The organism is Pelagibius sp. 7325 (assembly GCF_037652055.1).
Classification (GTDB): Bacteria; Pseudomonadota; Alphaproteobacteria; order Kiloniellales; family Kiloniellaceae; genus Pelagibius.
Map to the genome: position 1 here is coordinate 227,555 of NZ_JBBKAH010000011.1, position 112,400 is coordinate 339,954.

101 protein-coding genes (1 of these 101 cut by a window edge) are annotated in these 112,400 nt (G+C 68.6%); 44 read left to right on the forward strand and 57 right to left on the reverse strand.

What is annotated here, in order from left to right; translation table 11 throughout:
- From WDC82_RS21050 to WDC82_RS21065, 4 genes are all read left to right on the forward strand, one after another.
- Window positions 1–960: the 3' portion of a sensor histidine kinase gene (locus WDC82_RS21050; RefSeq protein ID WP_340119373.1), read on the forward strand. It extends 447 nt beyond the left edge of the window; only the last 960 of its 1,407 coding nucleotides appear in the window; the start codon falls outside the window, past its left edge; its stop codon occupies window positions 958–960.
- Entirely contained in the window at window positions 960–2,045 is a 1,086-nt protein-coding gene (locus WDC82_RS21055) for an extracellular solute-binding protein (protein ID WP_340119374.1), read from the forward strand. The genes WDC82_RS21050 and WDC82_RS21055 overlap by 1 nt, the downstream gene beginning before the upstream one ends.
- Before the next feature lie 113 nt (window positions 2,046–2,158).
- Window positions 2,159–3,589: a multicopper oxidase family protein gene (locus tag WDC82_RS21060; protein WP_340119375.1), complete on the forward strand. Its 1,431-nt coding sequence runs from the start codon at window positions 2,159–2,161 to the stop codon at window positions 3,587–3,589.
- 5 nt (window positions 3,590–3,594) lie between these two features.
- Complete coding sequence (locus tag WDC82_RS21065) at window positions 3,595–4,668, forward strand: patatin-like phospholipase family protein (RefSeq protein WP_340119376.1); 1,074 nt, start codon at window positions 3,595–3,597, stop codon at window positions 4,666–4,668.
- Window positions 4,669–4,783: 115 nt separating this feature from the next.
- Here WDC82_RS21065 and WDC82_RS21070 read toward each other — a convergent pair whose 3' ends face one another.
- Complete coding sequence (locus tag WDC82_RS21070; protein ID WP_340119377.1) at window positions 4,784–5,380, reverse strand: hypothetical protein; 597 nt, start codon at window positions 5,378–5,380, stop codon at window positions 4,784–4,786.
- A 229-nt stretch (window positions 5,381–5,609) separates the two neighbouring features.
- Here WDC82_RS21070 and WDC82_RS21075 point away from each other — a divergent pair, with 229 nt between their 5' ends.
- Both WDC82_RS21075 and alaE read left to right on the forward strand, forming a co-directional pair.
- Window positions 5,610–7,193, forward strand: coding sequence for an alkaline phosphatase family protein (locus tag WDC82_RS21075; RefSeq protein ID WP_340119378.1), 1,584 nt, complete (start codon window positions 5,610–5,612; stop codon window positions 7,191–7,193).
- A gap of 115 nt (window positions 7,194–7,308) precedes the next feature.
- Complete coding sequence (gene alaE / locus WDC82_RS21080; RefSeq protein WP_340119379.1) at window positions 7,309–7,737, forward strand: L-alanine exporter AlaE; 429 nt, start codon at window positions 7,309–7,311, stop codon at window positions 7,735–7,737.
- 33 nt (window positions 7,738–7,770) lie between these two features.
- Here the strand turns inward: alaE and WDC82_RS21085 are convergent, their stop codons facing one another.
- Genes WDC82_RS21085 through WDC82_RS21110 form a run of 6 tightly spaced genes read right to left on the reverse strand, consistent with a single transcriptional unit; the run spans window position 7,771 to window position 13,978 of the window.
- Entirely contained in the window at window positions 7,771–8,673 is a 903-nt protein-coding gene (locus tag WDC82_RS21085) for an ABC transporter permease (RefSeq protein WP_340119380.1), read from the reverse strand.
- Window positions 8,670–9,620, reverse strand: a complete 951-nt coding sequence (locus WDC82_RS21090; protein ID WP_340119381.1) for an ABC transporter permease — start codon at window positions 9,618–9,620, stop codon at window positions 8,670–8,672. The genes WDC82_RS21085 and WDC82_RS21090 overlap by 4 nt, the downstream gene beginning before the upstream one ends.
- Window positions 9,617–10,504 carry a metallophosphoesterase gene (locus WDC82_RS21095; protein WP_340119382.1) on the reverse strand — a complete coding sequence of 296 codons (888 nt, stop codon included), beginning with the start codon at window positions 10,502–10,504 and terminating at the stop codon, window positions 9,617–9,619. The genes WDC82_RS21090 and WDC82_RS21095 overlap by 4 nt, the downstream gene beginning before the upstream one ends.
- Window positions 10,501–11,526 (reverse strand): ABC transporter ATP-binding protein, encoded by a 1,026-nt coding sequence (locus WDC82_RS21100; protein WP_340119383.1) that lies wholly within the window; start codon window positions 11,524–11,526, stop codon window positions 10,501–10,503. Before WDC82_RS21100 ends, WDC82_RS21095 begins: the two co-directional genes overlap by 4 nt.
- Complete coding sequence (locus WDC82_RS21105) at window positions 11,523–12,422, reverse strand: ABC transporter ATP-binding protein (protein WP_340119384.1); 900 nt, start codon at window positions 12,420–12,422, stop codon at window positions 11,523–11,525. Before WDC82_RS21105 ends, WDC82_RS21100 begins: the two co-directional genes overlap by 4 nt.
- Window positions 12,422–13,978, reverse strand: coding sequence for an ABC transporter substrate-binding protein (locus WDC82_RS21110; protein WP_340119385.1), 1,557 nt, complete (start codon window positions 13,976–13,978; stop codon window positions 12,422–12,424). Before WDC82_RS21110 ends, WDC82_RS21105 begins: the two co-directional genes overlap by 1 nt.
- 195 nt (window positions 13,979–14,173) lie before the next feature.
- Here WDC82_RS21110 and WDC82_RS21115 point away from each other — a divergent pair, with 195 nt between their 5' ends.
- Both WDC82_RS21115 and WDC82_RS21120 read left to right on the forward strand, forming a co-directional pair.
- Window positions 14,174–16,216, forward strand: a complete 2,043-nt coding sequence (locus WDC82_RS21115) for an NADH:flavin oxidoreductase (protein WP_340119386.1) — start codon at window positions 14,174–14,176, stop codon at window positions 16,214–16,216.
- The gene (locus WDC82_RS21120) at window positions 16,209–16,925 is read left to right on the forward strand and encodes an endonuclease/exonuclease/phosphatase family protein (protein WP_340119387.1); all 717 of its coding nucleotides are present in this window, start codon (window positions 16,209–16,211) and stop codon (window positions 16,923–16,925) included. Before WDC82_RS21115 ends, WDC82_RS21120 begins: the two co-directional genes overlap by 8 nt.
- Window positions 16,926–16,930: 5 nt before the next feature.
- On the opposite strand, the gene WDC82_RS21125 is transcribed toward WDC82_RS21120, so the two are convergent.
- From WDC82_RS21125 to WDC82_RS21150, 6 genes are all read right to left on the reverse strand, one after another.
- Window positions 16,931–17,824, reverse strand: coding sequence for a LysR substrate-binding domain-containing protein (locus WDC82_RS21125; protein ID WP_340119388.1), 894 nt, complete (start codon window positions 17,822–17,824; stop codon window positions 16,931–16,933).
- Window positions 17,825–18,173: 349 nt separating this feature from the next.
- Window positions 18,174–19,076 (reverse strand): fumarylacetoacetate hydrolase family protein, encoded by a 903-nt coding sequence (locus WDC82_RS21130; RefSeq protein WP_340119389.1) that lies wholly within the window; start codon window positions 19,074–19,076, stop codon window positions 18,174–18,176.
- Between the two features lie 56 nt (window positions 19,077–19,132).
- Window positions 19,133–19,735 (reverse strand): carbonic anhydrase, encoded by a 603-nt coding sequence (locus tag WDC82_RS21135; RefSeq protein ID WP_340119390.1) that lies wholly within the window; start codon window positions 19,733–19,735, stop codon window positions 19,133–19,135.
- Window positions 19,736–19,915: 180 nt separating this feature from the next.
- Window positions 19,916–20,146 (reverse strand): DUF1127 domain-containing protein, encoded by a 231-nt coding sequence (locus WDC82_RS21140; protein ID WP_340119391.1) that lies wholly within the window; start codon window positions 20,144–20,146, stop codon window positions 19,916–19,918.
- 53 nt (window positions 20,147–20,199) lie between these two features.
- Window positions 20,200–20,589, reverse strand: coding sequence for an STAS domain-containing protein (locus WDC82_RS21145; RefSeq protein WP_340119392.1), 390 nt, complete (start codon window positions 20,587–20,589; stop codon window positions 20,200–20,202).
- Between the two features lie 84 nt (window positions 20,590–20,673).
- Window positions 20,674–21,891, reverse strand: a complete 1,218-nt coding sequence (locus WDC82_RS21150; protein ID WP_340119393.1) for a cytochrome P450 — start codon at window positions 21,889–21,891, stop codon at window positions 20,674–20,676.
- 194 nt (window positions 21,892–22,085) lie between these two features.
- Between WDC82_RS21150 and WDC82_RS21155 the strand changes: the two genes are divergently transcribed.
- Both WDC82_RS21155 and ligD read left to right on the forward strand, forming a co-directional pair.
- Window positions 22,086–23,648 (forward strand): alpha/beta fold hydrolase, encoded by a 1,563-nt coding sequence (locus WDC82_RS21155; protein ID WP_340119394.1) that lies wholly within the window; start codon window positions 22,086–22,088, stop codon window positions 23,646–23,648.
- Window positions 23,649–23,716: 68 nt separating this feature from the next.
- Window positions 23,717–26,239: a DNA ligase D gene (gene ligD / locus WDC82_RS21160; protein WP_340119395.1), complete on the forward strand. Its 2,523-nt coding sequence runs from the start codon at window positions 23,717–23,719 to the stop codon at window positions 26,237–26,239.
- Window positions 26,240–26,432: 193 nt separating this feature from the next.
- Here the strand turns inward: ligD and WDC82_RS21165 are convergent, their stop codons facing one another.
- The 4 genes from WDC82_RS21165 to WDC82_RS21180 all read right to left on the reverse strand — a co-directional run bounded on the left by WDC82_RS21165 (window position 26,433) and on the right by WDC82_RS21180 (window position 31,721).
- Window positions 26,433–28,709, reverse strand: a complete 2,277-nt coding sequence (locus WDC82_RS21165) for an AsmA family protein (RefSeq protein WP_340119396.1) — start codon at window positions 28,707–28,709, stop codon at window positions 26,433–26,435.
- A 12-nt stretch (window positions 28,710–28,721) separates the two neighbouring features.
- Window positions 28,722–29,702, reverse strand: a complete 981-nt coding sequence (locus WDC82_RS21170; protein WP_340119397.1) for a Ku protein — start codon at window positions 29,700–29,702, stop codon at window positions 28,722–28,724.
- A gap of 97 nt (window positions 29,703–29,799) precedes the next feature.
- Window positions 29,800–30,435 carry a hypothetical protein gene (locus WDC82_RS21175; protein WP_340119398.1) on the reverse strand — a complete coding sequence of 212 codons (636 nt, stop codon included), beginning with the start codon at window positions 30,433–30,435 and terminating at the stop codon, window positions 29,800–29,802.
- Window positions 30,436–30,479: 44 nt separating this feature from the next.
- Complete coding sequence (locus WDC82_RS21180) at window positions 30,480–31,721, reverse strand: hypothetical protein (RefSeq protein ID WP_340119399.1); 1,242 nt, start codon at window positions 31,719–31,721, stop codon at window positions 30,480–30,482.
- Between the two features lie 171 nt (window positions 31,722–31,892).
- On the opposite strand from WDC82_RS21180, the gene WDC82_RS21185 reads away from it, so the two are divergent.
- Together WDC82_RS21185 and WDC82_RS21190 are read left to right on the forward strand one after the other, a co-directional pair.
- Window positions 31,893–32,702, forward strand: coding sequence for a thioredoxin family protein (locus WDC82_RS21185; protein WP_340119400.1), 810 nt, complete (start codon window positions 31,893–31,895; stop codon window positions 32,700–32,702).
- Between the two features lie 66 nt (window positions 32,703–32,768).
- Window positions 32,769–33,029 carry a hypothetical protein gene (locus tag WDC82_RS21190; protein WP_340119401.1) on the forward strand — a complete coding sequence of 87 codons (261 nt, stop codon included), beginning with the start codon at window positions 32,769–32,771 and terminating at the stop codon, window positions 33,027–33,029.
- A gap of 67 nt (window positions 33,030–33,096) precedes the next feature.
- Here the strand turns inward: WDC82_RS21190 and WDC82_RS21195 are convergent, their stop codons facing one another.
- The 19 genes from WDC82_RS21195 to WDC82_RS21285 form a co-directional block, all read right to left on the reverse strand.
- Window positions 33,097–34,410: an ATP-binding protein gene (locus tag WDC82_RS21195; protein ID WP_340119402.1), complete on the reverse strand. Its 1,314-nt coding sequence runs from the start codon at window positions 34,408–34,410 to the stop codon at window positions 33,097–33,099.
- Between the two features lie 155 nt (window positions 34,411–34,565).
- Window positions 34,566–35,051: a MarR family transcriptional regulator gene (locus WDC82_RS21200; protein WP_340119403.1), complete on the reverse strand. Its 486-nt coding sequence runs from the start codon at window positions 35,049–35,051 to the stop codon at window positions 34,566–34,568.
- Window positions 35,048–36,226, reverse strand: coding sequence for an amidohydrolase family protein (locus WDC82_RS21205; RefSeq protein WP_340119404.1), 1,179 nt, complete (start codon window positions 36,224–36,226; stop codon window positions 35,048–35,050). Before WDC82_RS21205 ends, WDC82_RS21200 begins: the two co-directional genes overlap by 4 nt.
- 96 nt (window positions 36,227–36,322) lie before the next feature.
- Window positions 36,323–37,024, reverse strand: coding sequence for an ABC transporter ATP-binding protein (locus WDC82_RS21210; RefSeq protein ID WP_340119405.1), 702 nt, complete (start codon window positions 37,022–37,024; stop codon window positions 36,323–36,325).
- Window positions 37,025–37,028: 4 nt separating this feature from the next.
- A complete protein-coding gene (locus WDC82_RS21215; protein WP_340119406.1) occupies window positions 37,029–37,820 on the reverse strand; it encodes an ABC transporter ATP-binding protein in 792 nt (263 codons plus the stop codon).
- The gene (locus WDC82_RS21220) at window positions 37,817–39,727 is read right to left on the reverse strand and encodes an ABC transporter permease (RefSeq protein WP_340119407.1); all 1,911 of its coding nucleotides are present in this window, start codon (window positions 39,725–39,727) and stop codon (window positions 37,817–37,819) included. Before WDC82_RS21220 ends, WDC82_RS21215 begins: the two co-directional genes overlap by 4 nt.
- Before the next feature lie 98 nt (window positions 39,728–39,825).
- Entirely contained in the window at window positions 39,826–41,028 is a 1,203-nt protein-coding gene (locus WDC82_RS21225) for an ABC transporter substrate-binding protein (protein ID WP_370661570.1), read from the reverse strand.
- Window positions 41,029–41,143: 115 nt separating this feature from the next.
- Window positions 41,144–42,190: an aromatic ring-hydroxylating dioxygenase subunit alpha gene (locus WDC82_RS21230; protein WP_340119409.1), complete on the reverse strand. Its 1,047-nt coding sequence runs from the start codon at window positions 42,188–42,190 to the stop codon at window positions 41,144–41,146.
- Between the two features lie 43 nt (window positions 42,191–42,233).
- Window positions 42,234–42,548, reverse strand: coding sequence for a 2Fe-2S iron-sulfur cluster-binding protein (locus WDC82_RS21235; RefSeq protein WP_340119410.1), 315 nt, complete (start codon window positions 42,546–42,548; stop codon window positions 42,234–42,236).
- Window positions 42,545–43,576 carry an NAD(P)/FAD-dependent oxidoreductase gene (locus WDC82_RS21240; RefSeq protein ID WP_340119411.1) on the reverse strand — a complete coding sequence of 344 codons (1,032 nt, stop codon included), beginning with the start codon at window positions 43,574–43,576 and terminating at the stop codon, window positions 42,545–42,547. The genes WDC82_RS21235 and WDC82_RS21240 overlap by 4 nt, the downstream gene beginning before the upstream one ends.
- A gap of 46 nt (window positions 43,577–43,622) precedes the next feature.
- Window positions 43,623–44,207: an amino acid synthesis family protein gene (locus WDC82_RS21245; protein WP_340119412.1), complete on the reverse strand. Its 585-nt coding sequence runs from the start codon at window positions 44,205–44,207 to the stop codon at window positions 43,623–43,625.
- Between the two features lie 251 nt (window positions 44,208–44,458).
- Entirely contained in the window at window positions 44,459–45,046 is a 588-nt protein-coding gene (locus tag WDC82_RS21250; RefSeq protein WP_340119413.1) for an amino acid synthesis family protein, read from the reverse strand.
- A gap of 20 nt (window positions 45,047–45,066) precedes the next feature.
- Entirely contained in the window at window positions 45,067–45,972 is a 906-nt protein-coding gene (locus WDC82_RS21255; RefSeq protein ID WP_340119414.1) for a UPF0280 family protein, read from the reverse strand.
- Complete coding sequence (locus tag WDC82_RS21260; RefSeq protein ID WP_340119415.1) at window positions 45,972–47,486, reverse strand: 6-hydroxynicotinate reductase; 1,515 nt, start codon at window positions 47,484–47,486, stop codon at window positions 45,972–45,974. The genes WDC82_RS21255 and WDC82_RS21260 overlap by 1 nt, the downstream gene beginning before the upstream one ends.
- Window positions 47,487–47,514: 28 nt before the next feature.
- A complete protein-coding gene (locus tag WDC82_RS21265; protein WP_340119416.1) occupies window positions 47,515–50,274 on the reverse strand; it encodes a molybdopterin cofactor-binding domain-containing protein in 2,760 nt (919 codons plus the stop codon).
- Complete coding sequence (locus WDC82_RS21270) at window positions 50,275–51,138, reverse strand: xanthine dehydrogenase family protein subunit M (RefSeq protein WP_340119417.1); 864 nt, start codon at window positions 51,136–51,138, stop codon at window positions 50,275–50,277.
- A gap of 892 nt (window positions 51,139–52,030) precedes the next feature.
- Window positions 52,031–53,941 carry a TRAP transporter fused permease subunit gene (locus WDC82_RS21275; RefSeq protein WP_340119418.1) on the reverse strand — a complete coding sequence of 637 codons (1,911 nt, stop codon included), beginning with the start codon at window positions 53,939–53,941 and terminating at the stop codon, window positions 52,031–52,033.
- A 106-nt stretch (window positions 53,942–54,047) separates the two neighbouring features.
- Window positions 54,048–55,013: a TAXI family TRAP transporter solute-binding subunit gene (locus WDC82_RS21280; protein ID WP_340119419.1), complete on the reverse strand. Its 966-nt coding sequence runs from the start codon at window positions 55,011–55,013 to the stop codon at window positions 54,048–54,050.
- Window positions 55,010–55,414 carry a hypothetical protein gene (locus WDC82_RS21285; RefSeq protein ID WP_340119420.1) on the reverse strand — a complete coding sequence of 135 codons (405 nt, stop codon included), beginning with the start codon at window positions 55,412–55,414 and terminating at the stop codon, window positions 55,010–55,012. The genes WDC82_RS21280 and WDC82_RS21285 overlap by 4 nt, the downstream gene beginning before the upstream one ends.
- Before the next feature lie 179 nt (window positions 55,415–55,593).
- Between WDC82_RS21285 and WDC82_RS21290 the strand changes: the two genes are divergently transcribed.
- Entirely contained in the window at window positions 55,594–56,325 is a 732-nt protein-coding gene (locus WDC82_RS21290) for a GntR family transcriptional regulator (RefSeq protein ID WP_340119421.1), read from the forward strand.
- A complete protein-coding gene (locus WDC82_RS21295) occupies window positions 56,322–57,686 on the forward strand; it encodes an acyclic terpene utilization AtuA family protein (protein ID WP_340119422.1) in 1,365 nt (454 codons plus the stop codon). The genes WDC82_RS21290 and WDC82_RS21295 overlap by 4 nt, the downstream gene beginning before the upstream one ends.
- Window positions 57,687–57,730: 44 nt before the next feature.
- On the opposite strand, the gene WDC82_RS21300 is transcribed toward WDC82_RS21295, so the two are convergent.
- Window positions 57,731–59,314, reverse strand: coding sequence for a winged helix-turn-helix domain-containing protein (locus tag WDC82_RS21300; protein ID WP_340119423.1), 1,584 nt, complete (start codon window positions 59,312–59,314; stop codon window positions 57,731–57,733).
- Window positions 59,315–59,557: 243 nt separating this feature from the next.
- Between WDC82_RS21300 and WDC82_RS21305 the strand changes: the two genes are divergently transcribed.
- The 5 genes from WDC82_RS21305 to WDC82_RS21325 are packed head-to-tail and all read left to right on the forward strand — an operon-like array spanning window position 59,558 to window position 63,136.
- A complete protein-coding gene (locus WDC82_RS21305) occupies window positions 59,558–60,307 on the forward strand; it encodes an SDR family oxidoreductase (RefSeq protein WP_340119424.1) in 750 nt (249 codons plus the stop codon).
- Between the two features lie 28 nt (window positions 60,308–60,335).
- Entirely contained in the window at window positions 60,336–60,776 is a 441-nt protein-coding gene (locus WDC82_RS21310) for a hypothetical protein (RefSeq protein WP_340119425.1), read from the forward strand.
- A 41-nt stretch (window positions 60,777–60,817) separates the two neighbouring features.
- A complete protein-coding gene (locus tag WDC82_RS21315; RefSeq protein ID WP_340119426.1) occupies window positions 60,818–61,789 on the forward strand; it encodes an MBL fold metallo-hydrolase in 972 nt (323 codons plus the stop codon).
- A 38-nt stretch (window positions 61,790–61,827) separates the two neighbouring features.
- Window positions 61,828–62,283, forward strand: coding sequence for a carboxymuconolactone decarboxylase family protein (locus tag WDC82_RS21320; RefSeq protein WP_340119427.1), 456 nt, complete (start codon window positions 61,828–61,830; stop codon window positions 62,281–62,283).
- Window positions 62,284–62,326: 43 nt separating this feature from the next.
- A complete protein-coding gene (locus WDC82_RS21325; protein ID WP_340119428.1) occupies window positions 62,327–63,136 on the forward strand; it encodes an SDR family oxidoreductase in 810 nt (269 codons plus the stop codon).
- 49 nt (window positions 63,137–63,185) lie between these two features.
- On the opposite strand, the gene WDC82_RS21330 is transcribed toward WDC82_RS21325, so the two are convergent.
- The 3 genes from WDC82_RS21330 to WDC82_RS21340 are packed head-to-tail and all read right to left on the reverse strand — an operon-like array spanning window position 63,186 to window position 65,270.
- Window positions 63,186–63,602: a Fur family transcriptional regulator gene (locus WDC82_RS21330; RefSeq protein ID WP_340119429.1), complete on the reverse strand. Its 417-nt coding sequence runs from the start codon at window positions 63,600–63,602 to the stop codon at window positions 63,186–63,188.
- A complete protein-coding gene (locus WDC82_RS21335; protein WP_340119430.1) occupies window positions 63,599–64,456 on the reverse strand; it encodes a metal ABC transporter permease in 858 nt (285 codons plus the stop codon). The genes WDC82_RS21330 and WDC82_RS21335 overlap by 4 nt, the downstream gene beginning before the upstream one ends.
- 37 nt (window positions 64,457–64,493) lie before the next feature.
- Window positions 64,494–65,270: an ATP-binding cassette domain-containing protein gene (locus WDC82_RS21340; RefSeq protein WP_370661571.1), complete on the reverse strand. Its 777-nt coding sequence runs from the start codon at window positions 65,268–65,270 to the stop codon at window positions 64,494–64,496.
- A gap of 212 nt (window positions 65,271–65,482) precedes the next feature.
- Here WDC82_RS21340 and znuA point away from each other — a divergent pair, with 212 nt between their 5' ends.
- On the forward strand, window positions 65,483–66,472 hold the full coding sequence (gene znuA / locus WDC82_RS21345) for a zinc ABC transporter substrate-binding protein ZnuA (RefSeq protein ID WP_340119432.1): 990 nt from the start codon (window positions 65,483–65,485) through the stop codon (window positions 66,470–66,472).
- Window positions 66,473–66,572: 100 nt separating this feature from the next.
- Here znuA and WDC82_RS21350 read toward each other — a convergent pair whose 3' ends face one another.
- The 4 genes from WDC82_RS21350 to WDC82_RS21365 all read right to left on the reverse strand — a co-directional run bounded on the left by WDC82_RS21350 (window position 66,573) and on the right by WDC82_RS21365 (window position 76,083).
- Entirely contained in the window at window positions 66,573–72,644 is a 6,072-nt protein-coding gene (locus WDC82_RS21350) for a type I secretion C-terminal target domain-containing protein (protein ID WP_340119433.1), read from the reverse strand.
- 345 nt (window positions 72,645–72,989) lie between these two features.
- Complete coding sequence (locus WDC82_RS21355) at window positions 72,990–74,102, reverse strand: iron-containing alcohol dehydrogenase (RefSeq protein ID WP_340119434.1); 1,113 nt, start codon at window positions 74,100–74,102, stop codon at window positions 72,990–72,992.
- A gap of 258 nt (window positions 74,103–74,360) precedes the next feature.
- Window positions 74,361–74,648: a GIY-YIG nuclease family protein gene (locus WDC82_RS21360; protein WP_340119435.1), complete on the reverse strand. Its 288-nt coding sequence runs from the start codon at window positions 74,646–74,648 to the stop codon at window positions 74,361–74,363.
- A 130-nt stretch (window positions 74,649–74,778) separates the two neighbouring features.
- A complete protein-coding gene (locus WDC82_RS21365; RefSeq protein WP_340119436.1) occupies window positions 74,779–76,083 on the reverse strand; it encodes an FAD-dependent oxidoreductase in 1,305 nt (434 codons plus the stop codon).
- A 317-nt stretch (window positions 76,084–76,400) separates the two neighbouring features.
- Here WDC82_RS21365 and pcaD point away from each other — a divergent pair, with 317 nt between their 5' ends.
- Genes pcaD through pcaB form a run of 5 tightly spaced genes read left to right on the forward strand, consistent with a single transcriptional unit; the run spans window position 76,401 to window position 80,291 of the window.
- Window positions 76,401–77,207, forward strand: a complete 807-nt coding sequence (pcaD, locus tag WDC82_RS21370) for a 3-oxoadipate enol-lactonase (RefSeq protein ID WP_340119437.1) — start codon at window positions 76,401–76,403, stop codon at window positions 77,205–77,207.
- The gene (gene pcaC / locus WDC82_RS21375; RefSeq protein ID WP_340119438.1) at window positions 77,200–77,610 is read left to right on the forward strand and encodes a 4-carboxymuconolactone decarboxylase; all 411 of its coding nucleotides are present in this window, start codon (window positions 77,200–77,202) and stop codon (window positions 77,608–77,610) included. The genes pcaD and pcaC overlap by 8 nt, the downstream gene beginning before the upstream one ends.
- Complete coding sequence (gene pcaH / locus WDC82_RS21380; RefSeq protein WP_340119439.1) at window positions 77,607–78,335, forward strand: protocatechuate 3,4-dioxygenase subunit beta; 729 nt, start codon at window positions 77,607–77,609, stop codon at window positions 78,333–78,335. The genes pcaC and pcaH overlap by 4 nt, the downstream gene beginning before the upstream one ends.
- Window positions 78,332–78,925, forward strand: a complete 594-nt coding sequence (pcaG, locus tag WDC82_RS21385; RefSeq protein WP_340119440.1) for a protocatechuate 3,4-dioxygenase subunit alpha — start codon at window positions 78,332–78,334, stop codon at window positions 78,923–78,925. Before pcaH ends, pcaG begins: the two co-directional genes overlap by 4 nt.
- Before the next feature lie 10 nt (window positions 78,926–78,935).
- Window positions 78,936–80,291, forward strand: coding sequence for a 3-carboxy-cis,cis-muconate cycloisomerase (gene pcaB, locus WDC82_RS21390; protein WP_340119441.1), 1,356 nt, complete (start codon window positions 78,936–78,938; stop codon window positions 80,289–80,291).
- A 263-nt stretch (window positions 80,292–80,554) separates the two neighbouring features.
- Here the strand turns inward: pcaB and WDC82_RS21395 are convergent, their stop codons facing one another.
- The 4 genes from WDC82_RS21395 to WDC82_RS21410 form a co-directional block, all read right to left on the reverse strand.
- Entirely contained in the window at window positions 80,555–81,193 is a 639-nt protein-coding gene (locus tag WDC82_RS21395; protein ID WP_340119442.1) for a pyridoxamine 5'-phosphate oxidase family protein, read from the reverse strand.
- A 130-nt stretch (window positions 81,194–81,323) separates the two neighbouring features.
- Complete coding sequence (locus WDC82_RS21400; RefSeq protein WP_340119443.1) at window positions 81,324–81,890, reverse strand: hypothetical protein; 567 nt, start codon at window positions 81,888–81,890, stop codon at window positions 81,324–81,326.
- A 70-nt stretch (window positions 81,891–81,960) separates the two neighbouring features.
- Window positions 81,961–83,019: an L-idonate 5-dehydrogenase gene (locus WDC82_RS21405; RefSeq protein WP_340119444.1), complete on the reverse strand. Its 1,059-nt coding sequence runs from the start codon at window positions 83,017–83,019 to the stop codon at window positions 81,961–81,963.
- A 71-nt stretch (window positions 83,020–83,090) separates the two neighbouring features.
- Complete coding sequence (locus WDC82_RS21410) at window positions 83,091–84,026, reverse strand: LysR substrate-binding domain-containing protein (RefSeq protein ID WP_340119445.1); 936 nt, start codon at window positions 84,024–84,026, stop codon at window positions 83,091–83,093.
- Between the two features lie 113 nt (window positions 84,027–84,139).
- Here WDC82_RS21410 and WDC82_RS21415 point away from each other — a divergent pair, with 113 nt between their 5' ends.
- The 5 genes from WDC82_RS21415 (at window position 84,140) to WDC82_RS21435 (ending at window position 87,939) form a co-directional block, all read left to right on the forward strand.
- Window positions 84,140–84,955: an aminotransferase class IV family protein gene (locus tag WDC82_RS21415; protein ID WP_340119446.1), complete on the forward strand. Its 816-nt coding sequence runs from the start codon at window positions 84,140–84,142 to the stop codon at window positions 84,953–84,955.
- A gap of 146 nt (window positions 84,956–85,101) precedes the next feature.
- On the forward strand, window positions 85,102–85,884 hold the full coding sequence (locus tag WDC82_RS21420; protein WP_340119447.1) for an SDR family oxidoreductase: 783 nt from the start codon (window positions 85,102–85,104) through the stop codon (window positions 85,882–85,884).
- Between the two features lie 103 nt (window positions 85,885–85,987).
- On the forward strand, window positions 85,988–86,353 hold the full coding sequence (locus tag WDC82_RS21425; protein ID WP_340119448.1) for a metalloregulator ArsR/SmtB family transcription factor: 366 nt from the start codon (window positions 85,988–85,990) through the stop codon (window positions 86,351–86,353).
- Complete coding sequence (locus WDC82_RS21430; protein WP_340119449.1) at window positions 86,350–86,883, forward strand: SRPBCC family protein; 534 nt, start codon at window positions 86,350–86,352, stop codon at window positions 86,881–86,883. Before WDC82_RS21425 ends, WDC82_RS21430 begins: the two co-directional genes overlap by 4 nt.
- Window positions 86,884–86,919: 36 nt before the next feature.
- Window positions 86,920–87,939, forward strand: a complete 1,020-nt coding sequence (locus WDC82_RS21435; protein ID WP_340119450.1) for a DUF899 family protein — start codon at window positions 86,920–86,922, stop codon at window positions 87,937–87,939.
- A gap of 13 nt (window positions 87,940–87,952) precedes the next feature.
- On the opposite strand, the gene WDC82_RS21440 is transcribed toward WDC82_RS21435, so the two are convergent.
- Window positions 87,953–88,354: a RidA family protein gene (locus tag WDC82_RS21440; protein ID WP_340119451.1), complete on the reverse strand. Its 402-nt coding sequence runs from the start codon at window positions 88,352–88,354 to the stop codon at window positions 87,953–87,955.
- Window positions 88,355–88,394: 40 nt separating this feature from the next.
- Window positions 88,395–89,360: an ABC transporter ATP-binding protein gene (locus WDC82_RS21445; RefSeq protein ID WP_340119452.1), complete on the reverse strand. Its 966-nt coding sequence runs from the start codon at window positions 89,358–89,360 to the stop codon at window positions 88,395–88,397.
- Window positions 89,361–89,650: 290 nt separating this feature from the next.
- Here WDC82_RS21445 and WDC82_RS21450 point away from each other — a divergent pair, with 290 nt between their 5' ends.
- The 3 genes from WDC82_RS21450 to WDC82_RS21460 are packed head-to-tail and all read left to right on the forward strand — an operon-like array spanning window position 89,651 to window position 92,014.
- Window positions 89,651–90,358 (forward strand): ABC transporter permease, encoded by a 708-nt coding sequence (locus WDC82_RS21450; RefSeq protein ID WP_340119453.1) that lies wholly within the window; start codon window positions 89,651–89,653, stop codon window positions 90,356–90,358.
- The gene (locus WDC82_RS21455) at window positions 90,351–91,139 is read left to right on the forward strand and encodes an ATP-binding cassette domain-containing protein (RefSeq protein ID WP_340119454.1); all 789 of its coding nucleotides are present in this window, start codon (window positions 90,351–90,353) and stop codon (window positions 91,137–91,139) included. Before WDC82_RS21450 ends, WDC82_RS21455 begins: the two co-directional genes overlap by 8 nt.
- Window positions 91,140–91,174: 35 nt before the next feature.
- The gene (locus WDC82_RS21460) at window positions 91,175–92,014 is read left to right on the forward strand and encodes a substrate-binding domain-containing protein (protein WP_340119455.1); all 840 of its coding nucleotides are present in this window, start codon (window positions 91,175–91,177) and stop codon (window positions 92,012–92,014) included.
- Between the two features lie 136 nt (window positions 92,015–92,150).
- On the opposite strand, the gene WDC82_RS21465 is transcribed toward WDC82_RS21460, so the two are convergent.
- Window positions 92,151–92,783, reverse strand: coding sequence for a class I SAM-dependent methyltransferase (locus tag WDC82_RS21465; RefSeq protein ID WP_340119456.1), 633 nt, complete (start codon window positions 92,781–92,783; stop codon window positions 92,151–92,153).
- 29 nt (window positions 92,784–92,812) lie between these two features.
- On the opposite strand from WDC82_RS21465, the gene WDC82_RS21470 reads away from it, so the two are divergent.
- Window positions 92,813–93,643 carry a molybdate ABC transporter substrate-binding protein gene (locus WDC82_RS21470; RefSeq protein ID WP_340119457.1) on the forward strand — a complete coding sequence of 277 codons (831 nt, stop codon included), beginning with the start codon at window positions 92,813–92,815 and terminating at the stop codon, window positions 93,641–93,643.
- Window positions 93,644–93,663: 20 nt separating this feature from the next.
- Here the strand turns inward: WDC82_RS21470 and WDC82_RS21475 are convergent, their stop codons facing one another.
- From WDC82_RS21475 to WDC82_RS21490, 4 genes are read right to left on the reverse strand one after another with little or no spacing between them, the layout of a single operon-like run.
- A complete protein-coding gene (locus tag WDC82_RS21475; RefSeq protein WP_340119458.1) occupies window positions 93,664–93,873 on the reverse strand; it encodes a TOBE domain-containing protein in 210 nt (69 codons plus the stop codon).
- A 34-nt stretch (window positions 93,874–93,907) separates the two neighbouring features.
- Window positions 93,908–94,807, reverse strand: coding sequence for a helix-turn-helix transcriptional regulator (locus tag WDC82_RS21480; RefSeq protein ID WP_340119459.1), 900 nt, complete (start codon window positions 94,805–94,807; stop codon window positions 93,908–93,910).
- A gap of 51 nt (window positions 94,808–94,858) precedes the next feature.
- Window positions 94,859–95,599: a hypothetical protein gene (locus WDC82_RS21485; protein WP_340119460.1), complete on the reverse strand. Its 741-nt coding sequence runs from the start codon at window positions 95,597–95,599 to the stop codon at window positions 94,859–94,861.
- Between the two features lie 18 nt (window positions 95,600–95,617).
- Entirely contained in the window at window positions 95,618–96,733 is a 1,116-nt protein-coding gene (locus tag WDC82_RS21490; RefSeq protein WP_340119461.1) for a 5-methyltetrahydropteroyltriglutamate--homocysteine S-methyltransferase, read from the reverse strand.
- Between the two features lie 240 nt (window positions 96,734–96,973).
- Between WDC82_RS21490 and WDC82_RS21495 the strand changes: the two genes are divergently transcribed.
- The 7 genes from WDC82_RS21495 (at window position 96,974) to WDC82_RS21525 (ending at window position 104,657) form a co-directional block, all read left to right on the forward strand.
- A complete protein-coding gene (locus WDC82_RS21495; protein WP_340119462.1) occupies window positions 96,974–98,029 on the forward strand; it encodes a TRAP transporter substrate-binding protein in 1,056 nt (351 codons plus the stop codon).
- 356 nt (window positions 98,030–98,385) lie between these two features.
- Window positions 98,386–98,910 carry a TRAP transporter small permease gene (locus WDC82_RS21500; RefSeq protein ID WP_340119463.1) on the forward strand — a complete coding sequence of 175 codons (525 nt, stop codon included), beginning with the start codon at window positions 98,386–98,388 and terminating at the stop codon, window positions 98,908–98,910.
- On the forward strand, window positions 98,907–100,229 hold the full coding sequence (locus tag WDC82_RS21505; RefSeq protein ID WP_340119464.1) for a TRAP transporter large permease: 1,323 nt from the start codon (window positions 98,907–98,909) through the stop codon (window positions 100,227–100,229). The genes WDC82_RS21500 and WDC82_RS21505 overlap by 4 nt, the downstream gene beginning before the upstream one ends.
- A 132-nt stretch (window positions 100,230–100,361) precedes the next feature.
- Window positions 100,362–100,748 carry a hypothetical protein gene (locus WDC82_RS21510; protein WP_340119465.1) on the forward strand — a complete coding sequence of 129 codons (387 nt, stop codon included), beginning with the start codon at window positions 100,362–100,364 and terminating at the stop codon, window positions 100,746–100,748.
- A complete protein-coding gene (locus tag WDC82_RS21515; protein ID WP_340119466.1) occupies window positions 100,745–102,679 on the forward strand; it encodes a pyrroloquinoline quinone-dependent dehydrogenase in 1,935 nt (644 codons plus the stop codon). Before WDC82_RS21510 ends, WDC82_RS21515 begins: the two co-directional genes overlap by 4 nt.
- A 65-nt stretch (window positions 102,680–102,744) precedes the next feature.
- A complete protein-coding gene (locus tag WDC82_RS21520; RefSeq protein ID WP_340119467.1) occupies window positions 102,745–103,329 on the forward strand; it encodes a hemerythrin domain-containing protein in 585 nt (194 codons plus the stop codon).
- Window positions 103,326–104,657, forward strand: a complete 1,332-nt coding sequence (locus WDC82_RS21525; RefSeq protein WP_340119468.1) for a S8 family serine peptidase — start codon at window positions 103,326–103,328, stop codon at window positions 104,655–104,657. Before WDC82_RS21520 ends, WDC82_RS21525 begins: the two co-directional genes overlap by 4 nt.
- A gap of 3 nt (window positions 104,658–104,660) precedes the next feature.
- Here the strand turns inward: WDC82_RS21525 and WDC82_RS21530 are convergent, their stop codons facing one another.
- Window positions 104,661–105,797, reverse strand: coding sequence for a tetratricopeptide repeat-containing serine protease family protein (locus WDC82_RS21530; protein ID WP_340119469.1), 1,137 nt, complete (start codon window positions 105,795–105,797; stop codon window positions 104,661–104,663).
- Window positions 105,798–105,923: 126 nt separating this feature from the next.
- Here WDC82_RS21530 and WDC82_RS21535 point away from each other — a divergent pair, with 126 nt between their 5' ends.
- The 3 genes from WDC82_RS21535 (at window position 105,924) to WDC82_RS21545 (ending at window position 111,662) form a co-directional block, all read left to right on the forward strand.
- The gene (locus tag WDC82_RS21535; protein ID WP_340119470.1) at window positions 105,924–106,913 is read left to right on the forward strand and encodes a DMT family transporter; all 990 of its coding nucleotides are present in this window, start codon (window positions 105,924–105,926) and stop codon (window positions 106,911–106,913) included.
- A 245-nt stretch (window positions 106,914–107,158) separates the two neighbouring features.
- Window positions 107,159–109,264 carry a VWA domain-containing protein gene (locus tag WDC82_RS21540; RefSeq protein ID WP_340119471.1) on the forward strand — a complete coding sequence of 702 codons (2,106 nt, stop codon included), beginning with the start codon at window positions 107,159–107,161 and terminating at the stop codon, window positions 109,262–109,264.
- Window positions 109,265–109,271: 7 nt separating this feature from the next.
- On the forward strand, window positions 109,272–111,662 hold the full coding sequence (locus tag WDC82_RS21545) for an adenylate/guanylate cyclase domain-containing protein (RefSeq protein WP_340119472.1): 2,391 nt from the start codon (window positions 109,272–109,274) through the stop codon (window positions 111,660–111,662).
- A 330-nt stretch (window positions 111,663–111,992) separates the two neighbouring features.
- Here the strand turns inward: WDC82_RS21545 and WDC82_RS21550 are convergent.
- Window positions 111,993–112,400, reverse strand: a 408-nt coding sequence (locus tag WDC82_RS21550) for a helix-turn-helix domain-containing protein (protein ID WP_340119473.1), incomplete at its 5' end; no start/stop codon positions are given.

Below are 112,400 nucleotides of genomic sequence, written 5' to 3' on the forward strand. Positions count from 1 at the left end.
CAGACCCGCGAGTCCTTCGGCACGCTGGCCACCAACATCGCGCTCTCCGCCGCCGGCGTCGGCCTCGGCTTCCTCGCGCTGGCCGCGCTGCTCACGTGGATCGCCATCGCCCGCGCCTTGAAGCCCGTGCAGCAGATCGGCCGCGTGCTGGCCGAACGCGCGAGCGACGACTTCACGCCCATCGAGACGGCGGCGCCGCGCGAGATCGCGCCGCTGATCGATGCGATCAACGATTTCATCGATCGTCTGCGCCTCACCCTCGACACCAGCCAGCAGTTCATCGCCGAGGCGGCGCACCGTATCCGCACGCCGCTCGCCGCCCTGAAGGCGCAGGCCGAGGTCGCCTTGAAGGCCGGCGAAAAGAAGGGCGGCGACGCGGCCGATGTCGAAAGCCTGCGCCGCATGCGCCGCGCCGCCGACGAGACCTCGCAGCTGACCACCCAGTTGCTCACCCAGGCCATGGTGGCCTACCGTGCCGAACGCGCCGAGCGCCAGCGCCTGTCGCTTGCCGCGCTGGCGCGGACGGCGGCGCGCGACCTGGAGGTGGCGGCCGAGATGCGCGGCATCGACTTCCGCCTCCAGCTCGACGAGAGTGCCGTGATCATGGGCGACGAGATCGCCCTGCTGGAGGCCATTCGCAACGTGCTGGACAACGCCCTGAAGTACGGCCCGCCCGACGACTTCGTCGCCATCACCGTCACCGGCGGCCCCGGCACAGGTAACAAGGCCCCGGAGCTGGTGGTCGCCGACCACGGCCCGGGCATTCCGCGCCAGGAACGCGATCTGGTGTTCGAGCGCTTCCGCCGCGGCGGCACGGCGGAAAAAACCATGGGCTCCGGCCTCGGCCTCTCCATCGTGCGCCAGGTCATGCTGGCGCACCGCGGACGGGTGCGGCTGGAAGACAACGACCCCCAGGGCCTGCGCCTGCGCCTCGTGTTCCCGGCGCCGAGGCAACAATGATGATGCAGCCCGCAACCTTGCAAAAACGGCGTCTGCGATGGGGCCTTTTCATCCTTGCGCTGCTGGCGCCGCTGCAGGCCGCGGCTATCGAGTCGGCCGTCGAGATCGAGGCACGCCGCGCCTATCCGGCGCGCGACGACGACGCCGCCAGCACCCTGCACATCATCGGCACCACCGAGGCGTCGGTGATGGACGGTCTCGTTCAGGCCTATCGCGCGCGCTATCCCAAGGTCGCCGTCATCTACGACCAGGCAACCAGCCGCGCCGTCTTCGACGCCGTCGAGGGCAACGTAGACGTCGACGGCAGCACCTACGATCTCGCCATCTCCTCGGCGATGGACCTGCAGATCAAGCTGGTGAACGACGGCCGCGCGCGCGAGCACCGCTCGGTCGCCACGGCGCGGCTGCCGCGCTGGGCGACCTGGCGGGACCGCATCTTCGGCTTCACAAGGGAGCCGGCGGTGATCATCTACAACACCGAGGCTTTCCGCGACATTCCCGTACCGCAGTCGCGCTTCGAACTGGCCAACCTGCTGCGCCGCGCCCCGGAGCTCTTCGAGCGGCGCATCGCCACCTACGATCCCGAGGTCTCCGGCCTCGGCTACCTCTTCGCCACCCAGGACAGCCTGCAGTCGGACACCTACTGGCGCCTCATGGAGATCTTCGGCAACCTCTCGGCGCGCATGTCCTGCTGCTCCTCGGAAATGCTGGACCAGGTCGCCAGCGGCGAGATCGCGCTCGCCTACAACGTGCTGGGTTCCTACGCGCAGGTGTGGCGCGACGGCGGAGCGCCGATCGGCATCGTGCTGCCGCGCGACTACACCTTGTTGATGCTGCGCACGGCGCTCATTCCCCTGGCCAGCGACAACGTCGGCGCTGCCGGCGACTTCATCGATTTCCTGGTCTCCGAGGACGGCGCCCGGGTGATCCGGCACGAAGCCTACCTCAGCCCGGTACTGCCGGAAGGCGACGACGGCACCCTCCTCCCGGTGCGCCTCGGCCCCGGCCTCCTGGTCTTCCTCGACGCCCTGAAGCGCCGCGCCTTCCTCTCCGAGTGGGCCAGCGCGGTCGCCGAACGGCGCTGAAAAGGTTCGAACGGCGCTGAGCGGCCCGGCAGGGGTGACACAGCGTTCATTTGGCGCCGGACCGCCGGCGTCCTAGATTAACAGCAACGATTAACCGGGAGAGACCACCCCCTATGTCCGCCCGCTTTCCTCTCACCCGCCGCTGCCTGCTCAAAAGCGGCATGGCGCTCAACCTGGCCGCGCTTGGCTTGCCGCTGGCGCGCGCCTGGGCCCAAAGCACGGAGGAACCGCGCCTCCTCACCGCAGGGCCCGGCGAAGCGCTGCTGCTGCCGGCCGGCCAGCCGCCGACGCGCACCTGGCTCTATGACGGCGTTTCGCCCGGGCCGACCATCCGCGCGCGCCAGGGCGAAGAGGTGGCCGTGCGCCTGGTGAACAACCTGCCGCAGCCGACCACCCTCCACTGGCATGGCATCCGCATCGACAATGCCATGGACGGCGTGCCGCACCTGACCCAGGAGGCCGTGCCGCCGGGTGGGACCTTCGACTACCGCTTCACCGTGCCCGACGCCGGAACTTTCTGGTACCACCCGCACGACCGCTCCTGGGAGCAGGTGGCGCGCGGCCTCTACGGGCTGCTGGTCGTCGAGGAACCGGAGCCGGCCGAGGGCATCCGCGACTTCTCCATCGTTGCCGACGACTGGCGCCTCGGCGAGGATGGCCAGATCGACGAGGCCTCCTTCGGGCACATGATGGACTGGAGCCATGCCGGGCGCCTCGGCAACACCCTGACGCTGAACGGGCAGGATCTGCTGGAAGTGCTCATCCGGCACAACGCCTACATGCGCCTGCGCCTCTGCAACACCTGCAACGCCCGGGTCCTGCAGTTGCGCATCGAACATCCCGGCATCCAGCTCGTCGCCCTGGACGGGCAGCCGGTCGCGCCGCGGCCGCTGGCCGACGGCTACATCCGCCTGGCGCCGGGTGAGCGCGCCGATCTGCTCATCCATTTCTACCTGGAGCCGGGCGACACGGCCGCGATCACCGAGGTCAGCGGCGGCCAGCGCCTGGAGGTCGGCCGCTTCGTCTACCACCCCACCGATCGCGTCCTCCACCGCTCCGAGCCTCGCCTCGAGCTCCCCGCCAATCCGCTGTCGACAGACCTCGACCTCGCCAACGCCCTGGCTGTCGAGCTGCTGATGGAAGGCGGCGCCATGGGCAACATGGCCCAGGCGATGCATCACGGACAGATGATGGACATGCGCGGCCTGGTGGGCAAAGGCATGGCTTGGTCGCTGAATGGCACGGCGGGCATGACCGACACGCCGCTGTTCACCGCACCGCGCGGGCGCACCGTCACCGTCGACCTGCGCAACGAGACGGTCTGGCCGCACGCCATGCACTTCCACGGCCATCATTTCAAGGTGCTGGAACGCAACGGCCAGGCGACGGAAGACGACGCCTGGAAGGACACCGTCCTCGTCGATGTGCGGGAGAGCGCAAAGATCGCCTTCGTCGCCGACAACCCCGGCAAGTGGATGATCCACTGCCACATGCTGGAGCATCAGGCCGCCGGCATGACCACCTGGTTCCAGGTGGAGGCCTGAGCGCCATGGCCGCCAAGGGCAACGGCCGCAAGCGCGTCAATCTCGCCCTGCAGGGCGGCGGTGCCCACGGCGCCTTCACCTGGGGCGTGCTCGACCGCCTGCTCGAGGACGAGCGCCTGGAGATCGAGGCCATCAGCGGCACCTCCGCCGGGGCATTGAACGCCGTTGCCGTCGCCGAGGGCATGGTCACCGGCGGCCCGGAGGAAGCACGCGACTGTCTCGAGCGCTTCTGGCGCGGCGTCAGCGAGGCCGGCCGGCATAGCCTGCTGCGCCGCACGCCGCTCGACGTCTTCATGGGCAACTGGAACCTCGACACGTCGCCGATCTACCTGCTGCTGGACCTGCTGGGCCGCGTCGCCTCGCCCTACGAATTCAATCCGCTGAACCTCAATCCCCTGCGCGACCTGGTCGAAGAGCTGGTGGATTTCGAGCGCGTGCGCGCCTGCCGCCACATGCAGGTCTACGTCTCCGCCACCAACGTGGAGACGGGCCGCGTCAAGGTCTTCGAGCGGCACGAACTCAGCGCCGACGTGGTGATGGCCTCGGCCTGCCTGCCGCTGCTGTTCCAGGCGGTCGAGATCGACGGCGTGCCGTACTGGGACGGCGGCTACATGGGCAACCCGGCGCTCTTCCCCTTTTTCGATGCGTCGCGCTCGGACGACGTCATCATCGTGCAGATCAACCCGGTGTTCCGCGAGGGCGCGCCCAGGTCGGCGCGCGAGATCGTCAACCGCATGAACGAGATCACTTTCAACTCCAGCCTGCTGCGCGAGTTTCGCGCCATCGACTTCGTCACGCGCCTGCTCGAGGAAGGCAAACTGGACCGCGAGAGCTACAAGCAGGTCCTCGTACATCGCATCTCGGCGGAGGAGCACATCAATCCGCTGGGCGCCTCCAGCAAGATGAACGCCGAGTGGGCCTTCCTGCGCCATCTCTTCGACATCGGCCGCGCCGCGGCCGGCGCCTGGCTCGAGGAAAACTTCCGCCATCTCGGCAGACGCTCGACCCTCGATCTGCGCGCCATGTACCAGGGCGAGGAGCAGGAAATTCCGAACCCGGAGATGGCGGCCTCCGAATAGCCTGCACCGCGGATCAGGGCCAATGAAGATCCGCGGTGCAGTGAGGCAAGGGGATAGGGGGTGGGGGACCTTACTCCCCTGCCTCTTTCTATGGGCAGTGGCGTGAAAGTCGGGTTCAGCCGTTGTCGGGGCCGTGACCGCCCTGGCCGTGACCACCCTGGCCGGGGCAGCCCTGGCCGCCGGGGCCCTGCATCGGCATGCGCGGACCATCGCGCTGAAAATCCTCGCGGTCGATGACGCCGTCGCCGTTGCGGTCGCGGCGCTGCACCATCTTGGCGAAGGGCCGCTTGAACTCCTCGGCGGTCACCTTGGCGTCGCCGTCGGCGTCGAGGTCCTGGAAGCGGTCGACCATCACCTCGCGCATGGCGTCGAGCCACAGCTGCTCGTACTCCTGCAGGGTCAGCGCCTGGTCGGCGTCGCCGTCGAACCTGCCGAACCGCTCGCCACGGCTCTGGTCGATCTCCTCCTGGCTCAGCTTGCCGTCTTCGTTGGTATCGAAGGATTCCAGCATGCGGAACATGTGGCCGCCGCCGTGGTGGCCGCCGCCATGCATGCTCTGGCCGCCGTGGGCCTGCTGCATCATCGCGCCGTGATGCCCGTCGGGGCCGTCACCGCGGCCCTGCCAGCGGCTGTCCGCGTGGGCGGAAAGCGTGGCGCCGGCAACGCCGGCCAGGGCGACGAAAGCGACGGCGATCTTGGTCGTGGTCTTCATGGGGGAATACCTCTCGGTCTCGTGTCTGTCGATTGGGGATCCGATATCGATCTCTTGTCAGGGTTACGCGGCAGACCCCCGAAGTATCCCCGCGGCACCCCGGCGTTTTTCCTCCACGGCGTCCCGCGGGGGCGGCCGCCTGTCACAAAAGCTCAGCCGAAGCCCGCTAAACTGCAGGGAAATCCGCCCTTTCCACCACGCAACCTCACCGCTGGGACACCGCTGACCCATGACCAAGTCCGTCCTGCTGATCGTCGTCGACCAATGGCGCGGCGACACCCTCGAGCACCTCGGCCACCCGAACGTCAAGACGCCGAACGTGACGCGCCTGGCGCGCCGCGGCGTCACCTTTCGCAATCACTACTGCCAGGCGGTGCCCTGCGGCCCGGCGCGCGCCTCGCTGCTGACCGGCACCTACCAGATGACCCACCGGGTGACCCGCAACGGCACGCCGCTGGACGCCACGCTGGCCACCCTGCCGAAGGAGCTGCGGCGCGCCGGATACGATCCGGCCCTGACCGGCTACACTTCCACCACGCCGGACCCGCGCTTTGCCGCGCCCGCCGACCCGCGCTACGAGACCCACGGCGACCTCATGGAGGGCTGGCGCGCGCTGCACTCCTTCGCCCCCAACAAGCATCCCTACTTCTCCTGGCTGCGCACCCAGGGCTACGCCGTGCCGCAAGACCAGGAAGACCTCTGGAACCCGGAGCATCCGGCGGGAACCCGTGAGGGACGGCTCGACCTGCCCTCGCCGATCGCGGCTGCGCACAGCGATACCGCCTGGTTCACCGAAGCGGCGCTCGACTACCTGCGCCACCACGCAGGGCGTCCCTGGTTCCTGCACTACGGCGTCTACCGCCCCCACCCGCCGTTCTGCGCCCCCGCCGAATACCTCGGCCTCTACGACCCGGCGACGCTGGACACCCCGTTGCGCGCCGACTCGCCCGAGGAGGAGGTCGCCCAGCATCCCTTGCTGCGGATGCTGCTGGAGCGCATCGACCAGCAGAAGTTCATGGGCAACCGCCAGGGGCCCGCGGCCGAGATGAGCGACGGCGACCTGCGCCAGATGCGTGCCCACTACTACGGCCTCATCTCCGAGGCCGACCATCACCTCGGCCGCGTCCTCGACCAGCTGGAGGAAAGCGGCGACATCGACAACACCCTGATCGTCTTCACCTGCGACCACGGCGAGCAGCTTGGCAATCATCACCTGCTGGGCAAGACAGGCTACTTCCGCGACAGCTACCACATTCCGCTGATCGTCTGCGACCCCTCGGCAGAGGCCGACGCTGCCCGCGGCACGGTGGTCGAGGCCTTCACCGAGTCGGTCGACCTCATGCCGACCATCCTGCGCTGGCTCGGCCAGCCGGTGCCGCGCCAGTGCGACGGCCGCTCGCTGCTGCCGTTCTGCCACGGCACGGCGCCGGCCAGGTGGCGCGACGGCCTGTTCTACGAGTTCGACTTCCGCGAGGTGGTCGACCCCTCGGTGGAGCAGCGCTTCGGCATCGACATGGACGAATGCTGCCTTGCCGTCTACCAGACCGAGCGCTGGAAGTACGTCCACTTCGCCGCGCTGCCGCCGCTGCTGTTCGACCTGGAGAATGACCCGCACGAGTTCGACAACCTTGCCGGCGATCCCGCCTTCGCAGAGTTCCAGGCCGAGATGGCGCAGAAGCTGCTGTCCCGCCGCATGGCGCACGCCAACCGCAGCCTCACCGGCTATTTCGCGACCGGCGGCCTGCACCACCGCGTCGACGGCATCCCCACCCAGGTCACCGAGAGCGAACCTCTCGCCCGCGCGGCGGAATAGGGGGCTCCGCGCAGCGGCCTAAGGAGCCGGGCAGGGTCCTTCATCGGTGGCAGATCTGGTTCTAGTATCGGGGCACAAAAGCGCTATCGCACGTTGCGAGTCCCGGGAGCCCTGTTTGAGAGCCTTCATTGCAGATACCGTCGCACTCGTCCTTTTCTTCACTGTCCTAGGCGCTCTCAATGAACACTACGTGGCCGGCATGGCCTGGTCGGAGGTCGCCCGTTCCAGGGCGATCGGCGCGCCGCTGATGGTGCTGACGGCGCGCCCCTACGGTGTGTGGCGCGACTGGCTGATGCCGGGGTTGACCCCGCCCCTGCCCCGACTCGCCACGGACGCGCTGTCCCTCTTGATCTTTCAGGTTCCGATCTACGCGGCCATCCTCTGGCTGGGCGGGGCCTCCGGCGCCGGCATCCTGAAAGGCGCAGCGGTCTTTTCACTAATGATGATGGTGGTCGGACGCCCCTACGGCGTCTGGCTGGACTTCGTGCGCGCGCGTTTCGGGCTGGGCCCGGGCGGCATGAAGCCGATGACCCTCGGTGATTAAGGAGGCGATTGACCGCGAACCGCCTGCCGGACCCTACTGCAGCGTAGGGTCGAAGCGGTCGCGCAGCCAGTCGCCGACCAGGCTGATGGAGAGCGTGGTCAGGAAGATCACCACGCCCGGCACCACGGCGATCCACCAGGCGGTCAGCAGGTAGTCGCGCCCGAGGCCCAGCATGAGGCCCAGGCTGGTGCGCGGCGGCTGGATGCCGAAGCCGAGGAAGCTGAGGGTGGTTTCCATCAGGATCGTGTCGGGGATGTTCAGCGTCAGCAGCACGATGAGCGGACTCAGCACGTTGGGCAGGATGTGGCGGAAGTAGAGCCGAAAGCCGCCCGCGCCCAGCGAGCGCACCGCCAGCGCATAGCCCTGCTCCTGCGCCGAAAGCACCAGGCCGCGCGCCACGCGGGCGTACTTCTCCCAGCCGTAGATCCCCATCAGGGCGATGAACAGGACCAGGTTGTTGCCCATGAAGGCGAGCACCGCCAGCGCGATGATGAGGAAGGGCATGGCGGCCTGCCAGTCCACCAGCATCATCACCAGGTCCTCGACCCAGCCGCGGAAGCGCGCCGCGAGGAAGCCGAGGAAGGTGCCGAGCAGCGCACCGATCAGCGTGCCCAGCAGAGCGACCGCCATGGACGTGCGGATGGCAAAAAGCGTGCGGCTGAAGACGTCGCGCCCCAGTTCGTCGGCGCCCAGGATGTAACCGCCGCTGCCGCCCAGCCAGAACGGGGGCTGCAGACGACCCAGGAGGTTCTGCTGCTCATAGCTGAACGGCGCGATGACATCGGCAAAGACCGCGAAGATCATCATCAGCGCCAGCCAGCCCGCCGCGCAGCCGACCACGCCGGGAAAGCGCCAGAGGCCGAAGGTCGGAATCTTGAAGGCGACCTTGCGGAAGCGCCCACCCTCCCGCTTCAGGCGCTCGAGCGCTACCGTCATGCCCGGCTCTCCCCCAGGGCTTCCGACCGTGCCGTGCGGATGCGCGGGTCGAGCCAGCCGTAGGCCAGGTCGATCACCAGATTCACCGTCACCATCGAGATGGCGATCAGCACCACGATGCCCTGCACCACGGCGAGGTCGCGGTTCGCCACGGCGCCGACCAGCAGGCGGCCCATGCCCGGCCAGGCGAAAACGGTCTCGGTCACCACCGCGCCGCCGATCATTTCGCCCAGGCGCAGGCCCATCACGGTGACCACCGGGATCGCCGCGTTGGGCAGCGCGTGGAACACGATCTCGCGCCACGGCAGTGCGCCCTTGGCCCGCGCGGTGCGAATGAAGGGCTTGTTCAGCACCTCCAGCACCGAGGAGCGGGTGAAGCGCGCGAACATCGCCGCCGGCGTCGTGCCTAGAGTTAGCACCGGCATGATGAGGTGCCACCAGGTCGAACTGCCCGAGGAGGGCAGCCACCTGAGCTGCAGCGAGAACAGCAGGATCAGCAGGACGCCCATGAAGAAATAGGGCATGGCGTAGCCCAGCACGGCGAAGCCCATGGCCAGGCGATCGAACAGGGTGTTGCGCTTCAGCGCCGCGACCACGCCCAGCGGAATGCCGAACACGATGGCGAAGGCGAAGGAGAAGAGACCGAGCTCCAGCGTCGCCGGCAGGCGCTCCACAATCACCTCGAGCGCCGGACGGCGGTCGCGAAAGGAGATGCCGAAGCTGCCCTCCGCCGCCGACTCGAAATAGCTGACGTACTGCTCCCACAGCGGGCGATCGAGACCCCAGCGCTGCTGGTAGAGCTCGATGGTCTGCGGATCGATGTCGTCGGGCAGCAGCATCGTGGCGGGGTCGCCGGAGAGGCGCAGCACCACGAAGACGAAGGTCAGCACCAGCCAGACGGTCACCAGCGCGCGCAGCGCCTTCAGCGCCACATAGCTCAGGTTCATGCGCCGCCCTCGCCCCAACCGCCTTCACCCGGGCGCAGCGGACGCGGCGGCAGGTGCACCGTCGAGCCCTTGTCGAGAAACCAGTTGCGGAAGTCGTGCGAGACGAACATCGGCGGCTCGACCAGACGCGCGGTGAACTGCCGGCCGCTGAAGCGGTATTCCAGGTAGCCCGCACGGCGCACGGCCTTGGGCGCCGGCATGGCTTTCACGCTGCTGACAAAGGAGGTCCCCGGCGCCCAGATCATCCGCAGGCCACCCAGGCGCAGCGCGCGGTAGCAATGCAGGTGGCCGCTGGCGACGAACTTCACTTTGTGGGCGGTGCAGAAGGCGAGCAGCTTCGCACGGCCTTGAGGCATCAGCGCCGAGAGCGCCTGGTCCGTCTCGTCAGGGCGGCGCAGGTAGAGCGGCTTGTGGAGGAAGATCCCCAGTGCCCTGCCCGCGCGGCCTTCGGCGGCCGCATCGAGAAAGCGCCACTGCGCTTCCTCCGCCTCGAGGCCGGAATCGATGAGCTGCGCGTTGAGGCCGATGAAGCACCACGCGCCGAGGTCCTCGACCCAATAGTCGCAGCCGAAGTGCTCCAGCCAGATTTCGCGGCGTTCCGCCGTCAGCGGCTTGCCGAGGCGGACGTCGGGCGGCAGCTCGCCGGAATCGTGGTTGCCCGGCAGCGCCCGCCAGGGCACCGGCAGGCGGTCCAGCTGCTCGCGCGCGAAGGCGATGTCGTCGGGTTCGTTGGGCCCGTTCACGCAGAGGTCGCCGGTCACGTAGATGCGCCGAGGCGGATCGGCGCGCATCGCCTCGACGAAGACGTCCCAGTTGTCGAGGAAGTAGGCGCGCTTGCGCGACAAGTGGATGTCGGAGACCTGGACCAGGCGGAAATCGCTCATGCCGGCCCCTCGGCCAGCGTTTCGGCCAGATGGCAGGCGACGGCATGCCCCCCGCCGACAGCACGCAGCACCGGGTCCTCGTCGCGGCAACGCGCCTCGGCGTGCGGGCAGCGGGTGTGAAAGCGGCAACCCGGCGGCGGGGCGAAGGGGCTGGGCGGATCGCCGCGCAGGCTGTGCTGCGCGCGTCGCTTGCGCGGATCGGGGATCGGCACCGCGGCGATCAGGGCCCGCGTATAGGGATGCAAGGGACGCTCGAAAAGGGTCTCGCCGTCGGCCAGCTCGACCAGACGGCCCAGGTACATGACGCCGATGCGGTCGGCGCTGTGGCGCACGACGGAGAGGTCGTGGGAGATGAAGAGGTAGGTGAGGCCGTAGCGCGCCTGCATGTCCTGCAGCAGGTTGATGACCTGGGCCTGGATCGACACATCGAGCGCCGAGACCGGCTCGTCACAGACCACGAAGTCGGGTTTGAGCACCAGGGCGCGGGCGATCACCGCGCGCTGCTGCTGGCCGCCGGAGAGCTGATGCGGATAGCGGCCATGGAAGGCCGCGCCGAGGCCGACTTCCTCCAGCATGCGCGCCGCCTCGGCGTTGCGCTCCGCGCGCGGGCCGATATCGTGGATGTCGAGCGGCTCGCGCACCTGCGCCAGGACGCTGAGGCGCGGATCGAGGGCACCCAGGGAGTCCTGGAACACCAGCTGCGCGCGGCGGCGGAACGCGCGCTTTCCCCAGTCGCCCGGCGCGCGGCCGGCGAAGAGCAGCCGGCCGTCGCTGGGTGCCAGCAGGTCGAGGATCAGCTTGCCCAGGGTCGACTTCCCGCAGCCCGATTCGCCGACCAGGCCGAAGGTTTCGTGACGGTTGATGGTCAGCGTGACGCCGTCGACCGCGCGGCATTCCAGGCGCTGCCCGAAGCCGAAGCGCCCCAGGCCGAAACGGTGGCCGCTGCGGAACACTCGCCGCAGGTTCACCACTTCGACGAGGGGTTGCGCAATCGGCGGCTCAGCGGCGGCGGTGCCGGTCATGATGCCCGCAGTTCCTGCGCTTCCGGCAGGGTGGCGAGGCGGGCGATGCGGCGGTCGAGCCGCGGCACCGCACCCAACAGCGCGCGGGTATAAGGATGTTGTGGCGCATGGAAGGTGGCGTCGACGCTGCCGGTCTCCACCACCTTGCCGTGGCGCATGACGGCGACGCGCTCGGCCATCTGCGCCACCACGCCGAGGTCGTGGGTGATCAGCAACAGCGCCATGTCGAGTTCGCGGCGCAGGTCGTCCAGCAGGTCGAGGATCTGCGCCTGGATGGTGACGTCCAGTGCCGTCGTCGGCTCGTCGGCGATGAGCAGCTTGGGTCTGGCGGCGATGGCGATGGCGATCATCACGCGCTGGTTCATGCCGCCCGACATCTGGTGCGGATAGCTCTTTGCCCGCCGCCGCGGCTCCGGGATGCCGACACGCGCCATCAGATCCACTGCGCCCGCGCGCGCCTGGCGCGCACTGAGGCCCTGGTTCAGCATCAGCGCTTCGGCGATCTGCCAGCCGACCGTATGGACCGGGTTCAAGGCGCCCAAGGGGTCCTGGAACACCATGGCGATCTCGCGTCCGCGCAGGGCGGCGCGGGCGCGCGGCTCGAGGTCGAAGAGTCGCTTGCCGTCGAACACCGCCGCGCCGCCGCGGACCTGCGCACGGGGCGGCAGCAGACCCATGAGCGAGAGGCAGGTAACGCTCTTGCCCGAGCCGGACTCGCCGACCAGGCCGAGGCACTCGCCGGCGCCGAGCGTGAAGGAGACGCCGTCCACGGCGGCGGCGCCGTCGCCGAAGCCGACAACCAGGTCCGTCAGCGACAGGAGCGGTTGCCGGATGCGCGCGGCGGACAGCGAGAAGGTCTCGCCGCCCGCCGGGCCGTCGTGTTCCACAACAGACATCACTTGAAGGTCAGGTTGTCCGGGCGGAAGTCCATGTAGTAGAGCGCGTAGGGCAGCCAGTCGATGCTCGATTTCACCCCGTAGGTCTCCAGCGGATTGTACAGCAGCGTGCCCGGCGCCTCGGCCTCCCAGATGTCGAGGGCCTGCTTGTAGGCCTGCTTGCGCTCGTCCCAGTTCGCGCTGCTCTGAATGATGCCGTCCAGCTTGTTGAACTCGGACGGCGGCTGCCAGTTGGCCGCCGTGGGGCTCTGGATGCCGCTGAGGGGGCCCCACTGCGGCACGAAGGAGCCGACGGGGTCCGGCAGGCGGTGGGTGTTGGACCAGGGATAGATGTCCCAGCCCTCGGCGCGCACCTGCTTGAAGTTCTCGACCGGCTCCAGCTTCACGTTGACGCCGATCTCCTTCCACATCTGCTGCAGGGCCTGAGCGGCCGGCAGGCCGTTCAGGTAGTACTCGGGGATGAGGCGGTAGACCAGCTCCTCGCCGTTGTACTTGGACTGCTTGACCAGCGCCTTGGCCTGCTCGATGTCGTAGGCCAGCGCCGGACGCTCGGCGTCGTACATGATGTAGGATGCGAGCTGGTGGCCGTTGGGCGTGTAGTTCCTGTCGAGCCACAGCGCCTTGCGCAGCAGGGCGCGGTCGATCGCCAGGTTCATCGCCTGGCGCAGCGGCTTGTCCAGCGCCGGGTTGTTGGTGTTGTAGACGACGACGTGGCTGTTATCGAGCACGATGGAGCGCGGCTCGACGCCGTCGTAGCGCTCGAGCGTGCCGATCTGGTCGGGCGGCACGTTGACGATGATGTCGTACTCGCCCGACACCAGGCCGGCGATGCGCGCGGACAGCTCGGGCACCACCTTGAAGGTGATGGTCTTCGCCGTCGGCGTGCCGCCGAAATAGTCGTCGAAGGCCTCCAGCTTCACGTAGTCGCCGTCGCGCCACTCGACGAACTTGAAGGGGCCGGTGCCGACCGGGTTGCGCGCGAAACTGTCCTTGCCGCGAGTCAGGTATTCCTTGGCGTTGACGATCCAGCTGGCGTAGCCGGCCAGGCGCTGCTCCAGCATGACGTCCGGCACCTTGGCGATGAAGCGCACGGTGTAGGGATCGACCACCTGCACCCGGTCCAGCGTCGACCAGTAGCTGCGGCCTTCCGGCATCAGCGGCTCGGCACCGATGAGGCGCGCGCGCGAGAACGAGAAGGCGACGTCCTCGGCGGTCATCTCCTCGCCGTTGTGGAACTTCACGCCTTGGCGCAGCTTCAACTCGATGGTGTGGTCGTCGATGCGGGTCCAGCTCTCCGCCAGGCTCGGCACCAGCTCCGACGAGGCGCCCTGGCCGTCGGCTCGGAAGTCGCGGCGGATCAGGCTGTCGAAGAGGTTGTAGGTGACGCGCACGTCGACGTTGCCCATCTCCTCGGCGGATTCGAGGCTGCGCGGCAGCGCGTTGACAGCGACGACGAGATCGGGCCGGTCGTCGGCGCGCGCGGCCCCGGGCGCGCCGGTCAGGCCCAGCGCCACCAGTGCGGCGGCGGCAGCGCCTCTCAGAAACTTGGCAAGCATGACGGTTACCCCTTCAGGTCAAGGATCCTCCGTCACCTTTGCCAGGGAGTCGTGACCGTTAGATGTCAGTCTCTTGGCGCTTTCATCATGCTGGGGTGACGCTTCGTCCCGGCGCGCGCACCCGGTCCCGGCTCTACAACCAGCGGGACAGGCGCCTGTGGACAGAGCGCCCGCCGGCGCGGCACACTCGATATCATGTATGACGCGTCCAAAGATCCCCTGCTGCAACCCTACCGGCTGAAGCACCTGACCCTGCGCAACCGGATCCTCTCGACCGCGCACGAGCCCGCCTATTCCGAGGACGGCCTGCCGAAGCAGCGCTACCGCCTCTACCACGCCGAGAAGGCCAAGGGCGGCATTGCCCTCACCATGACCGCCGGCTCTGCCGTGGTGTCGCGCGACAGCCCGCAGGCCTTTGGCAATTTGCACGCCTACAAGGACGAGATCGTGCCCTGGCTGCGGGAGCTGAGCGAGGCCTGCCACGAACACGGGGCCGCGGTGATGATGCAGATCACGCATCTCGGCCGGCGCACCAATTGGAACAAGGCCGACTGGTTGCCGGTGCTGGCGCCCTCCCCTGTACGTGAACCCGCGCACCGCGCTTTCCCCAAGGCGGCGGAGGACTGGGACCTGGAGCGCATCATTGCCGACTACGCCGATGCCGCCGAGCGCATGCAGGCCGGCGGCCTGGACGGCATCGAGCTTGAAGCCTACGGCCACCTGATGGACCAGTTCTGGTCGCCGGCCACCAACCGGCGCGAGGACGGCTGGAACGGCACCCTCGACAACCGGCTGAAATTCACCTTCCGGGTGCTGGACGCCATCCGGCAGAGAGTCGGCCCCGCATTCATCGTCGGCATCCGCATGGTGGCCGACGAGGACTGGGACCAGGGCCTCTCGCGCGCCGAGGGTGTCGAGATCGCGCAGCGCCTGGTCGCCGCCGGCCAGATCGACTTTCTGAACCTGATCCGCGGCCACATCGACACCGACGCCGCGCTCTCCAAAGTCATCCCGGTGCAGGGCATGGCCTCCGGCCCGCACCTCGACTTCTGCGGCGAAGTGCGCGCGGAAACGAAGTTCCCGGTATTCCACGCCGCGCGCATCGCCGACGTGGCGACGGCGCGCCACGCGGTCGCCGAGGGCAAGCTCGACATGGTCGGCATGACCCGCGCCCACATCGCCGACCCGCACATCGTGATGAAGATCGCCGCCGGCAAGGAACACGAGATCCGCCCCTGCGTCGGTGCCACCTACTGCCTCGATCGCATCTACGAGGGCCATGAGGCGCTCTGCATTCACAACCCGGCGACCGGGCGCGAGGCGACCATGCCCCACGTGCTGCGTCCGGCCACGCAGAAGAAGCGCGCGGTGGTGATCGGCGCCGGTCCGGCCGGGCTCGAGGCCGCCCGCGTGCTCTCCGCCCGGGGCCATGCCGTGGTGCTGTTCGAAGCCGCCGACCAGCCGGGCGGCCAGCTCCGCCTCGCCGCGCGCCTGCGCCGCCGCTCCGAGCTCATCGGAATCATCGACTGGCGCATGGCGCGCTGCACCGCCGCCGGCGTCGACCTGCGCTTCAACAGCTACGTCGGCGCCGAGGAGGTGCTGGCCGAGAGTCCCGAGGTGGTGGTCGTGGCCACCGGCGGTCTGCCGAACACCGAGATCCTCGCCGGCAGCGCGCTCGCGGTCAGCTCCTGGGACATCCTCTCCGGCGATGCCCCCATCGCCGAGAGCGTGCTGCTCTACGACGACAATGCCGCGCACCCGGGCCTCACCGCCGCCGAGATGATCGCCGAAAAGGGCGCCCAGCTGGAAATCGTGACGCCGGAGCGCTTCTTCGCCGTCGATGTCGGCGGCCTCAACCACGTCGCCTACGCGCGCTGCTTCGACGAACACGGCACCCGCCTCACCATCAACAAGCGCGTGCTCGCCGCCGAGCGCAGCGGCAACCGCATCAAGGTCACGCTGGGCTCCGACTACTCGGAGAGGACAGAGACCCGCGAGGTCGATCAGCTGGTGGTCGAGCACGGCACCCTGCCGCTCGACGAGCTCTATTTCGCGCTGAAGCCGCTCAGCGCCAACCTCGGCGCCGTCGACTATCCGGCAATAATCGCCGGCCGCCCGCAGGAGACCGAGGCGAATCCGGACGGCGCCTTTCGCCTGTATCGCATCGGCGATGCCGTCGCCAGCCGCAACGTCCACGCCGCCATCTACGATGCCCTGCGTCTGTGCAAGGATGTCTAGCCGATCCCCCAGAACGCTGAAGTTCGCGACCTGGAACATCCATTCCGGCATCGGCGGCGACCGTCACTTCGACATGGGCCGCATCGCCGCCGTCCTGGCGGAGATCGATGCCGACGTCGTCGGCCTGCAGGAGGTCGGCTGGCACCGCCGCACCCACCACCGCGTCGACCAGTTCGCCTGGCTGCGCGAGAACACCGGCTACACGGTCATCGAGGGCCTCGTGCGCGATCCGCTGCGCGCGCAGTTCGGCAACGCGCTGCTGACGCGGTTGCCCGCCGAAAAGAAACAGTGGGTCGACCTCAAGGTCCGCGGCCACGTGCCGCGTGCCGCCGTGGTGGCCGAGGTGCAGGCGGACAACGCCCCGCTGCAGCTCGCCGTACTGCACCTGGGCCTCACGGTGTGGGAGCGCGACCGCCAGACCCGCCGCCTGCTGCACGCGCTGGAGCCCGACGCCGGCCTTCCGGGTGTCCTGCTGGGCGACTTCAACATGCTGCGGCGGCGGACCAGGGCCTCGGAGATCCTCGCCGGGCGCTTCCCGACCTGCGTGCGCATGCCGACCTACCCCGCCCGTAAGCCGCGCCTCAGCCTCGACCGCATCTACCTCTCGGCGGAATGGGAAGTGATCGAAGCGGGCGTCTTCGACAGCGAACTGACCCTGCACGCCTCCGACCATCTGCCCCTGGTCGCCAAGGCCCGCCTCGCCGCCTGAGGCCGCTACGGGGCGGGCATCCCGCCCCCCGCCTCCGCCATCACCCAGTCCCTGAACGCGCGCACGCGAGGGTCGCTCAGGCGCTCCTTACGGTAAACGAGGTAGTAACCCTTGCCGGTCGGCACCCAGGGCTCGAAGGGCTGCACCAGCAGCCCGGCCGCCAGCTCCGCGTCGACGTAGCCGGAATAGCCCAGCAGCAGGCCCTGCCCGCCGATCGCCGCGGCCAGCGCCATCAGATAGTCGTAGAACCGCAGCCGGCGCGCCGGGGCAACGCTGTCGATGCCGGCAGCGGCCAGCCAGAGCGGCCAGTCGTCGTAGTCCTCGCGGATCAGCACCTGGCTGTCCAGCGCCTGCTGCAGCGGCAGACCGGCCATGGCGTCGCGCACGGCGGGCGCGCAGACCGGAGTCACCCGGAACGCCAGCAGGCTTTCGACCTCCCCGTCGTCCCAGTCGCCGTCGCCGTAGCGCAGGGCGAGATCGGCCTCGCCCGCCTTCAGGTCGACCACCTGGTAGGAACTGAGCAGCGCCGTGTCAATCTCCGGATGCCGCTCGCGGAAGCGGTGAAAGCGCGGCATCAGCCACCGCAGGCCGATTTCTGTGGTGAGGCTGACCGTCAGGGGCCGGGAGAGATCCGGGCCCAGCAGTTCGGCGGTCGCCTGGGCGAGGCCGGCGAAGGCCGCCTCCACCGCGCCCCGGTAGCGCCGACCGGCGGCGGTCAGCACCAGTCCCTTGGGTGCCCGCTGCAGCAGATCGATGCCGAGTTCCTGTTCCAGGCCGCGCAGACGATGGCTGACGGCACTGACGGTGATGCCGAGGTAGTCCGCCGCCGCGGCCAGACTGCCGAGCCGCGCCACGGCCTCGAAGGCCTGGATCCCGCGCAAGGATGGAAGCTGCCGCAAGGCGCCACCTCTCTATTGAGAAATTCTCAAGAGCTCTCGCGATCTTCGCGTTTGAAAGTCGCCCTTCATGCAGCCAATCCTAACCCATGATTAGAGAATTTCTCAAACGTATCCGGATCGCCGGCACGGCGCCGGGGACGCCGCCGGGCCGACCGGCCCAGGGTTTGGCGCGGGATCTGTTGAAGCTGCAGATGGGCGGGCCGCCGGGGGCCGGCGATCAGGCGCTCGGCATCCTGCTGCTGCGCGACCCGCCCCAACAACAAAAATCCCCGGGGCCGCGGCGGGCCCCGGGGACTGGCGAAAAGCGTCCGTTAAGCCGCGGGGTCTGCCCCGGCCGAAAGCGCGAGGCTTAATCCGCCGCGTCGGCCTTGCGGGCACGGTCGACGATGGGATTCTCCAGCGCGCCGATACCGCCGATCTCGCAGCGCACGCTGTCGCCGTGGCTCATGTAGCGCGGCGGCTTGAAGCCGATGCCCACGCCCGCCGGCGTGCCGGTGGCGATGACGTCACCGGGCAACAAGGTGATGCCGGCCGACAGCGTCTCGATGATGGTCGGCACGTCGAAAATGAGGAGCCCGGTGTTGGAGTCCTGGCGCTTCTCGCCGTTCACGAAGGTCTTCACCGTCGTGTCGGCCAGGTCGATCTCGTCGGCGGTCACCGCCCAGGGACCCATCGGGCAGAAGGTGTCCTGCGACTTGCCGATCAGCCACTGGCTGTGGCGGCCCTGCAGGTCGCGCGCCGTCACGTCGTTCACGATGGTGTATCCCCAGACGTGCTTCAGCGCGTCGGCCTTCTTGATGCCGCGCCCGCCCTTGCCGATGATGACGGTGAGTTCCACCTCGTAATCCAGCGAGGCATCGACGCTGGAATCCATCACGATGGCTTCGCCCGCCGCGATCACCGATTCCGGTACCTTGGAGAAGATGATCGGCACCTTCGGCACGGCACCGGCGGCCGCGGAAGAGTCGAAACCCGACGACGCGAATTCCTGGGCGTGATCGTGGTAGTTCTTGCCGACGCAAAAGACGTTGCGGCGCGGGCGGGGGATCGGCGCTTCAAGTTGGATGTCGGACAGCGCGACGGGCGCGCCCAGTTCCGGCAGCGGCAGGCCTTCGGCCGCGAGCCGCGCCAGCGCCTCGACACCGCGCTCGGCGGCGGCGCGCTCCAGCGCGAAGGGCCGCACATGACCCGCGGCCTCGTCCAGCACACCGACCTTGCGTTCGCCGTCGACGCGGAATGTTCCTACTTTCACGATTTTCCTCCCGTATTTTCTTGGTCTTGAAGACTGGCTCTTGAAGTCCCCGGGCCTCAGCCGCCGGGCGGCCCCGTTAGGGTGCATTCCAGGTTGCGCAGGCGGCCGTCCTGCAGACCATAGCAGAGGCCGTGCACCACCAGCCCCTGGCCGCGGCTCCAGGCGTCCAGCACGATGGGCGTCTCGGCCACACGGCTGACCTGGGCGATGACGTTCAACTCGCAGAGCCGGTCGAGGCGCCGGTGGTGATCCGTGAGCTTCTCCAGTTCCGCCTCGCAGCGCCGGGCGGTGTCTCGGATCGGCTGCAGCCAGTGGTCGATGAGGCCGTGGCGCTCGCCGTCGACGGCGGCGGCGATGCCGCCGCAGCCGTAGTGGCCGGTGACGATGATCTCGCGCACCTTCAACTGCTCGACGGCGAACTGCAGCACCGAGAGGCAGTTGAGGTCGCCCGGATTGACCAGGTTGGCGACATTGCGGTGGACGAAGACCTCGCCCGGCTCCAGACCGGCGATGACGTTGGCGGGCACGCGGCTGTCGGAACAGCCGATCCAGAAGTAATGCGGCCGCTGGATGTCAGCCAAGCGCTTGAAATAGTTCGGATCCTGGGCGACTCGCTCGGCCGCCCACGCGACATTGCGCTGAAGCAACTCTTTCAACACGGACACCCCTTCCTTACAGGCTGCTCGGACGGTCCTGTCTTAGCGGACTGCGGGCAGCGGGGCCAGTGTTGAAGTGGGCAGGGCGGCAGGGGCGCCGGCACCGGTATTCCCGGCGCACCACTGCCGCCGCGCCGCCGGAGCCGGCACCGCGGCTCCAGGGGCCTCGGAAAGGCGGGAAGCTCAGAAGAGACGTTGCTTCAGCGCGGCGGCGACCCGCGCCCGGTCGAGCCCGATATCCTCCAGCAGGTTGTCGGGCAGGTCCATCAGGGTCCGGTAGTCTTCCTGACGGCGCCAGTGGTCCCTGAGAGCAAGGAAGAAACCCGCCAGGGACGGCACGCCCAGGGCGCCCGCCTGCAGGCCGCGGCGAACACGGAAATCGTGATTGAAGATCGCAAAGTCGCTGAATGACATTTCTTTGTATCCTTGGATGAAATAGGCCGCTTCCCCGCAAGAGGGTACGGTCGCTACAGAGCCTGCAGGATCGGAATGACCGGCACTTCGGCCTCCCGGCTCTCGCCGCCGCACAGTTCGGCGAGCGAGGCCTGCAGCGAGGCATCGCAGGTCAGCAGGTAGGAGAAGCCGCGGCCGCGCAGGAAGGCGTCGACCGAGCGCAAGGCACCGCAGATCCGCATCTCGCCTTGTGCGGTGTCCATCAGCATGGCGGCGACGATGAGCCCTCGCATGCCCGCGCGCGTCATGAGGTGAACGCCCGAGAGGTCGACGATCAGCTTCTTGGTGCCGTCGGCGATGCATCGCACGAGGGCATCGCTCAGCTGTCCGGCGGCGTGGCTGTCCGCGGCCCCCGACACGCTGAGAACCACGACACCGTCGATGGTCTTCAATGAAATCTGCATCGTTGTTCCAATTCGTACTTTGCCGGTCCGCCTTGTCGAACGGAGCAGTGACAACCGAGCTACGAGAATCCGGCGGATACGGTTTCAGCGCACGCGCAACGGCATTGGCGTGATCCGGCGGATGCCGCCGAAACCACTGAGCAGCGGCGGCTCGTCCATCTCGATCGCGTCGACGGCCGAAATCAGGGCCGCCAGCCCCTCCTGCATCTCCAGCCGCGCCAGCATCTCGCCGATGCAGCGGTGCGGACCGGTACCGAACACCGGATGCAGGCGCGGGTGATCGCTGCGGCGGATGTCGAAGCGGTCGGGATCGGCGTAGAGGTCAGGATCACGCAGTGCAGACAGCAGGCTGACGCGCAGCACCACCCCCGCCGGCAGCGTCACATCGCCGATCGCAACCGGTGCCGTGGTGACACGGGCGATCGAACCCACCGAGGGTTCGTAGCGCAGCGCCTCGGCGACGGCACCGGGAATGAGACGGGGATCGGCCTTTACCGCCGCCCAGGCCGCGGGATGCTCCGCCAACAGGGCGACGAGCGCGGCGAAACCGACGCGGGTGGTGTCGATGCCGCCGACGATGAGGCCCAGCACCTGGTGGACCAGGCTCGTAAAGGAAATCGTTGGGTGCGTCTGCCAATCGGCGACCAGCGTCGACAACAGGTCGCCGTGCGGCATTCCCAGCCGCATCAGCAGATGGTTCTCGACATAGGCGAAGAGGCGGATCGCCGCGCTCTCGATCTCGGTATGGTCCGCCTGCGGATAGACCGGCGAAACCGCCCGCGCGATGGTCTGCACGTGGCGTGTGAAGTAAGGCACTTCGAAGCGCGGCAGCCCGAGAATTGCAGCGATCATTTCGCCCGGCAGGCGCGCGGCCATGCACGCGACGAAGTCGATGGTCTCGTCGCGCGGCAGTTCGGCGACGATGGCATCGGCGACGGCGCGGATCCGCGGCTGCACCGCCTCAAGCGCGCGCGGCGCGAAGGCGCCGGCAAAGAGGCGGCGCTTGGTCTTGTGCGCCTCCCCGTTGTCGAAGAGGAAGAAATCCCGCAGGAAGCGGGCGGTGGCGCCTTCCGGGATGCCATTCAGCGCCACATAGTCGGCCCCCTCGATCTGGATCGTCCGCGGATCGGTCAGCATGGCGATGACGTCCGCGCCCCGCAGCGCCATGTACTGCCGCTCGCCCAGCCGGACGACGGGGTGCGCCCGGCGCAGCGCGGCCAGGACCGCGTGCGGCTGCGCCTCCAGATCCCGAGGGTCGATGAAAGGAGCCGTGCCGGCTTTCGCGGCGACTTGTTCGTACACTGCCTTAATCCCGCACAGAAAAATCGGCGCACGCCGCCAGACCGCACCGCTGCCCTGTCGAGGCGGGAGCGGTCGGTTGGCGGAGCACTCTCCGCAGGACGCAATCTGACGGCGGGCCGTTGTTGTCAGCGTTGTAGCCAGGGTGGTATTGGTGCCGCCGGACCGTTGTTTTTCGCCGCCGCCCGGAGGGACGCTTGCCCCTGGATCTTCAGATCTCGTTGCTGGGCGAGTTGCGTGTCAGCGCGGCGGGCGCGGAACTGCCGCTGCCGGCATCGCGCAAGGCCCGCGCGCTGCTGGCCTTTCTCGCCGCAACCGGCCGCCCGCACCGCCGCGAACGCCTCTGCGAGCTGTTGTGGGACCTGCCGGACGACCCCAAGGCGGCGCTGCGCTGGTCGCTCAGCAAGCTGCGCCGTGTGGTGGACGCGCCCGACCGGCCGCGCATCGTCGCCGACCGCGAGCGGGTCCACTTCGACACCCAAAACGTCGAGATCGACATCCGCGACATTCACGCCGCGCTGCGCCAGGACGGCGACAGCCTCACCCCCGCCGCGTTGGAGATCATGGCCGAACGGCTGGACCGCGTGCTCCTGGACGGTCTCGATGGGGCCGGCGACGCCGCCTTCGACGCCTGGCTGACGTCGGAGCGGGAGGACGCCCAGGCGGCGCGCGCTGCGGTGCTGCGCCGGCTCGCCACCCATCCCGAGATCGCGCCGGCCGCGGCGAAGAAGTGGCAGCGGCTGTGGCGCGACGCCGACCCGGCGGATGCCGCGGCCCACGCGGCGGCGGCTCCTGCTACTGCTCCTGCACAGCAGGACCCTGCCTTCTCGGCCAAGGGCCCTCGAGCCGCCGCGCCGGCCTCCCACGAAAGCACGAGGCACCCCGGACCGGGCGATGCCCGCGGCCGTGCCTTGCGCGCGCAGCGCATCGGCTTCTGCGAGGTCTCCGACGGCACCAAGATCGCCTATGCCAGCGTCGGCTCGGGGCCGCCGCTGCTGAAGGCGGCCAACTGGCTCAATCATCTGGAGTTCGACTGGGCGAGCCCGATCTGGGGACGCAGCTTTGCGGCGATCGCCCGCGGCCGCACCTTCATCCGCTACGACGAGCGCGGCTGCGGCCTCTCGGACTGGGACGTCGACGATCTGAGCTTCGAGGCCTTCGTCGAGGACCTCGAGGCCGTCGCCGACAAGCTGGAACTGGAGCGCTTCCCGCTGTTGGGCATCTCGCAGGGCTGCGCGGTCTCCATCGAATACGCCGTGCGCCACCCGCAGCGGGTCTCCGGCCTGGTGCTGCTCGGCGGCTATGCGGCCGGCTGGCGCCATCTCGCGACACCGGAAGAGCAGGCGCGCCGCGAGGCGGTGCTGACCCTGACAGAAGTCGGCTGGGGCACAGACAACCCGGCCTACCGGCACATTTTCTCGCAGACCTTCATGCCGGAGGCGAGCGCCGAGGATCTCGCCTGGTTCGACGAGTTCCAGCGTCTCACCTGCTCACCCAGGAACGCAGCGCGCTTCCAGGATGCTTTCGGCTACATCGACGTGCGCGACCGCCTCGCCCAGGTGCAGGCGCCGGCCCTCGTGCTGCACTCCAAGTACGACCAGCGCATCCCGCTGGAACTCGGCCGCGCGGTCGCCTCCGGCATCCCCAACGCGCACTTCGTGCCGCTGGAAAGCCGCAACCACATCCTGGTCGACTACGAACCGGCCTGGCAGGACTGCGTCGAGGCCGTCGGCCGCTTCCTGGCGGAGCAGGGGATCTAGGGGGGCCTGGCGGCGCCGGAACCCGACCCTCCCTCGGTCGTTGACGGGAGGAGACGAAAGGGTGACCGATGGGCGTGCTCTCCGCTTACGAAGCCAAGCGAAACTTCTCCCGGACCCGCGAGCCGAAAGGCAGGCGGCAGGCGGGCGTCGACGGCACCTTCGTGGTCCAGAAGCATGCCGCCCGTCGGCTGCACTATGATTTCCGCCTGGGCATCGGCGGTGTGCTCGTCAGCTGGGCGGTGACCAAGGGTCCGAGCCTCGATCCGCGGGACAAGCGCCTGGCGGTGCGCACCGAGGACCATCCGGCCGACTACGCCGATTTCGAGGGCACCATTCCCAAGGGCGAATATGGCGGCGGCACCGTCATGCTGTGGGACCGCGGCACCTTCACGCCCGAGGGCGACCCGGCCAAGGGGCTGAAGGCCGGCAAGCTGAAGCTCACTCTTTCGGGCAGCCGCCTCAAAGGCGGTTTCACCCTGGTGCGCATGGGCGGCAAGGCGGCCAAGGAAAAGCGTGAGAACTGGTTGCTCATCAAGGAGCGCGACGGCCTGGCCGACGGCGACGGCGACGGCGACGGCGCGCTCGGCGACGAGGACGACCGCAGCGTCAAGTCCGGTCGCACCATGCAGCAGATCGGTGACAACACCCCTGCCCGGCGCGGGCAGCGCCCGAAGGAAACCGCTGCAGCGGCCACCGCGCCGAAAAGCAGGCTCACCAAGGGCGACATGTTCATGAAGCCCCAGCTCGCGACGCTGGTCGACGACCCGCCGCGGGGCGACGACTGGATCTTCGAGACCAAGTTCGACGGCTATCGGCTCATCGTCGCCTGCGACGGCCAGGCGGTGCGCTGCTTCACCCGCTCCGGCAAGGACTGGACCGATCGCATGCCGGTGATCGCCGATGCTCTCGGCGGCCTCGGCCTGAAGGATACCGTGCTGGACGGCGAACTGGTGGTGACGAACGCGGACGGCGTCAGCGACTTCGGCGCCCTGCAGGCGGCGCTGAAGCAGGCGCCGCAAAGACTGAGCCTCGTCCTCTTCGACATCCTGCGCCAAGGCGGCAAGGACCTGCGTAAGCTGCCGCTCAAGCAGCGCAAGAAGCGCCTGGAAAAGGCTTTGGGCAAGCCCCGCCGCCCCCTCCACCTGGCCGACTACACGGCGGGCAGCGGCAGCCGCATTGCCGCGGCCGCCTGCCGCCAGGGCCTGGAAGGCATCATCGCCAAGCGCGCCGATGCCGCCTACAAGGCACGCCGCACCCGCGACTGGCTGAAGATCAAGTGCGTGCGCCAGCAGGAGTTCGTCATCAGCGGCTGGTCGCCCTCCGGTCGCAATCGCCCCTTCGCCTCTCTGCTGCTCGGCGTTTACGAGGACGGCGCGCTGCGCTACGCGGGGCGCGTGGGTAGTGGCTTCGACACGGCCCAGCTCGACGAGATCGCCGCCCTGTTGAAGCGGCGCCGGCGCAAGACGCCGCCCTTCGAGAGCGTGCCCGCGGACATCGCCCGCAATGCCCGCTGGGCGACGCCGGATCTCGTCGCGCAGGTGCGCTTCACCGAGATGACCCGCGACGGCGCGGTGCGTCATGCCGTCTTCGACGGACTGCGAGAGGACAAGGCGGCCGAAGAGGTGGCGCGCGAGACTCCCCGGAACGCGGACAATACATCCAAGCGCGAGAGGAACACCAAGGTGGCAAAGCAATCCGGAGAGACGGAGGTCGCCGGCGTCCGCCTGACCCATCCCGACAAGCCCCTCTACCCCGCGATGGGCGTCACCAAGCATCAGCTGGCCGAGTACTTCGCGGCCATCGCGCCGGCCATGCTGCCGGATGTGAAGCAGCGCCCGATTTCGCTGCTGCGCTGCCCCGATGGGCGCGGAGAGTCCTGTTTCTTCCAGAAGCATGCCGGCAGCGGCGTGCCCGACGCCATCAAGAAGGTCGCGGTGAAAGAAAGCAGTGGTGCCAGCAAGGACTACCTGCTGGTCGAGTCGAAACAGGCCCTCGTCGCCTGCGCACAGATCGGCGCCCTGGAACTGCACCTCTGGGGCAGCCGTACGGACAGGCTGGAGCGCCCCGACCGCGTCGTCTTCGATCTCGATCCCGGCGAGGGCGTCGACTTCGACGCCGTGCGCCAGGCGGCCTTCGATCTGCGCGACGTCCTGGCGCAGGCCGACCTGCCCGCCTGGCCGCTGCTCACCGGTGGCAAGGGCATCCACCTGGTTCTGGCGCTGGAGCGGCGCTACGACTGGGACAGCGTCGGCGATTTCGCCAAGGGCTTTGCCGAGAAGATGGCCGAGCTCGATCCCAAGCGCTTCGTCGCCACCATGTCGAAGGCCAAGCGCCAGGGCCGCATCTTCATCGACCACTTCCGCAACCGTCGCGGCTCGACCGCCATCGCGCCCTTCTCGCCACGCGCCCGCGAAGGCGCCCCCGTCGCCGTGCCGGTGTCTTGGAAAGAGCTCACCTCGACCGAGCGGTCGAGCGCCTTTTCCCTCGCCGATCCGGTAAAGAAACTACAGGCGCGCGCCAAGGCCTGGCCCGGCGAAGCCGAGCGCCGCACCCGCCTCAGCGACACCGCGCTGCAGCGCCTCGGGCTGTGACTGCCGGAACTTCGAAAGAAGATGCCGGACCACCTGCGGCCCATCCTTCGAGACGGCTGCTGCGCAGCCTCCTCAGGATGAGGTCGGAGTTGTCTTAGCATTGACCTCATCCTGAGGAGCCGCCGCAAGGCGGCGTCTCGAAGGATGGGCCACGGGTCAGGTCCCTTTTTTAACGGCCTGCTACGCGGCCGCATCACTCCTGCTGTGGTTCCTCCACGCCGAGCTGCCGCAGCGTGTCGGCGGTCGGCCGGCCGTCGGACTGCAGGTCTTCACGGCGCTGGAAATCGGCCAGTGCCCCTGCCGTCGCGGGGCCCATGATGCCGTCGACCTGAATATCGAACCCCTCGTCCACCAGCGCCGACTGCACCCGTCGCACCGTGGCGGCGTCCAGCGGCGCCGGCGCCGGCGCCGTTTCATTCGGCGTCGGCGCGTCGTCATCGGCGCCGTTTGCGGGCTCCGCCGAGCCCTGTTCTTCGTCTCGCTGCGCCGCCGCCTTGGCCTGCTCCACGTCGAGCTCGCCTTCTTCCATCGCCGTTTCGAGGCTCTGGCGCAGGCTGTCGCAAGGAACGCTCTGCGCCTCGGCGTCTTCTTCGATCTCGCCGGAGAACAGCGGCATGAGCGGGGCGGCGAGCGCCTTCAGCGCTACCTTGCCCGCCGCTTCCAGGGGATTGGTCGTCACCTCCCGGGTCGCGAGGTTGCCGGTGATCTCGATGGAGGTCAGGTAGTTGAACAGGCTGAAGTCCTTGGGGTGGGGCTCCAGCTCGACATTGATCTGCTCGGATCCCAGGTCGACGTAGCCGTCTATGGTGACCAGCGCGTCGGTGGTGTCGAGAATCCAGGGCATCGCCTGAAAGCGCCCGGATTCGATCTGGGTCGGCATCGCCAGGCAGAGCACGTCGACCCGCGAGTTGTCGCCGGTCAGCCATTGGCCGGCGGCTTCCTGCAGGTCGAGGGCGATCAGCTCCAGCAGCAGGTTCTCGATCGTGCCGCCGGACATGACGAGCGCGCCCTCACCGTTCGCGCCGGCACCCAGCTCCCGCAGGGAACGTCCCCGCATTGCCAGCTCAAGGCGACCCTGCAGCAAGCCGCTGGCGGCATTCTCCTCGCCCAACAGGACCATCAGGGCATTGATGTCGAGGCCTTCGATCCTCACGTCCCCGGCCATTTCCGGAATTTCGCTGCGGCCGTCCAGCCGCAGGTCGGCGGCGATGCGCCCCTCGGCAAGGCCGAGTTCCAGCGGCGTCATGGTCAGGAGGCCGTCTTCCAGGGTCAGCTCCGTGGCGATGTCCTTCAGCTCCAGGGCGCCGGAGCGCACCGCCCGGCCCTCGAAGCTCAGCTTCGCATCCATGCGGCGCAGCTTCGGCAGAGAGAACGGCTCGTCGGGAAGAATGTGTTCGTCGTCCGGCGTCTCCGTCTCCTCGGCTGCGCCGCCGTCCTCCTCCCCAGCCCAGAAGCCGTCGATATCTTCCACCCGAAACGACTGCGACCGGAGATCGGCGGCGATGAGGGGGCGCTCGCGGTCGGTCTCCACCGCGATATCCCCATTCAGGTCGCTCTCGCCGAGCCGGCCCTCGAAGCCGGTCAGGGCCCAGCGCGCGCCCTCGCGCGTCAGCCGCCCCTTCAGCGCGTAAGGCGGCGATTCCGGCAGCGGCAGGGCCAGCAGGTCGAAGAGTTCGACCAGGGTGTCGCCCTCCAGCGTCACGCGTGCGTCGACCCCTGCCAGCTTCACCGGCTCGTCGAGCACGCCGTTCGCGGTGAAATGCGTCGCCCCGATCCGCGCGTCCAGGGTCAGGTCATAGGGCACGCCGGCCTCGCGAAAGCGCGCGAAGGAGGCGCCGTGAGCCTCGAGGGAGAAGTCCTGTTCCTGGTAGCGGCCTTCCGCCGAGAGGGCGACGGGCGCTTCGAACCCGCCCGCATCGATGCGCAGGCTCGACAGCGTGACCTCGATGGGGTCCTGCATGGCGCTGTCCTGAAAGTGGATCGTCGCGTCCTCGACCGCGACCTGTTTCAGCACCGGGAAGTCTTCGCGTTCCGTCGGCGCGGCGATATCGACCGCGACCTCGGAGGCTGTGTCGCCTCCGATGTCCCAGTTCGCGTCGTCGTCCCGGCGCTGCAAGCGGATCTGAGGCTTGTCCAACCGCAGTTCTTCGACCTCCAGCCGGCCGGCGAAGATCGGCAGCAGGCGGACCTTCAGGTACACCCTCTCGATGCGGACCATGTCTTCTTCCGCAGCCCAGTCGGCATTCGCGAAGGTCACGTCCTCTGCCACCACTTCCGGCGTCCACGACCACAGGTCGACATCGAGACTGCCCTCGATCCGGACGTCGCGGCCGCTGGCCGTGCTGGCCCGCTCATTGACCGTCGAGCGCAGCATGTTCCAATCGAAGAAGGCCAAGGCGACAGCGGCGAGCGCGACGATCCCAACAAGGCCGCCCAACAGCCAGGCCAGGATCTTCGCGGCGCGGCGCACGGCGGCCCGGCCCTAGCTCGCCTTGCGGCGGCTCGAGGCAGCGCGCGAGCCGCTCGAGCGACTCTTCTTTTTGTCGCCGACCGAGCGCTTCAGGGCCTCGACGAGGTCAATCACCTCGCCGCCGCCTTCCAGGCTGTCCTCGGAGACATGGACCGGCTTGCCCTTCTTCGCCTTCACCTCGATCAGCTCGCGCAGCGCTTCGGTGTAGCTGTCCTTGAAGGCCTCCGGCTTGAAGGCGGAGGCCTTCTTCTCGATCAGCTCCTCGGCGAGATCGAGCAGTTCCTGGTCCGGCTCGTCGTCGTCGACCTCGGCGAAATAGGGTGCCGACTCCCGCACCTCGTCGGCAAAGCGCAGCGTCTCCAGCATCAGGCCGTTGCCGCAGGGCTTCAGCGCGCCGATGTACTCTCGCCCGCGCATGACGAACTGGCCGAGGCCGACCCGTTGCGTCGCGCGCAGGGCGTCGCGCAGCACGCCGTAGGCTTCCTCGGCGTCGTCGCCGTCCGGCACCACGTAGTAGGGCCGGTCGTACCAGATCGGATGGATCTCGCCCTGCTTCACGAACTGCACGAGGTCCAGGGTGTGCTTGGCCTCGATCTTCACTTCTTCGATCTCATCGGGGTCCAGCAGCACGTAGTCGCCACCCTGCAATTCGAAGCCCTTGACGATTTCGTCGGTATCGACCGGCCCGATGTCCGGCACCACCTTCTGGTAGCGCACCCGCTTGCCCGAGGGCTCGTGAACCTGGTGGAAGGAAATGCGGGCGCCGCGGTCGGTGGCGGCGAAGAGCTTCACCGGCACCGTGACCAGGGCGAGCCGCAGGCTGCCGCTCCACAGCGGCCGCTGGCCGCTGACCGTCTCCTGTTTCCGGCTGTCGGACTTGCGGCTGGCAGTTTTCCGGCTGGCGGTTTTGCTGGAACGGCTCCGCTTGGCGGAAGAAGCGGCCTTCTTCGCGCCGGACTTGCGGGCTTTGCTGGACGTGCTTTGGCGGGCCATGCCTTGCGCCTCGGATCGGTCTGACTGACAGGGACCAACCCGCGAGCGGGGCCTTGGGTTCCGTGCGACAATGTTCCCCTGGCCCTTCAGGGCCCTTTTACCGTGCCGGCCGGCGCACCGCCCTCACCTTGGCGCTTTTGCCGCCGCCGCAGAAGTAGGTGTCGCCGCCGTCGGACTCGAGCCCCGATATCCCCATACCCGGCGGCATGGCGATGGTCTCCAGCACCTCGCCCGTTTGCGGATCGATCCGCCTGAGGTCGCTCTCGTCGCCGTCCCAGATCGCGTGCCACAGCTCGCCCTCGACCCAGGTCACGCCGGTGACCACGCGATCGGATTCGATGGTGCGCAGGACGGCGCCGGTTTCGGGATCGACCTGGTGGATCTTCTGGCCCCGGTACTCGCCGACCCACAACGAGCCTTCCGCCCAAGCCATCCCCGAATCGCCGCCGCCGCCGGGGGCCGGGATGGTCGAGAGCACGCGGCCGGTCGCCGGGTCGATCTTCTGGATGCGGTCCTCGGCAATCTGGAACAAGTGCGTGCCGTCGAAGGCCGTCCCCGCGTGCGCGGCGACATCGATCGAGCGCACGATCTCGCCGCTCTGCGGATCGAGGGCGTTCAGCTTGTCGCCGGAGGCGAACCACACGTGCCGGCCGTCGAAGGTGACGCCGGCCACCTCCTCGGCGCCCGGGAAGGGGCCGTATTCGCGGATGATTTCAGCGGAGGATGTTTTCATGGTTTTTCTCTTGCTGCTCGTGCCGTTGCTTGCATGCTTCAACCCTAATCGCCCGGCAGGGGGCCGGGGAGTAACAAGGTTGTCGTGATTCCGGGCAGCGGCGTGGTTGTCCAGCGGCGCGCCCTGCCGCGGCCGTAGGACTGCACCTTGCCCGCCTCGGCGAGAGACTCGAGGGCCCGCTGCACCGTGCGCGCGCTGGCCCCCAGCGCCAGCGCCAAGGCCGAACTCGACCACGCCTCGCCGTCGGCCAGCAGGGCGATCACCGCGGCGTGCCGGTCTTCGACAGGCGGCGCCAGCACGACGATCTCATCCGTGTCGCGCGGCGCCATGGCAAAGCCCTCCGGCGTGGCACTCACGCCGGCGAGCGGCCGCAGCGCGGCGCGCAGCCGCCCGATCTCCACGCGCAGGCGCGCGCGGTGCGATTCGTCGGCCTGCCGGGCCCGGAACGCCCGCTTGACCAGCACCGCGCGCGACAGGCCGCCGGGCCAGGCTTCGCCGAGCGCGCGGGCGAGCGCCAGCAGCACGGGACGTTTGGCGAGAGAAACCACGCGCTCGCCACCCACGCCCCGGCCCACCACTCCTCTGCAGGCATCGATCACCAGCGCGCCCGACGCCAGCACCGCTTCCACCTCCTGCAGCGGGATCAGCCGCTCCGCGCCCCGTCCGATCAGGCGCGCCGCCGGCGCCTCCAGCGCCCGGCGGGCGCCCTCCACCTCCGCCATCAGGGCGGGAACGCCCGACTGGTGGGCGGAGCGCGCGGCGCCGTCGAGCGCGTTTCGCGCCGCCCCGGTCCTGACGCGGCGCATGGCGATGCCCGCGGCGACCAGTTCGTAGGCGGCCCTCAAGGCCGGCGGAAACTGTCCGGGCGGAAAGGACAGGTTGAGCGCGGCCAGTGTGCGCTCAGCCTCGTCGAGGCGCCCGATCAGCAGCAGCCGGCGGATCTCCAGGTGCTGTGCGTGCGCGGCATTCACGCGGTCGCCGTGTTCTTCCAGGGTGGCCCGCGCCGCCGCCAGCGCCTTGGGCGGCCAGTTCAGATCGCGCGAAACCAGGGCGATCTCCGCCTCGGCGACGACGCAGCGCGCGCGGGCGACGGCCTCTGTGGGTCCGAAGGCGCGGGCCGCGCTCCGCAGCAGGACTTTCGCACGATCGTAGTCGCCGAGCTGCGCCATCGCGATGCCGCGCAGGGCCAGTGCAGGGGCGTCGTCGCGCAGGCCAACCCGCTTCAGGACGCCCAGCAGGTCCCCCGCGGCAAGCGCCCGTGCCGCGGCCGTGATCATCGAGTCCATTGGAATTCCGAAACTCCGAATCCCGACATCCCGAATCCCGACATCATTGTCACTCCCACCCCCGCGCGGCGCGGCCCTAAGTCTCTCCTGCGGCGGATGATGCCGACGTCGACACCGGCGCCGCGCCAAAGTGAAGCGATCCCTGTATAGCCAAAACAAGGAGTGAAGGCGATGACGACGCAGACAAGCGCCACCCCGGCGGTGTCCCCGGAAAGCACCGAAAACCACCGCGTGGTCTCCCGCGCCGAGTGGCTGGCCAAGCGCAAGGCGCTGCTGGCCAAGGAAAAGGAACTGACCCGCCTCGGCGACAGCCTCGCCGCCGAGCGCCGCGCGCTGCCCTGGGTGCGCATCGATAAGGACTACGTCTTCGACGCACCCGGCGGGCGTCGCAGCCTTGCCGACCTCTTCGCGGGCCGCCGGCAACTGCTGGTGCAGCACTTCATGCTCGGCCCAGGCTGGAAGCAGGGCTGCCCCAGCTGCTCCTTCATGGCCGATCACGTCGACGGCATGACCGCGCACCTGGCCGCCCGCGACGTCACGCTGGTGACCGTCTCGCGCGCGCCGCTGGACGAGATCGAGCGCTTCCGCAAGCGCATGGGCTGGCAGTTCACCTGGGTGTCCTCCAACGGCAGCGACTTCAACTACGACTTCGGCGTCAGCTTCACGCCGGAGGCGCTTGCCAAGGGTGAGATCCACTACAACTACGGCCGCTGGCCCTACGCCCACGAGGAATGGCCCGGCGTCAGCGCGTTCTACAAGAACGAAGCGGACGAGGTCTTCCACAGCTACTCGACCTACGGGCGCGGCGTGGAGGTGATGATGGGCACCTACAGGATGCTCGACCTCGCGCCCAAGGGCCGCGACGAGCGCGAGGTGGAGCACAAGATGGAATGGGTGCGCCACCACGACCGCTACGAGTCCGTCCCGCCGACGCAAGCGGCCGGTTCGGTCGACGCGCTGTTCGATACTTTCAAGACGTGAGCACGCAGGAAAGGGTCGCGTGCCGAATCCGGCGCGCGGCCCCTTCCCTGTCAGCGGAGGCACGACATGAGTGAAATCCGCATGCGCCAGGGCAGCAGCAGCGGCACCGGCACTTGCATCCTCTGGCTCCGACTCGCGGCCGCGCCGACCTTCGCCGCCATGGCGCTGCTTTCCGGCCTATCCGGCGACGGCCCGGCGGAGATCCTCTGCCTGACGGCGGACCACGCTTCGCCGCTGACCGGCATGACCGCGATGTACGCCCTGATGTGCGCCTTCCACCTGCCGCCTTGGCTGACGCTCAGACAACGCGGCGGCATCCGCCGCTAGCGCGTCCGGTCCGCGGCGGGACCTGATTTCTGCTCGACAGTGGGGACGTCGCGGGGTGATCTGCGGGTTAAGGCCGCGGCGCGGGGTCCAGGCTTTGCAGCGGCCATTGCACCGCGACGGTGGTGCCTTCGCCGGGCGTGCTGTCGACCGAAAGAGTGCCGCCCAACAGCTTCACCAGCTTGGTGCAGATGTAGAAGCCGAGTCCGGTACCCCTTTCGCCGCGCAGCGCCGTGGCGCTGCCGTCGGCGATGAACGGCTCGCCGATCTTGGCGACCAGCTCCGCCGGCATGCCGGCGCCGTCGTCGGTCACCGAGAATTCCAGGCGCCCGCCGTCCGTCCGATCCTTCGTCAGACGCCAGCGCAGATCGATGGCGCCGCCGGTGTCGGTGTGCTTGCAGGCGTTGGAGACCAGGTTGTTCATGACCTGGATCAGGGCGCGGCGGTCGGTGACGACGGTCGGCACTGCCTCGGGCGGTGCCGTGACGGTGATCCGCAGGTTCTTGTCCCGGGCGATCGGGGTAAAGGTCGCCAGCACTTCCTGCGTCACTTCGATTGGGTCGAAGCGTTCGGGCCTCAGGCAGTACTTGCCGCTGTCCAGCTTGGCGGTATCAAGAATGTCGTTCACGATGGACAGCAGCAGCTGGCCGCCTTTGTGGATGTTCTGCAGGTATCCCCGGTAGGTCTCGTTTTCGAAAGGACCGCTGACCTCGCCCAGAACCATCTCCGAGAAGCCGAGAATCGCGTTCAGCGGCGTCCGGAGGTCGTGGCTGATGTTGGCCAGGAACTCCGACTTGCTCCGCGCCGCGGCTTCGGCCTGCTCCATGGCCTTGCGGAAGACCTCTTCGTTGCGCTTGATCTCCGTGATGTCGACCTGGACGCTGACGAAGCCGCCGCCGCTCATCGGCCGGTCGGTGGTCTTCAGCCAGCGGCCGTCCTTCAGTTCCACGATGAAGGAGCCTTCCAGCTTGCGCCGGTATTCGGCCTTGCGCTGCAGGTAGTCGTCGCCGCCGCCGTACTCGTCGCCGACCACCACGTGGCCGCGGGCGACGTCGATCTGTCCCAGTTCGGCGAAATGAACGCCCGGCCGCGCTTCCTCTTCGCTGTAGCCGTAGAGTTCGCGGAAGTTGCGGTTGCAGGTGACCAGACGCCCGTCGGCGTCGTAGATCACGATCGCCTCCGAGACGGCCTCCAGCGCCTCGGCGAAGATCGCGCCGTCGTGGGCCGCATCGAGCTGCTTGCGCAAGGCCCGGCATTCGGCACGCAGGTCTTCCAGCCTGCGGGCGTCGGTCGCGCGCGCATCGACGCTGCCGGGACTTGTCCGGCTGCCGTCCTCGTCCCGGGCAGCCGCGCCGGACATCTCCTGCGAAGGGAAAGCCGCCATACGCTTCGGTCGCCGCCTCATTCTGTCTGCACCGGCGGCCGCCTGCAGCCGGTTTTCGCGAATATCCTTTAATTAAATGCAGCTAAGCGGTGAAGGAAGCGTTAAATCCGCACCTATGTGGCGAAGCGGGTCTGCGGCCTCAATCAGCAATGCCACTACCCCTTTTGCCCCAGGCGGTCGAGCAATCGCAGCAGTTCGCGCTGTTCCTTCTCGCTGAGGCCTTCCAGGGTCTCGCTGGAGATGCTCGGGCCGATCGCAACCAGTTGGCGGGCCAGTTCGTGGCCGTCGTGGGTCAGCTGCACCAGGCGGCGCCGGCCGTCGTCAGGATCGGTGCGCACCGCGACAAGACCGCGCTGGGCGAGACGCTGGACCACGCCCAGGACCGTCGCCGGGTCCATCGCGACGAGGCCGCCCAGGCGCGTCTGCGCGATCTCGCGCTGCTCCAGCAGAGTGACCAGCACGGAGAATTGCTGCGGCGTCAGGTTGCGGTCGCCGATCTTCGACTGGAACACTTCGGAGGCATACTGGTGCGCGCGGCGCAGCAGAAAGCCGATCTGCCGATTCAGGCGATAGTCCAGGGTCCCGGCTTCCGCTGCCGGCAGCCCGTCGGGGAGGTCGTCGCGCGGATCGCCGATGCTCACGCGACGCCCGCCTCAGTTACTTCCGCCAGGGTTTGCGCCGGCGGCGTGTTGCGCGAGCGGCCGCAGCGCACGATGCCGTCGATGATGACCATGGAGACGCCCGGCAGGTCGCCCATCCGCACCGATTCCAGCAGATCCTTGCCCGCCGTGTGCTGGGCGCGGTCCATGATGACGAAGTCTGCCGCCCGCCCCACCTCGATGAGGCCGCAGTCGAGCGCGCGCATGCGCGCGGTGTTGCCGGTGGCAAAGCAGAACGCCGTCTCCGCCGGCACCTCGCCGATGGAAGACAAGAGCGAGATGACGCGCAGGATGCCCAACGGCTGCACGCCGGAGCCCGCCGGCGAGTCGGTGCCGAGGATGATGCGCTCGGGCTGGCCCAGCTCCATCGCGGTGCGCATGGCATAGAGCGCCGCCAATTCGTTACCGTTGTGGACGATCTCGACGGCGCGCAGACAGCCCTCACAGAGGCAGCGGATCTGGGAGAGCGGCAGCGCCGTGTGGCCGCCGTTGATGTGGCCGATGACGTCGGCGTCGGCTTCCAGCACCACGTCGGCGTCGATCAGGCCGGAGCCGGGGATCGAGGGGCCGCCGGTGTGGATGGTGCTCTGGATGCCGTACTTGCGCGCCCAGGCGACCATCTTCTTGGCCTCCTCGCCCTGCTTCACGCCGCCGAGACCCACCTCGCCCAGCAGCTTCACGCCGGCCTCGGCCAGGTCCTTGAAGTCCTCTTCCTCCATGCCTTTTTCGATGACCGGCGCGCCGGCGTGCAGCTTCACGCCGCCGAAGCGCATGTTGGAAAAGGCGCGCTGGGCGGTGATCGCCAGCGCCTTCAGGCCGACGATGTCCTTGGGGCGGCCCGGCAGGTGCACCTCGCCGGCGGAGATCATCGTGGTGACGCCGCCGTTCAGGAAGGAGTCGATCCAGCCGGACTGATTCTGCCGCGGCGTCCAGTCGCCGAACACCGGATGCACGTGGCTGTCGATCAGGCCCGGCGCCACGGTGGTGCCCTTGGCGTCCACCGTCTTCGCGGCACCGGATGTGTCCACCGCCTTGGCCTTGCCGACTTCGGCGATCCGCCCGTCCACCGCGACGATGGTGTCGGCATCCAGGATCGGCTGCTTGAGGTCGCCCGACAGCATGAGCCCGATGTTCTTGATGACCAGCTTTTCGCTCATCGCGTTTCTCCCCTAAACTCACACCTCATCCTGAGGAGGCCGCGAAGCGGCCGTCTCGAAGGATGTGCCGCAAAACTCCTGCGCCCGACGGCACCCTTAAACCGCCAGATACTGCTGGCGGACGTCGTCGTTGGCCTCCAGCTCCGCCATGGCGCCTTCGTAGCGGATGCGCCCGGTCTCGATGACGTAGGCGCGGTCGCTGACCAGCGCGGCGAAGTAGAGGTTCTGCTCCGACAGCAGGACGGGAATGCCCTGCGCCTTGATCTCCTTCACCACCTTGATGATCTGCTCCACCACCACCGGCGCCAGGCCCTCGGAAGGCTCGTCCAGCAGGATGCAGCCGGGGTTGCCCATCAGGGTGCGCGCGATGGTCAGCATCTGCTGCTCGCCGCCGCTCAGGGTGCCGGCCAGGCGGTGGCGCGCCTCGGCCAGGTTGGGAAACAGGTCGAACATGTCGTCCGCCGTCCAGGTTCGCGTGCCCTCCCGGGCCGGCTGGCGGCCGCAGTCGAGGTTTTCCTGCACGCTGAGGCGGGTGAAGATGCGGCGCTCCTCCGGCACGTAGCCGAGGCCGCGCCGGGCGATGCGGTTGGGCGGCTCGCCCAGGATCTCGGTGCCCTCGTAAGCGATGCTGCCTTCGGTGACGCGCACCATGCCCATGATCGACTTGATGGTGGTCGACTTGCCGGCACCATTGCGGCCCACCAGCACGACGATCTCACCCTTGGCCAGCGTCAGCGACACGTCGGACAGAATATGCGCCTGACCGTAGTAGCTGTGGATGCCTCTTATTTCCAGCATCGCCCTACTCCTTCCGCCCATAGACCTGGCCTTCGCCGAGATAGGTCTTCAGCACCAGGGGATTGCTGCGGATCTCGTCGGCGTTGCCCTCGGCGATCAGTTCGCCGCGGCTCAGCACGATGATGCGGTCGGCGTGGCTGAACACGATGTCCATGTCGTGCTCGGTGAACAGCACCGCGACGCCCAGCTCGTGCGCCAGGCGTGCGGCCAGCCCCATCAGCGCGACGCGCTCGCGCGGCGCCATGCCGGCGGTCGGCTCGTCCATCAGCAGCACCCGCGGCTCGTTGCCCAGCGCCACCGCCAGCTCGACCCGCTTCAGGTCGCCGTAGGCGAGGAACCCGCAGGGGCGGTCGGCCTGCTGCGCCATGCCGACCATGTCCAGCAGCGCGATGGCCTTGTCGCGGTGGCGGTTCACCGCCCGCTTGGTGAAGGAGAACAGTTCGCGCTTCTGGCTCATCAGCACCATGGCGACGTTCTCCGCCACGGTCATCGACGGGAAAGTCGCGGTGATCTGGAAGGTGCGCCCGACGCCGCGGCGCCAGATCTGCGCCGGGCTGCGGCCGACCAGCTCCTCGCCGGAGAGCTTCACGCTGCCCCGGTCCGGGCGGATCTGGCCGTTCAGCATGTTGAAGCAGGTCGACTTGCCGGCACCGTTGGGGCCGATCAGCGCCAGCAATTCGCCCTCGGCGACCGCGAAGGAAACATCCTTCACCGCCTGCACGCCGCCGAAGGCCTTGCTGAGGCCGCTCACCTCGAGGCTCGGCAGCACGGCCGCTTCCGGAGACACGGCGCTCATGCCCGCTGCTCCCCCTTGGGATCGCCAGGTGCCGGTGACGTGCCATGCAGCGCGCCCGGCGAGGCTTCCAGTTTCAGGTAACGGCCAAGGTGGTGGCGCGCGGCGCCGCCCAGGCCCTGCGGGAACAGCAGCACCAGGGCGACGATGACGACCCCCAGCAGCAGGCGCCAGTACTCGAAGGTGATCAGCTCGTCGTGCAGCCAGGTGAAGGCGGCGGCGCCGACCACCGGGCCGGAAAGCGACTCGATGCCGCCCAGCAGCACCATCAGCAAGGCGTCGAAGCTGCGCGGGATCGACATCTCATCGGGGAACACGGAACCTTTGGAGAAGGTGAAGAGCCCGCCGGCGAGGCCCGCCATGGCACCGGCGAAGACGAAGGCGGCCAGCTGCTGGCGCTTGATGTCGATGCCGATGGCCGCGGCGCGCAGGCCTGAGTCCCGGGTCGCGCGGAGTCCGTAGCCGAAGGGCGCGAAGACCACGTGGCGGATGAGGATGATGCCGCCCGCCGCGACGGCCAGCGCGACGTAGTAGAAGGCGACGCTGCCGGAGGCCCAGGCCGCCGGCCAGATGCCGAGCAGGCCGTCGTCGCCGTTGGTGACGTCCGACCACTGGAAGACGATCGACCAGGCGACCTGCGCGAAAGCCAGGGTCAGCATGGCGAAGTAGACGCCGGAGAGGCGCACGCAGAACCAGCCGATGACCAGCGCCAGCAGCCCCGCCCCGAAGGGCGCCAGCAGCAAGGCCAGCTCGAAACGCGTGTTCGCATAGGTGACCAGCAGCGCCGCTGCGTAGGCGCCGCCGCCGTAGAAAGCGGCATGGCCGAAGGACACCAGGCCGCCGGTCGACATGAGGAAGTGCAGGCTGGTGGCAAAGAGCGCCAGCACCAGGATGTCGGTAAACAGCACCAGGACGAAGTCGTCGACGGCGAGCGGCGCCAGCACCAGCAGCACGGCGAGCAGCGCGACGAAGATCTTGTAGTGCGGGCCCGCCGGCAGCACCACCTGCACGGCGCGGGTCTCGCTCTTGTGGCCGACGCTCTCCGGCCGGCCCAGCAGGCCGGTCGGGCGGACCACCAGGATGACCGCCATGAGGATGAACATGAGGACCAGGGTGCCGTTCGGCCACACCAGGATGCCGAAGGTGTTGAGCTCGGAGATCAGCACGGCGGCGAGGAAGGCGCCGAAGATGGAGCCCATGCCGCCGACCACGGTGACGACGAAGACCTCGGCCAGGATGCCGAAGTCCATCAGCAGGTTGGCGTCGCCCTTGGGCAACTGCACCGCACCGCCGAGGCCCGCCAGCATGGAGCCGAGCACGAAGACGCCGGTGAACAGCAGCGACTGGTTCACGCCCAAGGCGCCGACCATCTCGCGGTCCTCCGTCGCCGCGCGCACCAGAATTCCCCAGCGGGTACGGTTGAACAGCAGCCACAAGGCAAGAAGGACGAGCGGCCCGATGGCGATCAGCGCCAGATCGTAGGTCGGCATCGGCACATCGAAGATGCGCACGATGCCGGTCAGGCCCGGTGCGCGCGGGCCCAGCAGGTTCTCCGCGCCCCAGGCCCAGAACACCGCGTCCTGCACGATGAGGATGACGCCGAAGGTGGCGATCAGCTGGAACAACTCCGGTGCCTTGTAGAGGCGGCGCAGGATGATCGTCTCGACCAGCAAGCCGACCAGGCCGACGGCGATCGAGGCGAGCAGCAGCGCGACCCAGAATCCGAGCGCGCCGCCACCCAGCTTGTGGACCAGCGAATAGCCGAAGTAGGCGCCCAGCATGTAGAAGGAGCCGTGCGAGAAATTCACCACGCGGGTCACGCCGAAGATGATCGACAGACCCGAGGCGGCGAGGAACAGCGCCGAAGCGCTCGCCAGCCCGGAAAGGAACTGAACCAGGTAGACACCCATCAGGCGGTCTCGATCATCCCGTTAGAGGTTCGCGTGGCGAAGGAAACGGGGCGGGGCGGCGCCATCCTGGCTGCCGTCCCGCCCCACCCAGACAAGACTCAGCCGCCCGACGCCGGCCGCAGCTTCTTCACCACCTCGTCGGAGGGCATGTAGTCTTCGCCCTTCTCGTAGGTCCAGTCGACCATCACGCCCTTGCCGTCCTTGACCGCCGTCTTGCCGACCCAGGCGCCCAGCGTGGACTGGTGGTCGATCTCGCGGAAGGTGATCGGCCCGGCGGGGGTATCGAGCTCGAGGCCTTCGAAGGCGTCGACCATCGCTTCGGTGTCGGTGGAGCCTGCCTTCTCGATGGCCGCGGCGATGGAGAGGATGGTGTTGTAGCCGACCAGAGAGCCGAGGCGCGGATAGTCGTTGAACTTGGCCTGGTAGGCCTTCACGTAGGCCGTGTGCTCCGGCGTGTCGATCTGCTCCCAGGGGTAGCCGGTGACGATCCAGCCTTCCGGCGCCTCGGCGCCCAGCGGGTCGAGGTATTCCGGCTCGCCGGTCAGCAGGCCCAGCACCGTGCGGTCCTTGAAGGTCTCGCGCAGGCTGCCTTCGCGCACGAACTTGGCGAGGTCGCTGCCGAAGGTGACGTTATAGATGCCGTCGGGCTTCAGTGCTTCCAGTGCCTGCACCTCGGCGGCGGCGTCGATCTTGCCCAGTGCCGGCCACTGCTCGCCGACGAACTCGACGCCCGGCACCTTGGCGCTCAGCACCTCCTTGAAGGCGGCCACGGCATCCTTGCCGTAGGCATAGTTCGGCGCGATGGTCGCCCAGCGCTTGGCGCCGGTCTTGGCCGCTTCCTCGGCCATCATCGAGGCCTGCACATAGGTGCTGGGGCGCAGGCGGAAGGTGTAGCGGTTGCCGTCCTGCCAGACCAGGGAGTCGGCCAGCGGCTCGGCCGCCAGGTAGAGCTGCTTCTTCTGGCCGGCATAGGAGGCCAGCGCCAGGCCGACGTGGGAGAAGAAGGAGCCGGTGATCATCACCACCTCTTCCTTGGCGAACAGCTCTTCGGCGTAGCGCACCGCCTCGCCCGGCTTGCCCTGGTCGTCGCGCGAGATGACCTCCAGCGGCCGGCCCAGCACGCCGCCCTTGGCGTTGATCTCCTCGACCGCCAGGTCGACGCCCTGCTTGTAGGGAATCGTGAAGGCCGGCAGGCCCTTGTAGCTGTTGATGTCGCCGATCTTGATGGCTTCCTGGGCGCCGGCCGTGCCGGTGACCGCAAAGGCCGCCGCCAGCGCGGCCGCACCCAATACCTTACGCATCCCCATTTTCTTGCCTCCTGTTTTCGTGTTGCTGCAGCTTATCGCTCGATGCTTACCACAGATTGGATTGTCACCCTCGGGCCTGACCCGAGGGTCCATGCCCGCAACCACTGCTCTACCCCGCCGCCTGCACAGCTTCGCGCGGCGCCTCTTCCGCCGCCATCTCGGCGATGATGCGGCGCAGAAAGTTGGGCCCGCGGTCGATGGCGATGCGCACCGGCTTGCGTGCCGGCGGCTTGCGCTCGCGCTGCTGAATCGCCTCCATGATCGCCTTGTCCTCGGCGAAGGCGATGCGGAACTGCTCGTTCATGCGCGCACCCATCTCCTCGTCGTCGAGGCCGATGTTGCGCAGGTGCATCCAGTGGTCGACGGTGCGCGTCTCGGAGACCGGGGTCAGGAAGTGCAGCGCGAACAGCCGCACGCCGCGGTCACGCTCGTCCTCGCCGATGGCATCCTCCGCCGCGGCACTGCCGAAGTCGATCACCGCCACGTTGGGCGCGTGCATATAGTAGTAGTGCCAGCGGTCGACGTTGCCGCCGAAATTGCCGAAGGCCTTGAAGAAACCGACCGGCGGCGCGTCCTTGATCCAGCGCGAGGTGATCACCGTGCGGCCCTGCCGCTCGCACTGAATGGGCACGTCCTCGCTGGCCGCGCTGCCCAGTGTCGTCGGGTGCACGAAGCTGACGTGCGCCGGATCGCAGAGGTTGTCGGCAACCGGCAGGTAGTGGCTTTCCAGTTGCAGCGCGTCGCCGTAGTGCGGCGCCCAGCGCGGATCGTCGAACTCGGGCATGTCGAAGGCCAGCGCCGGATCCGCTTTCTCGGCCTCGCCCATCCAGATCCAGACGATGCCGCGCGCCTCGTGCAGCGGGTAGCTGCGCACCCAGGCAGAGGACGGTAGGTTGCTCTGTCCCGGCACCCGCAGGCATTTGCCGTCGCAGCCGAAGGTGAGGCCGTGGTAGCCGCATTCCACCGCGTCGCCCTTCAGCTTGCCCATGGAAAGCGGCAGGCGCTTGTGCGGACACTCGTCGGTCAGCGCCACCGCGCGGCCGGCCTCGGTGCGATAGACGACGATGTCCTCGTCCATGATGGTCAGCGGCGTCAGGCTGCGCCCAAAATCCCGGGACCAGCCGGCGACGTACCAGGCATTGCGGATGAAGGTCATCGGCGCGCTCCTCCAGTCAATCCTTGCTCGATCCCGATACCCGTCAGTCCCAATCCGGGGCCACGGTGACTTCCAGGCCGTCCAGTTCCGGCGTCAGCAGCACCTGGCAGGAGAGCCGCGAGTTGGTCTCCACCTCGAAGGCCTCATCCAGCATGGCGATCTCCTCGTCGCTCGGCGCCGGCAGCTTGGCGAACCACTCCGGCGCGATGTAGACGTGGCAGGTGGCGCAGGCGCAGCAGCCGCCGCATTCGGCACGCACGCCCAGGTCCTCGTCGGTCAGTACCACCATCAGCGTGTCGCCCTGGTGGAAGGTCAGCTCGTGCTTGCCGCCGTCGCGATCCGTTACCTTTACCTTCATGCCACCTTCAGCCTCTGCTGCAGTTCGCTGGAAGAGGTCGTGTACTGGAAGCGCAGCTTCTTGTCCGGGTGGACGTAGTGGAAGGCCTGCTGCGCCATCAGCGCCGCCTCGTGGAAGCCGGAGAGTATCAGCTTCAGCTTGCCGGGATAGCTGTTGATGTCGCCGATGGCGAAAATCTGCGGCACCGAGGTCTCGAACTTCTCGGTGTCCACGGCGATGAGGTTCTCGGTGAGGTTCAGCCCGAAGTTGGCGATCGGCCCCAGCTTCATGGTGAGGCCGTAGAACGGCAGCAGGGTGTCGCAGGGCTCGACCCACTCGCCCTGCTCCGGCGACTTCAGCTTCACCCCGCTGAGCTTGCCGTCCGCGCCTTCCAGACCGGCGATCTGCGCGACCTGGAACTTCACCTTCCCGGCGTCGGCCAGCGCGTGCATCTTCTCCACCGAATCCGGCGCGGCGCGGAAGTCCGGGCGACGGTGCACCAGGGTGACGCTGGCGGCGATGGGCTGCAGGTTCAGCGTCCAGTCCAGCGCGGAGTCGCCGCCGCCGGCGATCAGCAGGTGCTTGCCGCGGAAGGTCTCCATCTTGCGCACCGCGTAGTAGACCGATGAGTCTTCGTACGCCTCGATGCCGGCGATGGGCGGCTTCTTGGGCACGAAGCTGCCGCCGCCGGCCGCCACCACGATGACCGGCGCCTCCAGTTCCATGCCGAGGTCGGTGGTCAGCAGCCAGTGGCCGTTGTTCAGCTTCTCCAGCTTCTCGGCCATCTGACCCAGATGGAATTGCGGCTCGAAGGGCGCGGCCTGCTGCATCAGGCGGTCGACCAGCTCGCCGCCGGTGACGATGGGCAGCGCCGGAATGTCGTAGATCGGCTTTTCCGGGTAGAGCTCGGCGCACTGGCCGCCCGGCTTGTCGAGGATGTCCACCAGGTGGCACTTGAGGCCCAACAGGCCGAGCTCGAAGACGGCGAAGAGGCCGACCGGCCCGGCGCCGACGATCACCACGTCGGTGGTAAGGCGTTGCTCCGTCATGCCGCTCGTCCCCTTCCCAAAACCTTCGTTCGGCCCAATGGGCCGCTCAACGCAAACCGTCTTCGCCCTTGACCTCGGCGGTGGTGAGCCCGCCCACGCGCGGCAGCGGGCGGCCGGAATCGGTCACCGCGATGGCGACCACGATCTCGCCGCGGCGCGGCGCGTCCGGCACGCGCACTTCCATGCCGTCGAAGTGACTGCGCACGTAAGCGGCGTCCTTGTGGCCCAGCGGCACGTCGATGGCGCTGCCGATGCCGCCCATCTTCTTGGACGAGGGCACCAGGGCCGCGCCCTTTTCCACCGCCTGGCGCAGCGGCTTGCCCATGCGCGGGTGCAGCAGCGCGGCGGCATGTTCCAGCTCGCCACCCTCGCCGACGATGGCCGCCTTGCCGTAGCTCTCGATCTTGGAAGGCGCGACGCCGAGCGCCGCAACCGCCTTCTCGCCCAGCAGCCCGCCCAGCTCCTCGCCGATCTGCATGAGCACCTCCAGGTCGGCCTCGTAGCGGTCGGCGAAGGGATTGGCGATCACCGCCAGCGCTGCGGCGCGGCGCGTCGGCGGCGCGATCTCGCGCCCGGCTTCCTGCATCGTCTCCTCGACGACGGTCACGATCTTGCGAATTTTCACGGTCATCCCAACGTCCCCGTCCTACGAATTCTGCGCTTCTTGACCTACCATACACCGCTGTCGTCCCGGGGCTTGACCCCGGGACCCATTGGCGCTTGCCAAGGGCGACGCACCCGCCCTCTTTGCTCCCGTGCCAGCCGCACGCTCCGAAGCCACCTTCTCCAAGCCACACTTGACGGCGCGGGCATTGGGTCCCGGGATCAAGTCCCGGGACGACATCCCTTTTGCGGAGGGAGCAGCGAAGCAAACGGCAGTCCTCATCGGAGCCCGTCCTCCCCCTTGATGTCTTCGGCGCGCAGTCCGCCCATGCGGTCGTGCACGCGCCCGCCGGTGGTCATCGCCAGGATGAGCACCAGCTCGTCGGCCTCCGGCGCGCCGGGCACGCCCACTTCGATGGCGTTGAAGTGCCCGCGCACATAGGAAGCGTTGATGTGGGTGATCGGCACGTCGATGCGCGCGCCGAGGCCGCCGACCTTCTTCGCCGAGGGCACGATGGCTTTGGCGTCGCCCAGCAGCTCGCGCATGGCATAGCCGCCGGGCACATGCCAGAGGGCGCCGTGCTCCAGCTCGCCGGCGCCGCCGACGATGGCGGCCTTGCCGAAACCCGAAACGGCATCACCCTCGGAACTCTTGGTGAGGGCGTCGATCAGCCGCCGCGCCAGGGTGAGACCCAGCGGATTCAACTCTTCCATGAAGGGCTGCAGCACTTTGACGTAGCGCCCGGCGAAGGGATTGGCGATCACCGCCGCGATGGCGCCGACCTTCAGCGGCTTCGACACCGGCGGGCCGCCTTCGTGGAAGATCTCCTCCACCGTGATCTGCACCTTGCGTACCTCTACCGCCACGAAGACATTCCTCTCTGGATCTAGGCTGCTGTCGGAAGCGGTGCCGGCAGCAGGCCGCTTCCCTCTCTATCGACCATCACCGCCTCGCCGCGCAGGAACAGTACCGCGGCCTCGATGAGCCCCGCCGCCTGCATTCGCCGCGCTTCGGCTTGCCCGCGCACCAGCGCCGCCGCGATCTCGTCGCGCGTCAGCGCACCGACGGAAACGGTGACCGGCCGCGCCCCCAGGTCGCTGTCGGGATCGAGCTCCGACGCCGGGCGGCGTTCGATGGCGGGATGTTCCGGCAGGTCGACCGCGTTGGCGATGAGGGTGGCCGCCACGTCGGCTTCGGCGGCCGCGCGCGCAAAGACCGTCACCGCGTCGGCAATGCCCAGCGAGAAGCTGCGCCCGCCGTCCTTGAGGGTGGCGCGGCCCGAGGTCGCGATGCCGCGCACCGGGATGTCATGGGAAATGACCGCCCTTCCGTTGAGCCGCGGATCGCGAACCTCCGCCACCAGCCCGCAGGCCAGCGTCTCCCCGGGCGCCAGATGAAGGGCGATGTCGCCGCCGTCGTTCACGTAGGCGCGGCTGAGGTCCGCCGCCGCTGTCATCGCCGCCAGCACGTGGTCGGCCACCGCACCGGCCACGGCCGCCATGGGCGTTACGAAAACGCTTTGGTGCGCCGCGCAAGCCGCCCCCATGCGGCGCGCCACCGGGCCCCGCAGCACCGCCGCGCCTACGGGCTTGCGCAAACCGTCCAGCTCGGCCACCAGTCCCGGCAGCACGTCATGGAAGCAGGTCGCCGCCGCGTCGTAGGCGCGGCGCCGCTCCGTGCGTTCCCCAAAGGCCTCGACGATGAGGTCGATGGGGCCTTCCTGCAGGTGCAGGCGGCCGTCCGGAAGGTCGCGGCGGAAGAGACTGGGCCTGGGACTGCTGTAGGGGGGCATCAGAAACCGGCCTTCTTGAGGGGCGACAGCGGCCAGGGGTTCTCCGCCTTCCAGTCGGTCATGCGGATACGCTCTCCGGTGCCACGCTCCTTCAGCACGACCTCCAGCGGTTTCACCGAAGCCATGTGGCCGCCCAGCTCGGCATAGATCTGATGCGGCATGGTGAACTCGATGGGCCCGACGATGGCCGGTGTCGGCACGTACCCAAACGCATTGTCCGGCATATCCAGCACGTCGACCATGATGGTGATGCCGCCGCCGGGCCAGACATAGGCCGGCGCGCCGCCGGCGGTGACCCGTGTCAGCGCATCCTTCACCGAGCGTGTCAGGCGCACCGGGTTCTCGGTCGCCCCGGCGCGCAGGCTGCCGCCGGCGCCGGCCATGAACAGCACGGAGGTCAGCGCCGGCTCGCAGTTCTCGCCGATGCGGTCGACGACCAGCTGCACCGCCGCCGGCATCGCCGCTTCCTGGGGCTTCAGGTCGTCGTCCAGCTCGAACCAGGCGGCATGCTCGCCGGTGGTGCTGACCATCAGCAAGCGCAGGCCCGGCCAGGCGGTCTTGGGGTCGACCTTCTCGATGATGGAAAGCGGATCGCTGATGTTGGTGCCGCCCCAGCCGGTGCCCGGCTCGGCGACCTGGAAGTAGCGGCCCGGCGTCGAACGCCGTCCGCGCACCCGGATACCGCTCGCCTTCATGTCGAGGAACTTGCCGGCCTGGTGCTCGGTCAGCACGCCGGTGATGTGGTCGTCCACCACGATCACCTCATCGACGTGGCCGACCCACTGCTGGGCGAAGATGCCGATGGTGGCCGAGCCGCAGCCGACGCGCATGCGCTCTTCGGTGATCCCGTTGATGACCGGCGCCTTGCCGGCCTGGATGGTGAGTTCCGCGCCGCCGTCGATGGTGAGTGCCACCGCCTGCTTGTTGCAGAGGTCCAGCATCATCTGGCAGGTGACGTTGCCTTCCTTCTTGCTGCCGCCGGTGAGATGGCGCACGCCGCCCAGCGCCAGCATCTGCGAGCCGTATTCCGCCGTCGTCACATGGCCGACCTGCTCACCCTCGCAGCGCACGGCGGCCTGCTCCGGGCCCAGGTGGCGGTCGGTGTCGATCTTCACCTTCACGCCGCAGTAGCTGAAGATGCCCTCGGTCACCACGGTGACCATGTCGACGCCTTCCACTTTGGACGAGACGATGAAGGGTGCCGGCTTGTAGTCGGGATAGGTGGTGCCCGCGCCGATGCCGGTGACGAAGGCTTCCGAACTCTGCACCAGGCTGCCGTCCCACTCGCTGCCCGCACCCTCGGTGGCGAGGAAAGGCACCATGTCCTGGGAGCGTTCCGCCGCCTGGCGCGCCAGCAGGAAGGGGTCCATCCGCACCAGGGCGTTCTCGACGTTGCCGTAGCGCCCGCAGGCGCCCGTCTTGCCGGGGCGGATGCGGCACAGCACCGGACAGGCATCGCAGACCACGATGTCGTCGCCGGCGCTCTTGCGTTCCTTCAGGTCCGCTTCGCTCATCGCCCTGCCGTCCTCAGCCCTGCCGTCCTCAATAGACACCATGCGCGCGCAGCGCCGCCAGCAGCCGCGCGGGCGTCGCCGGCGCGACCGTCGGGCGCACGCCCGTCGCCTGTTCGATGCCGCCGAAGATCGCCGGCGCCGTCGCGATCAGCGAGTGCTCGCCGACGCCCTTGGCGCCGTAGGGGCCCAGCGGCTCCGGGTCCTCGACCAGGATGGAGACGATCTCCGGCATGTCGCCGACGGTCGGGATCAGGTAGTCGTGCAGGTTCTCGGTGCGCCCGGGGAGGTACTCCTCCATCAGCGCCAAACCGAGGCCCTGCGCGATGCCGCCGTGGATCTGGCCCTCCACCAGCGTCGGATTCACCGCGCGGCCGACGTCGTGGGCCGCGGCCATGCGCAGCACCTTCACCGCGCCGAGGTCGAGGTCGACCTCCACTTCGGCGATCTGCGCGGCGAAGCCGTACGTTGCGTATGGGCTGCCTTGGCCGTTGGCGTCCAGCTTGCCGGTCGGCGGGTCGAAAGTGCCCGTCCCGCACAGCACGTCGCCGCGCGAATCTTCTTCCAGGGTGGCGAGATGGATCTCGTGCACCACCCCGCCGTCGCGCACCAAGAGCTTGCCGTCGTGAAGGTCAAGCCGCGCATCCTCGCCGGCGTTGGCGAGGCGCAGAATCTGCTGCCTGAGGTCGCGCCCGGCCAGCTCCGAGGCCTTGCCGGAAATGAAGGTCTGACGCGAGGCGGAGGTCTTGCCGGCATCGGCCGTCAGCGCCGTGTCGCCCATCACGATGGTCATGGCCTCCACCGGCAGGCCCAGCGCGTCGGCGGCGATCTGCGCCATCACCGTGTTGGAGCCCTGGCCGATGTCGACGGCGCCATTGTAGAGCGTCAGCTTGCCCGCGCGGTCCAGCGCAACCGACTGGGTCGAGGGGTTGGACATCGAGGTGTTGCCGCAGCCGTACCACACGCAGCCGATGCCGACGCCCCGCCGGCGACGCCGGCCACTTTCGTTGAAGTCCTGCGCCGCCTTGCGCCATGCCTGCCAATAGGGCCTGAGTTCGTCGAGGCACTGCGGCAGCCCGGCCGAATGCTCCAGCACCTGGCCCGTCGCCGTCGCGTCGCCGGCGCGGATCGCGTTCACCGCGCGGAACGCCAGCGGGTCCATGCCGAGCTGCGCGGCGAGATCGTCCATCAGCGCCTCGTGCGCCAGCGCCGACTGCGGCACGCCAAAGCCGCGGAAAGCGCCCGCCGGCGGCGCGTTGGTGAAGCGCCCGGCCGAGCGTGCCAGCACGTTCGGCACTTTATAAGGGCCGCTGCAGTGCACCGGCACGCGGTCGGCCACCGTCGGTCCCCAGGAGGCATAGGCGCCGGTGTCGAAGTCGCCGTCAAAGACGATGGCGGTGAGCTTGCCATCCGCGTCGCAGCCGGCGCGGGCGCGCACGCGCGAGGCATGGCGCTTGGTGGTCGAGGCCATGGACTCCGGGCGCGTGTACTCGCAGCGCACCGGGCGATCCAGAATCCAGGCCGCCAGCGCGATCAGCGGATGCAGCGAGAGGTCCAGCTTGCCGCCAAAGCCGCCGCCGCAGGCCGAGGGCACGATGCGCACCTTGTCCTTCGGCAGGCCCATGACCAGGGCCGTCTCGTCGCGATCCATGTAGGGCGACTGCGTCGTCACCCAGATCTCCAGCGAATCACCTTTCCGCTCCGCGTAGCCGGCTTCCGGCTCGATGTAGGCGTGCTCGATGAAGGGCGTCGCGCTCTCCGCCTCGGCCTTGACCGGGCTGGCGGCCAGCGCCGCCTCGGCGTCGCCCTTGTTCACGAAGCCGCGCGCCAGCAGGTTCGAGTCCTTGTCCTGTTGAACGAGGGGTCCGTCGTCACGGCCGAAGTCGGTGATCGCCTCTTCGGCGGTCCACGCAATCGGCAGATCGGCGTCGCTCACGGCCCAGACCGCCTGGCGGGTGCCGACCAGCGCCAGCACCGCCTCGCCGCGGTAGCGCACGACGCCGTCGGCCAGCACCGGCTGGTCCTTGATGTGGGGATAGACGCCGAAGCACTTGTTGCCCGGCACATCGGCGGCGGTGAGGATGCGCTCCAGGCCCGGGGTCCGGGCCACCACGGCGTCGAGGTCGCCGAGGGTGAAGCTTGCCCGCGCGTGAGGCGCGCGGATGACGCGCAGCCACAGCGCTTCGGCCGGCGCCTTGTCCGCGCCGTAGAGTTCGCCGCCCGTCACCTTGGCGTGGCCGTCGGTCTTGACGACGCGCGCGCCCACATAGGTGTCCGGCGGGAGGTCGGTAACGGCGGCGCCGGCACCGGCGGCCGCGCAGACCGCCTCGACGATCTTCTGGTAGCCGGTGCAGCGGCACAGCACGCCGCCGAGGGCATCCTGCACCTCCTCTTTCGTCGGCCGGGCGACCCGCTTCAGCAGCGACGTCGCCGCCATCAGCATGCCCGGCGTGCAGATGCCGCACTGGGCGGCGCCGTAATCGAGGAAAGCCTGCTGCAGGCGCTGCGTCTCAGCGTCGTCGGCAAGGCCTTCAACCGTGGTGATGTTGTGCCCGGCCGCCTGGGCGCAGGACATCAGGCAGGCACACATCTGCTCGCCGTCGACCAGCACCGTGCAGGCGCCGCAGTCGCCGGCATTGCAGCCGACCTTGGTGCCGGTGAAGCCGAGACCGTAGCGCAACGCATCGCTGAGGCGCTCCAGCGGATCGGCGGCCAGCGTCGCCGGCCTGCCGTTGAGGGTGAAGGCGATCTCCTGGCTTACCCCGCCGCCGCTCTTCAGGGCCCCATCCATTCAGGCACCTTCCTGTTGCAGCAGCAGCGCATCGAGGCCGCGGCGGATCAGCGCCACCGCCGCCTCGCGGCGGTAGCCCGCGGTGCCGCGGATGTCGTCGATCGGCGCCAGCGGATCCAACTGCTCCTCGCCGATGCGCGCGCGCAGGTCTTCGTCGAAGGGCTGGCCGGTCAGCGCCCCCTCCACCGCCGGCAGGCGGTGGGCGCGCGCGGCGCAGGAGCCGACGGCGACCCGCGCCTTCACCACGGTGCCGTCCTCGTCGAGATCGACCAGCAAGGCCACCATGACGATGGAGATGACGAGGTACTTGCGCGCGCCCAGCTTCAGAAAGGCGCTGCGCGATCGCGTCGAAAACGCCGGAATGTGGAGTGCCGTCAACAGCTCGTCGGCGCGCTTGGCGGTCTTGCGGTTGCCGAGGATGAAGTCGTCCAGCGCCAGGCGCCGGCTGCCGCCCTGCGACGTCAGCTCGACTTCGGCGTCCATCGCCAGCAGCGGCGGCACGCCGTCGGCCGCCGGCGAGGCGTTGCAGAGGTTGCCGGCCAGGGTGCCGGCGTTCTGGATCTGCACGCCGCCCACTTCGCGCGCCGCCTGCTTCAGCGCCGTGAACAGCGGCGGCAGCGGCGCGCGCAGCACGTCGCTCCAGGTGGTCAGCGCGCCGATGCGAAAACCCTCGGCGGTTTGCGTAATGCCGCGCAGGCCGTCCAGGGCGGTGATGTCGAGAATGCGGTCGTCGGCGGCGAGGCCCGGGGCGCGGCCGACGCGCGCGGGATAGAAGTCGGTGCCTCCGGCGAGGACCGTGCAGCGACCGTCCGCCAGCGCGGCGACGGCGTCTTCAAGCCCTTCTGGGCGAAGATAAGACCCCACCTGTCGAACTCCCCTGTCCTCATGAGTTCGTGTCTTTATTTTTGTTTAGTATGCAAGATAAAGCACCGCTGTCAATCGCCACCGGCGATGGCGAGCCGACAACATGCGTCGTAAGAGCACGTATTTTCTGGGGATAACGGGAGAATTTCGACCTGCCGCGCCCGCCACCGCGCCACCGCTACCGATTTACTTTGCATACAAAATTATTGTGGACGGAGGCCACACGCCGTCGTCGCAGGCCAACGACTTCGCACCCTTGAAAATGCCGCCTTCTGTGGCACCACGGTCCTCGTCCTTCGAGACGGCCGCTCCGCGGCCTCCTCAGGATGAGGACCTATTTTCTGTGGAAACAGCAGGGAAACCGCCGGCTTAAACTCAAGCCTCATCCTGAGGAGGGCCGCCAGGCCCGTCTCGAAGGACGAGGCGTCCGTCCACCCCCCAGGAAATCGCCACAAAAAGAATGCCCGGGGGCGAGGATGGCTTGGGGTCTCGCTCCCGGGCAGGCTTTTCGGATGGATAATGTTTTGGTCTGAAAAGGCTTTCTCGAAGAAAGTCCTTCACGGATCAGATGATGGCGTAGACCACCATGAGCACGGCCCAGACCGCGAGACCGGCAAGGAAGTGGTCTACCGTTACCCCTGAAGACGTCTCGTTGGTATCGCCAAACATGATCGCTTCCCTCTCGGTGGGCACCGGCCGTCCATACTGTCTGCGGCTGCGGTGGCTTTGCTCTCCTGAGAAAGAACATAGGATGGCCCCGCCGAAAGCGGTGTGCAGAACCCCACACTTCCAAGACAATAGCCGGCAACCCGTTGGAAACGCTCAGAAAGATTCTGCGGAATTTCGCGGTTTTGGGGGTTGCGGGGCCTTTTTCGGGCCGCGGGGGGTGCCCTCAAGGGGCTCCCGTCGAGGTCCCGGGGACCGCCTGGGGGGCCGTTGGCGAGGCCACCTTCGGGCGGCTGAACGGCCGTCCCCAGACGGCGCCCAGAAGGGTCAGGGCGATCGCCGCCCCAAGCGCGATTTCGGAGGGCACGATGGCGAGCACGGCGGCCGGCAGGTAAAGCGCCGCCGCCAGCCATCGGCTGTCGCGGATGCGCGTTCCGGCAAGCAGCAGCGAGGTGGCGAACACCAGCGTCGCCCCCGAGAGCACGGCCTCGGCAATCTGCCACGGGCTGCCCGACCACAGCATTCCCGGGTAGGAGAGGAACATGAAGGGAATGATGTAGGTGACGATGCCCAGGCGCACGGCGTTGACCGCGGCGGGCCACCAGTCGGTCTTGGCGATGGAGGCGGCCACGAAAACCGCGATGCAGACCGGCGGCGTGATCACCGAAATGGTCGCGTAGTAGAAGACGAACATGTGCGCGACCAGCGGCTCGACATCGATGGCGATGAGCGCCGGTGCCATGACGGCGGCCACCAGGACGTAGGCCGCGGTCGTGGGAATGCCCATGCCGAGCACCAGGCAGGCCAGCGCGACGATCAGTCCGACGAGGAAGAGATGCTCGCCGCCGACCGCGACGGTCAGCGAGGAGAGCGTGACCCCGACCCCGGTGAGGTTGATCAGCGAGACCAGGATCTGTGCGCCGGCCAGCATCAGGGCGATGATGACGATGCCGTTGCCGGCCTCGACCAGGCTGTCGAGCAGGGCGCGCAGGGTCGCCAGGGGCTTGCGGCGCGCGACGATGTCGCCGATCACGAAGGGCACCACCGCACAGACCACGCCGAAGGCGGCCGAGAAGGCCACCGAACGGCCGGCGATCAGCATCCACAGCAGGCCGCCCAGGCCGCCGATCACCGGCAGCAGGCGGACCGGATGCAGGGCGGTCTTCGCCGAGGGGATCTCCTCCGGCGGCACGAAGCCGATGTTCTTGCGCAGGGCGATGAGGTGGATGGTGGTGAAAAGCCCGGTGTAGAACAGCGCGGCCGGAATCAGCGCCGCCAGCGCGATGCGCAGGTATTCCGTGCCGATCATCTCCGACATGATGAAGGCGGCGGCGCCGAGGATGGGCGGCGTGATCTGCCCGCCGGTCGAGGCCACCGCCTCCACCGCCGCGGCGAAGGGCGCCGGATAGCCGATGCGCCTCATCAGCGGAATGGTCATGGTGCCGGTGGTCGCGACGTTGGCGACGGCGCTGCCGTTCACCGTGCCGAAGGAGGCCGAGGCGACGGTCGCCATCTTGGCGGCGCCGCCGACCGAGCGCCCCGAGACCAGCAGGGCTAGATCCATGAAGGTCTGGCCGCCGCCGGTGTGCAGCAGCACCGCGCCGAACAGCACGAAGGCGGCGATGATGGTGGCGGCGATGCCGGTGAGCGATCCCCAGACACCGATGTCGGTCAGCAGGATGGTCTCGGTCACGAACCAGATGTCGTAGCCGCGGTGGCCGAGACGCCCGGGAATCAGGTGGCCGAAGAAGACGTAAGCGAGGCCGATGGCGACGAGGATGGGAAAAGCGAGACCGACGGTGCGCCGCGCCAGTTCCAGCAGGGTGAAGACCAGCACGGCGGCCAGGGCGATGTCGATCGGCCCCGCCGTCGGCAGCGACGTCATGATGGTCTCGGCGTTGACCGCCACGTAGACGCAGGCCGCCGTCGTCGCGGCCCAGAGGCAGAGGTCGACGGCCAGGCCGAGCTTCGCGGCGGCGCCCGAGAGCTTCAGCGGATAGGCGAGAAAGCCCAGGGAGACGACGAGCGCCACCATGACGGAGCGCTGGATGAGGGCGTCGAAGGCCCCGGCCGCGGCCGTATAGAGAATGAACAGGCCGATCGCCAGGGCGACGGCCCGCCGCAGGTTGTCACGCATCACCACACACCTCTGCACGGCCCCATCGGCGGCCGGGTCGGCGGCCCGATCGGCGACCCAATCGGCGGCCGGGGCCGATCGCCCCCGGCCGCCGCCGGTTCACGGCTCAGCTGCTGGGCAGCAGGCGTTCCGGGATCTCGACGCCGATCTCCCGGTAGTAGCGCACCGCGCCCGGGTGCAGCGGGATGGTCGAGAGCTCCATGGTCATCGTGGGCAGGTCGCTTCCCTTGAGGCCGGAGAAGGCGGCCGCCTGCGCCGTCTGGTCTTCGACCACCGCCTTGGTGATCTGATAGGCGGCTTCTTCGTCGAGGTCCGCCTGGGCGACCGCCGCCACGCCGAAGGCCCAGGTCTTGTAGGCCGGATAGCCCTCACCGGCCTGGCCGTCGGCCACGTCGACCACCGAGAGATTGGGAAATTCCGCGCGCAGCTTGTCGGCCTGCGCGTCGCTCAGCCCGACGATGGAGATCGGCGTCAGGGTCGCGATGTCGATGCTGGAGGCGTCGAGGCGCTTGCCGGAGCCGCTCTTCACGTAGCCGATGACGCGGTTGTCCTTGATCTGGTTGACGACGTCGCCGGTCGATCCGCGCGCCCAGTCGGGCTCGATGCCGAGCAGCGAGAACACCTTTTCGGCCGTCGCCTCGGTGGCCGAGCCGCTGATGCCGGGATTGAACGTCTTGCCGGCGAGATCCTCCAGCGACGCGATGCCCGCGTCCTTGCGCACGACGACGTTCTGCGGCGCCGAGGCATAGACCCACAGCATCAGCGGCTGGTAGGCCTTGCCCTCGAACTCGCCGCGGCCGTTGAACACGTCGTAGGCAACATTGGTGGTGACGAGGCCGAGATCGACCTGGTCGCGCTGCAGGCGGCGCAGGTTGTCCAGTGTCGCGCCCGTCTCGACCACGTTGGCCTCGACGCCTTCGACCTTCTCGTTGATCAGCTTGGAGACGGCGACGAAATAGCCGTAGTGGCTCGACGACGCCGAGGTGGTGCCGATGGCGAGCTTCTGGGTCTGCGCGGCGGCCGGCGTGGCCAGCACCGCTGCCGCCAACAGGGCCGTTGCGATCTTCTTCATGTCAGTCCTCCCATTTTTTGCTTGGTTTGATGAAGGGCGCCCGCCGTCTCGCCCGGCCGTTCGGGCAGCAGTTCGGCGGGAACGTCGATTTCGAGGGAAAGCAGGCGGAACGAGGCGGTCTTGCCGTGGCTGTCGAGCGCCAGCGCCGCGTTGACGCCGCCTTCCAGCGCATCGTCCAGCACGAAGTTGAGCGCCATGAGCCTGGGCAGTTCGTAGCGTCGCACGGCGGTCACGCCGCGATGGCGGAACAGCGCGTGGACGCGCTCTTGCGTGACTTCGCGCAGGATCACGGGCCAGGCTTCCGGCCGGTAGGCGATCACGGAGATGTTCTGGCGATTGCCCTTGTCGCCCGAGCGCGCGTGGGCGATCCGGTGCAGGGCGGCCCGCACGAGGCCACTCATGCCGCGCGCCGCGCGCATCGCTGCCGCATGACGCCGGCACCCTGTTGCGGGCAACGCGTTCTCACGTCCATGGCTTTCCTCCCGTCCTCAACCTCGGAAAAATTATCGATAATGTCAACGATAATTGTATCGGGCATCGTTTCCGGCTAGATTGGCGTCATGAGCGGAGCAGCCAGATCATGACGAGAGCGATTGCCGGAAGCGGTGCCGCGGACGCAGAGGGCCGGCGCCAGCCGCAGGGCTGGAGCCAGGTCTACGAGGTCCTGCAGATGGACCTCATGCTGGGCCGCCTCCATCTGCGCGAACGCCTGGTGGAGGACGACCTCATCCTGCGCTTCGACGCCACGCGGCATGCCGTCCGGCGCGCGCTCGACGAGCTGGAAAAGGAAGGCCTTGTGCTTCGCCAGCCGAACCGCGGCGTGCGGGTGCGCGACTTCACCCAGGAAGAAGTCGAGAACCTCTACGAGATTCGCGATGCGCTGGAGACCCTGGCCGCCTCGCGCGTGACGCTGCCGGCGCCCCCCGGATTCGTCGAGGAGCTGAAAACGCTCGCCGCGGCGCATGAACAGGCGTCGAACGCACAGCGCTATGTCGAGGTCTTCCGGATGAACAACGCCTTTCACGAAAGGCTTTACGCCGGCGCGGGCAACCCGGAGCTGGCGGCCGCCATAAAGCACTATTCGCTGATGACCCAGCCGATCCGCAGCCGCGGATTCGCCGACGATCAGCTGCGCCAGATCGCGATCCGCGAGCACTGGCAGATGGTCGACGCCATCGAGCGGGGCGACTCCACGCGGCTCGTGGAGCTCTGCCGCGCCCATATCCGCTGGCCGAAGGAGTTCTACCTGCGCGCCAACAGCCCGGCCGATGCCGAGACCGGCGCCGCCCGCCGCGAGGCCTCCGTCCTATGACCTACCGCATCGGCTCCGGGGCCGGCTTCTCGGGCGACCGCATCGATGCGGGGCTGCCGGTGGTCGAAGCGATCGCCGCGGCCGGCAACGGCGGCGCCATCATCTTCGAGACCATCGGCGAGCGCACGCTGGCGCTCGGCCACCTGGCGCGCCGGCAGGATCCGGCGCTGGGCTACGAGCCGCTGCTCGCCGACTACCTGAGACCCATCCTCAGGATCTGCGCCGAGCACGACATCGTCATCGTCGGCAACTTCGGCTGCGCCAACCCGCGCGCCGCCGCGGCGGTGATCGCCGGGCTGGCCCGCGAGCTCGGCCTGCCGCCCCTGCGCATCGCCACCGTCGACGGCGACGACGTGCGCGACCGCATCAATCTGGCAACCGAGGATCTCTGGGACGGCGATGCCGGCCTGCCGCCGCCGGCGGGCGAAATCGTCTCCGCCAACGCCTATCTCGGCGCGGCGGCCATCGCGGAGGCTGTCACCGACGGCGCCCAGGTCGTGGTGACCGGCCGGGTCGCCGATCCGGCGCTGGCGCTCGGCCCCCTGGTCGCGCACTTCGGTTGGGCCTGGGATGATCTCGACCGCATTGCCGCCGGGACCCTGGTGGGCCATCTGCTGGAGTGCGGGTCGCAGGTCACCGGCGGCTACTTCGCCGACCCGGGCTTCAAGGACGTGCCGCGGCCCGAGGCCATCGGCTTTCCCATCGCCGAGGTCGAGGCCGACGGCAGCTTCGTCATCACCAAGCCGCCCGCCACCGGCGGCCTCGTCGATCTGCGCACGGTGAAGGAGCAGCTGCTCTACGAGATCCACGATCCCGCGGCCTATCTCACCCCGGACGTTACCCTCGACATTACCGGGGTGGAGATCGCCCAGGCGGGGCCCGACCGGGTGCGCGTCAGCGGCGCGCGCGGCCATGCGGCACCGGCGCGGCTGAAAGCGACCGTCGGCTTTCTGGGCGACTGGTTCGGCGAGAGCGAGATCTCCTATGCCGGCCCCAATGCCCTGGCGCGCGCCCGGCTCGCCGCCGAGGTGATCGGCAAACGCCTCGACCTGCGCGGCCTCGACCTGCGCCGGCGCATCGACCTCATCGGCCTCAGCAGCGCCTTCGACGACGACGCCGGCAGCCTGCGCGACAGCCCCCAACCCCACGCGCCCGATGCGGCCCAGGACCTGCGGCTGCGCCTCGCGGTCGCCGGGCCGGACAAGGCCGCGGTGGAAGGCGCGCTGCAGGAAGTGCTGGCGCTCTACTGCTGCGGGCCCGCCGGCGGCGGCGGCCAGCGCAGCCGCGTCACCCGCCGCATCGAGACGCGCTCCTACCTCGTCCCGCGCGAAGCCGTCGAGACAACCTACAGCCTCACATAGAGAGCCGTCCGGCATCGAGCATGCGGGGCGGGGGCGGGCCGGCTTCACGCCGGCAAGCCCGCCTTCTTCAAGCCATCTTCCAGAGTTGCCAGATCCTCCGGGCGGCGCAGCAGAACCCAATGCTTGAGATTGGAGACGCGCCGTGCGGGATCGAGCTGGCGCAGGTGGTGCAGCGCCCGCTGCGCCTCCGCCGTCCGGCCTGCGAGCCCGTGGCTGGCGGCGAGGATGCCGGCAGCCAACGAAAAGGACGGCAGGTCCCGGAAAGCCTTCTCCGCCCACGAGACGGCAGCGTCGAAGCGACCGGCCAGCAGATGGGCCATGGCCGTGCCGGTCTGCATGCGGACCATCTCCGGATCCAGCGGGCTCAGGCGCATGGCGCGCGCGAAGCGCGCGATGGCATCGTCATGGTCGCCCCGGGCGATTCGCTGGAAGCCGCTCAGGTACCAGGCGGCAGAGAGGTTGGGGTCGAGCACCAGCGCCCTGTCCAGGAGGGCGATGCAGGCATCCAGATCACCGCCGAAATGGCCAAGCGCGTGCCCGCCTCTCGTGAGCGCGACCGCGTCGTTCCTGCCGAGTTCCACGGCCCGGCGAGCCAGCCTCGCCCCTTCCGCGGCCTCCTCCTGGCCGTCGGCCATCCAGCCGTTGAGCTTACGCCAGAAGTGGCACCACGCGGCCATCCCGTAGGCCGCCGCGAAATCGCTATCCAGGTCGACCGCCTTGTGGAACTGGACCAGGGCTTCTTCGACCTCTTCCCGGATTCCCTTGTGGAAGTGCGCCATGCCGCGCAGGTAGTAGTCGTAGGCGCCGAGGTTTTCGGTCTGCTTGCGCTGAGCGCGCTCGATCTCGGCGCGCTCCAGTTGCGGTGCGATCGCGCCGACGATGCTCGCGGCCATCTGGTCCTGCAGGTCAAAGATATCTTCGAGCGTGCCCTCGAAGCGCTCCGCCCAGATATGGGCGCCGGTCGTCGCATCGATCAGCTGTCCCGTGATGCGCACGCGCTTTTCAGCCTTGCGCATGCTGCCTTCCAGCACGTAGCGCACGCCAAGCTCGCGGCCCACCTGTTTCACGTCGACCGCACGGCCCTTGTAGGTGAAGCTGGAGTTGCGGGCGATGACGAACAGCCAGTGAATGCGGGACAAGGCCGCGATGATGTCCTCGACCACGCCGTCGATGAAGTAATCCTGCGTCGCGTCACCGCTGAGGTTCACGAGAGGCATGACGGCAAGCGAAGGCTTGTCGGGCAGCGCCGGCGCGTGGCGCTCTGCGGCCTCGGCAGAACCAGCCACGGGGCCGCTGGCCGTAGCGGGATCCGCCGGCCGCTCTTCCCGGACGTCGCCGACGAAGCGGAAGCCCTTGCGGGCGATGGTCCGGATCAGCCGCTGGTGCTGGCCGTTGTCGCCGATCGCCTTGCGTGCCGCGTTTATGTGGCTGGTCAGCGTCGATTCCGAGACGATCCGCCCCGCCCACACCGCATCGAGCAAGTCATCCTTGCTGACGACGTGCTCGCGATTGCGCACCAGGAAGAGCAGCAGGTCGAAGACCTGCGGCCCGACCGCGATCCCCTCGGCGCCGCGCGTGAGTTCCCGCCGTTCCGGATCGAGGCGGTAATCCTCGAATGCGTAGATCATTTGGACCCTCCCGCTTCGCCCCCGCAGGCCGCCGCCACACCAGCGCAGCAGGTGGACGCAGCCTGACTGTACAGGGCCGGGTTGTCTTGGACGATCATGACGCGGCGGCAGCAGCCCGAGTGGACTTCTTGGACAGATAATCAGGCGAAACTCCTTCGCATTTCAAGGCCGGTGCAAGGACGTCCGGTCACCCCTGCGCCATCCTCCGCCCCAGCGAACACCGCAGTGGTTGGAGAAACAGAGATGAAAATCGTCGTCATCGGCGGCAGCGGCCTCATCGGAACCAAGCTCGTGAACAACCTTCGCGGGAAGGGGCACGACGTGGTGGCCGCGTCGCCCAACACCGGCGTGAACACCTTCACCGGGGAAGGTCTGGCCGCGGCGCTGATGGACACCCAGGTCGTCGTCGACGTGGCGAACGCGCCTTCCTTCGAGGACGAGGCGGTCATGACGTTCTTCAGGACCGCCGGCCGCAACCTGCTCGCGGCGGAGGCGGCCGCCGGCGTCGCGCACCACCTCGCCCTTTCGGTCGTCGGCACGGAGCGCCTGCTCGAGAGCGGCTATTTCCGGGCGAAGATGGCCCAGGAGGACCTGATCAAGGCCGCAGGGGTCCCCTACACGATCCTGCGCTCGACGCAGTTCTTCGAATTCGTCGACGGCATCGTCAAAGCGGGCACCGAGGGCGACGCGATCCGCCTGTCGCCGGCGCTCATCCAGCCGATCGCCTCCGACGACGTCGCCGCCGCCCTGGCCGAACTCACCGTCGCAGAACCATTGAACGCGACCGTCGAGGTGGCCGGCCCCGAGGCCTGCCCGCTCGACAGCTTCGCGCGCCAGTTCCTGGCCGCGCGCGGGGACGCGCGCAAGGTGATCGCCGACGTGCACGCCCGCTATTTCGGGGCGGCGCTGAACGACCGCTCGCTGACGCCCGGGGACAGCCCCCGCCTGGGCTCAATCCGCTTCGCCGACTGGCTCGGCCATGCCGTGTCCTAGGCCCATCGCCAGAACAGGGAGAAAGCTCATGACGACCTTCGAAAGCAACCGCGCGGCCCGTGCCGTCATCCTCCTCATGGTCGCGTTCAACGGCCTGCTCCTCTCCTTGAACGGCCTCTTCATGCTGATCGCGCCGCTGACCTGGTACGAGCTGGTGCCGGGGGTGACCGACACCGGCTTCTTCAACCAGCACTTCGTGCGCGACATCGGCATCATCCAGCTGATGCTGGGCGCCGCCTTCATCGTCGGCCTGGCGAAGCCGGAGCGCCGCATCGGCCTCTGGGCCGCCGCCACCCTGTGGCTCTCGGCGCACGCCCTCTTCCACTTCTGGGAAGTCGCTGCCGGCATCTGCGCGCCCTCTGCCATCCCGCGTGATTTCCCCGCCGTCACCCTGCCCGCGCTCATCGGCATCGCGCTCACCCTCTGGGCGATCCGCCGCGCCCGCGCCGGCCGGACCGCCTTCGCCTGAGATCCACCCGCCCCCTCCCTTCAAGCCACAGGAGAACGATCATGACCAAGCAGCAGAACGCCCTCGCCCGAAAGAATGAAAGCATGAACCCGGATCCCGCCGCCCAGCCCGGCCGGCCGGCGCCCGCCGGAGCGATGTTTGAGGAGCTGGTTCCGTCGCGCTATGCGCTGCGGATCGGCGAGATCGACGTGCTGGTGGTCAGCGACGGGGTGTTGCCCCTGCCGACCGCGACGCTGGCCACCAATGCCGACCCGGCCGTCCGGGCGGCCTGGTTCGCGGATATGTTCCTGCCGGCGGACGCCTTCGACTGGCCGCTGAACGTGCTGGTGCTGCGCAGCGGCGACCGCACCATCCTGGTCGATGCCGGACTGGGGGGCGAGTACCCGGGCTTCCCGCGCGCCGGGCAGTTCCCCCAGCGGCTGGAGGCCGCCGGCATCGACCTTGCGTCCGTGACCGACGTGGTGCTGACCCACATGCACATGGATCATGTCGGCGGGCTGCTGGTCGCCGGGATGAAGGACCGGCTGCGTGCGGACCTGCGCATTCACGTGGCGGCCGCCGAAGTCGAATTCTGGGCGGCGCCCGACTTCTCCCACACCGACATGCCGTCGCCGGTGCCGCCCGTGCTGCGCTCTGTCGCCAAGCGGTTCCTGAACACCTACTACAGCCATCTGCGCACCTTCGAGGAAGCGTTCGAGGTCGCGCCGGGGGTGGTCGTCTGCCGCACCGGCGGCCACACCCCCGGGCACAGCGTGGTCCACGTGGCCTCCGGCGGCGACCGGCTGACCTTTGCCGGCGACGCCATCTTCCCGGTCGGCTTCGACCATCCCGACTGGCACAACGGCTTCGAACACGACCCCGAGGAGTCGGTGCGCGTCCGCGTCGATCTGCTGCGCGAGGCGGCGGCGACCGGCGCGCTGCTGGTGGCCACGCATCTGCCGTTCCCCTCCGTCGGGCGGGTGGCGGTCGACGGCGACGCCTTCCGCTGGGTCGCGGCCTTCTGGGACTACTGACCGCCCTCACCCTTTCCTTCAAGCCACAGGAGACAACCATGACCACGCGCCTGAATTTCCTCGCCCGCAAGAACGGCGGCGTCGAGGCTCTCGTCGGCCTCGAGACCTGGCTGGCGGCCAACACCGACCCCAGGCTGCTCGCGCTGGTGCGCACGCGCGCCTCGCAGATCAACGGCTGCGCCTTCTGCCTGCACATGCACCGCGAAGAGGCCGTGAAGCTGGGCGAAACGGACAGCCGCCTGCTGCTGCTGGACGCCTGGCGGGAGTCCGGGCTCTACACCCCGCGCGAGCGGGCGGCACTGGCCTGGACCGAGGCCCTGACCCTGGTCACGCAGGACCACGCGCCGGACGCGGTCTACGAGAAAGCGCGCGCCGCCTTCACCGACGACGAGCTCATCGCGCTGTCTCTCGCCATCGGGGCGATCAACGTCTGGAACCGCCTGTCCATCGGCTTTCGCAACGAGCATCCGAAGGACCGCAGCCGGGCGGCGTGACCGCTCCCGCAATCTCACAACCCATGGCAGCATCAGGAAGATCATGTCCCCCCCTCTGAAAAACCCCACGTTCAAAGACCCCGGGTTCAAAGACCCCGCGTTCAAAGATAGGGTCGTCATCGTCACCGGCGGCAGTCCCGGCATCGGCCGGGCTGCCGCGCGGCACTTCGCCGCGGCGGGCGCGCGGGTCGTCATCACCGGCCGCCGCGCGGCCGCCCTCCACGAGGCCGCCGGCGATCATCCCAACATCGCCGCCGTCGTCGCCGACGCCGCGTCGCCGGAAGATGCCGCGCGCACCGTTGCCCAAGCCGTGGGGGCCGTCGAGGCCCACGGCGGCCTGGATGTGCTGGTGAACAACGCCGGGGCGGGCGCCCTCCTGCCGCTGGCCGATGCCACGGCCGGGCGGATCGAGAGCATCTTCGCCGTGAACGTGGTCGGGCCGAGCCTGCTCGCCACCGCCGCGCTGCCCCACCTGGTGAAATCAAAGGGCGCGATCGTCAACGTCTCCAGCACCTACGGCCGCAAGCCGGCGGCGGGACTGTCGCACTACGCGGCCAGCAAGGCGGCGCTGGAGCACCTGACCCGCTGCTGGGCCCTGGAGCTGGCGCCGCAGGGGGTGCGGGTGAACGCCGTCGCGGCGGGGCCGACGGAGTCCGGCGCCCTGACCGGCATGATGGGCCTCACGGCAGAGCAGGCCGCGGCCGTCGAGGCGCAGGAGCGCGAGGCGATACCGCTGAAGCGCCGCGGCAAGCCGGACGACGTGGCCCGCTGGATCCTCGCCCTGGCCGACCCGGCCGCCGACTGGATCACCGGCCAGATCATCGCCGCCGACGGCGGCCTGGGGCTGGCCTGACGGTCTGGCGAAGAGGGGAGTCCGATCCGCGGCAAGCCTCACCCCGCCCTCAGTGCCCTAGCCACTGCTTGCGGGTCTCCTTGCACTCGGCGCAGCGGCCGTGCAGTTCCACGATCGCGCTGTTGATCGTGAAGCCCTTGCTGTCGGCCTTGGCGTTCAGGCTGCTGTCGCGCGGCAGGGTGAATTCCCAGATCGTGCGGCAGTCGTCGCAGATGGCGAAGGCGACGATCTCGCTGTGATCGCCGTGGCGGCAGGCGACGAAGGCGTTGAGGCTCTCGATGCGGTGGATCAGGTCGCGCCGGGCCAGAACGCTCAGCGCGCGGTAGATCTGCGCCGGCGCGCGCAGCCCGGTGTCGCGCAGCTCGTCGAGCAGCTGGTAGGCGGTCATCGCCCGCCCCGCCTCGATGAGGCAATCGAGCACGATCGCCTGGTTGTGGGTCAGGTCCTCCGGCATCGCGATCGTCATGATGTCTCTCCGCCCCGCGCCTGCGCGCCCTTGTGGACGTTGCGCTGTGGCGCGCCGCCGCCCGGCCGCTGCCAGGCGAGGCCGGCGAGGCTCAGCAGGAACAGCAGCAGCGCCGCCACCACCACCGAGGGGCCTGACGGCGTGTCGAGCTCCAGCGAGCCGAAGAGGCCGAGCGCCACCGCGAGCGCGCCGATGCCGGCGGCGAGGAAGGCCATCCGCTCCGGCCCGCCGGCAAAGCGCCGCGCCGTCGCCGCCGGGATGACCAGCAGCGAGGTGATCAGCAGGATGCCGACGATCTTCATGGCGATGGCGATGACCCCGGCCATCAGCAGCATGAAGATGAGGCGCGCGCGCTCGGGCCGCAGCGCCTCGGCGGCGGCCAGCTCCTCGCTGACCGTCGAGGCCAGCAGCGGGCGCCAGACGGCGGCGAGGATCGCCAGCACCGCCGCGCCGCCGCCGTAGATGAGCGCGATGTCGACGCGCGAGACCGCCAGCAGGTCGCCGAAGAGATAGCTGAGCAGGTCGATGCGCACCCAGGCCATGAAGGCGACCAGCACCAGCCCCAGGGCCAGGGTCGAGTGCGAGAGGATGCCGAGCAGCGCGTCGGTGGGCAGCGCGCGCTGGCGCTGCAAGAGGAGGAGCGCGAAGGCGACCGCCGCGGTGATGGCGAAGACGCCCGCCGTGATGTGGATCTCCAGCAGCAGCGCCAGCGCCACGCCCAGCAGCGCCGAGTGCGCCATGGTGTCGCCGAAGTAGGCCATGCGCCGCCACACGATGAAGCAGCCCAGCGGCCCGGCCACCAGCGCCACGCCGATGCCGCCGACCAGCGCGCGGGTGAAGAAATCGTCAAGCATGGCAATCATCCGGCATGGAAGTCGTCAGGCATGGAAGTCATTCCGCATCGCCGGCCTTGTCCTGTGGGTGATGATGGTGGTGGTGGTGGTGATCTTGCACGACGGTGCCATCCTCAAGATGCACATGGTCGTGGTGGTGGCGGTAGATCGCCAGGGCGGCGGCCGCCTGTGCGCCGAACAGCTTGCGATAGGCCGGACTCTCGGTCACCGCCTGGGGCGTGCCGGAGCAGCAGACGTGGCCGTTGAGGCAGACCACGGTGTCGGTCTTGCCCATGACGATGTGGAGGTCGTGGGAGATCATCAGGATGCCGCAGCCCAGGCGCTCGCGGATGTCGTGGATCAGCTCGTAGAGCGCGATCTCGCCGGCGAAGTCGACGCCCTGCACCGGCTCGTCGAGCACCAGCAGGGCCGGGCGGCGGATGAGGGCGCGCGCCAGCAGGGCGCGCTGGAACTCGCCGCCGGAGAGCTGCTGCACCGGCGCTTGCGCCAGGTGCGCGATGCCGACCTCGCCAAGCGCGGCGTCGATCGCCGCCTTGCCGTGGCGCCCGGTCAGCGTCATCAGGCGGGTCACCGTCAGCGGCATGGTCCAGTCGACGGTCAGGCGCTGCGGCACGTAGCCGATGGTGAGGCCCGGGCGGCGCATCACCCGGCCCTCGCTGGCCGCCAGGATGCCCAGCAGCGCCTTCACCGTGGTGCTCTTGCCGCTGCCGTTGGGGCCGATCAGGGTGACGATCTCGCGCGGGCGGATCGCCAGGTCGACGCCGCGCACCAGCCAGTGGCCGCCACGCCACACGCCGATGTTGCTGGCCTCGATGAGCGGGGCCTCGAGGAGGGGTGCCTCGGTCGGCGGTGCCGCCGCGCCGGGCGCCCCCGCGCCGGGCGCCCCCGCCCGATCGGACAGGTTCAGAGCCACGTCAAAAACACTCTTGCCGTTAGGACCGTTACTTTATAACATCTGTTATAATATCACGCTCAATTGCTGCTCACCAGTTTTTCGCGCCCACCAGTTTCTTGAAAGGTCTGCCGATGCGTCGAGTCCTGCTTTCGTCCTGCCTCTTCGCCGCCGCCGGCCTTGCCCTGGCCGTAGCGGCCCCGGGCGCCCTGGCGGCGGAGGTGACCGTGGTCGCCTCGATCAAGCCGGTGCATTCGCTGGTCGCCGCCGTCATGCAGGGCGCCGGCACGCCGCATCTCATCGTCCAGGGCGGCGCCTCGCCGCACAGCTACAGCCTGAAGCCCTCCGACGCCGCGGCGATGCAGCGCGCCGCCGTGGTGGTCTGGATCGGCGAGGGGCTGGAGGCCTTCCTCGAGCCCGCCATCGAGACGCTCTCCGGCAACGCGCGCGTCGTCGAGCTGGCCGAGGCGCCGGGTCTTCGCACCCTGGATTACCGCGAAGGCGGCGCGTGGGACGCGCACGAGGACGAAGAGCACGAGGAGCACGAGGAGCACGAGGAGCACGAAGAGCACGCGCAGGAGGAACACGAACACGAGCATGGCGACATCGACATGCACCTGTGGCTCGACCCCGACAACGCCAAGGCGATGGTCGAGGCCGTCGCCGCCGCGCTGATCGCGGCCGACCCCGGCAACAGCGGAATCTACATGGCCAACGCCGACAGCATGGCGCAACGCCTCGACCAGTTGAGCCAGGAGATCGAACGCGACCTGGCGCCGGTGAAGGACGTGCCCTTCGTCGTCTTCCACGACGCCTTCCAGTATCTCGACACCCGCTTCGGTCTCGCCAACGTCGGCTCGATCACCGTGAACCCGGAGAACAAGCCGGGCGCGGCGCGCCTGAAGGAGATCCATGCCAAGATCGAGGAATTGGACGCGCGCTGCGTCTTCGCCGAGCCGCAGTTCGAGCCGCGCCTGGTGCAGGTCGCCATCGAGGGCAGCAATGCCAAAACCGGCACCCTCGACCCGCTGGGCGCCGACCTGGCGGACGGCCCCGAGCTCTACTTCGAGCTGATGCGCCGTAACGCCGCCGAACTGAAGGCCTGCCTGGGCGAGGCGAGCTGAGGGGGCGGCGTCCCCCTCACCCAGCTTCATCTAAACTCGCTTCGCTCGTTAAGATTTCGCAACCCTCTCCCGCGATGGGGAGAGGGTTTGCGTTTTCGGCTCAGACCGTGGCGGCGGCCTGCAGCTGCCCGTTGTCGATCAGCGACTGGATGATGCCCGCCTGGTCGACACCGCCGCCCGTGAGATCGACACCCTCGCAGACGATGGTGACGTCGCTGTAGTCGCTGCCGCCATCCACGTCGATGGCGATCGTCGTGTTGCTGCCATCGAAGGTAATGTTCAGATAGGCCTGGAGTTCGGCACCGCCGTCGGTCGGGTCGGTGCCCTGCAGCAATTCGGAAAGGTCCAGCCTATCGCCGCCGACGCCGTTGAAGTCGGTGATGGTATCGGTTTCGCCGGCGATGAACTGGTCGGTCCAGACGAAGGTGTCCTCGTCCGCTCCGCCGGTCATGGTGTCGTCGCCGGTCCCGCCGATGATGACGTCCTCTCCGGCCCCGCCGTCGATGAGGTCGTCACCCTCCTGGCCGAAGATTATGTCCGCCCCGGCACCGCCGCTGATGGTGTCGTCACCGCCCTCGCGTCCGACGCCCTCACTGTTCACCGACTCGCGCCCGAACTCGTAGGCCCGTTCGCGCAGAAGAGCCATGATCTCTGCGTTGCTGGTTAGGGTGCCGTCGTCGATGAGTGCTTCGATCACGTCCCAACCGGCCCCGAGCGGCAGGGAGACTCCCTCCTCACCCGCCAGGATATCGGTGAAGACGGCATCGCCGAAGATGAGGTCGCCGCCAGCGTTGCCGATGATGACGTCATCGCCGACCGCGGCAAGCTGCGTCACCTGGGAGAGGCCGTCCAGGGCGTCGGCCAGCTGTTCGCCCAGCACGATGCTGTCTGCATCGTCCTGATCCACCTGGCTCAGCACGGCAACGCCCTGGCCATCGACATTGATGCCGATGGCATCGACCGTGCCGTTCACGCCCTTGAAATTTCCGAGCAGGGCGTCGTACTCGCTGAAAGTGTCGTCCTTGGTATTGTCGACCGCATCGAACTGGCCCAGCACATGGTCCAAAGCTCTCTGGCTGTCGTTCGTAAAGTTCGGCGTCGTTCCATTGCCGGTGTAGAAATTATTCGGCAAACCATCGGAGACGAAGATCGTTTTGTTGAAGTCCGGGTCATCGAGCGTTGCGGCGGGATCGCTAAGCCACTCGTAGGCCGCGTTGAATCCGGCTTCGTAGTTCGTTTCGCCGGAGGCAGCCGTGGCCGGCGCTTCAAGGTCAGCCAGGATGAAATCCTTGGCCGCCTGCAACGCGTCGGGATCGACCACGCCGTTTTCGATGATATCGAAGGTGGCGTCCTCTTTCACGTCGGTAGAGAAGCTCACCATGTGCAGACGCACCGTGAGCCCCGCTGTGCTGGTCAGCTTGTCGAGCAGGCTCTCGACCGCCTTATCGAGGGCCTCGATGCGGGTCATCGGCTCGCCGTTGAAGGTGGTCAGCGTCTCCATGCTGTCGGAGGTATCGAGCACCAGCACCAGGTTCATCGTCTTGCCGTCCAGCGCGCCGCCGCCGACGTCGCCGATCAGCACGTCGTCGCCGCCGTTGCCGACGATCTCGCCGGCGACCGGATCTTCGCTGGTCTCGTCAACCCGGTGAGGCGTTTGCTCGGTCGCGATGTCGTCGACGTTCTCGCCGACCACCAGCACCGGCGCCGGCTCTACCGTCGGGTTGACCGTCACGGTGAACTCGTAGGTGTCCTCGTCGACGTTGTTGCCGTCGGCACACTCCTGGCCGGAGGCGCCATTGGGCCCGGCTTCCGTCGCCGCCTCCGCCGTGGTCGTCGTGACGGTCACGTCGATATCGCCGTTGAAATCCTCCGGCGGCGTGACGCTCAGGCTGGCGACCAGGTCCTGCACATCGGCGAGGTCCGCACCCGAGGTCTCGAAGGTCCAGGTCCCGTCAGGACCTTCGGTCGGGGCCGCGATCGCGGCGGGCAGATCCCACATCAAGGTGCCGACCGACAGCATCACCACCAGCCTGGTCACCGACTCCGAGCCGTCCTTGTCCGTGCCGCCCTGGGACTCGCCCGGGCCCGTGGTGCTGTCGCCGCCAAGATCGATCGCAAGGTTCAGCGCGATCTCGGTGTCCTCATCGCCCACCGCCGGCGCCGTCTGCTCGACCTCGGAGCCGTCGACCACCGCGTCGACAGGGATATCGAGCGTGCCGTCACCGGAGGCCGTCAGGCCCGGATCGGCCGGATCGACCACGGTCGCCGTGGCGGTAATCGTCGGGTGATCGACGTCGGAGTCTGCCGGCGGCTGCACGTCGAAGCTGCCGTTGTAGGTGCCGCTGCTGCCGGGCGAGAAGGTGATGGTCACCGTGCCGTCACCGGCGATGTTGTCGGTGATCACCACGCCGTCGCCCAGACCGTCGGTATCCAGACCAGTCAGATCGTATTCCCAGTCCGGCTGGAAGCCGCTGAGCACGATCTCCGTCAGCAGGTCATCGCCGTCCGGCGTGACGGTGACGGTCACCTCGTTGTTGGAGTCGCCCAGGCTGCTGTCTTCCTCGATGCAGTCGGCGCCGCCGTAGAGGGCCAGCGCCACATCGGGCGGCGTGATGCCCGCCACCGTGGCGGCCGCATCGGTCGTCACCGTCGCCACATTGTCCGCGTCGGAGGGATCGCACTCCACATCGCCGGTGCTGGTTTCCACCGCCGTCGCCGTGGCGGTGAACGACGCCTCGCCGTCGGACGCGTCGACGTTGGTCACCTCGAAGGTGACCTCCAACGTACCGACGCCGTCCAGGCCGTCGCCGTCCTGGGAATCCACCGAGAGGACCAGCGTAGTGCCGTCATTGCTGAGGATCGACACACCCGGCGGCAGGTCGCCGACCACATCGCCGATGGTGAAGCCTTCCGGCGCGGCAACCGTCACCGTGTGGGTTTCCGAGCCGTCCTGGAAGTCGTCGAAGGTCGCGGAAACCGTCACGGTCCCCGTCTCTCCCACCTGGAAGGTCGTGTTGTCGTCGCCGGCGCTATCGGCCACCGAAAGCGCGACAGAGAGGTGCACGCCGTCAAAGTCGTCGCCCGCCGAGCCCTCACCGCCGTCGGCATTGGCATCGACAGGGATATCGAGGGTGCCGTCACCGGAGGCCGTCAGGCCCGGGTCGGCCGGATCGACCACGGTCGCCGTCGCGGTAATCGTCGGATGGTCGACATCGGAGTCCGCCGGCGGCTGCACGTCGAAGCTGCCCTCGTAGGTGCCGCTGCTGCCGGGCGAGAAGGTGATGGTCACCGTGCCGTCGACGGCGATGTTGTCGGTGATCACCACGCCGTCGCCGAGACCGTCGGTATCCAGACCCGTCAGATCGTATTCCCAGTCCGGCTGGAAGCCGCTGAGCACGATCTCGGTCAGCAGGTCGTCGCCGTCCGGCGTGACGGTGACCGTCACCTCGTTGTTGGAGTCGCCCAGGCTGCTGTCTTCCTCGATGCAGTCGGCGCCGCCGTAGAGGGCCAGCGCCACCTCGGGCGGCGTGATGCCCGCCACCGTGGCGGTCGCATCGGTCGTCACCGTCGCGACGTTGTCCGCGTCGGAGGGATCGCACTCCACGTCGCCCGTGCTGGTCTCCACCGCCGTCGCCGTGGCGGTGAACGACGCTTCGCCGTCGGATGCGTCGACGTTGGTCACCTCGAAGGTGACCTCCAACGTACCGACGCCATCCAGGCCGTCGCCGTCCTGGGAATCCACCAAGAGGACCAGGGTGCTGCCGTCATTGCTCTGCACCGAAACGCCCGGCGGCAGATCGCCGACCACATCGCCGATTTCGAAGCCATCCGGTGCCGTAACCGTCACGGTGTGGGTTTCCGAACCGTCCTGGAAGTCATCGAAGGTCGCGGAGACCGTCACGGTCCCCGTCTCTCCCACCTGGAAGGTCTCTCCCTCGTCGCCGGCGCTATCGGCCACCGAAAGCGTCACCGACAAATGCACGCCGTCAAAGTCGTCGCCGGCCGAGCCTTCACCGCCATCCGCATTAGCATCGACAGGGATATCGAGCGAGCCGTCGCCGGAGGCCGTCAGGCCCGGATCGGCCGGATCGACCACGGTCGCCGTGGCGGTGATGGTCGGGTGGTCGACGTCGGAGTCCGCCGGCGGCTGCACGTCGAAGCTGCCGTTGTAGCTGCCGCTGATGCCGGGCGAGAAGGTGATGGTCACCGTGCCGTCGCCGGCGATGTTGTCGGTCACCACCACGCCGTCGCCGGCGCCGTCGCTATCCAGACCCGTCAGATCGTATTCCCAGTCCGGCTGGAAGCCGCTGAGCACGATCTCGGTCAGCAGGTCGTCGCCGTCCGGCGTGACGGTGACCGTCACCTCGTTATTGAAGTCGCCCAGGCTGCTGTCTTCCTCGATGCAGTCGGCACCGCCGTAGAGGGCCAGCGCCACATCGGGCGGGGTCACGTCGCGGGGAAGGGTGATCACTACCGGGGCGGTGGCGACGTTGCCGGCCTCGTCTGTCACGCTGTAGTCGAACTCGACGTTCGGCAGGAACTCCGGCGCGCCCTCCGACGAGAGGAAGTCTTCAATATCCTCGGTGGTCGCGAACCACCAGACGGTGTCAGTACTGGAGAAGGTGTCGCCGACACTCAGGAACGAAGCCGTGCCGCCGGAGTCCACCACAATGAGCTGACCGAAGGTCGGCGCGCTCTGCAGCGTGAACACGAGATCTTCGAGCGCCGTCTCGGCGTCGGAACCGCCGAAGTCGGCGACCACGCCGCTGTCATCATCGCCAATAGCGCCGTCCACGACGATCTGCTTGAAGAAGACGATCTCCGCGCCATCTTCGCCGCCACCCGGCGCTGTTGAGATGAAGCCCTGGAATTCGCCTTCCGACGGGTCGACCAAGAAACTGCCGTCAACGACTTCCGCGTGGCCGATGGATTCCCAGCCGGCCAGAGTGCCGCTTTCGAATCCTTCGGTAATTCCGTTGATCTGCAGATTGTCGATCAGAAGGCCGGAATCGAAGCTCGAGTCTATTCGGTCGAAGACTACGACTGCAAAAGTGTAAATGCCGTCGCCGGGCAGATTGCCGCTGATCGTCGTGTAGCCGGTTTCTTCGCTGAAGACGCTGGGGGACCCGAAGAAGGTCGCGTTGGTATCGGCCAGCAACTGCATGTGAACCACAGAGCCGCCCTCAAGGACAAACAAATAAGCAGAGTCGTTGAAAACGGTCGGCGTCTGCTCATTGGTGACGAAGTTCCAGTCGAAGGAAACGGGGTCGCCTTCCCCGCCGTCGATGGAGAATTTCATGGCCGAGCCTTCGGTGGCCCCCAATCCCGAGAGAGTTCCGGGCGCCACACCAAGGAAGGTATCAAGGGCGGAGGCCGAGACTGAATCACCCACGGCAGCGAGGGACACAGCAGCCGTGAGGGAGGGCGATCCGCCGCCGCTTAGTTGGTCCAGCGCGTCCAGCAGCTCCGGCGGCACGCCACCGCCCTCGCCGCCGTCCGCCTGGATCGCCGGGGTCAGGACCGAATCGGCTTCGGGTGGCGTGTCCTCCGCTGCCAGCGCCAGATCGTCTTCCTCCAGAAGGATCTCGTCGTCGATATCGATGAGGCCGAACTGGAGTTCCGTCGGCGGGATCACGTCCTCGGCGTCCAAGAGATTGATGATGTCGCCCAGGTTGTCGCTGTATGCGCTGGTACCGCCACCCACCGCGCCCGGACCGGCAGCCACCTCGTCCAGCGGGGCCTCGCCCTGGCCCGCCAGCGCCAGCGCCTGGCCCAGCAGCACGTCGGCGCCGATGTCGTTACCGGCGATCTGGAAGGTCGGCGCATCGCCGGCCTCAACCACGCTCGCGAGATCGAGGAACACGATCTGGCTGTCCGGCGTCCCGTCGCCGTTGTCATCGAAGGCAAGGACGAAGTTATCGCCCTCGACCAGGACCTGCGCGTCACCCGGCGCGAAGTTCAGGACGTAGGTCTGTCCGGCAACAGTCTGGATCTCGACGGTCTGGCCGGGGGCCGGGCGGTCGACCACGATGGCCTCGCCTGCCTGGCCGACCACGATGGCGCTGGCCTCGCCACCCGTCTCGCGCGCAGCCTCCTGATCGGCCGGCAGGCCGGTGGCTCCGTGCAGCGATTCGTCAGCCACCGTCCCCTCGCGGAAGAGATCTTCAGACATGTTCCCAGCCTCCAGTTGTTCTCTTGGGTTGTGCGGTCGGGCTTTCGTTTACCGACCGTTAACCATCGACATCACAGGCTGTTGATAAATTGAGTCAGATTCAAGAGAAGAGCCGATAAAAACCATGTAGATATGTATGATTATCACCTGAGATTGCCCCATTCCGCCCTCTACACCTCTCGCGTTTAGCCTCTGCGCGAAATATCAATGATCTATTTCGCGTATCACGACGGTGGAAATGCGGGCGCACCTCATCACCCACAAGGCAAACGGGGTGGAGGATGCCGATCCGGGAGACGACGCGGCGGCGATGAGGGAGTCAGGACGTCCGGCGGGCGCCGGATCTCAGAAGGCTTCCTGCAACAGCGCGAGATACTCCGCCTCGCTGGCAAGGCGGGGATTGGTGGCGTGGCAGTGGTCCTTCAAGGCCGCCGCGGCGACCGCCGGCAGGGCCGCGGCGCCGACACCCATCCCGGAGAGCCCGGCCGGCAGGCCGAGGTCGGCATTCAGCCGCGCAATGACGCTATCCGGGTCGCCGCCCAGCAGCACGGCCAGACGATCCCACTTGCCGCCGATGGCCGCGCGGTTGAAGCGCAGCACCGCCGGCAGCAGCACGGCATTCAGCGTGCCATGGTGCAGCGTGAGCCCCTTCAGGGCGCCCAGCGGGTGCGACAGCGCGTGCACGGCACCCAGGCCCTTCTGGAACGCCATGGCGCCTTCCATCGCCGCCATCATCATGTCCCAGCGCGCCTGGCGGTCGCGGCCATCGGCGACCGCCCTGCGGATCGCGCCGAGCCCGCGCGCGAGCCCCTCCAGCGCGATGGCATCGGCCGGCGGGTTCACCGCCGGCGACATGAAGGTCTCCAGGCAGTGGGCCAGCGCGTCCATGCCGGTCGCCGCCGTCAGCATCGGCGGCAGGCCGAAGGTGAGCTCCGGATCGCAGACCGCGATGCTGGGCAGCAGCAGCGGCGACAGCACGCCCAGCTTGCGCCCGTCCTGCATGATGATGACGGCGCCGCGGCCGACCTCCGAGCCGGTGCCGGCGGTGGTCGGCACCGCGACCATCGGCGGCAGCGGCCCCTTGATGCGGGCGACGCCGCCTTCGACGGCGGCATAGCGCGCGAGCGGCGGCTCGTGCGCCGCCAGGATGCGCACCGCCTTGCCGAGATCGAGGGAGGAGCCGCCGCCCACCGCGAGGATGCCGTCGCAGCCCTCCTGCCGGTAGACGGCGAGGGCCGCCATCACCGCCGCCTCGGTCGGGTTGGCCGGCGTGCCGTCGTAGACTGGTGGGGCCGCCTCGAAGAGCCCGGCGATGCGCGCGGTGAGGCCCAGCGCCGTCAGTCCCGCGTCGGTCACCAGCAGCGGGCGCCGCAGGCCGAGCCCGGCACAGTAATCGGGCAGCTTCGCCGTCTCGCCCTCGCCGAACTCGATGCGGGTCAGATAGGTGATCGTCGCCATTGCCGCCGGTCTCCGGATTGCCTCGTCCCCGCCCCTTCTATCACGCAGGGCAGCGTCATGCAGTGACGCCAATGGGTCCCGGGGTCAAGCCCCGGGACGACAGTTACGCATGAAATGCCAACCAGGGGTGCATCTGCGTTGATCAGATCGCCCGCCTCCGGAGGCTTCTTTCCGAATACTTATATCGTGTGCAGCGGTCTTTCGGTGGTTGTGCAATTATCATTGTCGTCCCGGGGCTTGACCCCGGGACCCATTGCCCTATCCGTTCAATCGGTCATAGAGGTCTTCCCACTCGGGATTGCCGCGCTCGATCAGTTGGATCTTCCAGGCGCGGCTCCACTCCTTCAATGTCTTCTCCCGCTGGATCGCGCGTTCGATCTCCTCAAATGTCTCAAGATGCACGAGGCGCGTGACGCGGTACTTCTGGACAAAGCGGGAGCCGCGGCCCTGACGGTGCTCCCAAACCCGCCGGGCAATGTCATTCGTCACGCCGACGTAGAGCGTCCCGTTCTTGCGGCTGGCAAGGATGTAAACGGTGTAAGGCATCGCCGTGCAGTGACGCCAATGGGTCCCGGGGTCAAGCCCCGGGACGACAGCGTTGGATTTGCTCGCGTGTGCGATAGCCCGGCGAGATGTGCGAACGCCATAGGGTCACGCGCCGGGGCGACAGGCGTGCCTACCCCAGCACCGAGAACGTGCTGTTCTGGTTGATCTCGCGCAGGCGCGAGAAGGTCGCGGTGTCGATGGCGTGGTCGAGGTGCTTCAGCTTGAACTTCATCGGCTTGGCGTCCTGGTCGCCGCCGCCTTCCACGTAGTCGATCATCGCCGCCATCATGCGGCCGGCGACCGGCGCGTTCTTGAACTGGTTGCCGCTGGAGCCGCAGGCCATGTAGAAGCCGCCGACGCAGGACCGGTCGTAGATCGGGATCCAGTCCTCGGTGACGTCGTAGAGGTCGACCACGCCCTTGGGGCTCTGCGAGACCTTCAGCGTCGGCAGGCGCTGTGCCTGCCGATAGGCCTGCGTCACCGCCTGCTCGGTGAGGTCGCGGTTGAAGTCGTCGGGGTCGACCACCTGGTAGGCGTCGCACTCCGGGTCCTCGCTGCCGATGAGGATGTGATTGCCGGTCTCCGGGCGGACGTAGACGGCGATGTCGCTGTCCGAGACCACGATGCCGGTCTTCTCGAAGTCGAGGCCTTCCGGCGCATCGACGTGCACCACCTCTTGGCGCAGCGGCTTGGTGGTGATGCGCATGTCGGCATCGGCCCCGGCCATGCGGTTGATGATCGAGGAATGCGGCCCGGCGACGTTGACCACCACCGGCGCGGCGATCGTCGTGCCGTCGTCCAGCACCACGCCGGTGACGCGTCCGTTCTCAACCGGGATCTCCACCACCTTCTTCTTGAAGAGGAAGGTGGCGCCGGCCGCCTCCGCCGCGCGCTGGATATTGTGGGTGGCGAGCTGCGGGTCGCTGATGTAGCCGCCGGTCGGGAAGAACACGCCGCCTTTCAGATGCGCGCCGTTGGACTCGCCGAACTGCGGGTCGCTCATGACGCGCGCGGGGGCGAAGCTTTCCAGGTTGTAGCCGGGAATGGCCGCCTGAATGCGCAATGGGTCCCAGTGCTCGTAAGGGATGCCGAGGGCGTCGACATGGCGCAGCACCAGGGAGAGGTCCTTGTTGTGCGGCGTCTTGAACACCAGGGTGCCGGTGTCGTGAAAGGCGGCGTGGCCGCGCTCGTCGTCTGCGGCCAGGTAATCGGCCCAGCCCTTCCAGTCGTGGTAGCCGTCATAGGCCATGGCGCAGCCGTCGAGGGTGGAATAGTAGACCCGGATGATGGCGCAGGAATTGGAGGTCGAGCCGTAGCCGGCCGCCGGCAGCGCGTCTACGTTCAGCACCTTGCGCCCGCCGCGCGCCAGCTCCAGCCCCACCGCGGCGCCGATCACCCCGGCGCCGATGACCACTGCGTCGTAACTCTCGCTCATGCCCTGCTCGCTTCCTGCTTGTGACGGATTTCGTTCCCTGTCCCGTGCCACGGAGCAAGGCAGCGGGTCAATCGCAGGAGCGACGGGAAATAGCCAAGGGCGCACCGTCCGGCGCCCCAGCGGATGTGCGAATACCGCCGGGTCAAGCCCCGGGGGTGACGGGAGGGAATGATTGAGCTAACAATGGATGAGCGGTGTTCCCCCTCACCCCCCGTTTCGCGGGCCTCCCTCTCTCCCCGGCGGAGAGAGGGTGACGCAGCCTCGGTGCGCGGAGGCGCGCCCTGGCAACGTCGGGGGACCGGTTCGGAGGAGACTTTATGGACTTTCGCGCGCTGAACGGCGTCGTGCTGCACCTGCAGGACCTGGGCGAGGCGGATAAGCCCGCGCTGGTGTTCGCGAATTCGCTGGGCACCGACTTTCGCATCTGGGACGACGTGGTGGCGCGCCTGGCCGAGTCTTTCCGCATCGTGCTCTACGACAAGCGCGGCCACGGCCTCTCCGAGCTGGGCGACCCGCCCTACAGCCTGGACGACCACGTCGGCGACCTCGCCGCGCTGCTGGACGACCTCGCCATTGGCGACGCCACCGGGCGCGCCGTCGTCTGCGGGCTTTCGGTCGGCGGGCTGATCGCCCAGGGGCTCACCATGGCGCGGCCCGATCTCGTCGCCGGCCTCGTCCTCGCGGACACCGCGCACAAGATCGGCACGGCCGAGATGTGGGGCCAGCGCATGGCCGCCATCGAGGACGGCGGCATCGCGAGCATCGCCGATGGGATCCTGGAGCGCTGGTTCACCGAAGACTTCCGCGAGAGCGATCCCATCGCGCTGACCGGGTGGCACGCCATGCTGACGCGCACCCCCAAGGCCGGCTACCTCGGCACCTGCGCGGCGCTGCGCGACAGCGACCTGACCGAGCAGGCCAGGGAGATCGCGGTGCCGACGCTCTGCGTGGTGGGCGAGGAAGACGGCGCGACGCCGCCCGCGCTGGTGAAGCAGCTGGCCGATCTCATCCCCGGCGCGCGCTACGAAGTGATCGCGGGCGCCGGCCACCTGCCCTGCATCGAGCAGCCCGACGTGCTGGCCGATCTGATTCTGGACTTCGCGCGGGAGAACGACCTTGTCTGACGACGCCCGCCGCGCCGCCGGCCGCAAGACCCGCACCGAGGTGCTGGGCGAAGCCTACGTCGCGCGCTCCGACAAAAACAGAAACGACTTCAACGCCGACTTCCTGGACTTCATCACCGAGGGCGCCTGGGGCTCGGTGTGGTCGCGCCCGGGGCTGACGCGGCGCGAGCGCAGCCTCATCACCATCGCGCTGCTCGCCGCCCTGGGCCACGACGAGGAAGTCGCCATGCACGTGCGCGCGACGGCCAACACCGGGGCGACGCCGGAGGACATCAAGGAGGCGCTGCTGCACGTCGCCGTCTACGCCGGCGTGCCGGCCGCCAACCAGGCCTTCAAGACGGCCAAGAAGACGCTGGACGAAATGGGTGGGGACAACGAAGAGGAGCAGGAGGGCAGGCCATGACCGATTCGCCCAAACCCTACGCGCCACGCGACTGGGGCGCGCATCCCCCGGTCATCCATCCCGACTACAAGTCGACGCGCCTGCGCGGCGCCACCAAGCCGCTGATCCCGCTGAAGCAGACGCTCTCCGAACTGACCGGCCCGGTGTTCGGCCACGACTGCCTCGGCGTGCTCGACAACGACCTCACCAGGAACGGCCGCAGGGACGGCGACCCCCCCGGGGAGCCCCTGGGCGAGCGCATCGTCGTCTCCGGCAAAGTGGTCGACGAGAGGGGCCGCCCGCAGCCCGACATGCTGGTCGAGGTGTGGCAGGCCAACGCCGCCGGGCGCTACGTCCACAAGGTGGACCAGCACAACGCGCCGCTGGACCCCAACTTCTTCGGCGGCGGGCGCTGCGTCACCGATGCCGAGGGCGTCTACCGCTTCACCACCATCAAGCCGGGCGCCTATCCCTGGGGCAATCACCCCAATGCCTGGCGGCCCAACCACATCCACTTCTCGCTGTTCGGCCCCAGCATCGCGACGCGCCTGGTGACGCAGATGTACTTCCCGGGCGACCCGCTGCTCGACCTCGACCCGATCTTCCTCGGCACGCCGGAAAAGGCGCGCGACCGCCTGGTCGCGGCCTTCGACCTCACGCTGACGGAGCCGGAGTTCGCCCTCGGCTACCGCTTCGACGTGGTCCTGCGCGGCGCCCAGGAAACGCCGATGGAGACGGGCCGATGAAAAAGGGCCAGACCCCCTCGCAGACCGTCGGCCCCTACTTCGCCTACGGCCTGACGCCGGAGCAGTACGGCTACCCGTCGCTGACTTCCATCGCTTCCGCAGATCTGCGCACGCCGGACGTCGAGGGACAGCGGATCCGCATCGAGGGCCGCGTCTTCGACGGCAACGGCGCGGCGGTGAACGACGCCATGATCGAGATCTGGCAGGCCGACCCCGAGGGCCGCTACGCCCACCCGGCCGATGCCCGCGGCGGCAACATCGCCTTCAAGGGCTTCGGGCGCTGCGGCACCGGCACCGACCCGGAACACCGCTTCATCTTCGACAGCGTGAAGCCGGGCGCGGTGGACGCCGCGCAGGCGCCGCACGTGAACGTCATCGTCTTCATGCGCGGACTCCTCAGCCACCTCTACACCCGGCTCTACTTCGCCGACGAAGCCGAGGCCAATGCGAAGGACCCCGTTCTGCAAAGCGTCCCGGCCGAGCGGCGCGACACCCTCATCGCACAGCATGAAGAAGCCGGCGGCGTCGCCGTCTACCGCTTCGACATCCACATGCAGGGCGCGCGGGAAACCGTGTTCTTCGACGTGTGATGGACCTTTCATGAGTATCCTCCCCTTCGACAGCGCCTTCCTGGGCCCCCTGCTCTCCGATGCCGAGCTGGCGGGCCTGCTGGACGACCGCGCGCAGCTGCGCGCCATGCTGGACTTCGAGGCGGCACTGGCACGCGCCGAAGGGCGCGTCGGCGTCATTCCCGCAGCCGCCGCCGAACGCATCTCGGAAGTCGCCGGCAGCCTGGAGATCGATCCCGCCAGCCTCGCGGAGGGCACCGCGCGTGACGGCATCCCGGTGCCGGCGCTGGTCGCCTGCCTGCGCAAGGCGGTGGGCGGCGAGGAAGCCGCCTATGTGCACTGGGGCGCCACCACACAGGACGTGATGGACAGCGGCCTGGTGCTGCGCCTCAAGCGCATCCTCGACATCCTCGAGGAGCGCCTGGGCGATCTCGGCGACACCCTGGCCGACCTGGCTGACGCCGAGCGGGCCACGGTCATGCTGGCGCGTACCCGCGGCCAGCAGGCGACGCCGACCTCCTTCGGCCTCAAGGTGGCCGGCTGGCTGGCGCCGCTCGACCGCCACCTCGATCGTCTCTATGAATTCGAAGACCGCTTCGGGGTGCTGAGCTTCGGCGGCGCGGCGGGCAATCTCTCCGCGCTCGGCGTGGACGGGCCGGCCGTCGAGGCGGTGCTGGCCGAGGAGCTCGAACTCGCCGTGCCGCTGCTGCCCTGGCACAGCCAACGCGATTGCCTGGTCGAGCTTGCCAACTGGCTGGGCCTCGTCTCCGGCAGCCTCGGCAAGATGGCCGGCGATATCATGCTGCTGTGCCAGAACGAGGTCGGCGAACTGCGCGAGGGAGACTTTGACGGTCAACCGGGCGGCGGCTCCTCGACGCTGCCGCAGAAGCAGAACCCCGTGCGCTCGGAAGCGGTGCTGTCGCTGACGCGCCACGTCGCAGGGCTCGCCGGGCCGATGCAGCTGACCGCCTTTCACACCCACGAGCGCGACGGCGTGGCCTGGCAGCTGGAGTGGCTGACGCTGCCGCAGATGGTCGTCGCCACCGGTGCGGCACTGGCCCAGTCGCTGGCCCTCATCGGCGGACTGAAGGTCGACCGCGAAAGAATGCGCGTCAACATCGAGGCGACCAACGGCCTGGCGCTGGCCGAGGCCGCCAGCTTCGCGCTCTCCCGGCACCTGCCGCGCCCCGAGGCCCAGGCCCTGGTGAAGCAGGCCTGCCACGACGCACTGGACCAGGGCCGCTCCCTGATCGCGCTGCTGCAGGAACGCTGCGACGCCCGATTGGACTCACCGGGGGTCGATTGGCACGCCCTGGCGGATCCGGCGCACCACATCGGCTGCGCCGACACCTTCATCGACCGGGTACTGCAAGCGCGCGGAGAGTAACCGGCCCTGCAAGGCTACGGCACTCCCACACCTCATCGAGAAGAGTTCCGCCCCGCCAACCCGAAGGCTGTCGTCCCGGGACTTGATCCCGGGACCCAATGCCGTGGCCACCATAGAGGCCTTTCCCCTGCAGCAGGCGATCTTTGCGGCTGGTGGGATGCAAGCGTGGCGAAGGGAACGCCATGTGCTGATGCCAATGGGTCCCGGGGTCAAGCCCCGGGACGACAGTGGTGTGTGCGGGGGACTTCAGCGCGCCTCGCCTGCTACCACATCGTCTTGCGGGCGCGCTCCGGCCATTCGCGGTCGTAGGCTTCGCCGCCGACGCGCGCGTCGCTGGCCGAGGCGAGGATCTGGCCCGGCGTCGGCAGGCTCTTCGGATCCACGTGGTGTTCCGGGTTCCACAGGTCCGAGCGCACGATGGCGCGGGCGCACTGGAAGAACACCGTCTCCACCGCGATGACCATGACGCTGCGCGGCGCCTTGCCTTCGACCGCAAAGCGCGCCAGCAGCTGCGGGTCGATGCTGATCTGCGCGCGGCCGTTCACACGGATGGTGGAGCCGGAGCCCGGCACCAGGAACAACAGGGCGACGCGCGGGTCCTGCACCACGTTGCGCAGGGAATCGATGCGGTTGTTGCCGCGCCGGTCCGGCAGCATCAGCGTGCGCTCGTCCTCGATGTGCACGGTGCCCTTGAGCTCGCCGCGCGGCGAACAGTCGAGCCCCTCCGGCCCGCTGGTGGCAAGCGCCATGAAGGGCGAGACCTCGATGAAGCGGCGGTACTCCGGCGTGATGACATCGACCTCCTTGACCAGCGAAGCCTCGACCGGCTGACCGTAGAGCGCCTGCAACTCGGCGACGCTGGTGATGACGGACGGAGCGGAGTTCGGCGCGGTGTCGGGCATGGCGGCTTTCCTGGCGGCAATAGGGGCGGCGAAGCGGGCGGTAAAGACGTAAGCTGCGGGACCGAACCTAACGCAGCGACGCCCGCGCGCCGACATGAAGTTTTTGTGGCTGCGCGATGACCGCGGGGCCTCAGTGAATTTCGATATAGAAGGTCGCCCAGGGCCAGCGCAGTTCGTCCTCGGCGGTGAGCGCCCGCCCGTCAGGGTAGCTGTAGACCACCCAGAGCGGCCCGCGCTGGCCGAGTGCGAGCGGCTTTCCGTCCTGGCGGATGCCGACGATCCAATCGAGCGCCTGCAGCTCGTCCCAGGTGATCTCGCTGGCGTAGCCGTCGAGCGCCAGCAGCATGACGCCGCTGCCGCCTCCCTCCCTGGCCCCGCCGACGGCCGCGACCAGGTCTTTCAGATAGGGCCCTTCCAGGGTGACCGGCTCGGGCCAGTCTTCCAGCACGATCTCGGCCTTGTGCATGCCGAGAGCTTCCAGCATGGCGAGGTCGAATGCCGCCGCCTTGTCGAAGCCACGCTCGTGGTACTTCAGGAAGGGGTCCTTGGCCGCATCGAAGGGGCCGCGGTTGGTGTTTTGGATATTGCCGGCGACGGTGACCACCACCGCGCCCTCCGGGGTCGGCAATTCCGCCGCCACGGCGGGTGCCGCGGCCGCCAGCAGCCACACCAGGGCGGCGATCGTCCGTCTGAGCATCTGCATCATTCCTCTTCGATGAGTCTTCCGGGGGCCCGGATGAGTTGAACGCGCGATCTGTTGAACGAGATCAGTTGAAGGCGATCTGGGCCTTCATGACCTGGCTGCGGTCGCCGGCCAGCTCGAAGGCCTTCACCGCGTCGTCGAAGGCGATGGTGTGGGTGATCAGCGGCTTCACCTGGATGAGGCCCTTGGCGATCATCTCCACGGCCAGCGGGAACTCCTCGTGGAAGCGGAAGGAGCCGCGCAGCTCCAGTTCCTTGGCGGTCACCTGCGTCATCGGCAGGGTCATGTCGCCGCCGAGGCCGAGCTGCACGACAACCCCGCGCGGCCTGAGCGCGCCGAGGCCGGCGACCAGCGCCGGCTGCGCGCCGGACGCCTCGCAGAGCACATCGAAGTGGCCCTTGCCGGCGGCGTAGGCGGCGAGCGCATCGGCCTCCCTGGCGACGTTGCCAGCGACGTTGATAGTGCGGTCGGCGCCGGCCGCGGCGGCGTGCTCCAGCGGCCTGTCCTCGATGTCGGTGGCGACCACCTCCGCCGCGCCGGCGCGCCGGGCCGCCAGCACCGTGAGGACGCCGATCGGCCCGCAGCCGGTGACCAGCACGCGCTTGCCGAGCAGCGGCCCGGCGCGGCGGATCGCATGCAGGGCGACCGACAGCGGCTCGGCCATGGCCGCCTCGCCCGCCGTCACGCCGTCCGCCTTCACGCACTGCGCGGCGTCGACCAACAGGGCTTCGCGGAACGCACCCTGAATGTGCGGAAACGGCATCGCCGAACCATAGAAGCGCATGTCGAGGCAGTGGTTGGCCAGGCCTTCCAGGCAGTAGCGGCAGGCGCCGCAGGGCCGCGACGGGTTCACCGCCACCAGGTCGCCCACGGCAAGGCCCCCGGGAAACGTTTCGGCGACATCCGGGCCCAGCTCGGCGACGCGGCCGGAGACCTCGTGCCCCAGCACCATCGGCTGCTTCAGGCGCACCGCGCCGAAGCCCCCGTGGTGGTAATAGTGCAGGTCGGAGCCGCAGATGCCGCCGGCGGCGGTGCGCACCAGCACCTGCCCGGGCCCGGGCGCCGCCTCCTGCCAATCGTCGGCGCGGAGGTCCTTGGGGGCGTGAACGACGAGGGCGCGCATGGGGATCCTTTCGGTAGTGTTCCCGAGAGTGCCGAAACGGCAGGCGGCCGGCAAGAGCGTGACGCCTCCTTTTAACTGCCCGAGATCTGCAGCATAGTGCGCTCGGCCTCGGCCAGAATCCACTCCCGGAATGCCACGATACGCGGATCGTGCCGGGTGCCTTCGGGATAGACCAGTTGATAGGTGTAGTCCTCGCCAACTGCGAGGGAGAAATCGAACAGTCTCACCAACCGACCCCGGGCGATGTCATCCGCGATCATCGGCAAGTCGGCAAGGCCGATAGCGGCGCCGTCAAGCACCGCCTGGACGACATGGCCGGAATCAGAGAACGCAATGCAGCGGCTATCGTCGAAGTCGTCGATACCGGCCTCGGCCATCCACATGCGCCAGTTCGGCCAGATCAGGTCGCCGGTTTTCCAGTCCATGTAGCAGAGCGTTTCTCCGAAGAGGTCACGCGGCTGTTCAAAGCGGACGCCGGTTTCAAGGAGCCGCTTGCTGCAAATCGCCACGACGCGCGTGTCGAACAGCCTGTGTGAGCGCGCGCCTTCCGTCTGGCCGGCGCCGAAGCGAACGGCGAGGTCGATATCGTCGAGGTCAAAGCTGCGCAGCTGATCGGTAACGTCGAAGGTCAACTCGAAGGCCGGACAAGCCTGGCGCAAAAGCGAAAGTCTCGGCAGGAGCCAGTTGGCCGCAAAGCGTGCGCTTAGCGACAGGTGCAACTGGTTGGTGCCGCGCGCCACGCTGCGCGCACGGCCGACCGCGCGCTGCAGGCTGTCGAGCGCCTCGGCAGCCGCCTCGAACAGCACCGCGCCCGCAGGGGTAAACTGGATACTGCGGCTGCTGCGCGTGAACAGCTTCAGATCAAGCTGATCCTCAATCTCCTTGATCTGAAAACTGACCGCTGCCGGCGTCAAACCGACCTCCCGCGCCGCGCGCGTAAAATTCAAATGCCGTCCGGCGGCTTCGAAAGTCCGCAGGGCGCGCGCTCCGGGAAGGTTTCGACGCATTTTCGCTTCAAGTTTTTCTTACTAATACCTCAAGAAATATTCGATTCTCCAGCGCTCTTCAACATCCGATATCAAGTCGACTTTGATGAAATCGGCTGTCCAGGAGTAACCGGATGTCAAGCTCCCGAAATCCCTATGTCACGCAACACAACGGACGGACGGCGAGCGCCGAGGACCTCGCTCCCCTCGCCTTTGCCGGGTTCGCGCACTTCACCGCCATGCAAGTCCGCGGCGGGAAGATCCGCGGCCTCGACCTTCACCTGCAACGCTTGAGCTCCGCGTCGATGAGACTGTTTGGGCATGCGCCGCCCGACGAGCAAGTGCTGTCCCATCTGCGCGCCGCCCTGCGCGCCGGTCCTCCCAACCTCTCGCTCGTTGCGACGGTATATTCGCCGGCGGGAGAATTCACCACGGGAAGTCCGGGCGACGTACCGGAAATGCTGGTGCGCAGCGGCCCCGCGGCGTCGGGACCGTCAGGACCGCTGAGGCTTGCGGCGGTGCCCTACGAGCGCACGCTTCCAACGGTCAAGCACGTCGGCGAAGTCGCCAAGACGTACTTTCTGCGCCAGGCCGCCGCCCAGGGCTTCGATGACGCCGCCTTCGTCGACCGGCGCGGCCGGCTGAGCGAAGCGTCGATCTGGAACCTGGCATTCTGGGACGGCACTTCGGTGGTGTGGCCCGAGGCCGAGATGCTGCAAGGCACCACAATGGCGATCCTGCAACGGCAGCTGGACCGTCTGGGGGTGCCGCAGCGCAGCCAGGAAGTCACGCTTGCCGACCTGCCGACACTGACCGGTGCGGTGGTGATGAACTCCTGGACGCCGGGCGTGGCGGTGCGGGGGATCGGAGAGATGCCACTGCCCGCCGCCCCCGACCTGCTGGAGCTGCTGCACCGCGCCTTTCAGGCCGAGCCTCTCAGTTCCCCCTAGGGAACCTCGCGCGGTCCGGCGGCGGCGTGTTGACGATGACGGTGAACGGCAGCGCTGTGTGAGGGAGACGCTCCGGTGGTTGACGGACCCGCCTGCTTGACCCACAAAGACGGCCCGCCTCGCCGTCACCAGCAGGACTTCCGCCCATGGACTCGCTTTCCCTCTTCGACCTCACCGGCAGGCGCGCGCTGATCACCGGCTCCAGCCGCGGCATCGGCTTTGCCCTGGCGAAGGGGCTGGCCGGTGCCGGCGCCGAGGTGATTCTGAACGGCCGCGACGAAGCGCGCCTGACGGCCGCGGCCGAAGCGCTGAAGGCCGAGGGCGCCCCTGAGAACGTTGCCATTCACCTGCTGGGCTTCGACGCCACCGACCACGCGGCGGTGAAAGCGGCGGTCGATCGCTTCGAGCAGGACATCGGCGCCATCGACATCCTCATCAACAACGCCGGCATGCAGCACAGGACGCCGCTGGAGGATTTCGACCCCGCCGACTTCGCGCGGCTGATGGAGACCAACGTCACCACGGTGTTCAACGTCGGCCAGGCGGTGGCGCGCCACATGATCGCGCGCGGGCGCGGGCGCATCGTGAACATCTGTTCCGTGCAGTCGGCGCTCGCGCGGCCCGGCATCGCGCCCTACACCGCCTCCAAGGGCGCCGTCGCCAACCTGACCAAGGGCATGGCGACCGACTGGGCGAAACACGGCCTGCAGGTGAACGGCCTCGCGCCCGGCTACTTCGAGACCGAGCTGAACGCCGCACTGGTCGCCGACCCGGCGTTCTCCGCCTGGCTCGCCAAACGCACGCCCGCCGGCCGCTGGGGCAAGGTCGAGGAACTGGTCGGCGCGGCGATCTTCCTTGCGGGCGAGTCCGCCAGCTTCGTGAACGGCCACATCCTCTACGTCGACGGCGGCATCACCGCGAGCCTCTGATCCCGCCGCCACCGGCCAGCCTTCAGCCACCGCCGCCGCGGCCGCCGCCCGATATTCAACCAAATGGTTGACAATCGGGCGGCACCCCTCTATATTCAACCACATGGTTGAACTTGAAGCCGCCCGCCTAGATGCCATCTTTCACGCCCTCGGCGACGCGACGCGCCGGCAGATGCTGCGCGACCTCGCCGCCGGCGAGCGGACGGTCGGCCAGCTCGCCGAGCCCTTCGACATCTCGCTGGCGGCCGCCTCCAAGCACATCAAGGCGCTGGAGAACGCCGGACTGATCCGCCGCGAGGTGCGCGGGCGCACCCACCTTTGCCGCCTGGAGCCCGGACCGCTGGCCAGCGCCCACGAATGGCTGACCTTCTACAAGCGGTTCTGGAACGAGCGCCTGGACCTGCTGGAGCGTCTGCTGCGCCAGGAAGCGGGCCGAGCCTCCCCCCCGAAGAATGGAGACGACAAATGAACGACCTCGCCAGACTGGATCCCTACGGCGTGCTGACCGAGCCCGCCACCTTGAAAATCCAGCGCCTGCTGCCCGGCCCCATCGAGCGCGTCTGGGCCTTTCTCACGGAGAGCGACCTGCGGCGCCAGTGGTTGGCCGCGGGCGACATGGAACTGAGCGTCGGCGCGCCCTTCGAACTGACCTGGCGCAACGCCGAGCTGACCGATCCGCCGGGGCAGCAGCCGGAGGGCGTTTCCGGGGAGCACAGCATGGAGAGCCGCATCACCGAGCTCGATCCGCCGCGCAAGCTGACCTTCACCTGGACCAACAGCGGCGACGTCTCCTTCGAGCTGGAGCCGAGGGGCGACGACGTGCTGCTGACCGTCATTCATCGCCGCCTGCGCGACCGCTCGATGATGCTGATGGTCGGCCCCGGCTGGCACGCGCACCTCGATGTCCTGGAGGCGCGGATGCGGGGCAGGAAGCCGGTGCCCCACTGGGACAACTGGACCCGCCTGAAAAAGGAATACGCCGAGCGCATTCCGGTCTGACGGCCCCCCGGATTGGTTGCACCAAGGAGAGTGACGATGACCACGCACGTGACCGGTACGAGAGAAGAAGGGCTGGCGGCCCGCCTGGCGCTGCCGGCAGCCGAGAAGGACCTGACGCGGCGCAGCGACGAACTCGCGCGGCGCCGCCGGGAACTGCCTTGGGTCCGGGTCGACAAGGCCTACCGCTTCGACACCGACGACGGCGGCGCCTCGCTGGCGAAGCTCGGCAGGCGGCAGGCAGGCCGCTTGCGGCGCGGCGCAGGGGCTGTGCCGCGCCGCCGGCGAAGCGCCACGATCGGAAGAGCCGCGCAAATCTGCCTGGCCGTGTCGATCGTCGCGAGCGTGCTGACGGCGGGCGCGGGCCGGGCGGCCGAACCGGTCCTCGAGCGGATGCCCGCCGACCTCGAAGCCCGCTTTGCCTTGAGCGCCCTGCCCGCGGCGCTGCGCGAGGGTGCGGCCGTCTATCTGCTCGACCCGCAGCAGGGTTACCGGCTTTCCCGCGAGGGAACCAGCGGCCTGACCTGTCTTGTCGAACGCACTGTCTGGGAATGGGTCGACTTCCGCGACGACATCTACATTCCGCTCTGCTACGACGCCGCGGGCACGAAGGCCCACCTGAAAGTCATCATGGACGCGGCCGCGCTGCGCGCCGAGGGAATGGGCCCCGCCGCGTTGAAGGCCGAGATCGAACGCCGCTACAGAGACGGAATCTATCGCGCGCCGGAAAAGCCCGGCCTTTCCTACATGGTCGGTCCGGTCATGCGCGCCCTGGGGCCGCCCGACTTCAAGCTGCACACCATGGCGATGCCGCACCTGATGGTCTATGCGCCGCACGCCACGAACGAGGACATCGGCGCGCAGCCCGAGCTCGCCGATCGCGCGACCCTCGTCTATCCCTTCATCGACAGGCAGGGCAACGGCGAGCAGACCTACATCATCCAGATGCTGGGGGAGGCGGAAAAGGCGCAGATCCTGGCCGACGAGAAGACCCTGGTGGAAGACCTCTGCGCCTACCGCGACGTCCTCTGCCTGCCGGAGATGACGCACGCGCAGTGAACCCCGCGTCACGCTAGTCCCGGTACAGCACCAGGTCGATCTCGACGCGCGCGTCGCGGGCCAGCGCGGTGACGCCGACCGTAGTGCGGCCCGGCAGGCGGGCGTCGTCCGGGTAGTAGACCTTGTAGACCTCGTTCATGCCGGGAAAGTCGGTCTTGAAGTCGGTCAGGTAGACCCGCGCGAAGGCGGTGTCCGCCAGGCTATAGCCGGCGTGGGCGGCGATGCGCTCCAGGTTCTTGAACACCAGGTGCGTCTGCGCCCCGATGTCGGCCGGCAGCGGCGCGGCGAGGTCGTCCGGGTCGGCCGGCAGCTGGCCGGTGATGTAGAGGAACGGCCCGGCCTGGACCGCGTGGCTGTACCGGGCGCCGGGCGGCGCCGGCGCGGCATCGGGGGCATTCAGGTGCTTCAGGGGCATGGCTTTTCGGCTCTCTTTCTGCTCGGCAGGGCGACGACGCTCACATCCACTGTGCGATCATCTTGTGCTGCACGTTGGCCTGGGCGGCAACCCGATAGTACGCGATGAGCTCGCGCAGCGGATTCGAAAGGCGTTCGAAGCCGGAGATGAAGGCGACCACGACGCCGATGGTGGTCTCGCCCTCGATCACCATGAGGCCGCCGACCAGCAGCACGCTGAGCGGCGCGACGGCGCTCAGCAGGTTCATCAGCGCCTTCTGGCCGAACTTCCAGAGAAAGATGCGCATGCGGTTGTCGTAGATACGGTCGAGGGAGAGCGGCAGGCCGCTGTGGCTGAAATCGTCGTCGCCGCCCGGCAGCTCCGTCACCTGGTCGCCGAGGCTGCGCAGCATACCGACGCGCCGCTCCATCAGGCGGTTGATGCGTGCCTGCAGCAGGGGCATGAGGATGATCTGCGGCACGATGAAGATCAGGCTGATCGCCGCCACCAGCGGCTCGACATAGAGCATGTATCCGCCCATCGCCAGCAGCATGCCGCCGTTGATAACCGGCTGCGACAGGCCCTCGCCGACGAAACCGCCGAGGCGGTCGATCTCGGCGCCGATGATGGAGACGGCCTCGCCGCTGTGCTGCGCCGCACCGTCGCCGTTGTGCCGCTCGTAGAGGTGCGTGAGGTGCGCGCGGTTGTAGCGCACGGCGCTCTCGCTGAGCCAGCCCTGGTACATGTGCAGGGCATACTTGGTGATCCCCTGGACCAGCAAGACCGCCAGATAGATACCAGCCAGCAGCCACAGCAGGTCGAGTTCGCGGTCCTTCATCACCTCGTCGACGATGCGCCGCTGCAACTCCAGCGGGATGGCGGTGAGCCCGGCCGCCGCGGCGGCGAGCAGGCAGATCCAGACCTGGTGGCGGCCGCTCATGCGCCAGACGTAGCCGAACAGCGTGGTGGCAGGGCTGTCGTCGCCGGTTCGCCGGATGCGGCGCGGGTGGAACAGGAATTTTGACATGAAGAATCCTCTACAGATTGCCGACCGATCCGGACCGGCCGCGCTCCGGAATTTCGGCCGCCAGGGAGCGGAGGCAACCCCTTGCCTTCGAAAGGCCCCTCGTGGTCCAAGGGCGACAACGCCCGATCAACCGGCAGTGTTCCCGCGGGGCCCTCGTATGTCCGTGCGGCTTGCCGCTCCGCCGGGGCACTTGTATGCTTTTCCTCCGTCAGTCCGGAAAAAATGACAAATTACACATCCGGACGCTAAAATCTGCGTCTGCGCACGGCCGGGCGGGAGGGAGACTAAAAATGCAGGATTTCGGGGCGGCCTTCAGCCAGGCCTTTGCCCTCATTCTCTCCGGTGACGCCGATCTGCTGGAGATCATCGCACTCTCCCTGCGCGTCACCTTCTCGGCGGTTCTGCTGGCCTGCGCTATCGGCCTGCCGCTGGGCGCGGCGCTTGCCGTCGGCCGCTTTCCCGGCCGCGCCGCCGCGGTCACCGTCGTCAACGCGCTGATGGGCCTGCCGCCGGTGGTTGTCGGCCTGGCGGTCTACCTGATGCTCTCCGGCGCCGGCCCCCTGGGGCCGCTGCAACTGCTCTACACGCCGACGGCGATGATCATCGCCCAGACCATCCTGGTCACCCCCATCATCGCAGCGCTGACCCGCCAGGTGGTCGAGGACCTCAATGCCGAATACGACGAACTGCTGCGCTCCATGGGCGCGCGGCCCCTGGCCGTCGTCGCCACCCTGCTGTGGGACGCGCGCTACTCGCTGGTGACCGCCGCGCTGGCCGGGCTGGGCCGCGCGCTGGGCGAAGTCGGCGCCATCATCGTGGTCGGCGGCAACATCAACCACGTGACCCGGGTGATGACCACCACCATCGCGCTGGAGACCTCCAAGGGGAACCTCTCTCTGGCGCTGGGCCTCGGCGTCATCCTGGTCGGCCTCTCCATCCTGGTGAACGGCCTGGTCATGGGACTGCGCAGCAGCGCGGCACGCATGGCCTATGCATGATGTCGTGCGCAAGGTCGCGGCGGACGCGGCGACGCCGCCCCGCAACGCGGCGGCGGCCGGGCCCTCCGGCATCTGGCCGATCATGCTCGATGCGCTGCGCCTGGAAGCCGGCGGGAAGACGCTGATCGACGGCCTCTCGCTCGAGCTCGCGCCCGGCAGCCGCAGCGTCATCATGGGCCCCAACGGCGCCGGCAAGTCTCTGACGCTGCGCCTCATCGCCGGCCTCATCCGGCCGGGCGCCGGCAGCATCACCTACGGCGGCAAGACTGCCGATGCGGCCCTCCTGCGGCGCATCGCCGTGGTGTTCCAGCGGCCCGTGGTGCTGCGCCGCTCGGTCGCCGCCAACCTGAAGCACGCGCTGGCCACCTACGGGGTGCCGCGGGCCGCGCGCGCGCGGCGCATCGACGAACTGCTGGCCCTCGGGGGGCTGCAGACCCTGGCCGAGCGGCCGGCCCGCGTGCTCTCCGGCGGCGAGCAGCAGCGGCTTGCCATGGTGCGCGCGCTGGCCGCCGAACCGGACCTGCTGCTGCTCGACGAGCCGACGGCCAGCCTCGATCCGCAGGCGACCGCCGCCATCGAGACGCTGATCGGCCAGGCCGCCGCCGCAGGCGTGAAGATCGTCATGGTGACCCACGACCGCGGCCAGGCCCAGCGCCTCGCCGACGAGATCCTGTTCCTGCATCGCGGCCGCCTGACCGAGCGCAGCGCCGCCGATGCCTTCTTCAGCCGGCCGAATTCGGCGGCGGCGCAGGCCTACCTGGAAGGCCGGCTGCTGCTGTGAGACGTGAAGCCACAGTCAATCAAAGGGAGACGCTTATGTTCAGACGCTCATTCCTCATGCTCGCCGCGGCGGCGACCGCCGCCGGCGTCGCTTTCGCCGCACCGGCCAGCGCTGACGACAAGTTCATCATCGTGCAGTCGACCACCTCGACGCAGAACTCCGGCCTGTTCGACTACATGCTGCCGATCTTCACCGACAAGACGGGCATCGAAGTGCGCGTGGTCGCGGTCGGCACCGGCCAGGCGATCAAGAACGCGCAGAACTGCGACGGCGACGTGCTGTTCGTGCACGCCAAGCCCGCCGAGGAGAAGTTCGTCGCCGAAGGCTACGGCGTCGCGCGTTCCGACGTGATGTACAACGACTTCGTCATCGTCGGCCCGGCCGGCGATCCCGCCGGCGTCGCCGGCAGCAAGGACGTCACCGGCGCGCTCGCCAAGATCAAGGCGGCCAAGGCGCCCTTCGCCTCGCGCGGCGACGACTCCGGCACCCACAAGGCCGAACTGCGCCTGTGGCAGGCCGCCGGCATCGATCCCGCCGCCGACAGCGGTGGCTGGTACCGCGAGACCGGCTCGGGCATGGGCGCGACGCTGAACACCGCCGTGGGCATGAACGCCTATGCCATGACCGACCGCGCCACCTGGATCGCCTTCGGCAACAAGGGCGACTTCAAGGTCGCCGTCGAGGGCGACGAGCGCATGTTCAACCAGTACGGCATCATCCTGGTGAACAAGGAGAAGTGCCCCAGCGTGAAGGCCGACCTCGGCCAGACCTTCGTCGACTGGGTGCTCTCCGACGAAGGCCAGAAGGTCATCGCCGACTACAAGCAGAACGACCAGCAGCTGTTCTTCCCCAACGCCAACGGCAAGACCAGCTGACTTCGCAACCGTGCCTCGCCCTTCGAGACGGCGCTGCCGCGCCTCCTCAGGGTGAGGCACTCACTTGGGAAAAATCGTCCTCATGCTGAGGAGCGAGCGAAAGCGAGCGTCTCGAAGCACGAGGACGGTTTTTGGCCTATCCCGGCCGCCGCGCCGCGAAGCGGACGACCTCCGCCTCGCCGCGGTGGCGGGGGCCTTCTTCCAGGCGCACCCGCCCGGCCAGCGCCTCGACGACCGCCAGACCGGGGAGCGCGGCGTGCAGTTCCTTGAGATCGTAGAGCCGGTCGGGATCGTCCGGGCCCATGTCGGGGCGCGCGGCCTGCGCCTTCGCGAAGCCTTCCAGCACCAGCCAGCCGCCCGGCGCCAGCGCGGCCGCGCCGACGTCCAGCGCACGGCGTCTCAGCGCACCGGTGCCCTGCAGGTAGATGATGAACACCGCCTGCCACTGGCGCCCCGCCGGCGGCACCCAGGCGGTGAGGTCGGCGGTCACGCGCTCCACCGAGACGCCGCGCCGCGCGTCGAGCGCCAGCGCGCGCTCCGTCGCGACGCCCGAGACGTCGACCGCCGTCACCGCCAACCCCTGCTCCGCGAGCCAGGCGCCGTTGCGCCCGTCGCCGTCGGCCAGGCAGAGCGCGCTGGCCGCCGTGAAATCGGCGCGCGCCAGGATCATCCTGAGATAGTCGTTGGGCGCCTCGCCGAAGAGCGGCTGCGCCGCCGCGCGGTAGCGCTTGTCCCAGCGCGCCGCCGAGGACCCGGTCTCTTCCTTCATCCGCTCACCAGCCAGGGAGATGTTTCGTCATGCGTAAGCTCCTCTTCGCCGCCGCCGTCGCCACCGCACTGGGCTCCTGGGCCGCGCTCAGCATGACCGCCGCGCGCGCCGCTGACCAGTCCCTGCAACTTTTTGCCGCCGGCAGCCTGAAGGCGGCGCTGAGCGACGTCGCCGCCGACTACGAGAAGACGACCGGCACCAAGGTCGCCGCCACCTTCGGGCCCTCCGGCCTGCTGCGCGAGCGCATCGAGAAGGGCGAGGCCGCCCAGGTCTTCGCGTCGGCCAACATGAAGCACCCGGAGACCCTCATGGAGGCCGGACGCGGCGGCCCGGTCGCGCTCTTTGCCCGCAACAAGCTCTGCGCGCTCGCCCAGCCGGCGGTCGCTGTCACCACCGAGACGCTGCTCGACGTCCTGCTGGACCCGGCGCTGCGCCTCGGCACCTCGACACCCAGGGCCGACCCCTCCGGCGACTACGCCTGGGCGCTCTTTGCCAAGGCCGAGGCGGTGAAGCCCGGCGCCCAGGCGGCGCTGGAGGGCAAGGCGCTGCAGCTGACCGGCGGTCCCGACAGCCAGAAGGCACCGGACGGCCGCAACCCCTACGGCTGGGTGATGGAAAGCGGCCAGGCCGACCTGTTCCTCACCTACTGCACCAACGCGGTGCTGGCGCGCAAAGAGGTCCCCGGCCTGAAGATCGTCGCCGTGCCGCCGGCGCTGGCGGTCGGCGCCGACTACGGCCTCATCGTGCTGGACGGCGCGCCGGCCGAGGCCTGGCGCCTGGCGCTCCATATCCTCTCCCCGGCGGGACAGAAAATTCTCGCCGACTACGGCTTCGAAAGCGGCGCCCTGCCGGACGATTGAGGGACCGCAGAGCCGCGCACTCAGTCGGTCGCGAGCATCACCTCGGAGGCCTTGATCACCACGTGGATGTCCTTGCCGACGGCGACGCCCAGGTCGTTGGCGGCGTCGGTGGTGATCATCGAGGTGATGACGTTGCCGCCGCCGATGTCAACCTTCACCTGGCTGTTCACCGGACCGTTCTTCACCTCGGTGACCTTGCCGGAAAAGACGTTGCGGGCGGATATCTTCATCGCTGCCTCCTCAGTAAGAATGTTCCACACGTCTTCACGGCGCGTTCCATACGACGCGGCCGTGGCCGGAGAGATCGTAGCCGCCGAGTTCCGCCGCCTTGGCCTTGAACGCGGCGCCGGCGCAGAAGTTCATGAGGCGCTGGAACGGCGGCTCGAACCAGGCGTGACGGTCGACCACCAGGTCGAAGCGCTCCTCCACCGTCGGCAGGAAGCCGAGGCCGAACTGCCGCGCCATGGCGGCCAGGCCCGGCGCCGCCTCGGCCTGGCCGGAGGCGACGGCGGCCGCCGCCTCGGTCTCGGTGCGCGCGAGCTCCGTCACGAAGCGCACCTTGCCGTCGGCGAGGTCGGCCTCGGCGATGAGATGTTCGAGCAGCAGCCCGGCGCCGGCGGAGGCCTGGCGGCGCACGACGCGGCGCCCGGCGAGGTCGGCCACCGAGCGCACCTGCCCGTCCAGCGCCTCGGCCAGCAGCAGGCCCTGCTGGCGCTTCGCCCATTCGACCAGCACCACCGGCGCGCCGCCCAGCGCCGCCTCGACGTGATCCAGGTTCCAGTCGCCGCGCGCCGGCTCGAAGACGTGCAGGCCGGCGATCCCGGCCTCGCCGCGCGCCAGGCGGGCGAGACCGTCGAGGCTGCCGTCGAAGAAGGTGGCGAGGCCCGAGCCGGACTCGCGGATCGCCCAGTCGAGCAGCGGGTCGTGGCTGCCGGCCAAGATGTTGGCCGGCGCCGTCTCCGCCCGCCCGCGCGGCGCCGCGCCCGTCTCGCCGGCCAGCCAGACCTCGATCTCGGCGCGCGGGAACAGCAGCTTGCCGGTGACGCGGCGGCAGGGAATCTCCCCCGCGGCGGCGAGGTCGTAGACCTTGCGCTCCTTCACCCGCAGCAGTTCGGCGACCTCGCGGGTGGTAAGGAAAGGGGGTTGTGTGGATTCGGTAGTCATGATGACCTTTAGCTACCGTGGGCAGTTAACGAGCAGTGAGAAGCGAGCCATCTAAAGCTTAATCTTCCAGTAATCTAGAACAGCCCTAACCGACTCTCTAGGGTAGTGAGGCCCTGCGTGCTCAAGGTCTCTCTTGATAGCGGCCAGTCGGCGCTTGGCGGCTTTCTCAATGTCCGGATTTAGCGGCACAGCCCCTTGTGGCATCCTGCCGCCCGAAGAACGAGGCCAACTCTTGGGATAGTCGTCCCACAGATTCCATCTGTCTAGCGCCGCATTCGTCTCATCCAAGGCCTTGTGATCACACCGCCAGCCATAAAGATTGTGAGCGCACAAGCGCAGCATCGCTTTGACCTCCGGCATGGTGTCCGTGAACGCCTTCAGCGGCGTTGGCAGCAGCACCATATTCGCGACGCAGGAGTAGAAGCGCGGATCGGCAACAACATCATTCGATTGTTGATATCGTGGATCGTCTACGCCCCAGATATGACAACTCGACCAGTTGGGACGATTCTTCTGGCGCATTGCGAGTGCCAAGGTTAGCGCCTTGTTGGCACATGTATTTCCTTCCAACTTATCGACCGTGCGCTTCGTAGTACGGCTCGTATTCGTGCGAACTTCCGTCCACGTCGCGTTATAGAGATAACGCTTTCTTGCGTGTTCTGGGTACCAAACGGGCAACAACCGAAACGTCTCCGGTGCTACCCATCTCGCCGTTCTCTCAATAAGAGAAGCAACCTCTCTGGCCGTAAGCACTCCCCTCAGCACATCTAGGCCATCAACGATGCCGCTCATTCTCCCAATTCTCGTAGTTCACTCACCCCACACCTCGCCCGCCACTTCGACGCAGCGTTCCAGTTTCTTCCACTGATCGTCCTCGGCAAGCTCGTTGCCGTGCGCCGTCGAGGAGAAGCCGCACTGGTGGCTGAGACAGCACTGCTCCAGCGGCACGTACCGCGCGGCCTCGTCGATGCGCTGCTTCAGCGCGGCCTTCGTCTCCACCTCGGGGCGCTTGGAGCTCATCAGGCCCAGCACCACGCGCTTGCCCTTGGGCATGAAGCGCAGCGGCGCGAAGTCGCCGGAGCGCTCGTCGTCGTATTCCAGGAAGAAGCCGTCGATCGCCATCTCGTTGAAGAGGATCTCGGCGACCGGCTCGTAGCCGCCTTCGGCCACCCAGGCGCTCTTGAAGTTGCCGCGGCAGAGGTGGACGCAGACCGTCATGTCCTTCGGGCGATCGGCGATCGCCTCGTTCACCAGGCGGCAGTAAAGATGGGTCAGGCTGTCGGGGTCGTCGCCGCGCGCCTCGGTGCGCGCGCGGATCTTGGGATCGCAGAGATAGGCGAGGTTGGTGTCGTCCATCTGCAGGTAGCGGCAGCCGCGCCGGGCCAGGTCGTCGATCTCCGCCCGGTAGGCCGCGGCGAGGTCGGCGTAGAAATCCTCCAGGTCCGGATAGACGCGCTCGGAGATCGCCTGGCGGCCGCCGCGGAAGTGCAGCATGGAGGGCGCCGGGATGCAGACCTTCGGCGTCTTGGTGACGGCGCCGGCCAGGAAGTCGTAGTCGGCGCCCTGGATCGGCTGGACATGGCGGATCGGCTTTTCCACGTGCATGGTCGGCGGGCGGAAGCCGACCTCGCTGCCGTCGTCCTTGCGGAAGGCGGCGGTGAACTCGCCGTAGGTGACGCTGACGCCTGCCAGCTTTTCCAGAAAGTCGACATGGAAGAAGGTGCGGCGGAACTCGCCGTCGGTGATGCCCTTGAGGCCGACCGCCTCCTGCTTTTTTACGACTTCGCGGATGCAGTCGTCCTCGACCGCGCGCAGCCCGGCGTCGTCCAGCTTGCCCGCGGCATGCCGCTCGCGCGCCTCGGTGAGACGCGCCGGGCGCAGGAAACTGCCGACGTGGTCGGCGCGAAAGGGTCGGGTCTCGGTCATTGCAACGTCTCCTCTTACCTGCCCGGTTGCTCCCGGGACTCCGCGTTCGCCAGATGAGGTTCCCTCTTATACAGGCTCCGGCGCCGGTTACCGATACCGGGCTTGATCGCGGCAGGCAGAAGACCCAAGCTGGCGTTATGACAAGTCCGGCCGGGCAGCAGAAGCCGGACCCAATAAGGCGCCCTCCTGGCCTGACGCGCCGTCCTGGCCGGCCGGAGAGGCGTGAACAGGAGGTTACGCATGGTCCGTAACGTTGCCGCCGCGCTGGCGCTGGTCCTCTCGACCGCAGCAGCCTTTTGCCTGCCTTCACCGGCGCAGGCCCAGGAAGGCACGCCGCAAGTCACCCTGCGACTGCACCAGATGCTGCCGCCGCAGGCCGCCATCCCGGCGCGCGCTCTCATCCCCTGGATCGAGAAGGTGGAGCGCGAGTCGCAGGGTCGCATTAAAGTAGAACATTACCCGTCCATGCAACTGGGAGGTGCGCCGCCGTCGCTCTACGACCAGGCGCGCGACGGCGTCGTCGACCTGATCTGGACCGTCCTGGGCTACACCCCCGGACGCTTCCCGAAGTCTGAGGCCTTCGAACTGCCGTTCATGGTGACCACGGCGGAGGCGACCAGCCGCGCCTTCCACGAGTACGCGCTGGCCAACGCCATGGACGAGTTCAAGGACGTCCACCCTATCGCGCTGCACACCCACGGCCCCGGCCTGCTGCACGTGAAGGGCGAGGGCGTGCACTCCCTGGAGGACATGCAGGGCCTGAAGATCCGCACGCCGAACCGCGTCGCCTCGGGCATGCTGAGCACCTTCGGCGCCACCCCCATCGGCATGCCGGTGCCGGCGGTGCCGGAATCGCTCGCCAAGGGCGTCATCGACGGCGTCGCCATCCCCTGGGAGGTCACCCTGCCCCTGAAGATCGCCGAACTGGTCAACACCCATACGGCCTTCTCCGGCGATCACGGCCTCTACACCTCCACCTTCATCTTCGCCATGAACCGCGATTCCTACGAGCGCCTGCCGGCCGACCTGAAGCAGGTGATCGACGCCAACTCGGGGCCCGAGGTCGCCGCGCTGTTCGGCCGCGCGATGGACGAGGTCGACGTGATCGGCCGCGGCGTCGCCGAGAAGGCGGGCAACAGCCTGGTCACCCTCGATGCGGCGGAGACCGCGCGCTGGCAGGAAGCGGCGCGCAAGACCACCGAGGACTGGATCGTCGAGATGCGCGGCAAGGGCATCGACGGCGCCGGCCTGGTCGCCGACGCCCGCCGGCGCATAGAGAAGTACAGCGGTCAATAGCGCACCCGGCAGGGCGCACGGCAGGACACCCTGCCGCCCCGCCCGATGTTCGAATTGTCCAAAGATTTGTGCGAAATACCCCTTCCACCGTGAACGGTCCGGGGGCTGTAATGCGGGAAAAAACGCGCTAAGACTGGGCAGGCGCGGGGTTCCCGGAATCCCTAGGCAAGTCGGATTCGTCTTGGACGGGCCTCGCTGCTGCGGGCGCGGGCCGGATAGTTTCCGTCCCCGGCAGGGAAACGCAGCGCCCGCCGACGGAGTAACAACGAACGGAGCCTCGATCCTCCGACCAACGAACGAGACACCGCCAAACAGCCAAACAGCACGTCAGGCTTCTTCTTCTGGGGACCACCGACATGGCAACGGGGACGGGACGATCAGGCATTGATCGGGCCATAGAACGCATCGCCTTCTGGACGGCCATGGCGGGCGGCGCCGTGCTGATCGTCGTCCTCAGCCTGACCGTTATCAGCATCATCGGGCGCGCCCTCATCTTCGCCGGACTGGGGCCGATCCCGGGGGATTTCGAGCTGGTCGAGGCCGGCACCGCCTTTGCCGTGCTGTCCTTCCTGCCGCTGTGCCAGTTCCACCGCGGTCACGTCACCGTCGACCTTTTCCTGGCCCGCGCCGGGCGGCGGCCAAACGCGATGATCGACGTCGTGGCCAACCTGCTGATGACCGGCGCGGCCGGCGTCATCACCTGGCGTCTCTTCCTCGGCCTGCTCGACAAGCGCTCCTACGGCGAGACCACCTTCATCCTGCAGTTCCCGGTCTGGTGGAGCTATACCGCCGCTCTCCTCGGCGCCGCCGTCTTCACCCTGGTCTGTGCCTACACCGTATGGCGCAGCCTCGGCGACGTGCGCGAGGCCGCGCAACGATGAGTCACCTGGAACTCGGCCTGTGGTCCTTCCCGATCCTCCTGGGAATGATCTTCCTGCGCATCCCCATCGGCCTTGCCATGCTGATGGTCGGCTTCTTCGGCACCTGGCTGGTGACCGGCAGCTGGATCCCCATCCTGGCGCAGATGAAGTCGCTGACCTACGACACCTTCTCCAACTACTCGCTGTCGATCGTGCCGCTGTTCCTGCTCATGGGGCAGTTCGCCACCCGCGGCGGCATGTCCCAGGCGCTCTTCAAGGCGGCGGAGACCTGGCTCGGCCATCGCAAGGGCGGCGTCGCCATGGCCGCGGTCGGTGCCTGCGCCGGCTTCGGCGCGATCTGCGGCTCCTCGCTCGCCACCGCCGCCACCATGGGCCAGGTCGCCCTGCCGGAGCTGCGCCGCTACGGCTATTCCGGCGCGCTGGCGACCGGCTGCCTCGCCGCGGGCGGCACCCTGGGCATTCTCATTCCGCCTTCGGTGGTGCTGGTGATCTACGCCATCCTCACCGAGCAGAACATCATCAAGCTGTTCATGGCCGCCATGGTGCCGGGCGTGCTGGCCGCCCTCGGCTACATGCTCACCATCGCGGTCTACGTACGCCTGAAGCCGGGCTCGGCCGGCCTGCGTGAGCGCGCCGGCTACGGCGAGCGCTTCACCGCCATCGTCGCGGTCTGGCCGGTGCTGGTCATCTTCGCGGTGGTTATCGGCGGCATCTACCTCGGCTGGTTCACGCCGACCGAGGGCGCCGCCGTGGGCGCCGCCGGCACCGGCCTGGTCGCCCTCTTCAACGGCGGACTTTCCTGGCGCGGACTCGGCGAAGCCATCACCGGCACGGCGATCTCCACCGGCATGATCTTTTTCATCGTGCTGGGCGCCGCCGTCTACAACGGCTTCCTCGCTTTCTCCCAGCTGCCGCAGGAGGCGGCCAACACCGTCGCCTCCATGGGGGTCAGCCCCTGGCTGGTGCTGCTGGTGATCCTGCTCTGCTACCTGGTGTTCGGCTGCGTCATGGATTCCCTCTCCATGATCCTGCTGACCATCCCGATTTTCTTTCCCATCGTCTCGGTGCTCGACTTCGGCCTGCCGGCCGAGGAGATGGCGCTGTGGTTCGGCGTCATCGTGCTGATCGTGGTGGAGGTCGGCCTCATCACGCCGCCGGTCGGCATGAACCTCTTCGTCATTAACTCCATGGCGCCCGACGTGCCGCTGACGCGCACCTACGGCGGTGCCCTGCCCTTCGTGCTGAGCGACATCATCCGGGTGGCGATCCTCATCCTCTTTCCGACGATCACCCTGGGCCTGGTGCGGCTGCTCTACTGACGCGCCCCGATCGCGGAACCATCCCCGCCGCGCCGAGTTCTCTTTAAAAGGGCAACACGCGGACGGCGAGAGCGTCGGCGTGATCTGTCCTCTTTGCCTCAGCCATCCTGCCAGTCTCACCTGGGGGCAACCATGTCCGATCGACTCGTCAGCGATCCCGGCGGCAATCTCCTGACCCTCTGCGCCGCGGTGGGCGCGATCGTGGCCGCCTTCGCCTACTTCGACCCGGCAAGCGGCATCAACGGCACTCCCGGGGCCTTGCTGGTCATCGCCTCCAGCATCGCGATCTGCCTCGCCGGCCTCGTTGTCGTCGCCGCAGCGCTGCACCGGGGCCCGTTACACGCGACCCTCGTCGTGCTCCTGCTGCTCGGCATCCTCGGCACCGCATTGGCCGCAGCGATGCTGCACAGCACTCTGCTGCTCGCGATGATGGGGCTCTGCCTGCTCGGCTGGCTGGCGCATCTCTTCACCCGCAAGGGCGGCCGCCCGGCGGCCGCAGCCGAAGGAGCCGCACGATGATGCAGCCTTGCCCGCTTGCGCCTCGCAATCTTTTGCGCGGCAGCGCGCTCACCCTCACGCTGCTTTGTGCGGCGGCGGCCGACGCCGCGGAGCCCGGCGACTGGTCGACCTTCAACGGCGACCTCGCCGCGCAGAAGTACACGACGGCCGACCAGGTCACGCCGCAGAACGTCGGCGAGTTGGAGAAGGTCTGGGAGACCCACACCGGCGACGTCTCCGACGGCAGCGGTGACAGGCCGGCCTCGGTATGGTCGGCAACGCCCCTCTTCGTGAACGACACGCTCTATCTCGGCACGCCGTTCTACCGCATCTTCGCGCTGGAGCCCGACACCGGCGCGGTGAAGTGGACCTACGACAGCAAGTCCTCGCTCGAGGCCCTCACCCAGCCCGCCCTGAAGAACCGCGGCGTCGCCTACTGGCAGGCAGAGACGCCGGCCGCCGGCGAGCCCTGTCAGAAGCGCGTCTACATCGGCACCATGGATGCCAAGCTGCACGCGGTCGACGCCGACAGCGGCGCGCCCTGTGCCGATTTCGGCGAGGACGGTGTGCTGAACGTGAACCAGTGGAACACGCCGGAGGCGGAATGGCCGCTCTCCCTGCTGCAGCCGCCGACGGTCTACCAGGACACGCTGTTCATCGGCTGGGCCGGCAAGGACTGGGCGGCGAGCGCGACGCCGCCGGGCATGGTCTTTGCCGTCGATGCGCGCAGCGGCGCGCTGAAGTGGTCGTTCAACCCGCTGCCGGATGACTATCCGGGCATCACCGGCACCGCGAACGTCTGGGCCTCCATGTCGGTCGACGCCGAGCGCGGCATCCTCTACCTGCCGGTCAGCTCGCCCAGCCCCAACTTCTACGGCGGCAACCGCACGGCGCCGATCCCGCTGGCCACCTCGGTCACCGCGCTGGATACCGAGACCGGCGCGGTGATCTGGAGCCGCCAGCTGGTGCACCACGACATCTGGGACTACGACACCCCGGCACCGCCCACCCTTGTCGACATCCGCAAGGACGGGCGCACCATCCCCGCCCTGGTGCAGACCTCCAAGCAGGGCTTCCTCTATGTGCTGGACCGCACCACCGGCGAGCCGGTCTATCCGATCGAGGAGCGGGCGGTGCCGGCCTCCGACGTTGACGGCGAAGAGGCGGTGCCGACCCAGCCCTGGGTCGAGACGCCGCCGCCCGTCATCGACGTCGGCGACTGGCCCGGCGTGTTCTGGCTGGCCGACTGGACGAGCCTCGGCTACTGCAGCGAAACCGCCGAGGCGCTGCGCTACGAAGGACTCTTCACGCCGCCCAGCCAGGAGGGCACCCTGACCTACCCGGCGACCGTCGGCGGCGCCCAGTGGGGCGGCGGGGCTGTCGATCCGCGCAGCAACACCTTCATCGTCAACAGCTCCAGCGTCGTGCAGATCTACCGGCTGATCGCCCGCGAGCAGTACGAGAGAGAAGCGACGGGCGGCGGCAACGAGCAGGGCTATTCGCCCCAGGCCGGCGCGCCCTACGGCATGCACCTGACCAACTTCCTCAATCCCCTCGGCATGCCCTGCTGGAAGCCGCCCTACGGCACCCTGTCGGCCTACAACCTCGACAGCGGCGAACTGCTGTGGCGCAAGCCCTTCGGTCAGGTGCAGAAGTGGGGCTTCTACATGCCGGAGTCCTGGGGCTCGCCGACCATCGGCGGCCCGGTGGTGACGGCCAGCGGCCTGGTCTTCATCGGCGCCTCGATGGATTCGCACGTGCGCGCCATCGACGTGAACAGCGGCGAGGCGCTGTGGTCGGCGCAGGTCGACGCGCCGGCGGTCTCGCTGCCCGCGGTCTACACCTACCAGGGCCGGCAGTACGTGGTCTTCGCCGTCGGCGGCAATTCGATCCTGTCGCCGCGCGTCTCCGACCAGATCGTCGCCTTCGCCCTGCCGCAAGGGCGCGAGTGAGTTCCGGATTTTCCTGGGCCCAGATTTTTTCTGGACAGGCCGGCATAGTCCGCTATCTGGAGGGCATGGATCCCGACCGCGCCACCGATCCGCTCGACCTTGATCGCCGCACCGGCCTGCCCGCCGAGTGGTTCGCGCTGCTGCGCCGCCACCCGCGCGCGGACTGGCAGGGCAACGCGCGGTTGGGCATGACGGCGCGCTTCTGGCTCGACCGCCACGCCGCCTTCCGCGGCCTCGGCGACGCGCTGGACCAGACGACCCAGCGCTTTCTCGGCGGCGGCCTCCCGCCCGAGGACTTCCAGGCTTTCTTCGCGCCGCGCCTGCAGGTCCTGCTGGGCGAACTGAACGGCCACCACCAGGTCGAGGACCACCACTACTTCCCCGCCTTCCGCCAGGCCGAACCGGCCCTCGCCCCCGGCTTCGACCTGCTGGACCGCGATCACCAGGCGCTGCACGCCGATCTCTATGCGACCGCCGATGCCGCCAACGCGCTGCTGCAGGCGCTCGCCCGCACGCCCGACGCCGAAGGCCCGGCGGCCGCCTACGCCGAGACCAGCGCGCGCCTGCTGACGCGCATGCGCCGCCACCTCGACGACGAAGAGGACCTCGTCATTCCGCTGATGATCGAGCACGGGGAACTGGTCGGGTGAGCGCCCCGCGCGCCGCGCGCGCCCGGCGCGACCCGCGCATGGTTGCCGCGGCCTGTGCCGCCACGGTGATGTTCGGGCCGGCCGCGGCGGCGGACGACGGCGACATCGACACGGCGCGCGCCGTGCTGCAGGCGGCGCAAACGCTCTGCCCGGAGGGCATCCTCGATGCGCAGAGCATCGCCGCACGCCTCGATGGGCCGCTTTCCGGTTTCACGGTTTCAAATGTCGCGGACCGCGGCCCGCCCGACGCCTGGGCGTTTCGGGACCTTATATTGGAAGACCGCGCGCGGGGCCTGGCGCTGCTGATCCACGCGACGCGCGCGCCCGCCGGCCTGCGGCGCGTCGTCTTCGAGAGTCACGACCTGAGCACGGCACGGCCCGTCATGACGCTGCTCGCCGGCGGCGACTGCGCGCCGCAGCACGCCCGGGCGATCCGCTACGGCGACGACGGCACGGCACTGGAACTCGTGCTCTACGCTGCCGATCTCGCCACGGTGCAGGCGGTCGAGCCGCTGAACCCGCCAGTCCCGGACGGAACCGACCCCGGCGGCGTCACCGTCGCCCACATCGACAGCGGCGTGAACTACCGGCTGCCGCAGATCGCCGCGCGGCTGGCGCGCGATGATGAAGGCCGCTTTCTTGGCCGCGACCTGTGGGACGGCGATGGCCGGCCCTACGACGGCGACACCGGCCGCTCGCCGTTCTTTCCGATCCGCCACGGCACCCCGGTCGCCAGCCTGCTGATCGCAGAGGCCCCCGGCGTGCGCCTGCTGCCGATCCGCTATCCGCGGCCCGACATGACGCGCATGGCCGAGGTGGTCGCGATCGCGGCGGCCGCCGGCGCGCGCATCGTCGCCCTGCCGATGGGCAGTCGCGATCCGGACGACTGGGCCGCTTTCGCCGAGGCCGCCCAGGCGCACCAGGAGATTCTCTTCGTGGTCTCCGCCGGCAACGACGGGCGCGACATCGACGCGGCGCCGCTCTACCCGGCGAGCCTGTCGTTGGACAACATGGTGGTGGTGACCTCTGCCGACGCTTTCGGACGGCTGGCGCCGGGCTCCAACTGGGGACGCGCCAGTGTCGATCTCATGGTGCCGGCCGAAGGAATCGAGGTGACCGATTACCGCGGCGCGCGCGGCACGGCCTCGGGCTCCAGCTACGCGGTGCCGCGTGTCGTGGCATTGGCCGCGCGCCTGCTGGCGGAGAATCCCGACTGGGTCACGGCGACGCTGAAGCGCGCGCTCTTCGCCCGCGCGGCACCACCCATGGAGCGCGGCGCGCCGCGGGTCGCCGTGGGATGGATCCCCGATCCGGCGGACGACCTGTGACGGTTACTGCAACTTCGGCGGGCGCGGCGGCGGATTGTTGAGGAATTGCTCGGCGGCAGCGGCGCTCTGCGGGTTGACCTCTTTCAGCCGCGCCAGCGCGCGTTCGGCCAAATCCACATCACCGCCCCAGGCGCCGGCCTGGATCGCCAGCCGCAGCACCTGCAAGTCGTCGCCGACCAGGTCGTCGCCAGTGTGGTCCAGCAGCCAGGCGAGATGCGGCAGCGCCGCTTCGAAGTCGCGCGCCAGGTGGTAGGTGACGGCAAGGCCGATGCGCGTGTTGACGGCGTTGGGATCCTCGGCGAGGCCCTGCTGGAAGAGCGCGATGGCGGCTTGCGTGCGCCCGGCGCGCCCGAGCGTCTGGCCGGCCAGGTCGGAAAGCTGGCGGTTGCCCGAGCGCGTGCAGGATACCTCGATGGCCTTGGCCTGCTGATCCTCCAGGCGCCGCCCCGCGTCGCGGAAGTTGTCCAGCAGGGTCGTGCAGATGCGCACGGCCCCGCCGATCTCGGCGCTGGCATCGCTCACCGCCGCGCTGCCGCTGCGTTCGGCCAGTTCGGCGATCGCCGTGGCGGGGATCGCCTCGAACCGCCCCTCGCCGCCCGAGGCGACGATGCCGACCAGATCCCCCTTTTCATCGACCAGCGCGCCGCCGCCGTTGCCCGGCTGGCTGTAGGCACCGTGGTGCAGGCGGGCGAGCGGCTTGCCGGGCGGCGGGGCAAAGTGCAGGCGGCCCGGATCGTAGACGCGAATGCGTTGCCGGCCGACGTCGGCGCCGACGGTGTAGAGCGTGCTGTCGGGTGCAACGGGCGCCGGCGCCAGCACCGGACCGGGCGGCAGGCCCGCCACCTCCAACAGCACCAGGTCGCCGGGATAGTCGGTCAGCACCACCGTGGCCCGCAGAGGGCTGCCGTCGGCCAGGAACACCCGAACCGTGCGCATGTCGGCGACCACGTGGCGCGCCGTCACCAGCCTGGTCTCGCTGAGGCGCACGGCGCTGCCCACCGGATCGAAGCCCGAGATCGCGAAGACCGCGGCGCGGGCGTCGCAGACCGGCTGCGGCTGCGCGCAGGAATCGTCCTGCGCGCCGGCGGCGGCGGGCAGCAGCACGAGAAGCAGGACGGCGGCAGCGCGGCGGAGGGTCATGGCTCCAGTGTGCGCCGGTTGAGCGCGCGAATGCAAACGGCCGCGGCCCGGGCGGCGCCATCGCCCTGAAGCAACCGCCGCCCTGAAGGAACCACGGGCGGACCGCGCACGTTGTCGAAGCGCATCATGGCGACATCGGCTTCCCATCGCGGCGCCCGCGCCCCGCTTTTCGCCGGCCTGGTCTATGTCCAGCTTGCCGCCGGCATGATCCTCTTCGGTTCGGCGACGCCGGTTTCCAAGCTGGTGACCGACGCGATGCCGGTCTTCATCGGCGCCACCCTGCGCGTCGCGATCGGCGCCCTGGTGCTGGCGCCGCTGCTGCTGGTCTACCGCGGCGAGATCGCCAAGCTCGGCCGCCGCGACTGGCTGCTCACCGCGCTGATCGCCGTCTTCGGCATGTTCGGCTTCACCGTCTTCATGCTGGCGGGCATGAGTCTCGTCAGCGGCGTGACCGGCGCCGTCGTCATGTCGACCACCCCCGCCGTCACCGCCGGCGTCGCCATCCTGCTGCTCGGCGAGCAGGCCAACTGGCGCAAGCTCACCGCCATCGCGCTGGCGGTGGGCGGCGTGCTGCTGCTCTATGTGGGCGGCGGAACGGAGGGCGGTTCCGGCGGCGGCGGCGGCGGCGGGCCCCTCGTCGATCTCCTGCGCGATCTCGGCGGCGGGGCGCTGCTCGGCGGCCTGCTGGTCTTCGCCGCGGTCTGCTGCGAGGTCACCTACACCCTGCTGGGCCAGCGGGTCAGCCGCGACGCCAATCCGCTGGTCGTCGCCTTCCTCGCCGCCGCCCTGGCGATCCCGCTGTTCCTGCCGCTGGCCGCCTGGGAATGGCCGCGCTTCGATGCCGCCGCGGTGGCAACCGGCGGCTGGCTTGCCGCGCTGTGGTACGGCGCCGGCACCCTCGCGCTGGGCACCTGGTGCTGGTATTCCGGCATCGCCAAGACCGAGGGCACCGTCGCCGCCGCCTTCATGGGCCTCATGCCGGCCTCGGCGCTGGTACTCTCCTACCTGCTGCTCGGCGAGCGCTTCCAGTGGATCCACCTCGCCGGCTTCGGCATCGTTTTCGCCGGCGTGCTGCTGATGTCCTGGGAACACGCCCGCATGGCGCGCAAACGCTAGAGCGTCGTCCACTGCCCCAGGCCGGTGCCCGGCGTTCCAAGGCGGAACAGGCTCTACCTGCAGATGCATCGCGCCGCGATCTAAACGTCTTAACTATTCTTTTCTATGATACTTTCCTAATCACGCTGCTAGAGTTCATCATGGGGAAGGCCGAGAACGACCTGATGTTCCTTGCGTCACCGTTCCTAATTTTCTGACGACTTAAGTCGGCCGCCCCGTTCTGTGTCTGAGACCTGGGGGTGGCTATGGTCAAGACGACCTTTTCCGGCGAAGCGGGCAACGGCGACGTCGTCCGCACCATCGATTGTGCCGACCAATCCGAGATCGTTCTCGATGCAGGCCTCCTGTTCTCGGCGGATTTCGTCAGGCTGGGAGACGATCTTCTGCTGCAGGGGGCCGACGGCAGCGAAGTCCTGCTGCGCGACTACTTCACGCAGGTCCCGCCACCCCCGTTGGAGACGGCGGAAGGCGCGCGCCTGACGCCGGACACCGTCGAGAGCCTGGCCGGGCCGGCCGTGCCCCTGTCTTTCGCACAGCTCGGCGACGCGCCGCTGTCCGCACCGATCGGCGCGGTCAGTTCCCTCAACGGCATCGCCCGCGTGCAGAGGGCCGACGGCGTCCGCGACGACCTGCACGAAGGCGATCCGATCTTCCTGGGCGATGTCGTTTCGACCGGCGTCGGCTCGGACCTCGGCATCCTTTTCGTCGACGACACGGTGTTCTCGCTGTCCGCCAACGCGCGCATGGTGGTCGACGAGCTGATCTACAATCCCGGCGGCGCCGCCAACACCATGGGCGTCTCGCTGATCCAGGGCACCTTCGTCTTCGTCACCGGCAACATCGCGCCGAGCGGAGAGATGAACGTCGACACGCCCGCCGGCACCATCGGCATCCGCGGCACGACGGTCGGCGTGCGGATCGGCACGCTGGGCGGCGTGACGCGGATCGTCAACATCGAGAACCCCGAAACCGGCGAGGTCGGCCGCTTTACCTTCAGCAACTTCGGCGGATCCGCGCAGTTCACGCAGGCCAATCATTTTCTCGAGATCCGCAGCGCCGACATCATCCCCGGCCTGCCGGCCACCCTCTCCAGCGAGGCCCTCGGCAGCGTCTTCGGCCGCCCGCTGAACAACGCAACCGAGATCCAGCGCAACATCGAACAGAACCGCACGGAAGGCCCGCCGACGGGGCCGGACCAGCAGCAGGCCGCGGCGCAGCAGCCGCCCGACAACCCGGTCGATTTCCCCTTCGAGACGGCCGCGGGGCCGCAGCCGCTGGGCGGCGGCAGCAGCTTTGCCGCCGGACTGACACTCGGGGCGAACCAGGGCTTCGGGCTGGTCGCCAACAGCCTGCCGCGCAGCGACGTGCTGACCGGCGTGGATATCTCGGGCTTTGGGCCGCTGGGGACCGACAATCCCCAGCTCTTTCGCTTCTTTCCTTCCGTGCTCACGGCACCGCCTGAGGAAATTCCCCCGGCCATCAACGTCGTCTACCTGATCGACATCTCAGGGTCCATGTCACGCGGTGCCGATGGCCGCGCGCCGACGCCGTCTTCCCCAAGCCGGATCGACCTCGCCAAGCAGGCCGTGCTGGCGCTGAACCAGCAGCTCATCGACGCCGGCGTCGCCGACCGAGTCTCCATCAAGGTCATCGCCTTCCGCGCCCATACCGACATCGACCTCATCGAATCGCGAAGCGCCGAGTTCGACGGGCCCGACGACGCGGCGCTGATGCCTTTCATCGAAGGCCTGCAAACCGATGGCGGCACCGAGTACGAAGGGCCCCTGCAAGTGGCGGTGAACTGGCTGCACGAGGACATCGACCCCGGGACCGGGACCGGCACCGGCACCGGCACTGCCGAGCGCTACGAGGACGCGCTGAACTTCATCTACCTCTTCAGCGACGGCGGCGAGGAGTACCTGCCGGATGCGGCGCTCAGCGCCGAGCTGTACGACGACGGCAGCGGCGCGCCGATCCTCACCGATCTCACCATCCAGGCGTTCGCCATCGGCGCGCCCGGTGCCGACAACTTTTCCACCGATCAGCTGGGCAAGGTCGAGACCGGCAGCCTGGGCAACGGCGGCGAGGTCGACGTCATCTCCGATACCGACGACATCGCGGCGCTGTTCCCGGGCGCGCCGCCGCCTCCTGCGCCCGCCGCGCCGGCCCTGCAACTCGCCGCCCTGGTCGACGATCCCGGCGAAGACCTCGATGCGCTGCTCCCGGCCGGCGACTCCCCCGGAGACGCTGCGGCATCCGAGCCGAGCGGCAGCGGCGCCACCTCCGCGCTCTTCCTGGAAGGCGGCCCGCCGGTCAGTCTCAATCCCGAGGACTTCACCCCCCTAGCCTAGGCACGATATGGATGGCCTGAAGCCGCAAGCCGACAGTCCGCAGGCGGGGATGCAACCCTCGGCACGCGCCGGCAGCTTGGAGGGCGGCGGCTTGGAGGGCGGCAGCGTCGAGGGCGGGCGCGCGAAGGGTCCGGACCCGGCCGCTTCGCCATCAAAACGGCGCGGCGTCTTCGCCCGGGCGGACCTGCTGCGGATGCTGCGGCGCCTGGCCTTCAGCCGCCTGCTGGGGCTTTGCCTGCTGATTCCCCTGATCGCACTCAGGATCTGGGACCCGGCCCCGCTGGAAATCCTGCGCCTCAGGGTCTTCGACCTCTATCAGCTGGTCAATCCCCGCCAGCCGGCGGCCGAGCCCATCGTCATCGTCGACATCGACGAGGAAAGCCTTGCCGAGATCGGCCAATGGCCCTGGCCGCGCCTGGAGGTGGCGCGCATGATCGACCGCCTTCGGCTCGCCGGTGTCGTGGCCGTCGGTTTCGACATCACCTTTCCGGAACCGGACCGCACCTCGCCCGGCGTCTACGCGGACTCCCTCGCCGAGGTGGATCCCGCCATCGCCGAAGCCTTGCGCGTCCTGCCCAACAACGACGAGGTCCTGGCCGGCGCGCTCAGCCGGACGCGCGTGGTGCTCGGCCAGTCGGGTTACCACCGCGAGGTCCGCAACAGGCCGCCGCCGGCGCCGTCGGAGGTTCCGCTGGCGATCGTCGGTGCGGACCCCAAGCCCTATCTCTATCAATTTCCGTCCCTGGTGCGGAACACGCCGGTCCTGGAACAGGCGGCGGCCAGCCGCGCCGTCTTCAACCTCGTGCCCGGCAGCGACGGCGTGGTGCGCAACGTGCCCGCCTTCGTCATCGCCGAGGGCCGCATCGTGCCCAGCCTGGCCGTCGAACTGCTGCGGGTCGCCTCCGGCGGCAACGCCTTCGCCATCAAGACCGACCGCGCGGGCATTCGCTCCTTCGTCGTCGCGGGGGTCGACGTGCCGACGGACCGCCACGGCCGTCTGTGGATCCACTACGCGAAGCAGCGCCCCGGCCTCTACATCTCCGCCAAGGACCTGCTGGCCGGCGCGGTAGCGCCGGAGCGCCTGGCGGGCAAGCTGGCGCTGATCGGCACCTCGGCCGTCGGCCTGTTCGACATCAAGGCAACGCCACTGCAGGGCAACGTTCCCGGCGTGGAGGTGCATGCCCAGGTGCTGGAAATGATCATCACCGGGCAGCTTCTGCAGCGGCCGCACTACGCGCTGGGGGCGGAGGTGACGGCCCTGGCGATCGTCTCCCTGCTGATCATCGCCCTGGTGCCGGTGCTCGGCGCGGCGCTCACCATGCTGCTGGGCGCGCTCGTGGCGTCGTTCCTGCTCGCCACGTCGTGGTTCCTCTTCACCGGCGAGGGACTGCTGATCGATCCCGCCTATCCCTCGCTCGGCGCTTTTGCCGTCTTCGCCCTGCTGGTCTTCGCCAACTACCTGCGCGAGGAAGGCCGCCGCGAGGAAGTGCGCCGCGCCTTTCGCCACTACCTCTCGCCGGCCCTCGTCGATCAGCTGGCCGACGAGCCCGACCGGCTGGTGCTGGGCGGCGAGAGCCGCGAAATGACGATCCTCTTCAGCGACGTGCGCGGCTTCACCGCGATCGCGGAGCGCCTGCAACACGAGCCGCAGGTGCTGACCCGCCTGATGAACCGCCTGCTGACCTCGCTCTCCACCGAGATCATGGCCAACAACGGCACCATCGACAAATACATGGGCGACGCGGTCATGGCGTTCTGGAACGCGCCGCTCAGAGATGCCGATCACGCGCTCAACGCCTGCAACGCCGCCCGCGCGATGTGCGGCGCCCTCGACACGCTGAACGCGAAGATGCTGGCGGACGCCGCGGGCGGTACGGCGGAGACATCGGCGCTGCGCATCGGCCTGGGCATCAACACCGGGCTCTGCGTGGTCGGCAACATGGGCTCGGAACAGCGCTTCGACTATTCCGTGCTGGGCGATGCGGTCAATCTCGCGTCGCGCCTGGAAGGGCAGTCGCCCGTCTACGGCGCCGACATCGTCCTCGGCCAGGCCACCGCCGAGGCGCTCGGCGACCGGGCGAGCTATGTCGAGCTGGACCTGATCCGGGTGAAGGGCAAGCGCGAGCCCCAGCGCATCTTCGCCCTGCTGGGCGGACCAGAGCTCGCCGACGATGCCGACGTCCGCATGACCATGCGCCTCATGGACAACCTGCTGACCGCCTACCGCTTCCAGGCCTGGGACGCCGCGGCGCAGGCCGTCGACGCACTGGCGGGACGCCGCCTCGCCCACCTCGACCTCGAGATCTTCCGGCAGCTCTACCGCCGTCGCATCGAAGAGTTCCGCAACGATCCGCCGCCACCCGATTGGGACGGCGTCCACAGCGCCGAGGGGAAGTGAGGGACCGAGGTGACAGTTTGGAGAAAGCCGGTGTGACTTGCTCTCGCTACAGTCCCGCTGTCGTCCCGGCACTTGATGCCGGGACCCATTGGCCTGTCCGTTCGCCATAACGCCGATAGGGAGCCTCCAACGCCTGCGGCCGGCGAGGACGCCAATGCCGCAGGCCGTCACCACGCATCGACGCCAATGGGTCCCGGGGTCAAGCCCCGGGACGACAGCTGTGGCGTGGCTGGACAGAAACTCTTCGACGGGGGCAAGGGGCGAGCCCTCAACAGCAGGCATCGCGGTGCGCTGTCCCGGCGCGCGTGACGCCCCGCCAGACAGCCGCCGTCAGAGCGCCGTCATCCTGGCGCGAAACGCGCTCGGCGATTCGCCCGCTGCCTGGGCGAAGACGCGGGCGAAGTAGGCGGGGTCGCTGTAGCCCAGCATGTAGGCGATCTCGGCGACCTGCATGGAGGTGTAGGCGAGCGCGCGGCGTGCCTCCAGCAGGCGCCGCTCCAGGATCAGCTGCGAGGCCGGGGAGCCGGTCAGCGCGCGGGCGACGCGGCTGAGGTGCGTCGGCGTCACGCCCAGCGTCCCGGCGTAGTCGGAGAGCGCCCGCGGGCTGCGGTAGTCGCGCTCCACCAGCACCTGGAAGCGCGCCAGCAAGGCGGCCCCCGCCCGGGGCGGCGCGGTATCGCCGGCCGCCTGCGCCGCCAGGGCGCGGGCGAACCAGGCCGCCAGCAGCCCGGCCAGCGC

Excerpts from the sequence above, each read along its gene's own strand:
- WDC82_RS21245 (WP_340119412.1), bottom strand. The coding sequence starts at position 44,207 with ATGACCGTGAAAATTCGCAAGATCGTGACCGTCGTCGAGGAGACGATG.
- WDC82_RS21280 (WP_340119419.1), bottom strand. The coding sequence starts at position 55,013 with ATGAAGAAGATCGCAACGGCCCTGTTGGCGGCAGCGGTGCTGGCCACG.
- WDC82_RS21475 (WP_340119458.1), bottom strand. The coding sequence starts at position 93,873 with ATGAAGATATCCGCCCGCAACGTCTTTTCCGGCAAGGTCACCGAGGTG.
- WDC82_RS21295 (WP_340119422.1), top strand. The coding sequence starts at position 56,322 with ATGACCTACCGCATCGGCTCCGGGGCCGGCTTCTCGGGCGACCGCATC.
- pcaG (WP_340119440.1), top strand. The coding sequence starts at position 78,332 with ATGAAAAAGGGCCAGACCCCCTCGCAGACCGTCGGCCCCTACTTCGCC.
- WDC82_RS21540 (WP_340119471.1), top strand. The coding sequence starts at position 107,159 with ATGGTCAAGACGACCTTTTCCGGCGAAGCGGGCAACGGCGACGTCGTC.
- WDC82_RS21410 (WP_340119445.1), bottom strand. The coding sequence starts at position 84,026 with ATGCGTCGAAACCTTCCCGGAGCGCGCGCCCTGCGGACTTTCGAAGCC.
- WDC82_RS21210 (WP_340119405.1), bottom strand. The coding sequence starts at position 37,024 with ATGCTGGAAATAAGAGGCATCCACAGCTACTACGGTCAGGCGCATATT.
- WDC82_RS21420 (WP_340119447.1), top strand. The coding sequence starts at position 85,102 with ATGGACTCGCTTTCCCTCTTCGACCTCACCGGCAGGCGCGCGCTGATC.
- WDC82_RS21065 (WP_340119376.1), top strand. The coding sequence starts at position 3,595 with ATGGCCGCCAAGGGCAACGGCCGCAAGCGCGTCAATCTCGCCCTGCAG.
- WDC82_RS21255 (WP_340119414.1), bottom strand. The coding sequence starts at position 45,972 with ATGCCCCCCTACAGCAGTCCCAGGCCCAGTCTCTTCCGCCGCGACCTT.
- WDC82_RS21190 (WP_340119401.1), top strand. The coding sequence starts at position 32,769 with ATGAGTGAAATCCGCATGCGCCAGGGCAGCAGCAGCGGCACCGGCACT.
- WDC82_RS21275 (WP_340119418.1), bottom strand. The coding sequence starts at position 53,941 with ATGCGTGACAACCTGCGGCGGGCCGTCGCCCTGGCGATCGGCCTGTTC.
- WDC82_RS21195 (WP_340119402.1), bottom strand. The coding sequence starts at position 34,410 with ATGGCGGCTTTCCCTTCGCAGGAGATGTCCGGCGCGGCTGCCCGGGAC.
- WDC82_RS21400 (WP_340119443.1), bottom strand. The coding sequence starts at position 81,890 with ATGCTCAGACGGACGATCGCCGCCCTGGTGTGGCTGCTGGCGGCCGCG.
- WDC82_RS21450 (WP_340119453.1), top strand. The coding sequence starts at position 89,651 with ATGCAGGATTTCGGGGCGGCCTTCAGCCAGGCCTTTGCCCTCATTCTC.
- WDC82_RS21105 (WP_340119384.1), bottom strand. The coding sequence starts at position 12,422 with ATGTCTGTTGTGGAACACGACGGCCCGGCGGGCGGCGAGACCTTCTCG.
- WDC82_RS21515 (WP_340119466.1), top strand. The coding sequence starts at position 100,745 with ATGATGCAGCCTTGCCCGCTTGCGCCTCGCAATCTTTTGCGCGGCAGC.
- WDC82_RS21545 (WP_340119472.1), top strand. The coding sequence starts at position 109,272 with ATGGATGGCCTGAAGCCGCAAGCCGACAGTCCGCAGGCGGGGATGCAA.
- WDC82_RS21520 (WP_340119467.1), top strand. The coding sequence starts at position 102,745 with ATGGATCCCGACCGCGCCACCGATCCGCTCGACCTTGATCGCCGCACC.
- WDC82_RS21060 (WP_340119375.1), top strand. The coding sequence starts at position 2,159 with ATGTCCGCCCGCTTTCCTCTCACCCGCCGCTGCCTGCTCAAAAGCGGC.
- WDC82_RS21110 (WP_340119385.1), bottom strand. The coding sequence starts at position 13,978 with ATGCTTGCCAAGTTTCTGAGAGGCGCTGCCGCCGCCGCACTGGTGGCG.
- WDC82_RS21495 (WP_340119462.1), top strand. The coding sequence starts at position 96,974 with ATGGTCCGTAACGTTGCCGCCGCGCTGGCGCTGGTCCTCTCGACCGCA.
- WDC82_RS21460 (WP_340119455.1), top strand. The coding sequence starts at position 91,175 with ATGTTCAGACGCTCATTCCTCATGCTCGCCGCGGCGGCGACCGCCGCC.
- WDC82_RS21470 (WP_340119457.1), top strand. The coding sequence starts at position 92,813 with ATGCGTAAGCTCCTCTTCGCCGCCGCCGTCGCCACCGCACTGGGCTCC.
- WDC82_RS21440 (WP_340119451.1), bottom strand. The coding sequence starts at position 88,354 with ATGCCCCTGAAGCACCTGAATGCCCCCGATGCCGCGCCGGCGCCGCCC.
- pcaD (WP_340119437.1), top strand. The coding sequence starts at position 76,401 with ATGGACTTTCGCGCGCTGAACGGCGTCGTGCTGCACCTGCAGGACCTG.
- WDC82_RS21535 (WP_340119470.1), top strand. The coding sequence starts at position 105,924 with ATGGCGACATCGGCTTCCCATCGCGGCGCCCGCGCCCCGCTTTTCGCC.
- WDC82_RS21530 (WP_340119469.1), bottom strand. The coding sequence starts at position 105,797 with ATGACCCTCCGCCGCGCTGCCGCCGTCCTGCTTCTCGTGCTGCTGCCC.
- WDC82_RS21180 (WP_340119399.1), bottom strand. The coding sequence starts at position 31,721 with ATGGACTCGATGATCACGGCCGCGGCACGGGCGCTTGCCGCGGGGGAC.
- WDC82_RS21415 (WP_340119446.1), top strand. The coding sequence starts at position 84,140 with ATGTCAAGCTCCCGAAATCCCTATGTCACGCAACACAACGGACGGACG.
- WDC82_RS21505 (WP_340119464.1), top strand. The coding sequence starts at position 98,907 with ATGAGTCACCTGGAACTCGGCCTGTGGTCCTTCCCGATCCTCCTGGGA.
- WDC82_RS21430 (WP_340119449.1), top strand. The coding sequence starts at position 86,350 with ATGAACGACCTCGCCAGACTGGATCCCTACGGCGTGCTGACCGAGCCC.
- WDC82_RS21100 (WP_340119383.1), bottom strand. The coding sequence starts at position 11,526 with ATGACCGGCACCGCCGCCGCTGAGCCGCCGATTGCGCAACCCCTCGTC.
- WDC82_RS21115 (WP_340119386.1), top strand. The coding sequence starts at position 14,174 with ATGTATGACGCGTCCAAAGATCCCCTGCTGCAACCCTACCGGCTGAAG.
- ligD (WP_340119395.1), top strand. The coding sequence starts at position 23,717 with ATGGGCGTGCTCTCCGCTTACGAAGCCAAGCGAAACTTCTCCCGGACC.
- WDC82_RS21320 (WP_340119427.1), top strand. The coding sequence starts at position 61,828 with ATGACCACGCGCCTGAATTTCCTCGCCCGCAAGAACGGCGGCGTCGAG.
- WDC82_RS21140 (WP_340119391.1), bottom strand. The coding sequence starts at position 20,146 with ATGTCATTCAGCGACTTTGCGATCTTCAATCACGATTTCCGTGTTCGC.
- WDC82_RS21485 (WP_340119460.1), bottom strand. The coding sequence starts at position 95,599 with ATGAGCGGCATCGTTGATGGCCTAGATGTGCTGAGGGGAGTGCTTACG.
- WDC82_RS21465 (WP_340119456.1), bottom strand. The coding sequence starts at position 92,783 with ATGAAGGAAGAGACCGGGTCCTCGGCGGCGCGCTGGGACAAGCGCTAC.
- WDC82_RS21090 (WP_340119381.1), bottom strand. The coding sequence starts at position 9,620 with ATGAACCTGAGCTATGTGGCGCTGAAGGCGCTGCGCGCGCTGGTGACC.
- WDC82_RS21425 (WP_340119448.1), top strand. The coding sequence starts at position 85,988 with ATGGTTGAACTTGAAGCCGCCCGCCTAGATGCCATCTTTCACGCCCTC.
- WDC82_RS21260 (WP_340119415.1), bottom strand. The coding sequence starts at position 47,486 with ATGAGCGAAGCGGACCTGAAGGAACGCAAGAGCGCCGGCGACGACATC.
- WDC82_RS21445 (WP_340119452.1), bottom strand. The coding sequence starts at position 89,360 with ATGTCAAAATTCCTGTTCCACCCGCGCCGCATCCGGCGAACCGGCGAC.
- WDC82_RS21435 (WP_340119450.1), top strand. The coding sequence starts at position 86,920 with ATGACCACGCACGTGACCGGTACGAGAGAAGAAGGGCTGGCGGCCCGC.
- WDC82_RS21405 (WP_340119444.1), bottom strand. The coding sequence starts at position 83,019 with ATGCGCGCCCTCGTCGTTCACGCCCCCAAGGACCTCCGCGCCGACGAT.
- WDC82_RS21490 (WP_340119461.1), bottom strand. The coding sequence starts at position 96,733 with ATGACCGAGACCCGACCCTTTCGCGCCGACCACGTCGGCAGTTTCCTG.
- WDC82_RS21500 (WP_340119463.1), top strand. The coding sequence starts at position 98,386 with ATGGCAACGGGGACGGGACGATCAGGCATTGATCGGGCCATAGAACGC.
- WDC82_RS21360 (WP_340119435.1), bottom strand. The coding sequence starts at position 74,648 with ATGCCTTACACCGTTTACATCCTTGCCAGCCGCAAGAACGGGACGCTC.
- WDC82_RS21310 (WP_340119425.1), top strand. The coding sequence starts at position 60,336 with ATGACGACCTTCGAAAGCAACCGCGCGGCCCGTGCCGTCATCCTCCTC.
- WDC82_RS21185 (WP_340119400.1), top strand. The coding sequence starts at position 31,893 with ATGACGACGCAGACAAGCGCCACCCCGGCGGTGTCCCCGGAAAGCACC.
- znuA (WP_340119432.1), top strand. The coding sequence starts at position 65,483 with ATGCGTCGAGTCCTGCTTTCGTCCTGCCTCTTCGCCGCCGCCGGCCTT.
- WDC82_RS21095 (WP_340119382.1), bottom strand. The coding sequence starts at position 10,504 with ATGAGCGATTTCCGCCTGGTCCAGGTCTCCGACATCCACTTGTCGCGC.
- WDC82_RS21075 (WP_340119378.1), top strand. The coding sequence starts at position 5,610 with ATGACCAAGTCCGTCCTGCTGATCGTCGTCGACCAATGGCGCGGCGAC.
- WDC82_RS21225 (WP_370661570.1), bottom strand. The coding sequence starts at position 41,028 with ATGCGTAAGGTATTGGGTGCGGCCGCGCTGGCGGCGGCCTTTGCGGTC.
- WDC82_RS21240 (WP_340119411.1), bottom strand. The coding sequence starts at position 43,576 with ATGACGGAGCAACGCCTTACCACCGACGTGGTGATCGTCGGCGCCGGG.
- WDC82_RS21230 (WP_340119409.1), bottom strand. The coding sequence starts at position 42,190 with ATGACCTTCATCCGCAATGCCTGGTACGTCGCCGGCTGGTCCCGGGAT.
- WDC82_RS21215 (WP_340119406.1), bottom strand. The coding sequence starts at position 37,820 with ATGAGCGCCGTGTCTCCGGAAGCGGCCGTGCTGCCGAGCCTCGAGGTG.
- WDC82_RS21300 (WP_340119423.1), bottom strand. The coding sequence starts at position 59,314 with ATGATCTACGCATTCGAGGATTACCGCCTCGATCCGGAACGGCGGGAA.
- WDC82_RS21235 (WP_340119410.1), bottom strand. The coding sequence starts at position 42,548 with ATGAAGGTAAAGGTAACGGATCGCGACGGCGGCAAGCACGAGCTGACC.
- WDC82_RS21265 (WP_340119416.1), bottom strand. The coding sequence starts at position 50,274 with ATGGATGGGGCCCTGAAGAGCGGCGGCGGGGTAAGCCAGGAGATCGCC.
- WDC82_RS21480 (WP_340119459.1), bottom strand. The coding sequence starts at position 94,807 with ATGACTACCGAATCCACACAACCCCCTTTCCTTACCACCCGCGAGGTC.
- WDC82_RS21305 (WP_340119424.1), top strand. The coding sequence starts at position 59,558 with ATGAAAATCGTCGTCATCGGCGGCAGCGGCCTCATCGGAACCAAGCTC.
- pcaH (WP_340119439.1), top strand. The coding sequence starts at position 77,607 with ATGACCGATTCGCCCAAACCCTACGCGCCACGCGACTGGGGCGCGCAT.
- WDC82_RS21455 (WP_340119454.1), top strand. The coding sequence starts at position 90,351 with ATGCATGATGTCGTGCGCAAGGTCGCGGCGGACGCGGCGACGCCGCCC.
- WDC82_RS21335 (WP_340119430.1), bottom strand. The coding sequence starts at position 64,456 with ATGCTTGACGATTTCTTCACCCGCGCGCTGGTCGGCGGCATCGGCGTG.
- WDC82_RS21120 (WP_340119387.1), top strand. The coding sequence starts at position 16,209 with ATGTCTAGCCGATCCCCCAGAACGCTGAAGTTCGCGACCTGGAACATC.
- WDC82_RS21330 (WP_340119429.1), bottom strand. The coding sequence starts at position 63,602 with ATGACGATCGCGATGCCGGAGGACCTGACCCACAACCAGGCGATCGTG.
- WDC82_RS21510 (WP_340119465.1), top strand. The coding sequence starts at position 100,362 with ATGTCCGATCGACTCGTCAGCGATCCCGGCGGCAATCTCCTGACCCTC.
- WDC82_RS21145 (WP_340119392.1), bottom strand. The coding sequence starts at position 20,589 with ATGCAGATTTCATTGAAGACCATCGACGGTGTCGTGGTTCTCAGCGTG.
- WDC82_RS21205 (WP_340119404.1), bottom strand. The coding sequence starts at position 36,226 with ATGAGCGAAAAGCTGGTCATCAAGAACATCGGGCTCATGCTGTCGGGC.
- WDC82_RS21085 (WP_340119380.1), bottom strand. The coding sequence starts at position 8,673 with ATGACGGTAGCGCTCGAGCGCCTGAAGCGGGAGGGTGGGCGCTTCCGC.
- WDC82_RS21355 (WP_340119434.1), bottom strand. The coding sequence starts at position 74,102 with ATGGCGACGATCACCTATCTGACCCGCATCGAGTTCGGCGAGGGCGAG.
- WDC82_RS21175 (WP_340119398.1), bottom strand. The coding sequence starts at position 30,435 with ATGAAAACATCCTCCGCTGAAATCATCCGCGAATACGGCCCCTTCCCG.
- WDC82_RS21325 (WP_340119428.1), top strand. The coding sequence starts at position 62,327 with ATGTCCCCCCCTCTGAAAAACCCCACGTTCAAAGACCCCGGGTTCAAA.
- pcaB (WP_340119441.1), top strand. The coding sequence starts at position 78,936 with ATGAGTATCCTCCCCTTCGACAGCGCCTTCCTGGGCCCCCTGCTCTCC.
- WDC82_RS21350 (WP_340119433.1), bottom strand. The coding sequence starts at position 72,644 with ATGTCTGAAGATCTCTTCCGCGAGGGGACGGTGGCTGACGAATCGCTG.
- WDC82_RS21395 (WP_340119442.1), bottom strand. The coding sequence starts at position 81,193 with ATGCCCGACACCGCGCCGAACTCCGCTCCGTCCGTCATCACCAGCGTC.
- WDC82_RS21070 (WP_340119377.1), bottom strand. The coding sequence starts at position 5,380 with ATGAAGACCACGACCAAGATCGCCGTCGCTTTCGTCGCCCTGGCCGGC.
- WDC82_RS21315 (WP_340119426.1), top strand. The coding sequence starts at position 60,818 with ATGACCAAGCAGCAGAACGCCCTCGCCCGAAAGAATGAAAGCATGAAC.
- WDC82_RS21055 (WP_340119374.1), top strand. The coding sequence starts at position 960 with ATGATGCAGCCCGCAACCTTGCAAAAACGGCGTCTGCGATGGGGCCTT.
- WDC82_RS21220 (WP_340119407.1), bottom strand. The coding sequence starts at position 39,727 with ATGGGTGTCTACCTGGTTCAGTTCCTTTCCGGGCTGGCGAGCGCTTCG.
- WDC82_RS21365 (WP_340119436.1), bottom strand. The coding sequence starts at position 76,083 with ATGAGCGAGAGTTACGACGCAGTGGTCATCGGCGCCGGGGTGATCGGC.
- WDC82_RS21170 (WP_340119397.1), bottom strand. The coding sequence starts at position 29,702 with ATGGCCCGCCAAAGCACGTCCAGCAAAGCCCGCAAGTCCGGCGCGAAG.
- WDC82_RS21290 (WP_340119421.1), top strand. The coding sequence starts at position 55,594 with ATGACGAGAGCGATTGCCGGAAGCGGTGCCGCGGACGCAGAGGGCCGG.
- WDC82_RS21285 (WP_340119420.1), bottom strand. The coding sequence starts at position 55,414 with ATGAGTGGCCTCGTGCGGGCCGCCCTGCACCGGATCGCCCACGCGCGC.